This window comes from Burkholderia sp. Bp8963 (assembly GCF_003854275.1).
GTDB lineage: Bacteria > Pseudomonadota > Gammaproteobacteria > Burkholderiales > Burkholderiaceae > Burkholderia.
The window spans coordinates 1-109,004 of sequence record NZ_QTQP01000027.1 but is presented as its reverse complement, the minus strand read 5'-3'; the positions used below and the strand labels follow the sequence as shown (position 1 = coordinate 109,004).

Annotated in this window: 103 protein-coding genes and 2 tRNA genes; 67 read left to right on the top strand and 38 right to left on the bottom strand. The window is 66.1% G+C overall.

The window, feature by feature from the left end:
• From DID96_RS22490 to DID96_RS22480, 3 genes are all read left to right on the top strand, one after another.
• Nucleotides 1–401 (top strand): cytochrome d ubiquinol oxidase subunit II (locus tag DID96_RS22490; protein WP_185732331.1); only part of this gene is annotated, 401 nt, incomplete at its 5' end.
• Between the two features lie 129 nt (nt 402–530).
• Nucleotides 531–1,451 (top strand): bestrophin family protein, encoded by a 921-nt coding sequence (locus DID96_RS22485; protein ID WP_124601464.1) that lies wholly within the window; start codon nt 531–533, stop codon nt 1,449–1,451.
• Nucleotides 1,452–1,539: 88 nt separating this feature from the next.
• On the top strand, nt 1,540–1,962 hold the full coding sequence (locus DID96_RS22480; RefSeq protein ID WP_124601463.1) for a hypothetical protein: 423 nt from the start codon (nt 1,540–1,542) through the stop codon (nt 1,960–1,962).
• Between the two features lie 55 nt (nt 1,963–2,017).
• Here the strand turns inward: DID96_RS22480 and DID96_RS22475 are convergent, their stop codons facing one another.
• Nucleotides 2,018–2,401, bottom strand: a complete 384-nt coding sequence (locus DID96_RS22475) for an ATP-dependent protease (protein ID WP_124601462.1) — start codon at nt 2,399–2,401, stop codon at nt 2,018–2,020.
• 74 nt (nt 2,402–2,475) lie between these two features.
• Complete coding sequence (locus tag DID96_RS22470; RefSeq protein ID WP_185732330.1) at nt 2,476–3,510, bottom strand: AraC family transcriptional regulator; 1,035 nt, start codon at nt 3,508–3,510, stop codon at nt 2,476–2,478.
• 307 nt (nt 3,511–3,817) lie between these two features.
• Between DID96_RS22470 and DID96_RS22465 the strand changes: the two genes are divergently transcribed.
• Complete coding sequence (locus DID96_RS22465; protein WP_124601461.1) at nt 3,818–4,555, top strand: glutathione S-transferase family protein; 738 nt, start codon at nt 3,818–3,820, stop codon at nt 4,553–4,555.
• An 89-nt stretch (nt 4,556–4,644) separates the two neighbouring features.
• On the opposite strand, the gene DID96_RS22460 is transcribed toward DID96_RS22465, so the two are convergent.
• The 4 genes from DID96_RS22460 to DID96_RS22445 form a co-directional block, all read right to left on the bottom strand.
• On the bottom strand, nt 4,645–6,924 hold the full coding sequence (locus tag DID96_RS22460) for an FdhF/YdeP family oxidoreductase (RefSeq protein WP_124601460.1): 2,280 nt from the start codon (nt 6,922–6,924) through the stop codon (nt 4,645–4,647).
• A 146-nt stretch (nt 6,925–7,070) separates the two neighbouring features.
• Nucleotides 7,071–9,941 carry an AAA family ATPase gene (locus DID96_RS22455; protein ID WP_124601459.1) on the bottom strand — a complete coding sequence of 957 codons (2,871 nt, stop codon included), beginning with the start codon at nt 9,939–9,941 and terminating at the stop codon, nt 7,071–7,073.
• A 378-nt stretch (nt 9,942–10,319) separates the two neighbouring features.
• Nucleotides 10,320–11,132: a family 1 encapsulin nanocompartment shell protein gene (locus DID96_RS22450; protein WP_124601458.1), complete on the bottom strand. Its 813-nt coding sequence runs from the start codon at nt 11,130–11,132 to the stop codon at nt 10,320–10,322.
• On the bottom strand, nt 11,125–12,180 hold the full coding sequence (locus tag DID96_RS22445; protein WP_124601457.1) for a Dyp-type peroxidase: 1,056 nt from the start codon (nt 12,178–12,180) through the stop codon (nt 11,125–11,127). Before DID96_RS22445 ends, DID96_RS22450 begins: the two co-directional genes overlap by 8 nt.
• 697 nt (nt 12,181–12,877) lie before the next feature.
• Here DID96_RS22445 and DID96_RS22440 point away from each other — a divergent pair.
• The 4 genes from DID96_RS22440 (at nt 12,878) to DID96_RS22420 (ending at nt 17,208) form a co-directional block, all read left to right on the top strand.
• Nucleotides 12,878–13,306 (top strand): phosphate-starvation-inducible protein PsiE, encoded by a 429-nt coding sequence (locus DID96_RS22440; protein WP_124601473.1) that lies wholly within the window; start codon nt 12,878–12,880, stop codon nt 13,304–13,306.
• Between the two features lie 220 nt (nt 13,307–13,526).
• Nucleotides 13,527–14,189, top strand: coding sequence for an SOS response-associated peptidase family protein (locus tag DID96_RS22435; RefSeq protein WP_124601456.1), 663 nt, complete (start codon nt 13,527–13,529; stop codon nt 14,187–14,189).
• Nucleotides 14,190–14,520: 331 nt separating this feature from the next.
• Nucleotides 14,521–15,954 carry a cytosine permease gene (locus DID96_RS22425; RefSeq protein ID WP_124601455.1) on the top strand — a complete coding sequence of 478 codons (1,434 nt, stop codon included), beginning with the start codon at nt 14,521–14,523 and terminating at the stop codon, nt 15,952–15,954.
• 201 nt (nt 15,955–16,155) lie between these two features.
• Nucleotides 16,156–17,208, top strand: coding sequence for a porin (locus tag DID96_RS22420; RefSeq protein ID WP_260463976.1), 1,053 nt, complete (start codon nt 16,156–16,158; stop codon nt 17,206–17,208).
• 85 nt (nt 17,209–17,293) lie between these two features.
• Here the strand turns inward: DID96_RS22420 and DID96_RS22415 are convergent, their stop codons facing one another.
• Nucleotides 17,294–18,250, bottom strand: coding sequence for a LysR family transcriptional regulator (locus tag DID96_RS22415; RefSeq protein WP_124601453.1), 957 nt, complete (start codon nt 18,248–18,250; stop codon nt 17,294–17,296).
• Nucleotides 18,251–18,425: 175 nt separating this feature from the next.
• Here DID96_RS22415 and DID96_RS22405 point away from each other — a divergent pair, with 175 nt between their 5' ends.
• Complete coding sequence (locus DID96_RS22405; RefSeq protein WP_124601451.1) at nt 18,426–19,448, top strand: histone deacetylase family protein; 1,023 nt, start codon at nt 18,426–18,428, stop codon at nt 19,446–19,448.
• Between the two features lie 870 nt (nt 19,449–20,318).
• On the top strand, nt 20,319–20,456 hold the full coding sequence (locus DID96_RS38395) for a hypothetical protein (RefSeq protein WP_185732329.1): 138 nt from the start codon (nt 20,319–20,321) through the stop codon (nt 20,454–20,456).
• Nucleotides 20,457–20,544: 88 nt separating this feature from the next.
• Here the strand turns inward: DID96_RS38395 and DID96_RS22400 are convergent, their stop codons facing one another.
• Nucleotides 20,545–21,444, bottom strand: a complete 900-nt coding sequence (locus tag DID96_RS22400; RefSeq protein WP_124601450.1) for a LysR family transcriptional regulator — start codon at nt 21,442–21,444, stop codon at nt 20,545–20,547.
• Nucleotides 21,445–21,599: 155 nt separating this feature from the next.
• Between DID96_RS22400 and DID96_RS22395 the strand changes: the two genes are divergently transcribed.
• Nucleotides 21,600–22,520, top strand: a complete 921-nt coding sequence (locus DID96_RS22395) for a pyridoxal-phosphate dependent enzyme (protein WP_124601449.1) — start codon at nt 21,600–21,602, stop codon at nt 22,518–22,520.
• A gap of 43 nt (nt 22,521–22,563) precedes the next feature.
• Here DID96_RS22395 and DID96_RS22390 read toward each other — a convergent pair whose 3' ends face one another.
• The gene (locus DID96_RS22390) at nt 22,564–23,913 is read right to left on the bottom strand and encodes a DUF2242 domain-containing protein (protein ID WP_124601448.1); all 1,350 of its coding nucleotides are present in this window, start codon (nt 23,911–23,913) and stop codon (nt 22,564–22,566) included.
• 161 nt (nt 23,914–24,074) lie between these two features.
• Nucleotides 24,075–24,968 carry a LysR family transcriptional regulator gene (locus DID96_RS22385; RefSeq protein WP_124601447.1) on the bottom strand — a complete coding sequence of 298 codons (894 nt, stop codon included), beginning with the start codon at nt 24,966–24,968 and terminating at the stop codon, nt 24,075–24,077.
• 107 nt (nt 24,969–25,075) lie between these two features.
• Here DID96_RS22385 and DID96_RS22380 point away from each other — a divergent pair, with 107 nt between their 5' ends.
• Both DID96_RS22380 and DID96_RS22375 read left to right on the top strand, forming a co-directional pair.
• Nucleotides 25,076–25,831, top strand: a complete 756-nt coding sequence (locus tag DID96_RS22380) for a TerC family protein (protein ID WP_124601446.1) — start codon at nt 25,076–25,078, stop codon at nt 25,829–25,831.
• A gap of 99 nt (nt 25,832–25,930) precedes the next feature.
• Entirely contained in the window at nt 25,931–26,866 is a 936-nt protein-coding gene (locus tag DID96_RS22375; protein ID WP_124601445.1) for a 3-hydroxyacyl-CoA dehydrogenase NAD-binding domain-containing protein, read from the top strand.
• Nucleotides 26,867–26,906: 40 nt separating this feature from the next.
• Here the strand turns inward: DID96_RS22375 and DID96_RS22370 are convergent, their stop codons facing one another.
• Both DID96_RS22370 and DID96_RS22365 read right to left on the bottom strand, forming a co-directional pair.
• Nucleotides 26,907–27,176 carry a DUF4148 domain-containing protein gene (locus tag DID96_RS22370; protein WP_124601444.1) on the bottom strand — a complete coding sequence of 90 codons (270 nt, stop codon included), beginning with the start codon at nt 27,174–27,176 and terminating at the stop codon, nt 26,907–26,909.
• Nucleotides 27,177–27,395: 219 nt separating this feature from the next.
• Nucleotides 27,396–28,244 carry a LysR substrate-binding domain-containing protein gene (locus DID96_RS22365; RefSeq protein ID WP_124601443.1) on the bottom strand — a complete coding sequence of 283 codons (849 nt, stop codon included), beginning with the start codon at nt 28,242–28,244 and terminating at the stop codon, nt 27,396–27,398.
• A 255-nt stretch (nt 28,245–28,499) separates the two neighbouring features.
• On the opposite strand from DID96_RS22365, the gene madL reads away from it, so the two are divergent.
• The 11 genes from madL to DID96_RS22310 all read left to right on the top strand — a co-directional run bounded on the left by madL (nt 28,500) and on the right by DID96_RS22310 (nt 37,430).
• Entirely contained in the window at nt 28,500–28,895 is a 396-nt protein-coding gene (madL, locus tag DID96_RS22360) for a malonate transporter subunit MadL (protein WP_124601442.1), read from the top strand.
• Between the two features lie 12 nt (nt 28,896–28,907).
• Nucleotides 28,908–29,675, top strand: coding sequence for a malonate transporter subunit MadM (gene madM, locus DID96_RS22355; RefSeq protein ID WP_124601441.1), 768 nt, complete (start codon nt 28,908–28,910; stop codon nt 29,673–29,675).
• Nucleotides 29,676–29,779: 104 nt separating this feature from the next.
• Complete coding sequence (gene mdcA, locus DID96_RS22350) at nt 29,780–31,426, top strand: malonate decarboxylase subunit alpha (protein WP_124601440.1); 1,647 nt, start codon at nt 29,780–29,782, stop codon at nt 31,424–31,426.
• An 11-nt stretch (nt 31,427–31,437) separates the two neighbouring features.
• Nucleotides 31,438–31,755 (top strand): malonate decarboxylase acyl carrier protein, encoded by a 318-nt coding sequence (mdcC, locus tag DID96_RS22345; protein WP_124601439.1) that lies wholly within the window; start codon nt 31,438–31,440, stop codon nt 31,753–31,755.
• A gap of 68 nt (nt 31,756–31,823) precedes the next feature.
• Complete coding sequence (locus DID96_RS22340) at nt 31,824–32,750, top strand: biotin-independent malonate decarboxylase subunit beta (protein WP_124601471.1); 927 nt, start codon at nt 31,824–31,826, stop codon at nt 32,748–32,750.
• Complete coding sequence (gene mdcE / locus DID96_RS22335; RefSeq protein ID WP_124601438.1) at nt 32,737–33,444, top strand: biotin-independent malonate decarboxylase subunit gamma; 708 nt, start codon at nt 32,737–32,739, stop codon at nt 33,442–33,444. Before DID96_RS22340 ends, mdcE begins: the two co-directional genes overlap by 14 nt.
• Entirely contained in the window at nt 33,431–34,120 is a 690-nt protein-coding gene (gene mdcG / locus DID96_RS22330; protein ID WP_124601437.1) for a malonate decarboxylase holo-[acyl-carrier-protein] synthase, read from the top strand. The genes mdcE and mdcG overlap by 14 nt, the downstream gene beginning before the upstream one ends.
• A complete protein-coding gene (gene mdcB, locus DID96_RS22325; RefSeq protein WP_409333801.1) occupies nt 34,117–35,001 on the top strand; it encodes a triphosphoribosyl-dephospho-CoA synthase MdcB in 885 nt (294 codons plus the stop codon). Before mdcG ends, mdcB begins: the two co-directional genes overlap by 4 nt.
• Nucleotides 34,998–35,942 carry a malonate decarboxylase subunit epsilon gene (locus DID96_RS22320; protein ID WP_124601436.1) on the top strand — a complete coding sequence of 315 codons (945 nt, stop codon included), beginning with the start codon at nt 34,998–35,000 and terminating at the stop codon, nt 35,940–35,942. Before mdcB ends, DID96_RS22320 begins: the two co-directional genes overlap by 4 nt.
• Nucleotides 35,943–36,044: 102 nt before the next feature.
• On the top strand, nt 36,045–36,566 hold the full coding sequence (locus tag DID96_RS22315; RefSeq protein WP_124601435.1) for a phospholipase D-like domain-containing protein: 522 nt from the start codon (nt 36,045–36,047) through the stop codon (nt 36,564–36,566).
• Between the two features lie 195 nt (nt 36,567–36,761).
• Nucleotides 36,762–37,430 carry a phosphoribosyltransferase gene (locus tag DID96_RS22310; protein ID WP_185732328.1) on the top strand — a complete coding sequence of 223 codons (669 nt, stop codon included), beginning with the start codon at nt 36,762–36,764 and terminating at the stop codon, nt 37,428–37,430.
• Between the two features lie 75 nt (nt 37,431–37,505).
• On the opposite strand, the gene phaZ is transcribed toward DID96_RS22310, so the two are convergent.
• Nucleotides 37,506–38,729: a polyhydroxyalkanoate depolymerase gene (gene phaZ, locus DID96_RS22305; RefSeq protein WP_124601434.1), complete on the bottom strand. Its 1,224-nt coding sequence runs from the start codon at nt 38,727–38,729 to the stop codon at nt 37,506–37,508.
• Nucleotides 38,730–38,967: 238 nt separating this feature from the next.
• Between phaZ and DID96_RS22300 the strand changes: the two genes are divergently transcribed.
• Together DID96_RS22300 and DID96_RS22295 are read left to right on the top strand one after the other, a co-directional pair.
• The gene (locus tag DID96_RS22300) at nt 38,968–39,597 is read left to right on the top strand and encodes a glutathione S-transferase family protein (RefSeq protein ID WP_124601433.1); all 630 of its coding nucleotides are present in this window, start codon (nt 38,968–38,970) and stop codon (nt 39,595–39,597) included.
• Nucleotides 39,598–39,719: 122 nt separating this feature from the next.
• Nucleotides 39,720–39,917: a hypothetical protein gene (locus tag DID96_RS22295; protein WP_124601432.1), complete on the top strand. Its 198-nt coding sequence runs from the start codon at nt 39,720–39,722 to the stop codon at nt 39,915–39,917.
• 147 nt (nt 39,918–40,064) lie between these two features.
• Here the strand turns inward: DID96_RS22295 and proP are convergent, their stop codons facing one another.
• The gene (gene proP, locus DID96_RS22290; RefSeq protein WP_124601431.1) at nt 40,065–41,543 is read right to left on the bottom strand and encodes a glycine betaine/L-proline transporter ProP; all 1,479 of its coding nucleotides are present in this window, start codon (nt 41,541–41,543) and stop codon (nt 40,065–40,067) included.
• Between the two features lie 508 nt (nt 41,544–42,051).
• Here proP and DID96_RS22280 point away from each other — a divergent pair.
• Nucleotides 42,052–42,384 carry a YnfA family protein gene (locus DID96_RS22280; protein WP_124601430.1) on the top strand — a complete coding sequence of 111 codons (333 nt, stop codon included), beginning with the start codon at nt 42,052–42,054 and terminating at the stop codon, nt 42,382–42,384.
• A 35-nt stretch (nt 42,385–42,419) separates the two neighbouring features.
• On the opposite strand, the gene dnaQ is transcribed toward DID96_RS22280, so the two are convergent.
• Genes dnaQ through DID96_RS22265 form a run of 3 tightly spaced genes read right to left on the bottom strand, consistent with a single transcriptional unit; the run spans nt 42,420 to nt 44,432 of the window.
• Nucleotides 42,420–43,148 (bottom strand): DNA polymerase III subunit epsilon, encoded by a 729-nt coding sequence (gene dnaQ, locus DID96_RS22275; RefSeq protein WP_124601429.1) that lies wholly within the window; start codon nt 43,146–43,148, stop codon nt 42,420–42,422.
• 31 nt (nt 43,149–43,179) lie between these two features.
• Nucleotides 43,180–43,623 (bottom strand): ribonuclease HI, encoded by a 444-nt coding sequence (rnhA, locus tag DID96_RS22270; protein ID WP_124601428.1) that lies wholly within the window; start codon nt 43,621–43,623, stop codon nt 43,180–43,182.
• Nucleotides 43,620–44,432, bottom strand: a complete 813-nt coding sequence (locus DID96_RS22265) for a class I SAM-dependent methyltransferase (RefSeq protein ID WP_124601427.1) — start codon at nt 44,430–44,432, stop codon at nt 43,620–43,622. The genes rnhA and DID96_RS22265 overlap by 4 nt, the downstream gene beginning before the upstream one ends.
• A gap of 18 nt (nt 44,433–44,450) precedes the next feature.
• On the opposite strand from DID96_RS22265, the gene gloB reads away from it, so the two are divergent.
• The 7 genes from gloB to DID96_RS22220 all read left to right on the top strand — a co-directional run bounded on the left by gloB (nt 44,451) and on the right by DID96_RS22220 (nt 53,881).
• Nucleotides 44,451–45,329, top strand: coding sequence for a hydroxyacylglutathione hydrolase (gloB, locus tag DID96_RS22260; protein WP_124601426.1), 879 nt, complete (start codon nt 44,451–44,453; stop codon nt 45,327–45,329).
• 152 nt (nt 45,330–45,481) lie between these two features.
• Nucleotides 45,482–47,029 (top strand): transglycosylase SLT domain-containing protein, encoded by a 1,548-nt coding sequence (locus DID96_RS22250; RefSeq protein WP_124601424.1) that lies wholly within the window; start codon nt 45,482–45,484, stop codon nt 47,027–47,029.
• Between the two features lie 624 nt (nt 47,030–47,653).
• Nucleotides 47,654–48,799 (top strand): glutamine-hydrolyzing carbamoyl-phosphate synthase small subunit, encoded by a 1,146-nt coding sequence (gene carA, locus DID96_RS22240; protein ID WP_124601422.1) that lies wholly within the window; start codon nt 47,654–47,656, stop codon nt 48,797–48,799.
• Between the two features lie 27 nt (nt 48,800–48,826).
• A complete protein-coding gene (leuE, locus tag DID96_RS22235) occupies nt 48,827–49,510 on the top strand; it encodes a leucine efflux protein LeuE (RefSeq protein WP_124601421.1) in 684 nt (227 codons plus the stop codon).
• Nucleotides 49,511–49,559: 49 nt separating this feature from the next.
• Nucleotides 49,560–52,814, top strand: coding sequence for a carbamoyl-phosphate synthase large subunit (gene carB, locus DID96_RS22230; protein ID WP_124601420.1), 3,255 nt, complete (start codon nt 49,560–49,562; stop codon nt 52,812–52,814).
• 117 nt (nt 52,815–52,931) lie between these two features.
• Complete coding sequence (greA, locus tag DID96_RS22225) at nt 52,932–53,408, top strand: transcription elongation factor GreA (RefSeq protein WP_124601419.1); 477 nt, start codon at nt 52,932–52,934, stop codon at nt 53,406–53,408.
• Nucleotides 53,409–53,422: 14 nt separating this feature from the next.
• Entirely contained in the window at nt 53,423–53,881 is a 459-nt protein-coding gene (locus tag DID96_RS22220; protein ID WP_124601418.1) for a DUF4149 domain-containing protein, read from the top strand.
• Nucleotides 53,882–53,938: 57 nt separating this feature from the next.
• On the opposite strand, the gene DID96_RS22215 is transcribed toward DID96_RS22220, so the two are convergent.
• Nucleotides 53,939–54,469 (bottom strand): YhbY family RNA-binding protein, encoded by a 531-nt coding sequence (locus DID96_RS22215; RefSeq protein ID WP_124601417.1) that lies wholly within the window; start codon nt 54,467–54,469, stop codon nt 53,939–53,941.
• A 178-nt stretch (nt 54,470–54,647) separates the two neighbouring features.
• Here DID96_RS22215 and DID96_RS22210 point away from each other — a divergent pair, with 178 nt between their 5' ends.
• From DID96_RS22210 to phoR, 11 genes are all read left to right on the top strand, one after another.
• Nucleotides 54,648–55,310 carry an RlmE family RNA methyltransferase gene (locus tag DID96_RS22210; RefSeq protein WP_124601416.1) on the top strand — a complete coding sequence of 221 codons (663 nt, stop codon included), beginning with the start codon at nt 54,648–54,650 and terminating at the stop codon, nt 55,308–55,310.
• Between the two features lie 167 nt (nt 55,311–55,477).
• Nucleotides 55,478–57,373: an ATP-dependent zinc metalloprotease FtsH gene (ftsH, locus tag DID96_RS22205; protein WP_124601415.1), complete on the top strand. Its 1,896-nt coding sequence runs from the start codon at nt 55,478–55,480 to the stop codon at nt 57,371–57,373.
• A 27-nt stretch (nt 57,374–57,400) separates the two neighbouring features.
• Nucleotides 57,401–58,342, top strand: a complete 942-nt coding sequence (gene folP / locus DID96_RS22200) for a dihydropteroate synthase (RefSeq protein WP_124601414.1) — start codon at nt 57,401–57,403, stop codon at nt 58,340–58,342.
• A 25-nt stretch (nt 58,343–58,367) separates the two neighbouring features.
• Complete coding sequence (gene glmM, locus DID96_RS22195; protein WP_124601413.1) at nt 58,368–59,723, top strand: phosphoglucosamine mutase; 1,356 nt, start codon at nt 58,368–58,370, stop codon at nt 59,721–59,723.
• A 347-nt stretch (nt 59,724–60,070) separates the two neighbouring features.
• Nucleotides 60,071–61,105 (top strand): phosphate ABC transporter substrate-binding protein PstS, encoded by a 1,035-nt coding sequence (gene pstS / locus DID96_RS22185; RefSeq protein WP_124601411.1) that lies wholly within the window; start codon nt 60,071–60,073, stop codon nt 61,103–61,105.
• A 100-nt stretch (nt 61,106–61,205) separates the two neighbouring features.
• Nucleotides 61,206–62,192, top strand: coding sequence for a phosphate ABC transporter permease PstC (pstC, locus tag DID96_RS22180; RefSeq protein ID WP_124601410.1), 987 nt, complete (start codon nt 61,206–61,208; stop codon nt 62,190–62,192).
• Nucleotides 62,189–63,082 carry a phosphate ABC transporter permease PstA gene (gene pstA / locus DID96_RS22175; RefSeq protein ID WP_124601409.1) on the top strand — a complete coding sequence of 298 codons (894 nt, stop codon included), beginning with the start codon at nt 62,189–62,191 and terminating at the stop codon, nt 63,080–63,082. The genes pstC and pstA overlap by 4 nt, the downstream gene beginning before the upstream one ends.
• A gap of 15 nt (nt 63,083–63,097) precedes the next feature.
• Complete coding sequence (gene pstB / locus DID96_RS22170) at nt 63,098–63,946, top strand: phosphate ABC transporter ATP-binding protein PstB (protein WP_124601408.1); 849 nt, start codon at nt 63,098–63,100, stop codon at nt 63,944–63,946.
• Nucleotides 63,947–63,964: 18 nt separating this feature from the next.
• Nucleotides 63,965–64,669, top strand: a complete 705-nt coding sequence (gene phoU / locus DID96_RS22165; RefSeq protein WP_124601407.1) for a phosphate signaling complex protein PhoU — start codon at nt 63,965–63,967, stop codon at nt 64,667–64,669.
• A gap of 34 nt (nt 64,670–64,703) precedes the next feature.
• Entirely contained in the window at nt 64,704–65,405 is a 702-nt protein-coding gene (gene phoB / locus DID96_RS22160; protein ID WP_059566937.1) for a phosphate regulon transcriptional regulator PhoB, read from the top strand.
• 58 nt (nt 65,406–65,463) lie between these two features.
• Nucleotides 65,464–66,783: a phosphate regulon sensor histidine kinase PhoR gene (phoR, locus tag DID96_RS22155; protein ID WP_124601406.1), complete on the top strand. Its 1,320-nt coding sequence runs from the start codon at nt 65,464–65,466 to the stop codon at nt 66,781–66,783.
• A gap of 99 nt (nt 66,784–66,882) precedes the next feature.
• On the opposite strand, the gene ppk1 is transcribed toward phoR, so the two are convergent.
• On the bottom strand, nt 66,883–68,946 hold the full coding sequence (gene ppk1, locus DID96_RS22150) for a polyphosphate kinase 1 (protein WP_124601405.1): 2,064 nt from the start codon (nt 68,944–68,946) through the stop codon (nt 66,883–66,885).
• A 275-nt stretch (nt 68,947–69,221) separates the two neighbouring features.
• Here ppk1 and ppx point away from each other — a divergent pair, with 275 nt between their 5' ends.
• The gene (gene ppx, locus DID96_RS22145; protein ID WP_124601404.1) at nt 69,222–70,736 is read left to right on the top strand and encodes an exopolyphosphatase; all 1,515 of its coding nucleotides are present in this window, start codon (nt 69,222–69,224) and stop codon (nt 70,734–70,736) included.
• A 65-nt stretch (nt 70,737–70,801) separates the two neighbouring features.
• Here ppx and DID96_RS22140 read toward each other — a convergent pair whose 3' ends face one another.
• Nucleotides 70,802–71,233, bottom strand: a complete 432-nt coding sequence (locus tag DID96_RS22140; protein ID WP_124601403.1) for a hypothetical protein — start codon at nt 71,231–71,233, stop codon at nt 70,802–70,804.
• 107 nt (nt 71,234–71,340) lie between these two features.
• On the opposite strand from DID96_RS22140, the gene DID96_RS22135 reads away from it, so the two are divergent.
• Nucleotides 71,341–71,709 carry a hypothetical protein gene (locus DID96_RS22135; RefSeq protein WP_124601402.1) on the top strand — a complete coding sequence of 123 codons (369 nt, stop codon included), beginning with the start codon at nt 71,341–71,343 and terminating at the stop codon, nt 71,707–71,709.
• 76 nt (nt 71,710–71,785) lie between these two features.
• Here DID96_RS22135 and DID96_RS22130 read toward each other — a convergent pair whose 3' ends face one another.
• On the bottom strand, nt 71,786–72,085 hold the full coding sequence (locus DID96_RS22130) for an H-NS histone family protein (protein ID WP_124601401.1): 300 nt from the start codon (nt 72,083–72,085) through the stop codon (nt 71,786–71,788).
• 233 nt (nt 72,086–72,318) lie between these two features.
• Here DID96_RS22130 and DID96_RS22125 point away from each other — a divergent pair, with 233 nt between their 5' ends.
• Nucleotides 72,319–72,951, top strand: coding sequence for a hypothetical protein (locus tag DID96_RS22125; RefSeq protein ID WP_124601400.1), 633 nt, complete (start codon nt 72,319–72,321; stop codon nt 72,949–72,951).
• Here the strand turns inward: DID96_RS22125 and DID96_RS22120 are convergent.
• Nucleotides 72,914–72,990: transfer RNA gene (locus DID96_RS22120), tRNA-Pro, on the bottom strand. The genes DID96_RS22125 and DID96_RS22120 overlap by 38 nt on opposite strands.
• A gap of 103 nt (nt 72,991–73,093) precedes the next feature.
• On the opposite strand from DID96_RS22120, the gene sixA reads away from it, so the two are divergent.
• Entirely contained in the window at nt 73,094–73,555 is a 462-nt protein-coding gene (sixA, locus tag DID96_RS22115) for a phosphohistidine phosphatase SixA (protein ID WP_124601399.1), read from the top strand.
• A 150-nt stretch (nt 73,556–73,705) separates the two neighbouring features.
• A complete protein-coding gene (locus DID96_RS22110) occupies nt 73,706–74,512 on the top strand; it encodes a GNAT family N-acetyltransferase (protein ID WP_124601398.1) in 807 nt (268 codons plus the stop codon).
• A gap of 218 nt (nt 74,513–74,730) precedes the next feature.
• Here the strand turns inward: DID96_RS22110 and DID96_RS38390 are convergent, their stop codons facing one another.
• A complete protein-coding gene (locus tag DID96_RS38390) occupies nt 74,731–74,901 on the bottom strand; it encodes a hypothetical protein (protein ID WP_185732327.1) in 171 nt (56 codons plus the stop codon).
• 106 nt (nt 74,902–75,007) lie between these two features.
• Here DID96_RS38390 and DID96_RS22105 point away from each other — a divergent pair, with 106 nt between their 5' ends.
• The gene (locus DID96_RS22105) at nt 75,008–75,214 is read left to right on the top strand and encodes a hypothetical protein (RefSeq protein ID WP_124601397.1); all 207 of its coding nucleotides are present in this window, start codon (nt 75,008–75,010) and stop codon (nt 75,212–75,214) included.
• Nucleotides 75,215–75,263: 49 nt separating this feature from the next.
• Here the strand turns inward: DID96_RS22105 and DID96_RS22100 are convergent, their stop codons facing one another.
• From DID96_RS22100 to DID96_RS22080, 5 genes are all read right to left on the bottom strand, one after another.
• Complete coding sequence (locus DID96_RS22100; RefSeq protein WP_124601396.1) at nt 75,264–76,646, bottom strand: MATE family efflux transporter; 1,383 nt, start codon at nt 76,644–76,646, stop codon at nt 75,264–75,266.
• A gap of 10 nt (nt 76,647–76,656) precedes the next feature.
• On the bottom strand, nt 76,657–76,980 hold the full coding sequence (locus DID96_RS22095; RefSeq protein WP_124601468.1) for a DUF2288 domain-containing protein: 324 nt from the start codon (nt 76,978–76,980) through the stop codon (nt 76,657–76,659).
• A gap of 76 nt (nt 76,981–77,056) precedes the next feature.
• A complete protein-coding gene (locus tag DID96_RS22090; protein ID WP_124601395.1) occupies nt 77,057–78,685 on the bottom strand; it encodes an acyl-CoA synthetase in 1,629 nt (542 codons plus the stop codon).
• 394 nt (nt 78,686–79,079) lie between these two features.
• Nucleotides 79,080–79,784, bottom strand: a complete 705-nt coding sequence (locus tag DID96_RS22085; RefSeq protein WP_124601394.1) for a peptidoglycan DD-metalloendopeptidase family protein — start codon at nt 79,782–79,784, stop codon at nt 79,080–79,082.
• A gap of 120 nt (nt 79,785–79,904) precedes the next feature.
• Nucleotides 79,905–80,816 (bottom strand): aldose epimerase, encoded by a 912-nt coding sequence (locus tag DID96_RS22080; protein WP_124601393.1) that lies wholly within the window; start codon nt 80,814–80,816, stop codon nt 79,905–79,907.
• Between the two features lie 185 nt (nt 80,817–81,001).
• Between DID96_RS22080 and DID96_RS38670 the strand changes: the two genes are divergently transcribed.
• The 3 genes from DID96_RS38670 (at nt 81,002) to DID96_RS22070 (ending at nt 82,381) form a co-directional block, all read left to right on the top strand.
• Complete coding sequence (locus DID96_RS38670; RefSeq protein WP_221624598.1) at nt 81,002–81,109, top strand: UDP pyrophosphate phosphatase; 108 nt, start codon at nt 81,002–81,004, stop codon at nt 81,107–81,109.
• A gap of 222 nt (nt 81,110–81,331) precedes the next feature.
• Entirely contained in the window at nt 81,332–82,162 is an 831-nt protein-coding gene (locus DID96_RS22075; RefSeq protein ID WP_124601392.1) for an undecaprenyl-diphosphate phosphatase, read from the top strand.
• A gap of 142 nt (nt 82,163–82,304) precedes the next feature.
• Nucleotides 82,305–82,381, top strand: a tRNA-Arg gene (locus DID96_RS22070).
• Nucleotides 82,382–82,534: 153 nt separating this feature from the next.
• On the opposite strand, the gene DID96_RS22065 is transcribed toward DID96_RS22070, so the two are convergent.
• Together DID96_RS22065 and DID96_RS22060 are read right to left on the bottom strand one after the other, a co-directional pair.
• Entirely contained in the window at nt 82,535–82,987 is a 453-nt protein-coding gene (locus tag DID96_RS22065) for a hypothetical protein (protein WP_124601391.1), read from the bottom strand.
• A 132-nt stretch (nt 82,988–83,119) separates the two neighbouring features.
• A complete protein-coding gene (locus DID96_RS22060; protein WP_124601390.1) occupies nt 83,120–84,016 on the bottom strand; it encodes a toll/interleukin-1 receptor domain-containing protein in 897 nt (298 codons plus the stop codon).
• Between the two features lie 488 nt (nt 84,017–84,504).
• On the opposite strand from DID96_RS22060, the gene DID96_RS22055 reads away from it, so the two are divergent.
• The 5 genes from DID96_RS22055 to DID96_RS22035 all read left to right on the top strand — a co-directional run bounded on the left by DID96_RS22055 (nt 84,505) and on the right by DID96_RS22035 (nt 93,191).
• Nucleotides 84,505–85,122 carry a recombinase family protein gene (locus DID96_RS22055; protein ID WP_124601389.1) on the top strand — a complete coding sequence of 206 codons (618 nt, stop codon included), beginning with the start codon at nt 84,505–84,507 and terminating at the stop codon, nt 85,120–85,122.
• 113 nt (nt 85,123–85,235) lie between these two features.
• Nucleotides 85,236–85,772 carry a hypothetical protein gene (locus tag DID96_RS22050; protein ID WP_124601388.1) on the top strand — a complete coding sequence of 179 codons (537 nt, stop codon included), beginning with the start codon at nt 85,236–85,238 and terminating at the stop codon, nt 85,770–85,772.
• Between the two features lie 770 nt (nt 85,773–86,542).
• Nucleotides 86,543–87,226, top strand: coding sequence for a hypothetical protein (locus tag DID96_RS22045; protein WP_124601387.1), 684 nt, complete (start codon nt 86,543–86,545; stop codon nt 87,224–87,226).
• Between the two features lie 48 nt (nt 87,227–87,274).
• A complete protein-coding gene (locus tag DID96_RS22040; protein ID WP_124601386.1) occupies nt 87,275–87,589 on the top strand; it encodes a hypothetical protein in 315 nt (104 codons plus the stop codon).
• Between the two features lie 700 nt (nt 87,590–88,289).
• Complete coding sequence (locus DID96_RS22035) at nt 88,290–93,191, top strand: transglycosylase SLT domain-containing protein (RefSeq protein WP_260463974.1); 4,902 nt, start codon at nt 88,290–88,292, stop codon at nt 93,189–93,191.
• 59 nt (nt 93,192–93,250) lie between these two features.
• Here the strand turns inward: DID96_RS22035 and DID96_RS39010 are convergent, their stop codons facing one another.
• Both DID96_RS39010 and DID96_RS22025 read right to left on the bottom strand, forming a co-directional pair.
• Entirely contained in the window at nt 93,251–93,811 is a 561-nt protein-coding gene (locus DID96_RS39010; RefSeq protein ID WP_260463975.1) for a site-specific integrase, read from the bottom strand.
• A 534-nt stretch (nt 93,812–94,345) separates the two neighbouring features.
• Nucleotides 94,346–95,365, bottom strand: a complete 1,020-nt coding sequence (locus tag DID96_RS22025) for a site-specific integrase (protein WP_124601385.1) — start codon at nt 95,363–95,365, stop codon at nt 94,346–94,348.
• Nucleotides 95,366–95,565: 200 nt separating this feature from the next.
• On the opposite strand from DID96_RS22025, the gene DID96_RS22020 reads away from it, so the two are divergent.
• Nucleotides 95,566–96,069: an acyltransferase gene (locus DID96_RS22020; RefSeq protein ID WP_124601384.1), complete on the top strand. Its 504-nt coding sequence runs from the start codon at nt 95,566–95,568 to the stop codon at nt 96,067–96,069.
• Between the two features lie 370 nt (nt 96,070–96,439).
• Nucleotides 96,440–96,685, top strand: a complete 246-nt coding sequence (locus DID96_RS22015; protein ID WP_124601383.1) for a hypothetical protein — start codon at nt 96,440–96,442, stop codon at nt 96,683–96,685.
• Nucleotides 96,686–96,731: 46 nt separating this feature from the next.
• On the opposite strand, the gene DID96_RS22010 is transcribed toward DID96_RS22015, so the two are convergent.
• From DID96_RS22010 to DID96_RS22000, 3 genes are all read right to left on the bottom strand, one after another.
• Nucleotides 96,732–97,217: a VUT family protein gene (locus DID96_RS22010; protein WP_124601382.1), complete on the bottom strand. Its 486-nt coding sequence runs from the start codon at nt 97,215–97,217 to the stop codon at nt 96,732–96,734.
• Nucleotides 97,218–97,451: 234 nt separating this feature from the next.
• Entirely contained in the window at nt 97,452–98,777 is a 1,326-nt protein-coding gene (locus DID96_RS22005) for an ATP-binding protein (RefSeq protein WP_124601381.1), read from the bottom strand.
• Nucleotides 98,778–99,503, bottom strand: coding sequence for a response regulator (locus tag DID96_RS22000; protein ID WP_124601380.1), 726 nt, complete (start codon nt 99,501–99,503; stop codon nt 98,778–98,780). It lies immediately after the preceding gene.
• 244 nt (nt 99,504–99,747) lie between these two features.
• Here DID96_RS22000 and DID96_RS21995 point away from each other — a divergent pair, with 244 nt between their 5' ends.
• Nucleotides 99,748–100,494, top strand: coding sequence for a MipA/OmpV family protein (locus tag DID96_RS21995; protein WP_124601379.1), 747 nt, complete (start codon nt 99,748–99,750; stop codon nt 100,492–100,494).
• A 48-nt stretch (nt 100,495–100,542) separates the two neighbouring features.
• On the opposite strand, the gene DID96_RS21990 is transcribed toward DID96_RS21995, so the two are convergent.
• Entirely contained in the window at nt 100,543–101,787 is a 1,245-nt protein-coding gene (locus tag DID96_RS21990; protein WP_124601378.1) for a transglycosylase SLT domain-containing protein, read from the bottom strand.
• A 288-nt stretch (nt 101,788–102,075) separates the two neighbouring features.
• On the opposite strand from DID96_RS21990, the gene DID96_RS21985 reads away from it, so the two are divergent.
• From DID96_RS21985 to DID96_RS21965, 5 genes are all read left to right on the top strand, one after another.
• Nucleotides 102,076–102,585, top strand: coding sequence for a sigma-70 family RNA polymerase sigma factor (locus DID96_RS21985; RefSeq protein WP_124601377.1), 510 nt, complete (start codon nt 102,076–102,078; stop codon nt 102,583–102,585).
• Between the two features lie 3 nt (nt 102,586–102,588).
• Nucleotides 102,589–103,575 carry a FecR domain-containing protein gene (locus tag DID96_RS21980; RefSeq protein ID WP_124601376.1) on the top strand — a complete coding sequence of 329 codons (987 nt, stop codon included), beginning with the start codon at nt 102,589–102,591 and terminating at the stop codon, nt 103,573–103,575.
• Nucleotides 103,576–103,680: 105 nt separating this feature from the next.
• Nucleotides 103,681–106,227: a TonB-dependent receptor gene (locus tag DID96_RS21975; RefSeq protein WP_124601375.1), complete on the top strand. Its 2,547-nt coding sequence runs from the start codon at nt 103,681–103,683 to the stop codon at nt 106,225–106,227.
• Between the two features lie 71 nt (nt 106,228–106,298).
• On the top strand, nt 106,299–107,066 hold the full coding sequence (locus tag DID96_RS21970; protein ID WP_124601465.1) for a hypothetical protein: 768 nt from the start codon (nt 106,299–106,301) through the stop codon (nt 107,064–107,066).
• A 161-nt stretch (nt 107,067–107,227) separates the two neighbouring features.
• Nucleotides 107,228–107,821, top strand: coding sequence for a flavin reductase family protein (locus DID96_RS21965; RefSeq protein ID WP_124601374.1), 594 nt, complete (start codon nt 107,228–107,230; stop codon nt 107,819–107,821).
• 173 nt (nt 107,822–107,994) lie between these two features.
• Here the strand turns inward: DID96_RS21965 and DID96_RS21960 are convergent, their stop codons facing one another.
• Nucleotides 107,995–108,816: a nitrilase-related carbon-nitrogen hydrolase gene (locus DID96_RS21960; RefSeq protein WP_124601373.1), complete on the bottom strand. Its 822-nt coding sequence runs from the start codon at nt 108,814–108,816 to the stop codon at nt 107,995–107,997.
• A partial coding sequence (locus DID96_RS38665; protein ID WP_221624597.1) for a hypothetical protein occupies nt 108,813–109,004 on the bottom strand: 192 nt, incomplete at its 5' end. The genes DID96_RS38665 and DID96_RS21960, both read right to left, overlap by 4 nt.

The following is a 109,004-nucleotide window of genomic DNA, read 5'->3' as shown; positions in this document are numbered from 1 at the left end:
GCGTGATGGGCGTCGTCAGTCTGTGGACCGTGATCGGCCTGCCGGCCGTCGCGCATCGCTGGTTCGGCAGCGGCGACCTCGTGTGGTTCCTGCCGGTGCCGGTGCTGGTGCTCGTCTGCGTGTGGGGGATTTTCCATACGGTGCGGCGCCAGCACGAGGCGACGCCGTTCCTGCTGACGCTCGCGCTGTGCTTCCTCGGCTACACGGGCCTCATCATCAGCATCTGGCCGAACATCGTGCCGCCGTCGCTGACGATCTGGGATGCGTCGTCGAGCCCGTCGAGCCAGCTGTTCGCGCTGGTCGGCACGGTGATCGTGCTGCCGATCATCCTCGTCTACAACGGGCTGCAATACCGCGTGTTTCGCGGCAAGGTGCGGGAAGGGGAGGGTTACCACCACTGACGCCGGCGGGCGCAGGCATCGTGGCGGGACCTGCGCAGAAGCGGCGGGTTCCGCGACGCCATCAATCCGGCCCCGCCCTGCGGGGCCGGTTTCGTTATGCAGGGGCAACGCGGCCCGCAGAGACACATCATGATCGTCAGACCGAAACAAAACTGGTTGCAGATGCTGTTCGTATGGAACGGCTCGGTATTGCAATCGATCATTCCGCAGCTGGTTTTCATGGCGATCGTCAGCACGACCGCCGTCTTCACGAACGGCCGGATCTTCGGGGAGAAGATTCCGCTCAACACCGCGCCGTTCACGCTGTTCGGGCTCGCGCTCGCGATCTTCCTCGCGTTTCGCAACAACGCGAGCTTCGAACGCTTCAAGGAGGCGCGGCACCTGTGGGGCGACGTGCTGATCGCGTCACGCGCGTTGACGTCGCAGATGCGGCACTATCTGCCCGAGCACGTCGACGATGCCATGCGCAACCAGACGACCGACCTGCTGATCGCGTTCGTCTACGCATTGAAGCATCAGTTGCGCCACACCGATCCGGCCGAAGACCTGACGCGCATCCTCGGGCGGGAGCGCACCGACGCGCTCGCCCGCAAAAGCTACAAGCCGGTCGCGCTGCTCGACGAGATTCGCGGCAACCTGACGCGGCTGCTGGCGCGCGCGCCGGACGCAGGCACGACGCGCTGGATGTTCGACGCGCAGCTCAATCATCTCGGCAACGCGGTCGGCGGCTGCGAACGGATCGCGTCGACGCCGATTCCGTTCGCGTACAGCGTGCTGCTGCATCGCACCGTCTATGCGTACTGCGTGATGTTGCCGTTCGGTCTCGTCGATTCGACGGAATTCTTCACGCCGCTGATCTGCGTGTTCATCTCGTATACGCTGATCGCGCTCGAGGCGATCGCCAACGAAGTCGCCGAACCGTTCGGCCTCGCGCCGAATGCGCTGGCGCTCGACGCGATCACGCGGACGATCGAGCGCTCGGTGCTCGAACTGTGCGGCAACGAGATTCCGAAGGAAGTCGCGCCGAGCGACACCTACCAGTTGACCTGACGCGCGGCGCTGGCCGGGCCGTTGAAAACGCGCGCATGCCATAATTCGCCCGTTCCTGAGCTACCGAACGCATCGTGCCCTACGCGAAATGATTTTGATCAGATCACTTGCCGCCGCCTGCCTGTTGCTGGCTGGATGTATTGCTACAGCGCACGCCGAGACGTACCCGCCAGAAGTATCGAGAAACATCGACAAACTCCAGTCCAAATGTGCCCGCAAGTCCAACGATCCCAAGGCGCCAGCCTGCATCGACTACAAGGCCACGTTGGCGCGCACCATTCCACCCGCCGTCCAGGCACTGATGCATCAGGAAGAAGCGGTCGATGACAAATGCCGGAACGGCCCGGCACCGGGACTATTGCCTGACGGGCAATATGCTCCGGGAAGCGCCTGCGCACAACGCGAACAACTGATGAAGACCATTCACCAGCACGGCTGGTGCTGGGGTCATACGGACATGGATAGCTACCATCCGGGTTGGGTGATCTGTCATCCGGGTGAATGGCAGTAAGGGCGCCCAGATCCCCGCACCCGGCACGACTTGAGACCCCAATGGCAAGCAACGGTCAGAGATCTCCGCGCACTTCACCGGTTCCCAGCGCGCTCCGCCGCCGGTTGACTTCCGCCCAAAGCTCATCGCTGTCGTCATTGCGCAGCAGGACCATCCAGTCCAGTTGATCGTCGGTCACGCCGAAGTACTCCAGGATTTCCCGGCGAACCGCATCGACGAACTGCGCGTATTCCGGGGTTGCCTGGGCCTGCGCGTGCAACGCATCGTATGTTGCATCGTCCGCGCCGTCGCCGTGCTCGTCGATATAGCGCGAGATCCACTGATCTCGTTCGCGGTCGTAATCGGCCTCGGCGCGCATCGCTTGCACAGCCGTGTAGAAATCCAATTGGGCAAACGCGGCGATCGCCGCCGTTGTCGCCTCGTCGAATGTAGTCGTCATTCCAAATTACCTGCGTTCGAAAGTCATCTGCTCAGTGCAGCACGAGGTAGCCAGAGCCATCGCTTATGATTTGCTCAACCGAGGTGCTTTCCGCTATTTGCTGATCGTCGTTTCAATTGACGCCATCTCCCTGGCGTGGTATCCGCCCATTCCCGGAAGGCACGGTAGAACGAGTTTGTATCCTGGTACCCTAAGAGCCAAGCCACTTCCTGGATAGCTAAAGCAGGGTCCGACAGCAGTTGCATGCCAAGCTCCTGACGAGCATCGCCGAGGAGCGCACGGAACGTCGTGCCTTCCGCTGTGATCCGACGCTGTAAAGTGCGTTCGCTCATGCCGAGCTCTCGCCCGACACTGGCGATCTCGGGACGGCCACTCGGCATAACCCGCTTGAGCACCGTTTTGATTTGCTCAACCAAGGTGCTTTCCGCTTCCAGTTCACCCATCGCTTGCGCCAGCGCGGGTGCAAGCATATGCAAGAGCTCCGGGTTGTGATTGATAAACGGGCGGTCAAGATCGGCGGAAGCCAGAACGAACCGGTTTTGTGCCGCGCCGAAGCGGATCGGGCAGTTGAAGTAGGCGCCGTGGAAGTCCGTAACGGGGCGAGCCCGCTTGAACTCAACCGCGACTGGGCTTAGATTTTGACCCGTTCCGCGCCGCCCCAACTCAATCAGCATTGCAAAGCTGGCATCGACTGAAAGATCAGGCTCCGGCTCAGAGCCCGGCGGCCATTCGATCGTGATTGAGACCCGGCCGTTCTTCTCGTCGCAATGGAGCTTATCGGGGCTGCAAAGCCGCTTGAATCGTATCACCCTCGCCAGACCATCACGATAATTTTCGGCATAGGTCGCGGCGAGGAACGCAAGCTTATGCGTTGCGGTGCTGGTGTCACGGACCATCTTGATGCCGAAGCTTGCATCACCTGACAGTGATTCGATGGCACGCCAGATTGCGAAAAGCTGGGTGGTGCTGATGCTTGCCGCTGCATCGTGGCGGAGCACGACAGGAAGATCGGCCGCCCTCAGGACCGCCTCAGAACGCAATCCTTGCAGCTCGACGGCTCGCCAGAAGGATTCTGGCACTTTGCAGCGGTCCCCACGAACATCTTTCATTGAGTTTCCATTCGATGGCGCCATGTGCAATCAAGGGCTTCGACTGCCTGGTCCCCACCCACATCGAAGATTCCTGGCGAACGCGAAGGAATCCTTCGCTGCGCCTGTGCAGGATAGAGGAGGCCGTCCGCTCAGGAAGGATTTGAGAGCAACCTTCGCCTGCAATCGCGCAATGGATCGCACTGTATTCGCGATTGGCGTACTCCGCAAGTTATCTGGCGTGTCAAGTCGATGCGACCATGCGACCATTGTTTTATCTTTCTCTCGTCATCCATGTAGCGGGCGGAATGTCCGGAGGAGCGTAACCATGCAGGCGAGAAAGAGTAACGAAGCAGAAGATCTGGTTCGGAAGAGCGGGACATTGCCACTGACGTTTTATACCAACCCCAACTCCCGCGGCCGCATTGTGCACTGGATGCTCGAAGAGGTAGGGTGCGAGTACGAAACGGTTGTGCTCGATTACGAACGCTCCAGCGAGGCGGATCGATGGGGCGGCGCAGCGCTCGCGCGTTCGTACGGCATTCTCGACGAGCGCAGTCGCTTTTTCACGGAAGTGAACCCGATGGGCAAGGTGCCGGCGATTGTGCATGACGGCCGGGTGATATCCGAGAGTGCGGCAATCTGCGCGTACCTGGCCGAAACCTTCCCGGATGCGGGGCTGGCGCCCACGGCGGAGGAGCGGGCTGATTATTACCGGTGGATGTTTTTCGCGGCGGGGCCGGTCGAGCAGGCTATCACCAACCATCGAGCCGGGTTCGTGCCGGCTGCGGAGCAGGAGTTCTTTTTCGGCCACGGCAGCTATGAGCGCACGGTGGATCAACTCGAACGCGCGGTGCGTTCAAGCACTTTCATTGCCGGAGAGCGATTCACTGCTGCTGACGTCTACGTCGGTTCGCATATCGGCTGGGGTCTGGGGCTCGAGACGCTGCCTAAGCGTGACGCCTTCCTGGAGTATGTCGGCAGGGTTACGCAGCGAGATGCCTTTCAAAGGGCTATCGCCAAGGGTGAAGCGCTGCTGGCTCTTGCAGATCGCTCACCCGTCTAGCCCGTATGCGCTGGGCCATACTGACCGCGGCCCGGGCATTTTGCTATCGGCGGCTCGCGGCATGAACGACTGCCGCGAGCCACCCACCGTCAGACGATAGCCGAGCGCGTCACCCGAACCGGCACCGACTTGTACGACGGCGTGCCGCTTTCCTTGTCGATGTAGTCGAGAGGCACCAGCACGTTCGCTTCCGGATAGTACGCGCCGACCGACCCCGGCGCGATGTCGTACTCGATCGCGGTGATCTTCTCGAGGCGCCGCGTGCGGCCCGACGGCGTGACCGTCTCGATGTCGACCAGGTCGCCGTGCTCGAGCCCGTACTTCGCGAAGTCCGCCGGGTTCATGAACAGCACGTCGCGACGCCCGAACACGCCGCGATAGCGGTCATCCAGCCCGTAGATCGTCGTGTTGTACTGGTCGTGGCTGCGCAGCGTGATCAGCCGCAGCACCTGCTCGGCGCCGAGCACGTCCGCGTCTTCCTTCACGCCCGTGTACACCGAGAACATCGCCTTGCCGGTCGGCGTCGGCCATACGCGCTCGGTCGGCGGCAGCGGCAGGCGGAAGCCGCCCGGCGTGCGGATGCGTTCGTTGAACGCCTCGAAGCCCGGAATCGTCCGGTCGATCATGTCGCGGATGCGGTCGTAGTCGGCAATCGCGTCGAGCCACTGCACCTTGCTGTTCGGCAGCGTCGCGTGCGCGATTCCCGCGACGATCGCCGGCTCCGAGCGCAGGAACTCGGACGCGGGCTTCAGCTTGCCGGCCGACGCGTGGACCATCGACATCGAATCCTCGACCGTCACCGATTGCGGGCCGCCCGCCTGCACGTCGAGCTCGGTGCGGCCGAGCACCGGGAGAATGTAGGTCTCCTTTGCGACCAGCAGGTGCGAGCGGTTGAGCTTGGTGCCGAGATGCACGCTCAGGTCGAGCTTGCCCATCGCGGGGAACGACTGCTCGGGATCGGGCAGCGCCACCGCGAAATTGCCGCCGAGGCACAGCAGCGCCTTGGCGGTGCCGTCGATCATCGCCTGCATCGTCTGGACCGCGTCGTGCCCGTGGTGTTGCGGCGGGGTGAAGCCGAACACGTCCTCGAGCTTCTTCAGGAAATCCGCGGACGGCTTTTCGGTGATGCCGACGGTGCGGTTGCCCTGCACGTTCGAGTGGCCGCGCAGCGGGCAGATGCCCGCGCCGGGCTTGCCGAAATTGCCGCGCATCAGCAGCAGGTCGGCGATCAGGCGCACGTTGGCCGTGCCCTTGTTGTGCTGGGTGACGCCCATCCCGTACGTGATGATGGTCGCGTTCGATTTCGCATACGCGAGCGCGACCTGTTCGAGCTGCGCCTGGCTGAGGCCGCTGGCCCGCTCGATGTCGTCCCACGGCGTCGCTTCCAGGTCCGCCGCGAACGCGTCGAAGCCTTCGGTGTGCGCCGCAATGAACGCGCGATCCAGCACGTTGCCCTGTTCGGCATCCAGCGCGAGCAGCGCCTTCATGATCCCCTTGAGCGCGGCCGCGTCGCCGCCCGCGTCGACCTGGAAGTACGTCGACGCGATCCGGGTCGAGCCGAACGACGCCATCTCGATCATGTCCTGCGGGTCCGCGAAGCGTTCGAGCGCGCGTTCGCGCAGCGGATTGAACACGATGATCGGCACGTTGCGCCGCGAGCACTCGTGCAGCGTGCCCATCATCCGCGGGTGGTTGGTGCCGGGATTGTGGCCGATCGCGATGATCAGCTCGCACTTGTCGAAGTCCTCCAGCGACACCGTGCCCTTGCCGATCCCGATCGATTGCGGCAGCCCGACGCTGGTCGGCTCGTGGCACATGTTCGAGCAGTCGGGGAAGTTGTTGGTGCCGTATTCGCGCGCGAACAGCTGGTACAGGTACGCGGCCTCGTTCGACGCGCGCCCTGACGTATAGAACTCGACCTGCTCCGGTGAAAGGCTGCGCAGCACCTCGCCGATGCGCGCGAATGCGTCGTCCCATTCGACCGCGCGGAACGTGTCGGTCGCGCGATCGTAGACGAGCGGGTGCGTGAGCCGGCCCATGTTCTCCAGTTCGTAGTCCGACATGCGCAACAGCGACGACACCGTGTTCGCCGCGAAGAACTCGGGCGGCACGCGCTTGGTCGTCGCTTCCCACGTGACGGCCTTCGCGCCGTTTTCGCAGAACTGGAACGTGGACTTGTGCTCCTTGTCGGGCCATGCGCAGCCGGGACAGTCGAAACCGTCGGGCTGGTTCGTTCGCATCAGGATGACGGGCGCCTCGAAGGTGTCCATCTGGGTCCTGACGGCATCGGCCGTGGCGCGAAGCGCGCCCCAACCGCCGGCGGGCCCGTCGTACTTCCTGATACCTGGCACTTCGCGTCGATTTGTCATGTTAATGCTCCGTGAGCCGTGCCGGACACGCCGGATCCGGGCTCGGGTTATGCCGCGTCGCGGCTGCATGCGGCGCCGTCCCGCGCGAGCAGGGCGGCGCCGGTGGCGCGCGGTATGCGCGGCCGTCCGGGTTGCGGACGGTCGCGCTACCGCGCTTCCTTCTTGTCGCCGGACGATTTCGCGCGCGACGTCTTGCGGGCCGGCGCTTTCGCGGCCGCGTCCCTGATGTCTGACGGCAGATCGCCGGCCGCTTCGGCCGCTACATGACCGTCGCCCGACGTGTCACCCGATGCGTTGGCGTCGTCGGCGGCCTTGCCGTCCTTCGACGCATCCTGCGCCGGCGACAGCTTGTTGAATGTGACGACGTCGCTGGCCTTGTCGTAGTCGATCTCGACGCGGTCGCCCGATTTCAGCGTGTCGCCGAGAATCTCCTTCGCAAGGCGCGTCTCGATGATCTGGCGGATCTGGCGCTTCAATTCGCGTGCGCCGAATTCGGGCTGGTGGCCGACGTCGGCGAGATGATCGACGAGTGCATCGCCGAACGTGAGCGTGATGTCCTGCGCGGCCGCGGTGCGGATCACGCGGTCGAGCTGGATCTTCACGATCGCGCGGATGTCGTCCTTCGACAGCGCGTCGAACACGATGATCTCGTCGATCCGGTTCAGGAACTCGGGGCGGAAGTGGCCCTTGAGCACCTGCATCAGTTCGCCCTTGATCGCCTTGTCGGTCTTGCGCGCGGCGTCGGGCTGCGTCAGGTTGTCCATGATGATCGCCGCGCCGAGGTTGCTGGTCGCGATCAGGATCGTGTTGCTGAAGTCGACGACGCGGCCCTTGCCGTCGGTGAGCCGGCCATCGTCGAACACCTGCAGCAGGACGTTGTAGACGTCCGGGTGCGCCTTCTCGATCTCGTCGAGCAGGATCACGCTGTACGGCCGCCGCCGCACGCGCTCGGTGAGCTGGCCGCCTTCGTCGTAGCCGACGTAGCCGGGCGGCGCGCCGATCAGCCGCGCGACCGCGTGCCGTTCCATGTATTCGGACATGTCGATGCGGACGATCGCCTGTTCGTCGCCGAACACGGTTTCGGCGAGCGCCTTCGCGAGCTCGGTCTTGCCGACGCCGGTCGGCCCGAGGAACAGGAACGTCGCGATCGGCCGGTGCGTGTGGCCGAGGCCCGCGCGCGACAGCCGCACCGCGTCGCTGACCGCAACCACCGCGTCAGCCTGGCCGACGACGCGCTCGCGCAGCCGCGCTTCCATCTGCAGCAGCTTCTGACGCTCTTCCTGCGTCAGCTCGGAGACGGGAATGCCGGTCAGGCGCGACACCACGTCGGCGACCGACGCGACCGTCACCTCGAGGGTTTCCGAGCCGGTCTTGCGCTGCCATGCTTCCATCTGCTCGTCGAGCTGCGTCTGCTTGTCGGCGATGCGTTCCTCGAAGCGCTTCGCCTCGTCGAAGCGCTTGCGCGACGATGCGTAGTCCTGTTCGCGCTTCAGTTGCGCGAGCTCTGCCTCGAGCTCCTGGATCGCGGCCGGCCGCGACGTCGAGCCGATCCGCACGCGCGCGGCGGCCTGGTCGATCAGGTCGATCGCCTTGTCGGGCAGGAAGCGCGACGTGATGTAGCGGTCCGCGAATTCGGCGGCCGCGACGAACGCGTCGTCGGTGAAGGTCACCTGGTGATGCGCTTCGAGCTTGTCGCGCAGCCCGCGCAGGATCACGATCGTCTGCTCGACGCTCGGCTCGGGCACGAGCACCGGCTGGAAGCGCCGCTCGAGCGCTGCGTCCTTTTCGATGTACTTCTGGTATTCGTTGAGCGTCGTCGCGCCGATCAGGCTCAGCTCGCCGCGCGCGAGCGCCGGCTTCAGCACGTTCGCGATATCGAGGCCGCCTTCGCCGCCGCCTTGTCCCGCGCCGACGATCGTGTGCAGTTCGTCGATGAACAGCACCAGCTCGTCCTGCTTCGCGGTCACTTCGTCGATCAACTGCTTCGCGCGTTCCTCGAATTCGCCGCGGTATTTCGCGCCGGCCACCATCGAGTTGATGTTCACCTCGACGAGCCGCTTGTTGCGCAGCACTTCGGGCACGTCGCCGTTGACGATCCGCTGCGCGAGGCCTTCGACGATCGCCGTCTTGCCGACGCCCGGTTCGCCGATCAGCACCGGATTGTTCTTCTTGCGCCGCGCGAGCACCTCGATCGTGCTCTCGATTTCCTGCGCGCGGCCGAGCACCGGGTCGAGCTTGCCCTGGCGCGCGAGCGCGGTGAGATCGCGGCCGAACTTGTCGAGATTGGGCGTGCCGGTCGGCGTATCGATGCGGCCGTCTTCCGCACCCTTGCCGACGACCTTCACGACCTTCTGGCGCAGCGCCTCGGGCGTCACGCCGTATTTCTTCAGCAGCGCGCCCGCGATGCTGTCGGGCACGGCCGCGAGGCCGATCAGCAGATGCTCGGGCCCGATATACGAGTGACCGAGATCGCGCGACGCCTGGAACGCGAACTGGATCGCCTTCTTCACGCGCGGCGAGATCGTCATCCGGTCGACGGGTGCGTCGGGGTCCGCGGTGCCGGTCTGCGCGTGTTCGTCGATGTAGCGCCTGATGTCGTCCGGCGACAGCTTCAGCTCTTTCAGCAGCGCGGCGCAGACGTCGGTATCGGCGAGCACGTACAGCAGGTGCTCGGTATCGAGCTCCGTGCGGCGCAGTTCGTGCGCCTTTTCGGCCGCGCGCTGCAGCAGTTCGAGGGTCTGTTCGCTGAACGCGTCGGTCGCGTCGACCGATTCGCGCGGCAGTTCCGCCGCGAGATGGCCGTCGTCGTGACCTTCGTCGCCGAAGCCGCCGAAGAAGTGCGACAGGTCGCTTCCTCCACCGAGCAGCGTGTCGAACGGATTGAGCATGCTCTGGTGCCGCATCAGCTGACGGTAGTGGTAGTCGCAGATCGAAATCGACTTGCGCTCGCCGTTCTGCGTCACCGTGGCGCGCGCCACGGCGGGGCGGGCATGGCAGATATCGCAAAGTGCGGGCATTGTGGATGACTCCTGTCAGTAAAGAGGTCGATGTCCGACGGGAGCGCTGATGCTTCGAGGCGCCCTTCGCATCACGTTGACTGCATCCAAAAATAGCGGATCGACAGGCGCTGTCCAAGGCACAGTTCGATGCCATCGCGACGAGGAATTGCACCCCTGCGCGCGCGTGTCGCGCGAATGCGAGGAGTACAGACGGACATGCGTTTGTCATGCACGCGTGAAGGACATGCGGGACGTGCGCGACGTGCGCGACTTGCGTCACGTCGTCAGACGAACGGATTCAGGCAGGCGCGCGCTTATGGGCGACGCGGGGGCGGGGTGGAGGATGAGGGCGTGGCGGGGTGAGGGAGGCCGGCGCCGCGGCGCCGGACCGTTGCGTCAGGCTGCCGGCGGCTGAGCGGCCACCGCGACCGATGCCTCGCTCGTCAGCATCAGGAACGTGAGCGTTTCGCGCAGGTACAGCCGAACGACGTCGCCGGTATGACTGTGATAGCCGATCGACACGTCTTCGCCAAGGTGCAATGCGAAGTCGCCGCCGCGCGTCGACAGCACGCAGCCGCCGCTGATCGCGGGCGCCCAGACGATCTCGCCGTTGACGATGCGCTTCAGGTGGTCGATGACCGGATAGCCCTGTTCGCGTGCTTCGCCGAGCGCCGTGTAAGCATCCGCGCCAAGCAGCACGGAATAGGGGCCGTCGACGCCCGCGAGCCGCAGTGCCTCCAGTGCTTCGCCGATCGCGCCCGGATAGGCGCGCACATCGGCGGGCAGCGCGATCTTGCGGTTCGATGTCGCTTCGCGAATCCCGACGATGCCGGCGGCCGCATAGCCGTCGAAGATCGCGCTGTCCTCGACGAACGCGAGCCGCTGCGCGGCGTCCTTCGCCGGCTGCCAGTCGGCGTCGCGCGCGCCGCGCTCGACCGCGTCGATCGCCTCGCGCCGCAGCTCGAATGGCACGGTGAACTCGACGAGCGCCTTGACCTCGCGCAGCTTTGCGCCGACGTGCTCGCGCGGCGCGGCGATGTCGCGCAAGTGGCCCGTGCCGACGCCAGACAGCTCGATGCCGTCCGGCCCGACGACGTCGACGACGCGCCGGCCCGCAACCGAGCGCTTGAAGGTGCGGGCTACTTCCTCTTCGATCTGCGACCACGCGGCGGTCGAGATCGGAGCGAGTTCGCGATGCAGGTTATTCATACGAGTGGGTTCCTTTGAGCGAGCCGATTTTCAGCGAGCCGTCCACAGGCGGCTCGGTCGACGGGGAGGCCGCCGGGGCGAGATTGTCGGCATTGGCGGCCGGCGCGGCGCGTGTCGCAAGCGCATCGAGCAGGTCGGCCGACGGCACGAAGAACAGCGAGCCCGTCACCGCGCGGCTGTAATCGAGCAGGCGGTCGTAATTGCCGGGCGGACGGCCGACGAACATGTTCTCGAGCATCTGTTCGATCGGTGCGGGCGAGCGCGCGTAGCCGATGAAGTAGGTGCCGAATTCGCCCGCGCCGGGGCGGCCGAACGGCATGTTGTCGCGCAAGATTTTCACTTCCTCGCCGTTCTCGACGAGCGTCGTCAGCGAGCTGTGCGACGACGACGGCTTGACCGCCGCGTCGAGCTCGATGTCGGACAGCTTGGTGCGGCCGATGATGCGTTCCTGCGTCTCGACCGACAGCGCGTTCCAGCCGGCCATGTCGTGCAGGTATTTCTGCACGATCACGTAGCTGCCGCCCGCGAATTCGGCATCCTCGTCACCGATCACCGTGAAGTCGGCCGCTTCGCGCCCGGACGGGTTCTCGGTGCCGTCGACGAAGCCGATCATCGCGCGCTGGTCGAAATAGCGAAAGCCGTGTACTTCGTCGACGATCTTCACCGCGTCGCCGAGGCGGCCGACGAGCTGGGTCGCGAGTTCGAAGCACAGATCCGTCGCGTCGGCGCGGATGTGCAGCAGGATGTCGCCGGGCGTCGCGACCGCGACGCGCTGGCCCGTGCCGAATTCGCGGAACGGGTGCAGCGCCGCGGGCCGCGGCGTACCGAACAGCGCATCCCACGCGTCGGCGCCGAAGCCGCACACGCACGACAGATTGCCGGCCGGCACGCGCTTGCCGACCGAGCGGACGAGCGCGGCGATGTCGCCGCACCATGCGCGGACCATGTCCGCGTGGTCGACGCCGGGGTTGATGGTCGCAACGAGGAAGATCGCGTTGCGGGTAGGGGGACTATGGACGTTCTGCGGGGACGGTGGGTTGGTCTGCATCGGGGCATGCCGGTTGGTTACGCCGATTCGATACGCGAGTCATCGAAACGATGCATCGCGAAAACGGATCGGACGAGTGTGTCATGGGTTGCCGTGCTCTCTTGTGACAGGCGCGGCCGTCGCACAGCGCGTGCGGTCCGTCGCGTGTGCGCCGCCGTGGCCCGCTGCTGCGTCGCGATGCCGCAGCGGCACAGTACGTCGCGCGTCGCCACGCTGCGCGCGGCGCCTGCCGAAATACATCGTTGCGCAAGCAATCTAGCAGCTTCGGTGCGTCTTTGGAACACGTCGGGCCGATCTGTTATCCGATTCTGCGCTCCGTCAATGGCCGACCCCACCCGCTGGCAACAGCTGTGCTCCTGATCTGTGCTCTTGATGCGACCGCGCCGCGTGCATTAGATTAGGACCGCCCGGCCATCCGACGAGAGGCATCACGATCAAGCTGCTTGAAGCGATGGGTGTTCATGTCGGCGCGGTCGAGCAGGCGATCGACGAAACCACGCGTGATGCACTGTCAGATTATTTGGACAACGAATAGATTAGCGGTGGGCGGGCGCCACGTCACGGCATCCGTTCAAGCGCTTCGACGTCGTCCGGATACGCGTGGGGCCGCAGCCGCGTTCCGCGCCGACCGATTCAATTTCCAGATTCCACTTTCACGCAGCCGATCACCTTGAATACAGTGAACACCTCCCGTTCCATGCTCAACGCGGCGGAGCGCCTGCGCCGGCGCTTCGACGGCTTCCTGCACGCGGCTGAACTCGCCGGGCTCGTGCTGATCGGCCTCGCGACGACGTTCGCGATGGCTCAGGAGGCATGGAAGGTCGTCGTCGCGGGGCAGGTGTCGCTGACCGATCTGCTGCTGATGTTCCTGTATCTGGAAGTGCTCGCGATGACGGTGCGCTACCTGCGCCTCGGGCGGTTGCCCGTGCGTTTCCCGCTGTACATCGCGATGACGTCGCTCGCGCGGGACCTGATCCTGCGTGGCGTGACGGACAGCCCCGAGCACATGCTGATGACGACGCTCGGCATCGTGCTGCTCGCCGTCGGCGTGCTGATCCTGCGTTTCGGCCAGCACCGGTTTCCGGCCGACGCGGACGAAGCCGACGACGTGCCGGGCGGCCGATAGCGCGGCGCCGGCCGGCGGCTCCGCCATCGCTGCGTCGGGGAAGCCGCCAGGCGTCGAGCACGGCGATTGCCGTGAAAGCTTGCCGACACGTTTGCGTGTGTAGCCGATGTCCGCCGGTTCGGTTGCTTGCCTGGCGCTGCCTCGATCCGGTTTTTTGCGCCAACCACCGACGCGCCATGTCCTACGATGAAAGGATCCCGTCTCATCGCAGGTTGCCGCCGTGTGCACCAACTACCGCGCGCCGGACGAAGATCCGGGCATCAGCGAACTGAAGATCGGCATCGGCGACCTGTTTCGCCGCGATCCGTGGGAGCCGGACGTGTATCCGGACTACGCGGCGCCGATCGCATGCGCGCAGGGCGACGGCCTTGCGGTGGTCAAGGCCGTGTTCGGTTTCTGGCCGAAGTTCATGCAGCCCGAGCGGGTCGACGAAAACGGCAGGAAAAAGAAGAAGCTCGACACGATGAACGCGCGCGCCGAGACGGTCGGCACCTCGCGGCTGTACGGCAAGGCGTGGCGCGACGGGCAGCGCTGCCTGATCCCGGCGCGCTGGATCTGCGAGCCGTGCTACGAGACGGGCCGTAACGTGTGGCACCGGATCGGCCTCGCCGATTGGGGCACCTGCTGCGTGGCCGGCATCTGGCGGCGCTACGAAGGCGACGACGGCCGGCCGCTGATCGGCATGTCGATGCTGACGGTCAACGCGGACGGGCACCCCGTGTTTGCGCGGATGCACCGGCCCGGCGACGAGAAGCGGGGCGTCGTGATCCTGCGCGGCGACGACTACGACGAATGGCTGCACACGACCAACGTCGAGGCCGCGCGCCTCATGCTGCAACTGCTGCCGGCCGACGACCTGGCGGCCGAGCCGAATCCGAAGTAGCGGCGAGCGGGCCGGATTGCTCCCGGCTTTCAGCAAGCGGATTCCTAAGCATCGGACGATGTCCAACTTCGTAGCGCGAATTAATCAGACAAATTCGAAAATTAGCCGATCTCGGGTAATCACCAATATCCTCGAAGTTGTATATACAAGATGATCCGCAGGCAATATCGGCACGAGCCGTGCCGATTGCGCGCCAGCGTGCTGACCGTGCGTGCCTGGCGCTTGCCGGCGATCCACGGCATTCCACTCCGACGAGCCACTAAAGGCGGCTCGGCACGCGCCCCGTATCGATGGATACATTTGTGATCCTAAGCAATTTGGAGATTTCCTCGTGTCAACGAATTCCAGTGGAAAAGCCGGCGGAGGCCTGATCGAGGTCCGCTCGATCGATTTCATCCCCGATTCGGAACGCCACGGCGGGCTGCTCAGCCAGTTCACGCTGTGGCTGTCCGCCAACATGCAGATCACGGCGATCGTGACCGGCGCATTGGCGGTCGTGCTCGGCGGCGACGTGTTCTGGTCGCTGCTCGCGCTCCTGATCGGGCAACTGATCGGCGGCGCCGTGATGGCGCTGCACGGCGCGCAGGGGCCTCAGCTCGGCCTGCCGCAGATGATCTCGAGCCGCGTGCAGTTCGGCGTGTATGGCGCGATGATCCCGATCGTGCTCGTCTGCCTGATGTACATCGGCTTCTCCGCGAGCGGCTCGGTGCTGGCAGGGCAGGCCGTCGCGCAGTTGCTGCACGTCGACGACGCGGCCGGCATCCTGCTGTTCGCCGCCGTGATCGTCGTGCTGACCGTGTTCGGCTATCGCGCGATCCACGCTGTCGGCCGCATCGCCAGCGTGATCGGCATCGTCGCGTTCGTCTACATGTTCTCGCAGCTGTTCGCGAACCACGACGTCGGCGCGCTGCTCGCGAACCGGCACTTCTCGCTCGCGAGCTTCCTGCTGTCGATGTCGCTGTCCGCGTCGTGGCAGATCGCGTTCGGGCCGTATGTGGCCGACTACTCGCGCTACCTGCCGCGTTCGACGTCGTCGTTCGCGACGTTCGTCGCGGTGGGCCTCGGTTCGGTGATCGGCGCGCAGGCGGCGATGGTGTTCGGCGTGTTCGCCGCGGCGCTCGCTGGCAAGCAGTTCGCGCATCACGAAGTCGCCTATATCGTGGGGCTCGGCTCGACGGGCGCCGTGGCCGCGCTGCTGTATTTCAGCATCGCGTTCGGCAAGGTGACCGTGACGGCGCTCAACGCGTACGGCAGCTTCATGTCGATGGCGACGATCATCAGCGGCTTCCGCGGCAAGGGCGCCGTGTCGTCGAAGAGCCGTCTCGTGTACATCTTCGGGATGATCTGCGTATCGACGCTGATCGCGCTCGCAGGCCGCCACTCGTTCCTGAAGGAATTCACCGCGTTCATCCTGTTCCTGCTCGCGTTCTTCACGCCGTGGAGCGCGATCAACCTCGTCGACTACTACTGCTTCACGAAGTCCCGCTACGATGTGCCGGCGCTGTCCGATCCCGACGGCCGCTACGGCCGCTGGAACGTGATGGCGATCACGATCTACGTGGTCGGCATCCTCGTGCAGCTGCCGTTCATGTCGACCCACATCTACACGGGGCCGCTCGTCGACGCGCTCGGCGGCACCGACATCTCGTGGATCCTCGGCCTCGTCGTTCCGGCGATCCTGTATTACGTTGGTGCGCGCGTGTCGCGCCGGAGCATTCCCGAACGGCTGATCCTGCCGTTCGAGGGCGGCGAACTCAAGAACTGACGATGCACGCTCCGCGCCGCGCGCGGAGCAGCCCGATCCGGCCGGCCGCACCGCGCGACGGTGCGCATTGCATCGCTTCGATGCGATGCAATGCAATGCGCATAGGCCGCTCTCCCATATTTCTCTGACCGCAGGACGGCACACCGGTGTCGTCCCGGCGCAGTGCTGTCTCTTCAAATAAATAGTATGACTAAATTAATGATGAATCGTGTGCCGTCGTTCAGCCAGCCGTTCGCGCGCATCGGCGTTCCTTGCGCGTGCGCGGCTGCCGTCCTCGCGTGCTCGGGCGCGGCGCGCGCGCAGGATGGCGTCACGCTGTACGGCGTGATCGACGAGTTCGCGCAGTATGTGAACACCGGCAACGGCTACACGGCGGCAATCGGTTCGGGCGGGCAGTGGGGCAGCCGCTTCGGCGTGAAGGGTGGGGAAGATATCGGCGGCGGACAGAAGATCGAGTTCGCGCTGGAAAACGGCTTCAACCCGAACGACGGTTCGCTTGCGAAATCAGGAAGCCTGTTCAGCAGGCAGGCGTGGGTCGGCATCGCGGGGCAGTGGGGCAAGGTGCGCGCGGGCCGCCAGAACTCGCCGCTGTTCAACGACCAGGGCGGGCAGGACGCGTTCGGTGGCGTCACGCAGGCGTCCGGCATGGACAACCTGACGGTCTTCGCGTTCCGCACGAGCAATACCGTGTCGTACCAGAGCCCCGAGATCGCCGGCTTCCAGGCGGGCGTGTATTTCGGGTTCGGCGACGCGGGCGGCGTGCGCTCCGCCGGATCGAGCCAGCAGTTCGACGTGACCTACGAGCACGGGCCGTTCGCCGCGTTCGTCGCCGGCCAATGGCTGAAGAACGCCACCGCGACGACGGACCGCACGATCATGGCCGGCGCGTCCTATGCGATCGGCAAGGCGACCGTTTATGGCGGCTTCTCGGCGGTGAAGTGGGACGACCTCGGCGTCGACTCGCGGGTCTACGGGCTGTCGGTGAAATACCAGCTGAACCCGGCGAACTACGTGGCGCTTGGCTACGCGTATCTGCACGACCAGGCGTCGCAGGGCAACAACGCAGATCAGGTTGGCCTGATGTACGAGTACGACCTGTCGAAGCGCACCAGCTTCTACGGCGCGCTGTCGTACCTGCGCAACCGCAACCAGGCCGGCTATACCCTCGCCGGTGCGGCGAACCCGGGCTTGCCGCTCGCCTATCCGGGCGCGAATGCCCGTGGCGTGCAGCTTGGCATCGTGCATCGCTTCTGATGGTGCGGCGGCTCCGGGCTGTGCGCCCGGAGCCGTCCCATCCTGTCCCGTCGCGCGCCGCGCCCGCGACGCGAGCGCAACCGCATTACTTCCCCAGCCGCTCCGCGAGCGCGTAGCGCTGCATGCACCGCTCCATCGCATCGAGAAACGCCTGCTCGGCCGCGTTCATCTTGCGGTCGCGATGCCACAGCAGGAACACGTCGACGTCGACGAGCCCGTCGTCCGGCGGCAGGCGCCACAGCCGCTGCTGCGCGATGTCGTCGCGCACGATGTGCTCCGGCAGGCAGCCGATGCCGTAGCCGGCGAAGATCAGCCGCCGCACCTCGTCGAGGCTCGGCGACGACGCAACGATGCGTCCGGTAAATCCCTTCTGATCGCGGAACACGGTCAGCGGCGACAGGCTGTCGCCGATCTGGTCGCTCGTGAACGACACGAAGTTCTCCGCAAGCAGGTCTTCCATCCGCAACTGCGTCTGCCCGAACAGCCGGTGATGGCGGCCGCAATAGATCGCATAGCGCTGACGCAGGAAGCAGCGCATCTCGAGCTTGTCGTGACGCGTGCGGCACAGGCCGAGGCCCGCGGTCGCGGTCTTCTGCAGCAGCGACGACTGAATGTCCGACGAACGCATCACCTCGATCTGCAGGTCGATGCGCGGATACGCGCGATGGAACTCGGCGAGGAATTCGTCGTAGACGGGCGATTCGATGCGGCTCACGGACAACAGGCGGATCGAGCCCGTGAGGTCGGCCGTGCGGTCGTCGAGCTCGGTCTCGAGGCGCGAGATGCCCCCGTAGATATCGCTGGCGATCCGGTAGACCGCTTCGCCCGCTGGCGTCGGCGCGAAATGCGGGCCGCGGCGCTCGATCAGCCGGCGCTCGAGCGCGTCCTCGAGCCGCCGCAGCGCCTGGCTGACCGCCGGCTGCGTCACGTGCAGGCGCGCCGCCGCGCGGCTCACGCTGCGCTCCTGCATGATCACGAGGTAGGTGCGCAGCAGGTTCCAGTCGAGACGGTCGTTCAGGAAGGGGGCGAGGTCGGCGCGCATCTTGTCTCCGGGCGGAACGTCGGTCTGTGCATTAGCTGAATTTATACGGAGAATAATAACTTGAAATTTGACTAATGATTGGCGCTCGCCGATAAAGGAGGGGTGTCGCACCGTGCGGCGCGGTCCGTCGGCACCGCACACAGCGCATGACAGAACAACCGACCGAGGACCCCGGATGAAAACCTATTTCCACCCCGAACAGTTGCTGCACCATCCGCGCACCTACCTGTCGCGCGGCCGGATGCGTGCGCCGCAGGAGGTGCCCGAGCGCGCGGCGCGTCTTGTCGCGGCGGTCCGCGCGCTCGAGTTCGACGTGTGCGAACCGGCCGATCGTGGCACGGCGCCGATCGCGGCCGTGCACGACATGAACTACCTGCGCTTTCTCGAGGACGCGCATCGCGACTGGAAGCGGATGCCCGATGATTGGGGCGACGAAGTGATGTCGAACATCTACGTGCGCGATCCGAACCCGCTGCGCGGCGTGCTCGCGAAGGCGGCGCGCTATCTGGCCGACGGCAGTTGCCCGGTCGGCGCGAACACGTGGCGGGCCGCGTACTGGTCGGCGCAGGACGCGCTGGCGGCTGCGGCGGACGTGAACGACGGCGCGCGCGCCGCATACGCGCTGTGCCGCCCGCCTGGTCACCACGCACGGCGCGACGCGGCGGGCGGCTTCTGTTACCTGAACAATGCGGCGATCGCCGCTCAGGCGCTGCGCGGCCGGCATCGGCGGGTTGCGATCCTCGATACCGACATGCATCACGGGCAGGGCGTTCAGGAGATCTTCTACGGCCGTGACGACGTGCTGTACGTGTCGATCCACGGCGACCCGACCAACTTCTATCCGGTCGTCGCGGGCTATGAGGAAGAGACGGGCACGGGCGCGGGTGACGGCTTCAACCTGAACCTGCCGATGCCGCACGGCGCGCCGGAAGCGGCGTTCTTCGAACGGCTCGACGACGCGCTGCGCGCGCTCGCGCGGTTCCAGCCCGATGCGCTCGTGCTTGCGCTCGGCTTCGACATCTACAAGGAGGATCCGCAATCGCAGGTCGCGGTCACGACCGACGGGTTCCGACGGCTCGGCGACGCGATCGGTGCGCTCGGGCTGCCGACGGTGATCGTGCAGGAAGGCGGGTATCACCTCGACAGTCTCGTCGCGAATGCGCGCGCGTTCTTTGGCGGCTTCGGCGGTGAGAGGTGAGTGGTTCGCCGTAAGGACGCAGACGAAAAAAGCCTCGGTCACGAGGGGGTCGTAACCGAGGCGCAAAATGCACCCGCTCTTTGGCACGAGGGTTGGATGCGCGCGAAGTATATTTCGACTTGTCACGATTTCAAACGACGTTAAACGGCAGTTTTTGGCGTCTATTCCACTCGACTGGTGCTGGATGGCCAGTTGTCATGAATGGCGAACGGCGTCGGCCGGGACGCGGCCGACCGCGTCGAGATCGCTTACGTTTCGTTCATGCAACGTTTCGGAAAGCTTACGGCATCCGCGGTCCGCGCCGTCATGGTGCGCGGCCAATGTCAGGTTTGTCAGGAACGCCCGCCGGGATTGGGGGAGCGTGCGCGGTCCGCTGCCATCCGCCGCGGTTGGGTGCTGCCGCGGGGCGTTCCGTCACGACGCGAGCGGTCATTTGTTTCATGCAGGAAACGGAATGGCCGGCGCCGATCAGTGGCACCGGGCGGGCGGGGCGGATGATGCGCTTCGATGCTGAGTTCCGGCCCTATGGCACGGAATCTGCTCACGATCAACGTGTATGAAAAAGGTTCGAGCGGCGCATGCCATGGCATGTGCCGGTTCGGCGTGTCCGAACAGCGGACGGTTGCGACTGCGGTCGTCCTTGCAATCCGCACAGGCCTCACAGGCCCGGAACGGCGCAATCGGGCGGCATCGAATCGTGGTACGGCACAACCGCGTCAGCGCAGCGCGGCAGCGAGCAACAGACATTGACACGCATGCCGGCGCAGGTCCGGGCGCCGGCACGATCGAACAGAACGGATACCAGCATTCGGGGCAATTTCGGCGGTGACGCAATGTCGGGGGCGTCGCCTCGCCGTCGGGAGAACGAGAATGAGGGAATTCGTGGTTGCGCTGTTGTGGCTGGCCCCGATGTCGGTGCTGCTCTACGTGTCGGGGGTGGATGTCCGGCACGTCGTGCAGGAGATCCCCGAAATGCTGCGGCACCTGATGATGATGTTCGTCAGTTGACGGCGGCGCTTGTCGGTGTGCGATCGCGCGGGCGGACCGGGCAGTCCTGGTGACTCCGCGGACGCGCGGCCCCGCGCGTCCGGCCGCGTCACGCGTGGCCCGCGGCGCGCAGCGCGGCGAGGAACTGCCGTACCACTGGCGAGACCGTGGCGCCGTCGAACACGAACTCGACGTCGAAGCGGTCGGCCAGCGCGTCGAGCGCGACGAGCCGCACCGTGTCCGGACACGCCGGCGACGCGCTTTCCGGCACGAACGCGCAGCCCATGCCGGCCGCGACCAGCCCGATCAGCGTCGGGATGTCGCTGCCGACCTGTGCGATGCGCGGCGTGAAGCCCGCGCGCCTGCATTGATCGATCAGGAACCGGTGATGTGCGGCGGACCGCTGCGGATCGAACCAGACGAACGGTTCGTCCGCGAGCGCTGTTAGCTCGCTCGGTACGTAGAAGCGGCTGCCCGGCGTCGCGGGCATCGCGAGCACGAAGCGATCGCGCAGCAGCCGCACGCCCGACAGATGCGGCGCCTCGTCGTGGCGCCATGCCATGATCCCGCCGTCGAGCTGGCCGCGCGCGATGGCCGCCGCCTGCTCGGCCGACAGCATCGGTGCGATCGTCAGCTTCACGTGCGGACACGCATCCCGGAACGCCTTGAGTACGTTCGATACGACCGGTAACGGCAGGTAGTTCGGCAGCACGCCGAGACGCAGCTCGCCGAGTTCGCCGGCCGCGCTGCGCAACGCGCGCTCGCGGCTGTCGTGCAGGTCCGCGAGCATACGCTGCGCATCCTGCAGGAAGCTCGCACCGGCCGCCGTGAGCGCGACGCCGGTCGCGCGGCGGACCAGCAGCGGGGTGCCGATCGCGTCCTCGAGCTCGCGGATCTGGCGGGACAGCGCGGGCTGGACGATCCCGACCGCTCGCGCGCCCGCCATTACGCTGCCGGCCTCGGCGACCGCCACGAAGTACCGCAGATGACGCAATTCGACCTGTCGCATGCGCGGCCATTCCTGTCGGGTTGATATACCCACAAAGCATAGCAAACGGCATCCAATGGTATTGGAAGGCATGGTAGGCGCGGCGTACGATGAACGCTTCCATTGCCGGCCCGCGCGAGCCGCGGCCGGTCGTCCTGTCCTTCATGCGTCGTCCCATGCCACTCCACATCCAGACTCCGTATATCCGTTCGCAGACGCTTTCCCGCCGGCTCGGCAAGGATGTCCTGCTCAAGATCGAGGCGATGCAGCCGTCCGGTTCGTTCAAGCTGCGCGGCATCGGCGCGGTTTGCGACGCGCGGCGCGCAGCCGGCGCGCGACGCTTCGTGTCGTCGTCGGGCGGCAATGCGGGCATCGCGGTCGCGTGGTGTGGGCGCGAACTGGGCGTGCCGGTGACCGTCGTCGTGCCGGAGAGCACGTCCGCGCGTGCACGGGACCTGATCCTTGGCGAGGGTGCGGAACTGGTCGTGCGCGGCGCGTCGTGGGCCGAAGCGAACGCCTACGCGCAATCGATCGTCGGTCCGCACGACGCGTTCGTACACCCGTTCGACGATCCGGTGCTGTGGCACGGGCACGCGACGATGATCGACGAGATGGCGGCGGCCAGACCGAAGCCCGGCGCGATCGTGCTCGCGGTTGGCGGTGGCGGTCTGCTGTGCGGCGTGCTGGAAGGCCTGGCGCGCAACGGCTGGGCCGACGTGCCCGTCATCGCGGTCGAGACCGTGGGGGCCGACAGCTACGCGCGGTCGGTCGCGCAGGGGCGGCCGGTCGAGCTGCCGGAGATCACGAGTGTCGCCACGTCGCTCGGCGCGAAGCGCCCGTGTGATGCGGCCGTCGAGTGGGTGACGCGGCACGCGATCTACAACGTCGTCGTGTCCGACGCAGCGGCGGTGGCGGCGTCGCTACGGTTTCTCGATGAGCACCGGATCGTCGTCGAGCCCGCGTGCGGCGCCGCGCTGGCCGCGCTCGACGAACCGGTGCCGGCACTGGCCGCCGTGTCGAGCATGGCGGTGATCGTCTGCGGCGGCGTGACGGCCACGGTCGGGAATCTGCAGTCGTGGCACGAGCGGCTGCGTTGAAGGCGGGTGTTTCGCTCGTGGCAGGGCGTCGGTCGGATGAAGCTTAGTATGCGGCGCTTGCGCCGGCCGGAATCGGTGCGGCGGCCTGGATGAGGTCGCCGGACGCGGGGGCTGGCGCGATGTCGGCTGGCGCGATCGATACCGGTGCGGCCGCGGTTCCGGTGGCGGGTGCAGGCGCGCCGGCCGATGCGGGCGTGGTGGCAGGGGCAGTAGCGGCAGTAGCGGCAGCAGGAGCGGCCGCGGGCCCCGAAACGGGCCCCGAAACGGGCCCCGAAACGGGCCCCGAAACGGGGGCGGATGCGGGCGCGGCGGCCGAGGCCGGCGCCGGAGCGGGAGCAGCCGCCGGCGCAGGAGCGGACGCAGGCGCTGCCGCCGGGGGCGCCGGTGCATGAACGGAACCCGGCGCGGTCGTTGGCGCTGCTGCGGGCGCTGCGATCGGCGTGGACGCCGGGGTGGCAGCCGGCGAGGTGGCCGGTGAGGTGGCCGGGGTTGGGGCCGAGTTCGCGGCCGGATTAGCGGCCGGATTGGCGGCTGGCTTCGCACCCGACGCCGGCGCGGACCCCACGGCAGCCGGTGCCGACGCCGAGACCGGAATCGCGGCGGCGCCCGAGGCCGGCGCCGGTACGGCAGCGGCCCGTGCCGACGGCACGGCGACGGCAGATGCCGCGGCCGCCGGCGCGACCGTCGTACCCGACCCCGGCGCGGTGACGGGGTTCGGCACGGGCGGTGCGGGCGGCGTCGGCACGATCGGCGTCGTCATCTTCATCGGTTCGCCCTGCGGCGTCGGCGCGGGCTCGGGCAGCGGCGTGACGGGCTCCTTCTCCGCGGCCTTCACGGTCGCGCGGTCGCGGTGGGTCGGATCGATCTTGAGAAAGTGGTCGACGAGGTTGAAGAAGCGTTCGTAGAACACGCCGGCCGGAATCGTCTCGCTCGCGGTCTTGACGAGCGCGTCGTCGCTGGAGCCGATCGGCAGCGACAGCGAGCCGAACACGCTGAGACCGACGCTCGCCGACGTGTTCGACTTCTTCAGCGTGTAGCGATCCTGCACCGCGTTCACGTATGCGATGCTCGACGTGCCGTCCGCGTTCGCGTCCGCGCACACGACGTGGAATTCGATCACCACGTGCATGTCGTTGTTCGGCTGGAAATTCTTGCTGCCGTCGACCGCATCGGAACGGGACGACGTCGCGACGTAGCCCTGGCTCAGCAGCGCGCGGCGCGCGGCCTCGCAGGTCGCGTCGGATTTCGCGTGGAACGAGTGGGCGTACGGGCTGCTCGTCGCGTCGAACTGTTCCTGCTGGTAGATCGGCTTGGGCGGCGACGAGCACGCCGCCAGCACGGTCGCGGCCGCGAGCGCGCACGAAACGGAAAACAGGCGAAATCGGTTGTGCATGGCGTCTTTCAATAGGCTCGGCTGGATGCCGCGCCTGGACTGCGCGCGTTGCGCGAAGGTCGGATCGATGCCGCCGCGCATGGGCGCGGCCGGCGGGTGGGCGCGAGGCAATCTCGCAAGGCCGGGGCGTTATTATAGTTTCGTTTGATGGCGCGTTCTTTTCAGCCGGCCGACGAATCGCGCGCGACCGCAAGCAATTGCGCGGTCAGCGGATGACGTTCGCCGCGCCGCGAGCGGATCGCGTGGATCTCCTCGGTCACGTCGCCGGCGCGCCCGAGCCGCCGCAGGCCCCGCAGCAGCGACGCGTCGTTCGCGCCCAGCTCGCTCAGCGGAAACACGCCGAGGCCGCGCGCCGCGAACACGGCCATCAGCGCACTGTCCTCGAATTCTCCGGCAATGCGGGGCACGATGCGCGCCGATTCCAGCCAACGGTCGAGGCGCGCGCGCAGCGCGGAATGCGCGGTCGGCAGCAACAGCGGCAGCTCGGCGAGACACTGCGGAAAGTGCTGCCGCGCGGCTTGCGTGACGAGCGCCGCCGGCCCGTACCAGTCGACGGGCGACGCGACGAGCCGCTCGCTCGTCACGCGCAGGTTCGCGTTGGGCGGCGCGCCCTGGCCCGCCAGCACGAGATCGAGATGATGCAGCGCGAGCTCGGCGAGCAGCGCATCGTGCTCGCCTTCGTGACATAGCAGCCTGAGCGCGGGCGTGTCGAGCACTGGCGCGAGGATTGCATGGGCGGCCAGCTTCGAGATGCCGTCCGACAGGCCGACCGCGAGCCGCACCGTCGGCTGGCTCGCGGCGGCGCGCACCTCGTCGGGAATCAGCCGTCCGATCTCGAAGATCTCCTCTGCGCGCGCGTACGCAGCCTGGCCCGCGTCGGTCATCGCGACACCGCGGCCGGCCGGCTTCAGCAATTGGTGCCCGAGTGCTTTTTCGAGCTCGCGCACCTGCGCGCTGATGGTCTGCACGGCCATGTCGAGCCGCTCGGCCGCGCGCGCGAAGCCGCCTTCCTTCACGACGACCCAGAAGTAGAACAGATGTCGGAAATTCAGCATTGGCGCGTCACTTCGGAAAAACCGAACCAAAAATCAGATTGTCACTGATTTTTTCGAAGCACAGGTGAGGCGATCATCGGGCTTTCCACCTCTGTTCACAAAAATTCATGGACTACCTGCTGACGCTCGCTGCCGATCCCGCCGTGTGGGCGGCGCTCCTGACGCTCGTCGTGATGGAAGTCGTGCTCGGCATCGACAACCTGATCTTCATCTCGATCCTCAGCAACAAGCTGCCGGAAGCGCAGCGCGCGCGCACGCAGCGGCTCGGCATCGGCCTCGCGCTCGTGATGCGGCTCGCGCTGCTTGGCACCGTCGCGTGGATCGCGCGCCTGACCGAGCCCGTGTTCTCGCTGTTCGACCATGCGTTCTCGTGGCGCGACATGATCCTGCTGTCGGGCGGCCTGTTCCTCGTGTGGAAGGCGACCACCGAAATGCATCATCACGTGTTGCGCGACGGCAGCGACGCCGGCGCGTCGAACGGCGCAGGCGGCCTGACGATGTGGGCGGCGGTCGGCCAGATCCTGATGCTCGACATCGTGTTCTCGATCGACAGCATCGTGACCGCGATCGGCATGACCGAGCACATTCCGATCATGTTCGTCGCGGTGATCGCCGCCGTGACCGTGATGCTGTTCGCCGCGCAGCCGCTCGCGCGCTTCATCGACCGCAACCCGACCGTCGTGATGCTCGCGCTGTCGTTCCTCGTCGTGATCGGCATGACGCTGATCGCCGAAGGCTTCGGGACGCACGTGCCGAAGGGCTATATCTACGCGGCGATGGCGTTCTCGGCGTTCGTCGAGGGCATGAACATGCTGGCGCGGCGCGCGAAGGTGAAGCGTGCGGCCGATGTGTCGGGCCGCTGAGCGCAGGCCGCTGAACGTCGGCGGCGCGCCGCCGCCGCCGCGTGATTCGATGCGACAATCGCCGCGACATTCACGAGAAGAAACGGAGATGAAGCGGACATGAGCACGGACATAAGCACGCACATCCGACGTATCGCGATCGTCGGCGCCGGCGTGATCGGCGCGAGCTGGGCGGCCTTCTACCTGTCGAATGGATTCGACGTCGTCGCGACCGACCCCGCGCCGCAGGCCGACGCGCGATTGCGCGACGCGCTCGCTGCGTTCCTCGGCGACGAAGCCGCGGCGCTGACGCAGCGTCTCACATTCGACGCCGATCTCGCGCGTGCGCTCGACGGCGTCGATTTCGTGCAGGAGAACGGCCCCGAGCGGCTCGACCTGAAGCGCGAACTGTACCGGCAGATGGACGACGTGCTGCCCGCGCACGTGCTGATCGCATCGAGCTCGTCGGGCCTCAAGATGTCCGATATCCAGACCGCGTGCGCAAAACATCCGGAACGCTGCCTGATCGCCCATCCGTTCAATCCGCCGCACCTGATTCCGCTTGTCGAGCTGGTCGGCGGCGCGGCGACCGGCAAGGACGCGATCGCGCGCGCGAAGGCGTTCTACGACGGGCTCGGCAAGGAGACCATCGTCCTCAACAAGGAGATGGCGGGCCACGTCGCGAACCGGCTCGCGGCGGCGCTGTTTCGTGAGGTGTATCACCTCGTCGGCGAGGGCGTCGTGAGCGTCGCCGATGCGGACAAGGCAGTCGCGTGGGGCCCCGGTTTGCGCTGGGCGCTGATGGGGCAGTGCCTGACCTATCACCTCGGCGGCGGCGCGGGCGGGATCGCGCACTTTCTCGAGCATCTGTCGGGCCCGATGGCGAGCTGGTGGAACGATCTCGGCACGCCGTCGTTCGATCCGGACGTCGACCGCAAGCTGATCGACGAACTCCGCGCGATCCAGGGCGAGCATTCGATGCACGACCTCGCCGCCGAGCGCAACCGGCTGCTCGTCGCACTGATCGACGCGCGGCGGCGCAGCTTCCTGCCCTGACCGGGCGCGGGCACGCCGGGCTGGCCTTTGCCCGGCGTGTCTACTGTTGCGGCGACGGCTGCTGCGTCTGCGCGGCCCACGCAGGTTGCACCGCGTGCAGCAGCTCGCGGTTGCGCGCGCGGGTCGCGTCGCTCGGCGGATAGTCGCTGTCGGTCGTCGGCAGGTCGCCGTCGAGATAAGCCTGGTTCAGTTCCGCGACGACTTCCGCGCGCGTCTTGCCCTGCACGGGCGGTGCAGAGTCGGTCTGTGCAAAGGCGGGGGACAGCATCGCGGCTGTGGCGGCCGCGACGACGAGTCGCATGACGTTCATGGTGCGCTCCGATGAATGGGACGGGGTCGGACATGCGCGGCAGCGTGCCGCGTGTTCCGTGGGTCCCATTGTCGCGAGCGGGTGCTGCGCGGACGCTGACGCGTTTCGGGCAGCGCCGCCAGCATGCAGGCGCGACGCGTGATGTTGTTGCGATCCCACCCGGCGAATCCCACCCGGCGAATCCCACCCGGCAAGCGCGATGCGACCCCGCGGGCGCGTTTACAAATCCGCCGCCGCCGCAATCAGTGTCGCCTCCAGCGCGAGCGTCGAGCGCGACGCGGCGGCCGGGCGGTCGATCACGTATTCGAGCTCGCCGAGCTCGGGCAGCCCCGCATCGAGCCGCGCGAGCCCGGCCGGGATCACATAGCCCGCGAACGCGCTGACCCCGAGCCCCGCGCTGGCCGCCGCGCGCAGCACAGCAACGCTGCTGCTGACCACCGCGATCCGGTACGGCCGGCCGATCGCGTCGAGCGTTTCGAGCACCCGGCGCCGCGACACGCTCGGCTCCGGATGCATCGCGAGCGGCAGCACGGCCTCGTGGCCGGTGATCCGCGAATCGGGGCCCGTGCACCAGTAAAGCGGCTCGCTGCGGATCACGCGCCCGCGCCGGCTGCCGGCGATCCGCTTCGCGAACACGAGGTCATGCCGGCCTTCGTCGAGCGCGTCGAACAGGTCGCCGGACAGCCCGGTCGCGATCGCGAGCTCGACCTCCGGGTTGCGCTGCACGAAGCTCGCGAGCGCGGCCGTCAGGTGGGCCGACGCGAAATCCTCCGACATCGCGAGCCGCACCTTGCCCGACAGCGGCGGGCCGCATACCGACGTGACGGCCTCGTCCATCAGCTCGAGGATGCGCACCGCGTAGCGGAACAGCGCGTCGCCGTGCTGCGACAGGCGCACGTTGCGGGTGTCGCGCTCGAACAGCGGGCGGTCGAGCAGCTCCTCGAGGCGGCGGATGTGCTGGCTGACGGTGGACTGCGACAGGTTCACGCGCTCGGACGCGGCGGTGAAACTGCCGGACTGGGCGACGGCGACGAAGCTGCGCAGCAGCTCGGGCGGTAACGGACGCATTGCTAAACCCACTGAATCGGTTTCGACAACTTCATAAATGACCGGATTTTGCGGCGCTAGTATCGGCTCACGCCCCGGTGCGGCGCGCGCGACTCGAAGCCCGCGCCGCACCGCGCCGGCAGCTGCTTCGGGCAGTCTACGGCATCCGGGCGCGGACCCGAAACCGCATCATCCCATCGACCGCCCGAGAATGCGCTCGCACGACGAGCCGCCGGGGCCGCGGCGCACCGCCGCGGTAGACACAGGAGACGACTCGTGATCATCTACGGAACCGCCTTGCTCGCGTTCTGCCATCTCGCCGGACTGTTTCTCGGCGACCTGCTCGGCACCGCGATCGGTGTGAAGACCAACGTCGGCGGCGTCGGCATCGCGATGCTGCTGCTGATCGGCCTGCGCCTGTGGCTGCACGGCCGCGGCTGGCTGCCGAAGGAAACCGAAGCAGGCGTCGGCTTCTGGGGCGCGATGTATATCCCGGTGGTCGTCGCGATGGCCGCGAACCAGAACGTGCTCGCCGCGCTGAAGGGCGGGCCCGTCGCGCTGCTCGCCGCGATCGGCGCGGCCGTGATCTGCGCGGGCTGCATCGCGGTGCTCGCACGCACCGGCCGCGACGACACGGCGTTCGCCGGCGTGCCGCAATTCGAAGAACAGTGACCGGAGGCCGCGATGCTGCAGATGCTCGAAAAAACCGTCGCCCATAACGGCCTTGTCGCGTCGTTCGCGCTCGTCGGCCTGATCATGTGGATCGCGTCGATCGTGTCGCACAAGCTGACGTTCGGCCGCGTGCACGGCTCGGCGATCGCGATCGTGATCGGCCTTGCGCTCGCGTATGTCGGCGGCGCGTTCACCGGCGGCGAGAAAGGGATCGCCGATGTGCCGCTGTTCGCCGGCGTCGGCCTGATGGGCGGCGCGATGCTGCGCGATTTCGCGATCGTCGCGACCGCATTCGAAGTGCAGCCGACCGAGGCGAGGAAGGCCGGGCTCGTCGGCGTGCTGTCGCTGTTGCTCGGCACCGTGCTGCCGTTCATCGTCGGCGCGTGCGTCGCGCGCGCGTTCGGCTATACCGACGCGGTCAGCATGACGACGATCGGCGCGGGCGCCGTCACCTACATCGTCGGGCCCGTCACGGGTGCTGCGATCGGCGCGAGTTCGGACGTGATCGCGCTCAGCATCGCGACGGGGCTCGTGAAGGCGATCATCGTGATGGTCGGCACGCCACTCGCCGCGAACTTCATGGGGCTCAGGACGCCGCGCGCCGCGATGATCTTCGGCGGCCTCGCGGGCACCGTGAGCGGCGTGAGCGCGGGCCTCGCCGCGACCGACCGGCGGCTCGTGCCGTACGGTGCGCTCGTCGCGACGTTCCATACGGGCGTCGGCTGCCTGCTCGGGCCGTCCGTGCTGTTCTTCACGACGCGCGCGCTGGTCGGCGCATGAACGGCATCCATCGCGGCGACCTCTGAGTCGCATCGGACATCATCATCAATCAGCGGCGGCGCCCGGCTTAGAATGCCGCTGAACCATCGAAGCGGGAGAACTCTATGACGGGATGGAATCACGCGCGACTCGCGCGCGATGCACGCCTCGCAGCCGGCGCGCACTACGCGCAAGGCAAGCGGGTCGATGCGCGCGACGCCGTGGCATTGCTGGAAGCAGTGCTGCGGCCCGGCGACCGGGTTTGCCTCGAGGGCGACAACCAGAAGCAGGCCGACCTGCTCGCGACCGCGCTCGCCGATGTCGACAGCGCGAAGGTGCACGACCTGCACATGGTGCAGTCGGGCGTCGTGCTGCCCGAGCATCTCGACGTGTTCGAGCGCGGCATCGCGAAACGTCTCGATTTCGCGTATTCGGGCCCGCAGTCGCAGCGGATCGCGAAGCTGCTGTTCGGCGGCAAGATCGCACTCGGCGCGGTGCACACGTATCTCGAACTGTTCGCACGCTACTTCATCGACCTCACGCCGCAGGTTGCGCTGATCGCCGCGGTCAGCGCCGATGCCGACGGCAACCTGTACACGGGCCCGAACACCGAGGACACGCCGACCGTCGTCGAGGCCACCGCCTTCAAGGACGGCATCGTGATCGCGCAGGTCGACCGCATCGTCGACAAGGTGCCGCGCGTCGACATCCCCGGCGACCGCGTGCATTTCATCGTCGAGGCCGGCCGGCCGTTCTACGTCGAGCCGCTGTTCACGCGCGACCCGGCCGCGATCACCGAGACCCAGATCCTGACCGCGATGCTCGCGATCAAGGGCATCTACCAGCCGTACGGGATCAAGCGGCTGAACCACGGGATCGGCTTCAACACCGCGGCGATCGAGCTGCTGCTGCCGACCTATGGAGCGAAGCTCGGCATGAAGGGCAAGGTCTGCACGCACTGGGCGCTGAATCCGCATCCGACGTTGATTCCCGCGATCGAATCGGGCTGGGTCGAGCAGATCCACTGCTTCGGTTCCGAAGTCGGGATGGACGACTACATCCGCGCGCGCTCCGACGTGTGGTTCACGGGCCCCGACGGCTCGCTGCGCTCGAACCGCGCGTTCTGCCAGACGGCCGGCCTCTACGCGTGCGACATGTTCATCGGCTCGACGCTGCAGATCGACCTGTCCGGCCACTCGTCGACGGTCACGGCCGAGCGCATCGCGGGCTTCGGCGGCGCGCCGAACATGGGCAGCGACGCGCGCGGCCGGCGCCACCCGAGCGAACCGTGGCTGAAAGCCGGCGAGGAGGCCGATCCCGAAACGCCGGCGGCGCTCAGGCGCGGCCGCAAGCTCGTCGTGCAGATTGGCGAGACGTTCGGCGACAAGAACGTGCCGATGTTCGTCGAGAAGCTCGACGCGCTGAAGCTCGCCGACAAGCTGCAGCTCGACCTCGCGCCGATCATGGTGTACGGCGACGACGTCACGCACATCGTCACCGAGGAAGGGATCGCGAACCTGCTGATGTGCCGCGACAAGGACGAGCGCGAGCACGCGATCCGCGGCGTCGCCGGCTACACGGAAGTCGGCCGCGGCCGCGACCGGAAGATGGTCGAGCGGCTGCGCGAGCGCGGCGTGATCCGGCGCCCGGAAGATCTCGGCATCGATCCGCTCGACGCGGACCGCCGCTGGCTCGCCGCGCGCTCGATCAAGGATCTCGTGCACTGGTCGGGCGGGCTGTATGCGCCGCCGGCGCGGTTCCGCAACTGGTAAGGAACAGGGCAATGGAACAGTTGAACTATCGCTTCACCGCGCGTGCGCGCGCGAAGGGCGAACTGGCCACGGCGCTCGTCGGCGTGGTCGCGTCCGGCAATCTCGAGGTGCTCGTCGAACGGGTGCTGCCCGGCAACGAATGCGAGATCGACATCCGCACGGCGGCGGTCGGCTTCGGCGAGGTCTGGCAGGCGGTGTTGACCGATTTCGTCGAGCGGCGCGCGCCGGGCGGCCTGAAGCTGTCCGTCAACGACGGTGGCGCGCGGCCCGACATGGTGTCGCTGCGGCTCGCGCAGGCCGTGCGCGCGATCGAAGGAGACGCAGCATGAACGACCGTCACGCTCACGATCATGCGCTGCCCCCCGACGGGGCGGCCCGGCGGAACGCGCCGAACGACATGATCCACCACGCGCCCGCGTTCGTCGCGAATGCGTCGAGCTGGTATGAGGCGTCGGCGCGGCAGCGCATCGACGGCCTGCTCGATGCCGGCAGTTTCACCGAATTTCTCGGGCCGGCCGAGCGCGTGACGAGCCCGCATCTGCCGCTGTTCGACCTGCCGCAGCAATTCGACGACGGGATGGTCGTCGGGCGCGGCCTGCTCGACGGCAAGCCGGTGCTGGTCGCCGCGCAGGAAGGCCGCTTCATGGGCGGCGCGTTCGGCGAAGTGCACGGCGCGAAGCTCACGGGCCTGCTGCGCGCCGCGCGCGAGCTCGGCTCGATGCCGGTGCTGATCCTGTTCGACACGGGCGGCGTGCGGCTGCAGGAGGCGAACGCGGGCGAACTGGCGGTTGCCGAGATCATGCGCGCGCTCGTCGATGCGCGCGCGGCCGGCGTGCCGGTGATCGGCCTGATCGGCGGGCGAGCGGGCTGCTACGGCGGCGGCGGGTTGCTCGCCGCGTGCTGTTCGGCGCTCGCGGTGTCCGAGCAGGGCCGCATCAGCGTGTCGGGGCCGGAAGTGATCGAAACCAATCGCGGCGTCGACGAGTTCGACGCGAAGGACCGCGCGCTGATCTGGCGCACGATGGGCGGCAAGCACCGGCGGCTGATGGGCGGCGCGGACCGCTATGTCGCCGATTCGCCCGACGCGTTCCGCGCGGCTGCGCTCGAGCTGATCGCGCGCGCGCCGGCGTTCGGCGCGGCGATGCTGCGCGCCGAGCAGGCGCGTCTCGAAGCGCGTGTCGCGCGGTTCGGCGCATGCGCCGACGCGCTCGACGTGTGGCGCACGCTCGGCGCGACCGCGCCGGAAGCGATTCCCGGCATGCCCGACGACACGTTCGCCGCGCTCGCGGACCAACTCCAGGAGTCCTCGCATGACGCTCGATGAAGTCCTTGCGTCGCTGTTTCCGCGCGGTCACGCGATCGCGCGCAATGGCGGCCTGCTGTCCGGTCACGCGGAGCTGGCCGGCACGCGCGTCGACGTGATCGGCGTCAGCGACCGCCTGCCGTTCGGCATCGACGAAGCGTTGAAGCTGGCATCGCACGTGCTCGCCACGCTCGAACGCGGCGGCGCGACGCCGATCCTCGTGCTGGTCGACAGCGACAGCCAGCGGATGAGCAAGCGCGACGAGCTGCTCGGCCTGAACGAAGGCCTGTCGCACCTCGCAAAATGCCTGATGCACGCGGATCTCGCGGGCCACCGGACGATCGGCCTGCTGTACGGTCACACGGCGGCCGGCGCGTTCATCGCGACAGCGCTCGCGACGCGCACGCTGCTCGCGGTGCCGGGCGCCGATCCCGAAGTGATGGACCTGCCGTCGATGTCGCGCGTGACCAAGCTGCCGCTCGACCTGCTGAAGGAGAAGGCGCGTTCGACGCCGGTGTTCGCGCCGGGGCTCGACAACCTCGTGAAGATGGGCGCGGTCGACGCGGTGCTCGATCCGGCCCACGGGCTCGACAGCCAGGCCGCCGAATGGCTCGACCGGCCGGTCGATCGCGTCGACCGGCGCGCGGCGCGCGGCCGTCCGGTCGCGGCCGACGTCGCGCAGCGCGTGTATGAGCTCGCGCGTGCCGCGCACTGACGCGCCGCTGCGCCGCCACACGCTCGTCACGCTGACGCCGGCGGGGTGGGCGGCGCTATTCGCGCGCGACGCGGTGCTCGCGGCCGATGCGCACGTGCGCAGATGGGCGGAGTGCGGCTGGCCGCTCATCGTGCGCCGCGCGCTGCCCGGCGAGTCCGGTGAATCCGCTGAATCCGGTGTATTCCGCGTGCCGCTCGGCATCCCTTTGCCGCCGTCGGCCGGCAAGCGCCGTGTCGCGGTGAGCGTCGATGCCGACGCGCTCGCGTCCGCCGGCGCGCCGCCGGCGTTCGCCGCGGTGCTCGATGCCGCGCCCGCCGCGTGGCGTCAGCCGTTGCGCGAGCTGGACGCGCTCGGCACGCGCTGCGGCGTCGCGGGCCGTGTGTTCGGCAGCCTCGCGTGGCAGGCGTTGACCGGCGAGCGCTATCTGACCGATTCATCCGATCTCGACATCGTGTTTCCGCTGCCGGATCCCGTCCACACGCGGACGCTGCTCGACGGTCTCGCGGCAATCGACGCGCGTGCGCCGATGCGCGTCGACGGCGAGCTGCTGCGCGACGACGGCGCGGGCGCCAATTGGCGCGAGCTGCATGCGCAATTGCCCGAGGTCGCCGTGAAGACGGCAGGTGGCGTCGTGCTCAGTCCGCCCGCCGCTTTTCTTGCCGGAGAAGTGCGATGAGCGCGCTGGCGATGCTGCGCCCGTTGCTTACGCCGCAACCGGACGCGGCACAGACTGCTACGACGATTGCGGTGCTCGCCGAACGCAGCCTGCTGCTCGAGATCGACACCTATCCGAAGCCGGGGCTCGTCAGTCACGTCGATGCCGGCAGTCACGCGGATATGGATGCGTCCACGTTCGCGCGCAGCGCCGCCGTGCTGCGACCGTATTTCGCGGAGCTGGCAGCCGCGGGGGCGCGCGATGCCGAGATGGCCGTGCTGCGCAAGATCGGCCTGCGCGCCGAGCACGCGATGCTCGCCGCGACGGGCGGCATCAACACCCACCGCGGTGCGATCTTCGGGCTCGGGCTGCTGTGTGCGGCCGCGGGCCGGCGCGGCGTGCCGGGCGCGGTGGCGCCCGGCCTGACGCTCGGCGCGTTCGTCGCGCGCCGCTGGGGCGCCGACATTCTCGGCGGGCCACGGCTGCCCGACAGCCACGGCGAGCGCGCGAGCCGCCGCTACGGCGTCGGCGGCGCGCGCGCCGAAGCGGCCGGCGGCTTCGCGACTGTCTATCGCGTCGGCCTGCCCGCGCTGCGGCGCGCGGCGCGCGATGTGCCGGGCGACGCCGAGGCCGCGCGCGTCGACGCGTGCTTCGCGCTGATCGCGGCGCTCGACGATACAAACCTGCTGCACCGCGGCGGACCGGCGGGCCTCGATTTTGCGCACGCTGCCGCACGCGCGTTCATCGCGTGCGGCGGCGTGCGGGCGCGCAACTGGCGCAGCCGCGCAGCGGCCGTGCATCGCGCGTTCGTCGCGCGGCGGCTGAGTCCGGGCGGCGCGGCCGATCTGCTCGCGATGAGCGTGTTCGCCGACGCGCTGGAACCGCCGGAGGGCGCGCAATGACGCTCGCGATCCTGTGCTCGGGGCAGGGCAGCCAGCGTGCCGGCATGTTCGACCTGATCGGTAGCGTGACGCAGGCCGATGCGCTGATCGCGCCGCTGTTCGCGCATGCAGGCAGGCTGCTCGGCGAGGATCCGCGCACGTGGGTGCGCGACGCCCCGCCCGATGCACTGCGCGAGAACCGCGCGGCGCAGATCCTGTGCACGCTGCAGGCGCTTGCGGCCACGGCGTTGCTCGAGCGCGCGTGGCCGCGCCGGCGCTGCGTCGCGGGCTACAGCGTCGGCGAAGTCGCGTCGTGGAGCGTCGCGGGCCTGATCGATCCGCACGACGCACTCGATCTCGCCGTTGCGCGTGCGTGCGCGATGGATGCCGCGAGCGGCGGCGACGAACGCATGGCGTTCGTGCGCGGCCTGTCGCGCGACCATCTGGCGCGGCTGTGCGCGAAACACGACGCGGCGATTGCGATTGCGAGCCCAGGCGACGCGTTCGTGATCGCCGGCCGGCGCGACGGCGTCGACGCGGCGGCCGTGGACGCATCGCGCGCCGGCGCACTGCGGGTCGCGCCCGTGTGCGTGCGGATCGCGTCGCATACGCACCGGCTCGCGTCGGCGGTGCCCGGGTTTCGCGCGGCGCTGGGCGCGGTGCGCGTGCGGCGGCCGCTGCCGGGCTCGCGGCTGGTCTCGGGCATCGACGGCGCATCGGTGCTCGACGTTGCCGACGGCCTCGACAAGCTCGCGCGCCAGATCGCCGAGCCCGTCGAATGGGCGGCCTGTCTCGCGGGCTGTGTCGAGGCGGGCGCGACCGCGTTTCTCGAACTCGGCCCCGGCCGCGCGCTCGCGGAGATGGCGGCCGGCGCCTACCCGGCGCTGCCCGCGCGCAGCCTCGCCGACTTCCGCTCGATCGATGGCGTGACGAGCTGGCTCGCGCGCGTCGCGCCCGGCTGAACGCGCGCGCCGGCGCGTATGTGGCCCCGTATGCGGCCCGATTGTTGCGCCGGCGCAGCAGCGCCTCAGCGCGCACTTGCCACGCGAATTGGCGTCGCTACAATGGCGCCCGCCATGAGACCCGCCGCCTTCCTCCTTGCCGCGCTGTGCTGCGCGGCGACCGCCCACGCAACCCCGATTCCGTCCGACGCCGCGTCCGTCGGCGCGTATTTTTCATACGACAACGCCGCGTCCGACGCCACCGTCGACCTGATCCAGCAGGCGCAGCGCCGCGTACTGCTGGCCGGCTATGCGTACGTGCCGCCGGCGGTCGTCGGCGCGCTGCGCGATGCGCGTGCGCGCGGGGTCGACGTGCGCGTCGTGCTGATCCGTTCGGTGCGCGCGGGCAAGTACAGCGGCGCCGGGTATCTGAAATCCGTCGGCATCGACGTTGCGATCGACACGCGGCATGGCGATCCCGCGCCGCGCTTCGTGATCGTCGACGACAGCGTCGCGCTGACGACGCTCGCGGAAGGCGCGCCCGCGCATGCCGAGACGGTGGACGTGTTTCACCGCGCGCCGGAGCTCGCGCAATCCTATGCGCAGTCGTTCTGGCGACTGTACCGGCAGGCAGGCGGGTTCTGAAGCCGTCCGGGCACGCGCGCAACGCATGCGCGCGGTAACGGCGGTAACGGCGGCCGATCGCACACGCGATCCGTGCTGCTTGAATTGGCGGATCGCATGCACCATGCTCATTGACGTAACGTCGGCGTGAACGCGGCGCGCGAGGCCGCCGCGCGTGCACGAGGCGACGCCGGCGAACCGAAGGGGGCGAGCGTGATGGATCGTTTCGTCGACCGCGCGGATGCGGGCCGCCAGCTCGCGGACGCGTTGCAGGAATTCACGGGGCGAACCGACATCGTCGTGCTGGCGTTGCCGCGCGGCGGCGTGCCGGTCGCGTTTCCGGTCGCGCGCGCGCTCGGCGCGCCGCTCGACGTGCTGGTCGTGCGCAAGCTCGGCGTGCCATACGACCCCGAGCTCGCGATGGGCGCGATCGCAACCGGCGGCGCGATCTATCTGCAGCGCTCCGTGATCGGCTCGATGGATGTGACCGACGCGCAGCTCGCCGACGTGATCGCGCGCGAAACCGACGAGTTGCGGCGCCGAGAGGCGCTGTACCGTGGCGCGTGGCCGCCGGTGCCGGTCGAAGGGCGTACGGTGATCGTCGTCGACGACGGCATCGCGACGGGTGCGACGATGCGCGTCGCATTGCAGGCATTGCGCGAGCGCCGCCCGGCGCGCGTGGTGGCGGCGGCGCCTGTCGCGCCGGCCGGCGTCCAGCGCCGCTTCGACGATCTCGCCGACGCGTTCGTCGCGGTGTCGCATCCGCTGTCGTTCTTCGGGATCAGCCAGTTCTACGTGCATTTCGAGCAGACGAGCGACGACGAGGTGCGCGTGCTGCTCGATGCTGCGCGCGGCATGCAGGACGGACGCGCGTCGCCCGCGTAATTGCCGGGTTGCCCGGTCGCCCGGTCGCCCGGTCGCCCGGATGCCCGGATGCCCGGTCGCCGGGGTGACACCCGATCAATGCCGGGGCGTGCGACCGGCTTCGGCGTGTGCGAAGACGGCCTCGAGCACCGGATGCACGTCGTCGCGCCAGCGCACGCCGGTAAACAGCCCGTAGTGATCGCAGCCGTCCACATCGATGCGATGCCGCTCGTCCGCCGCGAGGCCGCTGCAGAGCGCGTGCGCCGCATGCGTCTGCCCGGCGCCCGTGACCGCATCGCATGTTCCCTCGACGGTCAGCAGCGCGGTGCCGCGCAGCGCATCCGGCTCGACGCGCACGCCCGCGACGCGCCACGTGTGGTTCCCGAGGCAGGCGCGCTGGAACACGATGTCGACGGTATCGAGGAAGTATTCGGCCGGCATGTCGAGCAGCGCCGTGTATTCGAGGAGCGCACGCCGCGCATTCGCCACCGCGCCGGGGTCGAATTGCAGCGCCGCCTGAGTGTAGCCGTCGATCAGCGACAGATAGCGGTGCGGATAGACGATTGCGATCTCGGCCTGCTGCAGATAGGTCGGAAACACTGAGCGGCCGTGCCCGGCGAAGCCGGCCGGCACCACGTCGATCAGATGGCGGCGGCACCAGTCGAGCGAATGAGAATTGGCCGCGACGCCGAGCGTGCTCGGATTGAGCCGCGCATCGAGCGGCCCGCCGATCAAGGTCACGCTCGCCGGCGGCGGGAGGCCGCGCTGCGCGCGCAGCGCGAGCGCGCCGAGCGCCGGGAAGGTCGCCTGGCAGACGGCGACGACGTGCAGCGGGCGGTCGTCGCGTGCAAGCAACTCGATAAAGCCGTCGAGCATCGCCACGTATTCGTCGAGGCCGAAGCGGCCCGCGTCGCGCGGCACGTCGCGGGCGTTCGTCCAGTCGGTCACGTATACGTCGCCGTCGGCGAGCAGCGTCTCGACGGTCTCCCGCATCATCACGGCCGCGTGGCCGGCGAGCGGCGCGCACAGCAGTACCATGCGTTGCGCGCGCGGCCGCGAAAAGCGGCGCAGGTCGCAGAACGGCGTGCTCGCGATGCACGTTTCGACGACTTCGTCGCGGCGGCCGTCGCGCAACAGCGCTTCGATCGCGAACGGCGGCGGGGTGGCCGCCGGGCCGAGCAGGGGTTCGAACAGGTCCGCGTAGCACGCGGACGCGGCGCGCGGCAGCGTCAGCGCCGGCCACGCGTCGAACGCGTACCGGGTTGTCGCGCGCCACGCGCGCAGCCATTGGCGCTGCTGTTCGACGAGGGCATACCACATGGCTGACCTTCGGAAGTCGGTGGGCGAGTCTGCATTATGGTCACGGTTGCCGCGCGGCGGGGAGGCGTTTTGATGCGCGCTTGATGCACGCTTGATGCGCAACCCGCGCGGCGGGCGCATCTGCCGCGACCTGGCCGGCACGTACGCAAGCCCGCCGATCGCGCGAACCGACCCTATGCGCGTGTGCCCGACGCTGCTACAGTCGTCGGTCCCATTCCCTCAAGCGGAGCGTATTGCGATGAAGCTGATCGGCATGCTGGATTCCCCGTTCGTACGGCGGGCCGCCATCTCGGCGAAGCTGCTCGACCTGCCGTTCGAACACCAGTCGGTGTCGGTGTTTCGGCAATTCGACACCTTCAAGGCGATCAACCCTGTCGTCAAGGCGCCGACGCTCGTCACCGACGACGGCGCGACGCTGCTCGATTCGTCGCTGATCGTCGACTACCTCGACCATCTCGTCGCGCCGGAGCGGCGCCTGCTGCCCGAGGCGCCCGACGCGCGGCTGCGCGCGCTCGTGCCGGTCGGTTTCGCGCTGGCAGCGGCCGAGAAGACGGTGCAGGTCGTCTATGAGCACGGCCTGCGTCCGGCCGACAAGCTGCACCAGCCGTGGCTCGAGCGCGTGCTCGGCCAGCTCGAGGCTGCGTACGGCGAGCTGGAACGGCAACTGTCGGGCGTGGACGGCTGGCTCGGCGGCGCGCGCGTGATGCAGGCCGACGTGACGGTAGCGGTCGCGTGGCGCTTCACGCAGTTCATGACGGCCGACTATCCGGCGCTGGCCCGCATCGATCCGGCCCGTTATCCGGCGCTCGCCGCGCATTCCGCGCGGGCGGAGGCGTTGCCGGCCTTTGTCGAGACGCCGCTCGCGTAGCGCGTGCCCGACGGCGATTGTTTACCGCAGCCAACAAGTGACTTCGCTTCCACGTGATTTATCCGGAAGCCGGCGATCCCTAGAATTCACTCCATCGAATACCGCATTGCCAGATGGAGTCGATGATGAAAGCCCTGATCGAATCGAGCCTGTACCACCCGTCCGTTGTGTTGCCGCTTGCCGCGCTGACGCAGCTGATGGTCGAGCGCGATTTCAATCTGGGCCAGATCGGCCTGATCGTCGCGGCGCGCGGCGCGCAGGCGGCGGTGTCGCGCTCGCGCGCGTTGATCTTCTGCCGGCACAGCGGCGAACACGCATGAGCGCGGCAGTGCGGCAACCATGAAAAATGCCCGGCCGGCGCAAGCCGGTCGGGCATGTCGGGCCGGGTGACCGGCCTTCGATCGAGCCCCGGCGCTGCCGGGGCTTTTCATTGGCGGCGCCGCTTGGGGCGACGCTTGGGGTGACACTTAAGCACGCGCGGTGGCGATTGTCGCGTAGCCGCTCGTGTCGTCCTCTTCGTCGCGCAGCTGGCGCGCGAGCTGGTGCGCCTCGCGGCGCGTCGCAACGGCGGGCGGCGAGCCCTTCAGCGGCTGGCGGGCGGTTTCGGCGAGCGCGACGACCGACACGATCCCGATCACGGCCGCACCCATCATGTAGTACGCGGGCATCATCAGGTTGCCCGTCACGTCGACCAGCCACGCGGTGACGAGCGGCGTCGTGCCGCCGAACAGCGACACCGACACGTTGAAGCCGATCGCGAGCGCGCCGTAGCGGATTTCGGTCGGGAACAGCGCCGGCAGTGCCGACGGCATCACGCCGGTGAAGCACGACAGCAGCACGCCGAGCATCAGCAGGCCGCCGAACACGGCCGCGGTGGTGCCCGCGTGGATCAGCATCATCGCCGGGATCGACAGCACGAGCAGGCCGACACAGCCGGCGAGCATCACCGGCTTGCGGCCGATCCGGTCGGACAGGCGGCCGGCGGCGAGCGTCATCGGCATCATCAGCACCATCACGAGCAGCACGAGCACGAGGCTGTGCGATTCGTCGAAGTGCAGCGTCGACGACATGAAGCTCGGCAGGTACGACAGCACCATGTAGTCGGTCACGTTGAAGATCAGCACGAGGCCGACGCACAGCAGCAGCGCGCGCCAGTTGGCGATGAGCGTCTCGCGGAAGCGCGCCTTCGGCACGGCCTTGTCCTGCGCTTCGCGCTCCTCGGCCTGGCGCTTGAATGCCGGCGTTTCCTCGAGCTTCATCCGGATGTAGAGACCGATCAGGCCGAGCGGGCCCGCGATCAGGAACGGCACGCGCCAGCCCCACGACAGCAGCGCTTCCTGCGACATCGACGCCGTGAGCAGCGCGACGACGCCCGCGCCCATCACGTAGCCGATCAGCGTGCCGAACTCGAGGAAGCTGCCCATGAAGCCGCGGCGCTTGTCGGTCGAGAATTCGGCGATGAAGGTTGCGGCGCCGCCATATTCGCCGCCGGTCGAGAAGCCCTGCACGAGGCGGGCGACGAGCAGCAGCACGGGCGCCATCATGCCGATCGACGCATAGCTCGGGATCAGGCCGATCGCGAACGTGCCGACGGCCATCATGATCATCGTCATCGCGAGCACGCGCTGGCGGCCGATGCGGTCGCCGAGCGGGCCGAACACCATGCCGCCGAGCGGGCGCACGAGGAACGCGGCCGCGAACGTGCCGAAGGTCGCGAGCAGCTGCGCGGACGGGCTGCTCGACGGGAAGAACACCTTGCCGAGCGTGACGGCGATGTAGCTGTAGACGCCGAAGTCGAACCATTCCATCGCATTGCCGATGGCCATCGCGCTGACCGCGCGCTTGAGGAGGCTCTGGTCGACGACGGTAATGTCGTCGGCGGCGAGCGGGGCGCCGTCGGACGACGAGGAAGAGGCAGCGGTCGGGCTGACGTGTGTTGCGGTCAAGGTCTTGCACTCCTTTGACTGCGCCGGACGGCGGGCGTCCGACACGGTTTGCCGGCAAGCGCCGTATCGCACGCGGCGCGTCGGGGCAGGCCATTAAGCGCTTACTGCGAAAGGGGCTGCTTCGACGCGGGCCCGGCGGGCCGTCGCGACATGGCGCTCATGAAGAAGGGGCCGCGTGATGCGTGCGGCAGCCGGTGCGGACCAGGGTCCGGCGCTCCGGCAGACGCCCCGGAAGGGCGACGAAACGAGAAAAGCAGGCCCGACGGGCGCGCTTTCCTGTGGATGCAATTTCGATCGAAGCACGGCCCCGCATCACGCGGACGGACTTCTCTCAAAATCGGAATGACAGGGATTGAATGTTGAAACAGGCGACATGATAGCACGATGAGCGATGATCGTGCAAATTGCCGCGAAAGCCCCGTGTGGCGGGGCTTCGTCGGGCATAATCGGCAGCGCGTGGCAGGGCGGTCTGACCCCTTCGCGCGGCCTGATGAAGGAAGGATCCGGGATGATCGAATTGATGAAGGTCGCGGCGCTGTTCGCCGCCACCGCGCTGGCCGAAATCGTCGGCTGCTACCTGCCGTGGCTCGTGCTGAAGTCCGGCAGGCCGGTCTGGCTGCTGGCGCCCGCCGCGGTGTCGCTCGCGCTGTTCGCGTGGCTGCTGACGCTGCACCCGAGTGCGGCCGGACGCACCTATGCGGCTTATGGCGGGATGTACATCGCGGTCGCGCTCGTGTGGCTGCGCGCGGTCGACGGTGTCGCGCTGACCCGCTGGGACGCGGCCGGCGCGGCGCTCGCGCTGGCCGGGATGGCCGTCATCGCGCTGCAGCCGCGCGCGTGAGCGCACGGCCGCGGCGCGCCGGCATGAGTGACGACTTATGACGCTTCGCCGGCCGCGGCCGCCTTGCGCCACACGCAGGTGCCCTTGACCGACTTGTCGAGAGCGTCGAGCTGCGCCTGGTGCGCAGCGAGTTCGTCGTCGCTCGCGGCCAGCACCGGCAGGTCGAGCGACGCGAGCGACACGCGCTGGCCGTTCCCCGCGCCGCCGGCGGCCGCGTCGTCGTCGAGCATGTCGATCACGAGGCTGTCCTGGCCGCGCGTCATCGCGAGGTAGACCTCGGCGAGCAGTTCCGAGTCGAGCAGTGCGCCGTGCAGCGTCCGGTGCGCGTTGCTGATGCCGAAGCGGTCGCACAACGCGTCGAGCGAGTTGCGCTTGCCGGGGAACATCTGCTTCGCCTGGACGAGCGTGTCGATCACACCGCCGCAGTGCTCGGTGAACGGCGGCAGGTCGAGCCGCGCGAATTCGGCGTCGAGGAAGCCGAGGTCGAACGGCGCGTTGTGGATGATCAGCTCGGCATCCTTGACGAAGTCGCGGATCTGGTCGACGACCTCCGCGAACTTCGGCTTGTCGCTGAGGAACTCGGTCGTGAGGCCGTGCACGGCCAGTGCGCCCGGATCGCTGTCGCGCTCGGGGTTCACGTAGATGTGCAGGTTGTTGCCGGTGAGCCGCCGGTTCAGCAGCTCGACGCAGCCGATTTCGATGAGACGGTCGCCCGTGCGGGGGTTCAGGCCGGTGGTTTCGGTATCGAGAATGATCTGGCGCATATCGGAAAAATCAGCAGAAACGGGAGGGCGGTCAGGCCGCGAGCGATTCGACGCCGCGGTTCGCGAGCGCGTCCGCGCGCTCGTTCTCCGGGTGGCCGGCGTGGCCCTTGACCCAGCGCCATTCGACCTCGTGCTGCGCGACGAGCGCGTCGAGGCGCTTCCAGAGGTCGGCGTTCTTCACGGGCGTTTTCGACGCGGTGATCCAGCCCTTCTTCTTCCAGCCGTGGATCCACTCGCTGATGCCTTTCTGCACGTACTGCGAATCGGTGTGCACGATCACGCGGCACGGGCGCTTCAGCGCTTCGAGCGCGGCGATCACGCCCATCAGCTCCATGCGGTTGTTGGTCGTGTTCGGCTCGCCGCCGAACAGCTCCTTCTCGCGGTCGCCGTAGCGCAGCAGTGCGCCCCAGCCGCCGGGGCCGGGATTGCCCTTGCAGGCGCCGTCGGTATAGATGTCGATGGTGTCGGTTGTCATGAACGTTCTTGATGGGTGGTCGGGGAGGCCGCCGGCGCGAGGCCCGGTGCGAGCACGGGCTTCTTCATCCTGATCTGGCCGACGAGCCGCATGCCGCGCACGCGCTTGACGGCCGTCACCATGTAGACGGCGCCGAAGATCGGCCACCAGCGGTCGCCTGCGGCTTCCATGAAGCCGAAGCGCGCGAGCCATTGATCGGAGACGAGCGGCGGCCGGTAACAGCCGAAACGGCCGCGTTCGAGATCGAAGCCTAGCAGCTTGATCCAGTCCTTCAGCCGGATGAACGCGATCTGGTCGCGCGCGGACGGCACGAACGGCCGGTTCGCCATTTTGCCGAACGACTGCCGCATCCCCCACAGGCTGAGCGAATTGAAGCCGGTGATCACGAGCTGGCCCTCCGGCATCAGCACGCGTTCGGCCTCGCGCAGCAGGCGGTGCGGGTCGGAGGTGAATTCGAGCGTGTGCGGCATCACGATCAGGTCGACGCTCTGCGATTCGAACGGCAGGTCGAGCAGATCGCACCACGTGGTGCTGCGATCGGCCGGCGCGTGTTCCGGCGCATGCGCTTCGCGCGCCAACGGATACTGGAAGGGCGCGCTCGCGCCGCTCGCGGGGTCGAGCACGAGGCCGCGATACGGCATGCGGTTCTCGCGCAGCGCGTCGAGCTGCGGCAGCCCGAGCTGCAGCGCGTGGAATCCGAACACGTCGGACACGATGCGGTCGAGCTGCGCCTGCTCCCAGCCCAACACGTAGCGGCCGGGAGGCGAGTCGGTCCAGGCGGGCCAGTCTATAATTTGTCGATCAGACATAGCGATGATTGCGCGCCCATGAACGAGCTGGAATACGTGCCGGTACCGGCATTCGAGGACAACTACATCTGGCTCGTGTCGGACGGCAGCGAAGCGATCGCCGTCGATCCGGGCGAAGCCGCTCCGGTGCGCCGGTTTCTCTCCGAAAGAGGCTGGCGGTTGACCGCTATTTTACTCACGCACCACCATGCCGACCATGTCGGCGGTGTCGCCGCGCTGATCGACAGCCAACCGGACGACGCGCCGCTCGCAGTATACGGCCCCGCCGCCGAGGCGATCGGCGTCGTCACGCATCCGCTCGCGGGCGGCGATCGCGTGACGCTCGACGCGCCTGCGCTGTCGTTCGACGTGCTCGACGTGCCCGGCCATACGCGTGGCCACATTGCGTATTTTCAGACGGCCGGTTCAGGTGCGGCCGGCGCAGGCGCGGCCGGTTCCGGGGCCGGCTCGGGCGCGGACGTTCAACGCGCCGCAGGCAGCGGGGCGGCGGTGCCGCACGTGTTCTGCGGCGACACGCTGTTCTCGTGCGGCTGCGGCCGCCTGTTCGAAGGCACGCCCGCGCAGATGCTCGCGTCGCTCGACGCGCTCGCGGCACTGCCCGGCGACACGCGCGTGCACTGCGCGCACGAATACACGTTGTCGAACATCCGCTTCGCGCTCGCCTGCGAGCCGGGCAACACGGCGCTCGCCGCATGGCGCGACGAAGCGGCCGCGCGCCGTGCGCGCGGGGTGCCGACGCTGCCGACGACGATCGCGCACGAGCGCGCGGTGAATCCGTTCATGCGTTCCGACAGCGCCGCGATTCACGCGACGCTCGAAGCGCAGTTGCATGAAACGGTGCCGGATCGCCTTGCCGCATTCACGCTGATGCGGGAGTGGAAAAACCGGTTCCGATGACAGTTTTCGGGAGGACTCCAAAGCTCATCCGGAATCTGTAAAAATTGCTCCAAATATCAGATTTGGCAGAGTTTTCGGTGTTTTTATTGACGTGAAGCACGCACTTCCGTAGTATCGCCAGCAATTTCCAGCTGTCGGATGCCGAGATTTTCATGCGATTTTTATTGAGCGCGATGCTGGTCCTGCTGCTCGCCGCGTGTGCGAGCCAGGGGCCTGTCGCCAATTCCGCCGCCGATTCAGAGGCGGCATCCACCTACCTCCGCAAGTCAGCCACCGCCAAAGAAACCGTCGACGTCGACAAGCAGTCGGTCGGCGATCTGACCAGCGCCGACTCCGATCTGTGGGCGCGCATCCGCCGCGGTTTCCAGATGCCCGACCTGCAGACCGACCTCGTCGACATGCAGACCACCTGGTACACGCAGCGCCCGGATTACGTGCAGCGCATGACCGAGCGCTCGCAGAAGTACCTGTATCACATCGTCGAGGAGCTCGAGGCGCGCCACATGCCGACCGAGCTCGCGCTGCTGCCGTTCATCGAGTCGGCGTACAACCCGCAGGCGCTGTCGGTCGCGAAGGCGGCCGGCATGTGGCAGTTCATGCCGGGCACGGGCCGCACCTACAACCTGAAGCGGAACATGTGGCAGGACGAACGGCGCGACGTGCTCGCGTCGACGAGCGCGGCGCTCGACTACCTGTCGCGCCTGCATGACATGTTCGGCGACTGGTATCTCGCGCTGGCCGCGTACAACTGGGGCGAGGGCAACGTGCAGCGCGCGATCGCGCGCAACCAGGCGGCCGGCCTGCCGACCGACTACCTGAACCTGCGGATGCCGAACGAGACGCGCAACTACGTGCCGAAGCTGCAGGCGGTGAAGAACATCATCGCGAACCCGCAGCAGTTCGGCCTGACGCTGCCGGATATCCCGAACCACCCGTATTTCGTGACGGTCACGACGTCGCGCGATATCGACGTGACGGTCGCCGCGAAGCTCGCGAATCTATCGTCCGACGAATTCAAGTCGCTGAACCCGTCGTTCGCGAAGCCGGTGATCCTCGGCTCGACCGAGCCGCAGATCCTGCTGCCGTTCGACAACGCGTCGGCATTCGAGAAGAACCTGAAGTCGTACGACGGCAAGCTGTCGACCTGGACGACCTACACCGTCACCGAGCGCGCGCGCCCGGCGGCGATCGCCGAGAAGATCGGCGTCGACGCGGATACGCTGATGTCGGTGAACAAGATTCCGGCCGGCATGCGCCTGAAGCCCGGTTCGACGATCGTCGTGCCGCGCGGCGACGACGACGACGAGGACATCAGCGCGGACGTCGCTGAGAACGGCGTGCTGGCGATGGAGCCGGACGTGCCCGACACGCGCAAGATGCTGATCCGCGTGCGCCGCAAGCAGTCGATGGCGGCGGTCGCGAGCCGCTATGGCGTGTCGGTCGGCCAGCTGAAGGCATGGAACCGCACGCATCGCGATCTCGTGATGCCGGGGCAGGCGCTCGTGCTGCACGTGCCGGTCGGCCGCGCGGTGCCGGCCGAGCCGGGCCCGGAAAAGATCGCGACGTCGGTCGGCGGCGCGCACATCGAGCGCGCGAGCCTGTCCTCCGGCGGCAAGGCGGCGCGCGGCGCGAAGCGCGGCGCCGCGAAGGCGAAGGCTGCGCCCGCGAAGGCCGCGACGCACAAGGGCAAGAAGAAGTAAGCGAGTCGCCCGACGCGGTCGCCCGTGCCGCTTGAATGCTTTATCATCTGACAAATGTGTTCGCCGAACGCCGTCACCGAGGTGACGGCGTTTTCGTTTGTGCGCGTCGCGTCGGCTGCGCGGTACTGGAAGGAGAGGCAATGTCGCTGGTGCAGGTGAGGGTGCTCGGATTGTTCGCGACGCACTCCAGCTCGCGAGCGCGGTGTGGTACGTGTGGCCCGCGCGCGGCGCTGGCCAAGCGCACTGACACAGCGGTACGCTGGCAGGTGGGGCGGCGCCGGAATCGGGGCCGCAGCAACGGGCGACGCGCTCCGGAATCCGCGGCGCGCGGCGCCGAACGGTCGCAGGAATTGAAGATAGGGCCGTTTTCGGGCTATAATTTGAAAGTTTGTGCAGATCAACCTCGCACCCTAGCGCCTACCTCACTCACCCCGTTCATCCGCCGCACGCCGCCAGCCGGGCGACGCCGCGACAACCTGCGCCTGCGCTCGCACGCTGCGCGCCGGTTTCGCGACTCGACACCGCCGGGCGCGTGACGCAGGCCACCGCGCGCGTCCACGCAGCGCGACGCTTGTGCGGTCGGGTAGACAGGTCGGCAGCAGGGTGTTCCCCAAGGAGCCTCCCGTGTTGCCGTCTTTTTCTCCCGCTTTGCTCGCACTTGCCGACGGCACGGTCTTTCGTGGTCATTCGATCGGGGCCGTCGGCCATACGATCGGCGAAGTCGTGTTCAACACCGCGATCACCGGTTATCAGGAAATCCTGACTGACCCGAGCTACGCGCGCCAGATCGTCACGCTCACCTATCCGCATATCGGCAACGTCGGCGTCAACGCCGAGGACGTCGAAGCCACGAAAGTCCATGCCGCCGGCCTGATCGTTCGCGATCTGCCCACGCTCGCGTCGAACTTCCGCATGGACCGCACGCTCGGCGACTACCTGCGCGACGAAGGCGTCGTCGCGATCGCCGGCATCGATACCCGCAAGCTGACCCGCATCCTGCGCGACAAGGGCGCGCAGAACGGCTGCATTCTCGCGGGCTCGGATGACGAAGCGAAGGCGATCGAGCTCGCGCGCTCGTTCCCGGGCCTCGCCGGCATGGATCTCGCGAAGGTCGTGTCCACCACGAAGCCGTTCGAGTGGAAGCAGAGCGAATGGAAGCTCGGCAGCGGCTACGGGATGCAGGAAGCGCCGAAGTACCGCGTCGTCGCGTACGACTTCGGCGTCAAGTACAACATCCTGCGCATGCTCGCCGAGCGCGGCTGCCACGTGACGGTGCTGCCCGCACAGGCGAGCGCGGCGGAAGCGCTCGCGCTGAATCCGGACGGCATCTTCCTGTCGAACGGCCCCGGCGACCCGGAGCCGTGCGACTACGCGATCGCGGCCGCGAAGGAATTCATCGAGCGCGGCGTGCCGACCTTCGGCATCTGCCTCGGCCACCAGATCATGGGTCTCGCGGTCGGCGCGAAGACGCTGAAGATGAAGACGGGCCACCACGGCGCGAACCACCCGGTCAAGGATCTCGGCGATGGCCGCGTCGTGATCACGTCGCAGAACCACGGCTTCGCGGTCGACGCCGACTCGCTGCCGGCCAATGCGCGCGCGACGCACGTGTCGCTGTTCGACGGCACGCTGCAGGGCTTCGAGCTGACCGACAAGCCGGCATTCTGCTTCCAGGGCCACCCGGAAGCGTCGCCGGGCCCGCACGACATCGGCTATCTGTTCGACCGCTTCACCGCGCTGATGGACGCGGCGAAGCAGCGCAGCGCCTAACTCACTGAAGCGCAGGAGGCTCGCATCATGTTCGGTCATGCACTCGGCATCACGGATCTCTGGACCTACGTGTTCGGCGTGATCTTCATCATCCTGCTGCCGGGGCCGAATTCGATGTACGTGCTGTCGCTCGCGGCGCAGCGCGGCGTGAAGGCCGGCTATCGCGCGGCCTGCGGCGTGTTCCTCGGCGACACCGTGCTGATGGTGCTGTCCGCGGCCGGCGTCGCATCGCTGCTGAAGGCGAATCCGCTGCTGTTCTCCGTCGTCAAGTACGGCGGCGCCGCGTATCTGCTCTACATCGGCACCGGCATGCTGCGCGGCGCGTGGCGCAAGCTGCGCGCGCCGGCCGACGGCGTGGTCGATGCAGCCGCCGGTGCGCCGCGCGCGGTCGACGGCGAGCGGTCTTTCGACAAGCCGTTCCGCAAGGCGCTGATCGTGAGCCTCCTGAATCCGAAGGCGATCCTGTTCTTCATCTCGTTCTTCATCCAGTTCGTCGACCCGGCGTTCCCGCATCCCGCGCTGCCGTTCTTCGTGCTCGGGGCGATCGCGCAGTGCGCGAGCTTCGTGTACCTGAGCACGCTGATCTTCGCGGGTGCGCGGCTCGCCGAGCATTTTCGCCGCCGCCGCAAGCTCGCGGCAGGTGCGGCGAGCAGCGTGGGCGGCCTGTTCATCGGCTTCTCCGTGAAGCTTGCGCTCGCGACGATGGGCTGAGCGCAGCCGGCCGCCACACGACAACGATTACTTATTGAATTCACCAGCCATGCCAAAACGCACAGACATCAAGAGCATCCTCATCATCGGCGCCGGCCCGATCATCATCGGCCAGGCGTGCGAGTTCGACTATTCGGGCGCGCAGGCATGCAAGGCGTTGCGTGAGGAGGGCTACAAGGTCGTCCTCGTCAACAGCAACCCGGCGACGATCATGACCGACCCGAACACGGCCGACGTGACCTACATCGAGCCGATCACGTGGGAAGTCGTCGCGCGCATCATCGAGAAGGAGCGCCCGGACGCGATCCTGCCGACGATGGGCGGCCAGACCGCGCTGAACTGCGCGCTCGACCTCCATCACCACGGCGTGCTCGAGAAGTTCGGCGTCGAGCTGATCGGCGCGTCGCCGGAAGCGATCGACAAGGCGGAAGACCGCCAGAAGTTCAAGGACGCGATGACCAAGATCGGTCTCGGCTCCGCGAAGTCGGGCGTCGCGCATTCGATGGAAGAAGCGACGAAGGTGCACGCCGAAATCATGGCGGCCACCGGCGGCAGCGGCTATCCGGTCGTGATCCGCCCGTCGTTCACGCTCGGCGGCTCGGGCGGCGGCATCGCGTACAACCGCGAGGAGTTCGAAGAAATTTGCCGGCGCGGCCTCGACCTGTCGCCCACGCGCGAGCTGCTGATCGAAGAGTCGCTGCTCGGCTGGAAGGAATACGAGATGGAAGTCGTGCGCGACCGCGCCGACAACTGCATCATCGTCTGCTCGATCGAGAACCTCGACCCGATGGGCGTGCACACCGGCGACTCGATCACGGTCGCGCCCGCGCAGACGCTCACCGACAAGGAATACCAGATCCTGCGTAACGCATCGCTCGCGGTGCTGCGCGAGATCGGCGTCGACACGGGCGGCTCGAACGTGCAGTTCTCGATCAACCCGAAGGACGGCCGCATGGTCGTGATCGAGATGAACCCGCGCGTGTCGCGTTCGTCGGCGCTCGCATCGAAGGCGACCGGCTTCCCGATCGCGAAGGTCGCGGCGAAGCTGGCCGTCGGCTACACGCTCGACGAGCTGAAGAACGAGATCACCGGCGGCCAGACGCCGGCGTCGTTCGAGCCGACGATCGACTACGTCGTCACGAAGATCCCGCGCTTCGCGTTCGAGAAATTCCGCGAAGCGGATTCGCGCCTGACGACGCAGATGAAGTCGGTTGGCGAAGTGATGGCGATCGGCCGCACGTTCCAGGAGTCGTTCCAGAAGGCGCTGCGCGGCCTCGAAGTCGGCGTCGACGGTCTCGACGAGAAGTCGACCGACCGCGACGAGATCGCGATCGAGATCCACGAGCCGGGCCCGGACCGCATCTGGTATGTCGGCGATGCGTTCCGCATCGGCATGACGGCCGAGGAAATCTTCGCGGAGACCGCGATCGACCCGTGGTTCCTCGCGCAGATCGAGCAGATCATCCTGAAGGAAAAGGCGCTCGCGGGCCGCACGGTCGCGTCGCTGTCGTTCGACGAGCTGCGCTACCTGAAGCAGAGCGGCTTCTCCGACCGCCGCCTCGCGAAGCTGCTCGGCGCGACGCCGGCCGACGTGCGCGCGCGCCGTCTCGAGCTGAACGTGCGCCCGGTCTACAAGCGCGTCGACACCTGCGCGGCCGAGTTCGCGACGAAGACGGCCTACATGTACTCGACCTACGAGGACGAGTGCGAGGCGCAGCCGACCGACAACAAGAAGATCATGGTGCTGGGCGGCGGCCCGAACCGGATCGGCCAGGGCATCGAGTTCGACTACTGCTGCGTGCACGCGGCGCTCGCGATGCGCGAGGACGGTTATGAAACCATCATGGTCAACTGCAACCCGGAAACGGTGTCGACCGACTATGACACGTCCGACCGCCTGTACTTCGAGCCGCTGACGCTTGAGGACGTCCTCGAGATCGTCGACAAGGAAAAGCCGGTCGGCGTGATCGTCCAGTACGGCGGCCAGACGCCGCTGAAGCTTGCGCTCGATCTCGAGGCGCATGGCGTGCCGATCGTCGGCACGTCGCCGGACATGATCGACGCGGCCGAAGACCGCGAGCGCTTCCAGAAGCTGCTGCAGGACCTCGGCCTGCGCCAGCCGCCGAACCGCACCGCGCGCGCCGAAGACGAAGCGCTCGCGCTGGCGGCCGAAATCGGCTATCCGCTCGTCGTGCGTCCGTCGTACGTGCTGGGCGGCCGCGCGATGGAAATCGTCCACGAGCCGCGCGACCTCGAGCGCTACATGCGCGAGGCCGTGAAGGTGTCGAACGATTCGCCGGTGCTGCTCGACCGCTTCCTGAACGACGCGATCGAGTGCGACGTCGACTGCATCTGCGACGGCGAAGCCGTGTTCATCGGCGGCGTGATGGAGCACATCGAGCAGGCGGGCGTTCACTCGGGCGACTCGGCATGCTCGCTGCCGCCGTACTCGCTGTCGAAGGAAACCGTCGCCGAGCTGAAGCGCCAGACGGGCGCGATGGCGAAGGCGCTGAACGTGGTGGGCCTGATGAACGTGCAGTTCGCGATCCAGCAGGTCCCGCAGGCCGATGGCTCGAAGGAAGACATCATCTACGTGCTGGAAGTGAACCCGCGCGCGTCGCGCACGGTGCCGTACGTGTCGAAGGCAACGAGCCTGCCGCTCGCGAAGATCGCCGCGCGCGCGATGGTCGGCCAGAAGCTCGCGCAGCAGGGCGTGACGAAGGAAGTCGAGCCGCCGTACTTCAGCGTGAAGGAAGCGGTGTTCCCGTTCGTGAAGTTCCCGAGCGTCGACCCGGTGCTCGGGCCGGAGATGCGTTCGACCGGTGAAGTGATGGGCGTCGGCCAGACGTTTGGCGAGGCACTGTTCAAGTCGCAGCTCGCGGCCGGCTCGCGTCTGCCCGAGTCGGGCACGGTGTTGCTGACCGTGATGGACGCGGACAAGCCGAAGGCGGTCGAAGTCGCGCGCATGCTGCACGACCTCGGCTACCCGATCGTCGCGACCAAGGGCACGGCTGCCGCGATCGAAGCGGCCGGCGTGCCGGTGAAGGTCGTCAACAAGGTGAAGGACGGCCGTCCGCACATCGTCGACATGATCAAGAACGGCGAGATCGCGCTCGTGTTCACGACCGTCGACGAGACGCGCCAGGCGATCGCCGACTCGCGTTCGATCCGGATGAGCGCGCAGGCGCACAAGGTCACGTACTACACGACGATGTCGGGCGCGCGCGCGGCAGTCGAAGGCTTGCGCTACCTGAAGGATCTGGAAGTCTATGATTTACAAGGTCTTCACGCTCGCCTAAACTAAGCAGTCAGTTACCTGTCGAAGCAATACGTGCCGCGATTAAGCGGCGTTCCCGGTGTTTCGGGAATGCGCTTAATCGCGGTGATTTTTTTTATAGCCGTTTTTAGCGATTGACCGTTTATGAGCACCATTCCGTTGACAAAGCGTGGCGCAGAACTCCTGCGCGATGAATTGCAGCGCCTCAAGTCCGTCGAGCGGCCGGCCGTGATCAACGCGATCGCGGAGGCTCGCGCGCAGGGCGACCTGTCCGAAAACGCAGAATACGACGCCGCCAAGGAAAAGCAGGGCTTCATCGAGGGCCGCATCGCGGAACTCGAGTCGAAGCTGTCGGCTGCGCAGGTGATCGATCCGACCGTGCTCGACGCCGACGGCCGCGTGGTCTTCGCGGCGACGGTCGAACTCGAGGATCTCGAGTCGGGCGACACCGTCAAGTACCAGATCGTCGGCGATGACGAAGCCAACATCGATCACGGCCTGATCTCGGTCAGCTCGCCGATCGCACGCGCGCTGATCGGCAAATCCGAAGGCGACGTCGCGGCCGTGCAGGCACCGAGCGGCGTGCGCGAGTACGAAATCATCTCGGTCAGCTACATCTGAGGCGGGGCGACACGATGCCGCACCGCGTGTTCCGGTTGCTGTCGACCATCTGGGTCGGCAGCCTGCTGACGATCGGGTATGCGGTCGCGCCCGTGCTGTTCAGGACGCTCGAGCGGATGACGGCCGGCTCGGTCGCGGCGCAGCTGTTTCGCATCGAGGCGATTCTCGGTGTCGTGTGCGGCGTGCTGTTGCTCGTGCTGTCGAACCAGCAGGTGCGGCGCGGCTGCGACGAGTATCGCCGCGTGCGCTGGATTCTCGCGACGATGGTCGGCTGCGTGCTGATCGGGTATTTCGCGCTGCAGCCGTTCATGAACGCGCTGCGCGTGGCCGCGATGGACGCGGGCACCGATATCGCGAACTCGCCGTATGCGAGCCGCTTCGGGATGCTGCACGGCGTCTCGAGCCTGTTCTACCTGGTCGAGAGCGTGCTCGGGCTGATGCTGATCTGGCGGTTGCCGGCGCGCGACGCGTGAACGCCGCGGCGGCCGGCAGGCGCCGGCCGCGATGCGCGGGCCGGGCGCCGGACGGGCTTACTTGTCCTGGAACGGCCGCTTGGTGCTCGCCTGGCGCTTTTTCGCGCGCTTGACGTTGCCGCCGGCGGTCACGCGCTCGTTGCCGCGCACCGTCACCTTTTGCGGCCGCGGCCGGCGCACGGGGCTCGCGTTCGGCGACACCTTGACGACCTTGACGACGCGCGGCGCGCGGCCTTTCTTGTCGTCGGCGGCTTCGGCCGCGCTCGGCAGCGTGCCGGCGGCACGGCGGCCACGGGCCGGCGCTGCGGCGGCGGCCTCGGGCTTCCAGATCACGAGCAGCTTGCCAATGTGCTGGATCGGCGCGGCGTTCAGCCGGTCGCAGATCTCGTCGTAGATCGCGATGCGCGCGTCGCGCTCGTCGCCGAACACGCGGATCTTGATCAACTGGTGCGCATCGAGGTGCACCTTGATTTCCTTCAGGACCGCGTCGGTGAGCCCTTCGGCGCCGATCAGCACGACGGGCTTGAGCGCATGGGCTTCGGAGCGCAGCGCGGAGCGCTCGGCGGGAGTAAGCGAAAGGGCTGGCATGGAATGTCGAATTCAAAATAAGGGCGCGCAACACGGACAACTACCGCGTCAGCCGCGCGCCGAAAACCACGTAAAATCGCGGCTTGGGCCCGTTGGGGCCGCAGCCGCGCGAAGAAGACGCGTATTATCCGCCAAAAGCGCGGCTTCACGAAGCAAATGGCAGTAATCTCTCTCTCGAATGGCAAAGAACCGCTTCAACCAGCACTGGCTGCACGACCACATCAACGACCCGTACGTCAAAATGGCGCAACGGGAGGGCTATCGCGCGCGCGCCGCGTACAAGCTGAAGGAAATCGACGAACAGGACAAGCTGATCCGACCCGGCCAGGTGATCGTCGACCTGGGCGCCGCGCCCGGCAGCTGGAGCCAGTACGCGCGCAACAAGCTCGCGCAGGGCAGGAAACGCGACACGGTGCGCGAAGGCGGCATCGACGGCACGATCGTCGCGCTCGACATGCTGCCGATGGAGCCGATCTCCGACGTGCACTTCATCCAGGGCGACTTTCGCGAGGACGCGGTGCTGCATCAACTCGAGGACGTTCTCGAAGGCCGGCCGGTGGACCTTGTAATTTCCGACATGGCCCCCAACCTGTCGGGGGTCGCGTCTGCGGATGCGGCACGCATCGAGCACGTGTGCGATCTGGCGCTCGAATTCGCGCAGAATCATCTGAAGCCGGATGGCGCGCTGCTGGTGAAATGTTTTCACGGCAGCGGCTATAGCCAGATCGTCGAGAAATTCAAGCAGCAGTTCAAGGTTGTCGCGCCGCGCAAGCCCAAGGCGTCCCGCGACAAATCGTCCGAAACGTTCATCTTGGGGCGGCACCTGAAGCATCCGCGCTGACGCGGAAGTCGGGGGCCGCAAACGGGCTCCGGCCCTTGCCAGACAAGCCGTTCGCTATCGCAACGGTTGTCAATGCTTATGGCGGGGGTGGTCGGACTGGATTAGAATGCCTGAGGGGCGCCGCAAGGAAAATGTAGGCGCTCGTCTACGAGTGAAGGAGTGGTGCTTTGAACAACAATATGTTTTCGAAGGCAGCAGTGTGGCTGGTGATCGCACTGGTGCTGTTTACGGTGTTCAAGCAGTTCGACAAGCCCCGCGTCCAGGAAGGCGTGTCCTATTCGCAGTTCATGGACGACGCCAAGAACGGCAAGGTCAAGAATGTCGTCGTGCAGGGGCGCAACCTCACCGTCACTCCGGCTGATGGCCAGAAATACCAGATCGTGTCGCCCGGCGACATCTGGATGGTCGGCGATCTGATGAAGTATGGCGTGCAGGTCAGCGGCAAGGCCGACGACGAGCCGAACGCGCTGATGTCCGCGCTGTATTACCTCGGGCCGACGATCCTGATCATCGGCTTCTGGTTCTACATGATGCGGCAGATGCAGGGAGGCGGCAAAGGCGGCGCATTCTCGTTCGGCAAGTCGCGCGCGCGGCTGATCGACGAGAACAACAACGCGGTCAACTTCTCCGACGTCGCGGGCTGCGACGAAGCGAAGGAAGAAGTGTCCGAGCTCGTCGACTTCCTGCGCGATCCGCAGAAATTCCAGAAACTCGGCGGCCGCATTCCGCGCGGCGTGCTGCTGGTCGGCCCTCCGGGTACCGGCAAGACGCTGCTCGCCCGCGCGATCGCGGGTGAAGCGAAGGTGCCGTTCTTCAGCATCTCGGGTTCCGACTTCGTCGAAATGTTCGTCGGCGTCGGCGCGGCCCGCGTGCGCGACATGTTCGAGCAGGCGAAGAAGCACGCGCCGTGCATCGTGTTCATCGACGAAATCGACGCGGTCGGCCGCCATCGCGGCGCCGGCATGGGCGGCGGCAACGACGAGCGCGAGCAGACGCTGAACCAGATGCTCGTCGAGATGGACGGCTTCGAAGCGAATTCGGGCGTGATCGTGATCGCCGCGACCAACCGTTCCGACGTGCTCGACAAGGCGCTGCTGCGTCCGGGCCGTTTCGACCGCCAGGTCTACGTCGGCCTGCCGGACATCCGCGGCCGCGAGCAGATCATGCGCGTGCACCTGCGCAAGGTGCCGATCGCGAACGACGTCGACGCGGCAGTCATTGCGCGCGGCACGCCGGGCTTCTCGGGTGCGGATCTCGCAAACCTCGTCAACGAAGCCGCGCTGTTCGCGGCGCGCCGCGGCAAGCGGATCGTCGAGATGCAGGACTTCGAGGACGCGAAGGACAAGATCTTCATGGGGCCGGAGCGCAAGTCGGCCGTGATCCGCGAGGAAGCGAAGCGCGCGACCGCGTACCACGAGTCCGGTCACGCGGTGATCGCGAAGCTGCTGCCGAAGGCCGATCCGGTGCACAAGGTCACGATCATCCCGCGCGGCCGTGCGCTGGGCGTTACGTGGCAACTGCCCGAGCATGACAACGAGACGTATTCGAAGGATTACCTGCTCGACCGCCTGGCGATCCTGTTCGGTGGCCGCGTGGCCGAGGAACTGTTCCTGGACCTGATCAGCACCGGTGCTTCGGACGACTTCAACAAGGCGACGCAGACCGCACGCGCGATGGTTGCCCGCTTCGGCATGACCGACGCGCTCGGGCCGATGGTCTATGTCGACGACGAGAACGACTCGGGCCCGTTCGGCCGCGGCTTTACGCGGACGATCTCCGAGGCGACGCAGCAGAAGGTCGATTCGGAAATCCGCCGCGTGCTCGACGAGCAGTACAGCCTCGCTCGCCGCCTGCTCGACGAGAACCGCGACAAGGTCGAGGCGATGACCGCCGCGCTGATGGAGTGGGAAACGATCGACGCCGATCAGATCAACGACATCATGGAAGGCCGTCCGCCGCGCTCGCCGAAGAGCTCGCCGACCATCGGCAGCGATCCGTCGTCGGGCGGTACCGGGGCCGAGGTCAAGCCGGGCAGCGCAACGGCGCCTGCTTCGCCGGCATAATTTCCGCTTGCCGCCGTTCACGGGCTGGTGTGGCTTCACACCGGCCCGTTTTGCATTCATTCACGCTCGTTGCTCGTGTCCGATTCCGCCTCCCCGTCATTCATTCCCGCGCCGCTCCAGTGCGGCCGCTTCACGCTGACGTTCGAACGTCCGCTCGTCATGGGCATCCTCAACGCGACGCCCGATTCGTTTTCCGATGGTGGCCGCTTCGTTGCCCGCGACGATGCGCTGCGGCAGGCCGAGCGGATGATTGCCGAAGGGGCCGACATTCTCGACATCGGCGGCGAATCGACACGGCCCGGCGCGCCGCCGGTGCTGCTCGACGAAGAGCTCGCGCGCGTGATTCCGCTGATCGAAGCATTGCGGCCGCTGAACGTGCCGCTGTCGATCGATACCTACAAGCCGGCCGTGATGCGCGCGGCGCTGGCCGCCGGCGCGGACCTGATCAACGACATCTGGGGCTTTCGCCAGCCGGGTGCGATCGAGGCCGTGCGCGACGGCAACAGCGGGCTGTGCGCGATGCACATGCTCGGCGAGCCGCAGACGATGCAGGTGCTCGAGCCCGACTATCGCGATGTGGTCATCGACGTTCGGGACTTCCTTGCCGCGCGTGCGCAGGCACTGATGGACGCGGGCGTCGCGCCGGAGCGGATCTGCGTCGATCCGGGCTTCGGGTTCGGCAAGGCCGTCGTCGAACATAACTATGCGCTGCTCGCCGCATTGCCGCAGACGACGCCTGCGCGGCCCGACGGTCGGCCCTATCCGATTCTCGCGGGCATGTCGCGCAAATCGATGCTCGGCGCGGTGATCGGCGGCAAGCCGCCGATGGAGCGCGTCGCAGCGAGCGTCGCGGCCGCGCTGTGCGCAGTGGAGCGGGGCGCCGCAATCGTGCGCGTGCACGACGTCGCGCCGACCGTCGACGCGCTGAAAATCTGGGAGGCCGTGCGGGAAGCCGCGCGGCATAGATAAGTCAGAACGAGGAGGAAACTGCTTTATGGGACGTCGATATTTCGGCACGGACGGCATTCGCGGCACGGTCGGTGAAGCGCCGATCACGCCCGATTTTGTGTTGCGGCTTGGCTACGCGGCCGGCAAGGTGCTGGCAGGCTCGGCCGACGCCGCATCGGGCGCGCGCCCGACGGTACTGATCGGCAAGGACACGCGCGTGTCGGGCTACATGCTCGAGGCTGCGCTGGAGGCGGGCTTTTCCGCGGCGGGCGTCGACGTGATGCTGGCCGGCCCGATGCCGACACCGGGCGTCGCGTACCTGACGCGTGCGCTGCGCCTGGCGGCGGGCGTCGTGATCAGCGCGTCGCACAACCCGTATCACGACAACGGCATCAAGTTCTTCTCCGCGGACGGCAACAAGCTGCCCGACGAGACCGAAGCCGCGATCGAGGCATGGCTCGCGAAGCCGCTCGAATGCGCGCCGTCCGACGGGCTTGGCAAGGCGCGCCGTCTCGACGATGCGGCCGGCCGCTACATCGAATTCTGCAAGAGCACGTTCCCGGCGGCGTTCGACCTGCGCGGGATGAAGCTCGTGATCGACTGCGCGCATGGCGCCGCATACCAGATTGCGCCGCACGTGTTCCACGAGCTGGGTGCGGACGTGATTCCGATCGGCGTTGCGCCGAACGGCTTCAACATCAATGACGGTGTCGGCGCGACCGCACCCGACGCGCTGGTACGCGCGGTGCGTGCGAACCACGCCGATCTCGGCATTGCGCTCGACGGCGACGCGGACCGCCTGCAGGTCGTCGATGCGTCCGGCCGGCTGTTCAACGGCGACGAGCTGCTCTACGTGCTGGTCAAGGACCGTATTGCAACTAACGGTCAAGTCGAAGGGGCCGTTGGAACGCTGATGACGAATCTCGCCGTCGAAGTCGCGCTGCAGCGCGAGGGCGTGCAGTTCGTGCGCGCGGCGGTCGGCGACCGCTACGTGCTCGAGCAGCTGCGCGAACGCGGCTGGCAACTGGGGGCGGAAGGGTCCGGTCACATCCTGTCGCTCGACCGGCATACGACCGGCGACGGCATCGTGTCGGCGCTGCTGGTGCTGGCCGCGCTGAAGCGCAGCGGCCTCACGCTCGCCCAGTTGCTCGACGGCGTGACGCTGTTCCCGCAGAAGCTGATCAACGTGCGGATGAAGCCGGGTTCGGACTGGAAGGGCAATGTATCGATCCGCACGGCGATCGACGATGCGGAGAAGGCGCTGGCCGGCAGCGGCCGCGTGCTGATTCGCGCGTCGGGCACGGAGCCCGTGCTGCGCGTGATGGTCGAGGCCCAGCAGGTTGCGGACGCGAACCGTCATGCAGAGGCGATCGCCGACGTGGTCCGCGCGGCGACGGCCTGATCCCGGATCCCTGATCCCGAATCGCGGGCAGGGCGGCGCGCATCCTGTTGCTGCGCCGTCCGTGCCCGCCGCCGGCGTGCCGGCGTGCCGGCGGTGGTGGGGTACAATCCGCCCGCGATCATCGCAGCGGCGCCAGGCCGCCCGCGCATTTCGCCTTTCCTTTTCCGGCATTTCTTGCCTACTCTGGCTGTGCCAGCGCGTTCCCGGCACACCCGATCCCCGTCCGCAGTAACCTTTCAGGCAGTCATGTTACTGTCACGCCAGTTTCATCGATTGTCACAGTACTGTCATGAGCACCCCCTAACCTTCGCGGTGCCGTAGTCATCCGCTCACACTCTGGAGGTCTCATGAAATTGATGCAAACCGCGATTGCCGGCCTGGCTGGCGCGCTTTTCGCCGTCGCCGCACATGCAGCCGACATCACGGGCGCAGGCAGCACGTTCGCCATGCCGATCTATACGAAATGGGCTGCCGATTACCAGCAGGCCGGCGGTGCGAAGGTCAACTACCAGGGCATCGGCTCGTCGGGCGGCCTGAAGCAGATCAACGCGAAGACGGTCGATTTTGCCGGTTCGGACGCACCGCTGAAGGACGAGGATCTCGCGAAGGAAGGCCTGTTCCAGTTCCCGACGGTGGTCGGCGGCGTGGTGCCGGTCGTCAACGTGCCGGGCGTGAAGGCAGGTGAACTGACGCTGTCGGGCCCGGTGCTCGGCGACATCTACCTCGGCAAGATCAAGAAGTGGAACGACCCGGCGATCGCCGCGCTGAACCCGAAGGTCAAGCTGCCGGATACCGACATCGCGGTCGTTCGCCGTGCTGACGGCTCGGGTACGAGCTTCATCTGGACGAACTACCTGTCGAAGGTCAACGACGAGTGGAAGTCGAAGGTCGGCGAAGGCACGACGGTCAACTGGCCGACCGGCACGGGCGGCAAGGGCAACGACGGCGTCGCGGCATTCGTGCAGCGCCTGCCGGGCGCGATCGGCTACGTCGAGTGGGCGTACGCGAAGAAGAACAGCATGGTCTACACCGCGCTGAAGAATTCGACGGGCACGGTGGTCGAGCCGAAGACGGAAACCTTCAAGGCCGCTGCTGCCGGCGCGAACTGGTCGAAGTCGTTCTACCAGATCCTGACGAACCAGCCGGGCAAGGAAGCATGGCCGGTCGTCGGCGCGACGTTCGTGCTGCTGCATGCGAAGCAGGACAAGCCGGAGCAGGGCGCGGAAACGCTGAAGTTCTTCGGCTGGGCGTTCAAGAACGGCGAGAAGGCGGCTGACAGCCTCGACTACATCTCGCTGCCGCCGGCGGTCGAAGCGGAAATCCGCAAGCAGTGGAAGACCAAGGTGACGGACGCAGCGGGCAAGCCGGTCGCCGCGGAGTAAGGTAAGCGTTACAGCGGTTCGCTGCCCGGCCGAGCTGGCCGGGCAGTGCGTGCGGTAAGGCCGGGCGTCACGGCGTCCGGCATTCAAAAAACAGGCAACCATGTCTGACATCCCATACGTGTCTTCCCGCTCCGGTGACGGTGCGCAGCAACGCGCGCCGAGCCGCATCGGGGACATCCTGTTCGGCGGCCTCGCCTGGCTCGCCGCGATCGTGACGCTGTTGCTGCTCGGCGGCATCATCGTCTCGCTGATCATCTCGTCGATGCCGACCATCCAGAAGTTCGGCCTCGGCTTTCTCTGGCAGTCCGAATGGGACCCCAATTCGGATGTCTACGGCGCGCTCGTGCCGATCTACGGCACGATCGTGACGTCGGTGATCGCACTGGTGATCGCCGTGCCCGTCAGCTTCGGTATCGCGCTGTTCCTCACCGAGCTGTCGCCCGTCTGGCTGCGTCGTCCGCTCGGCATCGCGATCGAGCTGCTCGCTGCGATCCCGTCGATCGTCTACGGGATGTGGGGCCTGCTCGTGTTCGCGCCGATCTTCGCGACCTATTTCCAGAAACCGATCGGCCGCCTGTTCGACGGCGTGCCGGTGCTCGGTACGCTGTTCGCCGGCCCGCCGATCGGCATCGGCATTCTCGCCGCCGGCGTGATTCTCGCGATCATGATCATTCCGTACATCGCTTCGGTGATGCGCGACGTGTTCGAGGTCACCCCCGTGCTGCTGAAGGAATCGGCATACGGGATCGGCTGCACGACCTGGGAAGTGATGTGGAAGATCGTGCTGCCCTATACGAAGACCGGCGTGATCGGCGGCGTGATGCTCGGCCTCGGCCGCGCACTCGGCGAAACGATGGCGGTCACGTTCGTGATCGGCAACACGAACCTGCTCGACAACGTTTCGCTGTTCTCGCCGGGCAACAGCATCACGTCGGCGCTCGCTAACGAGTTTGCCGAAGCGTCGCCCGGCCTGCATACGTCCGCGCTGATGGAACTGGGCCTGATCCTGTTCGTGATCACGTTCATCGTGCTGGCCATTTCCAAACTGCTGCTGCTGCGCCTCGAGAAAGGAGAGGGCAAGAAATGAGCGAGCCCGTGATGAATTTCCCCGGACCGGACGGCGCCGTGCTCGACGCGATGCGCAGCCGCCTGCAGCGCAAGCGCAAGATCGTCAACGGGATCGCGCTTACCGCATCGCTCGGCGCGATGGCGTTCGGCCTGATGTGGCTCGTGTGGATCCTCTACACGACGCTGCACCTCGGCATCGGCGGCCTGTCGCTGCAAATGTTCACCGAATCGACCCCGCCGCCGAACACACCGGGTGGCGGCCTCGCGAACGCGATCGTCGGCAGCCTGATGCTGGTCGGCTTCGGCACGCTGGTCGGTACGCCGATCGGCGTCCTCGCGGGCGTGTACCTCGCCGAATACGGGCAGAAGAACCTGCTCGCGAGCACGGTTCGTTTCATCAACGACATCCTGCTGTCGGCGCCGTCGATCGTCGTGGGCCTGTTCGTCTACGCGATCGTCGTCGCGAAGTCGGGCCGCTTCTCCGGCTGGGCCGGCGTGATCGCACTCGCACTGCTGCAGATCCCGATCGTGATCCGCACGACCGAGAACATGCTGAAGCTCGTGCCGAACGCGCTGCGCGAAGCGGCCTTCGCGCTCGGTACGCCGAAGTGGCGGATGGTGCTGAAGATCACGCTGCGCGCGTCGATGGGCGGCATCATCACGGGCGTGCTGCTCGCAGTCGCGCGGATCGCCGGCGAGACGGCGCCGCTGCTGTTTACCGCGCTGTCGAACCAGTTCTTCTCGTGGGACATGAGCCAGCCGATGGCCAACCTGCCCGTCACGATCTTCAAGTTCGCGATGAGCCCGTTCGCGGAATGGCAGTCGCTCGCATGGGCGGGCGTGTTCCTGATTACGCTCGGGGTGCTCGGACTCAACATCCTGGCGCGCTCGATCTTCTCGAAACAGTAACGGCGGAGCAATCCGATGAATATGGCAGAGAGCCACCTGAATCCCATCGAACGCGTCGCCGCACCGGCTGGTACGCAGGGCGCCGCGGACGGCCGTCCGCTCGAGCCGCTGGACGCGAAGATCGAAGTCAACAACCTCAACTTCTTCTACAACAAGTTCCACGCGCTGAAGAACATCAACATGCGCATTCCCGAAGGCAAGGTGACCGCGTTCATCGGCCCGTCGGGTTGCGGCAAGTCGACGCTGCTGCGCACGTTCAACAAGATGTTTGCGCTCTATCCGGAGCAGCGCGCCGAAGGCGAGATCCTGATGGACGGCGAGAACCTGCTGACGACGAAGCGCGACATCTCGCTGCTGCGTGCGCGAATCGGCATGGTGTTCCAGAAGCCGACGCCGTTCCCGATGTCGATCTACGACAACATCGCGTTCGGCGTGAAGATGTTCGAGAAGCTCACGCGTTCGGAAATGGACGACCGCGTCGAGTGGGCGCTGACGAAGGCCGCGCTGTGGAACGAAGTGAAGGACAAGCTCGGCCAGAGCGGCTACGGCCTCTCGGGTGGCCAGCAGCAGCGTCTGTGCATCGCGCGCGGCATCGCGATCCGTCCGGAAGTGCTGCTGCTCGACGAGCCGTGCTCGGCGCTCGACCCGATCTCGACGGGCCGCATCGAAGAGCTGATCGCGGAGCTGAAGAGCGACTATACGGTCGTGATCGTCACGCACAACATGCAGCAGGCGGCGCGCTGCTCGGATTTCACGGCCTACATGTACCTGGGCGAACTGATCGAATTCGGCGAGACCGAGAAGATCTTCATCAAGCCGGTACGCAAGGAAACGGAAGACTACATCACCGGCCGCTTCGGTTGATGACGGAGAACAACAGCCATGTCGGATAAACATTTGTCGAGCCAGTTCGACGCCGATCTCAATGCCGTGTCGTCGAAGGTGCTCGAGATGGGCGGGCTCGTCGAGGCGCAGATCATCGGCGCGATGCACGCGCTCAACGAATTCGACCGCGATGCGGCCGAGAAGGTGATCGCGAACGAAGACATCCTGAACGCGATGGAAGTCGACATCGACCAGGAGTGCGGCAACATCATCGCGCTGCGCCAGCCTGCCGCGCGCGACCTGCGTCTTTTGATGTCGATTTCGAAAACGATTACGAACCTCGAGCGCGCCGGCGACGAGGCGGAGAAGATCGCGAAGCGCGTGCGCCGCCTGGTCGACGAGCCGGCCGCGCGCGCGGTCAACATCGCCGAGATCAAGGTGTCCGGCGAGATGGCCGTGACGATTCTGCGCCGCGCGCTCGATGCGTTCGCGCGTCTCGACACGGTCGCCGCCGCGCAGATCGTCAAGGACGACAAGGAAATCGACCAGGAATTCCGCGCGTTCGTGCGCAAGCTCGTGTCGTACATGCAGGAAGACCCGCGCACGATCTCGGTCGGCCTCGAGTACCTGTTCATCGCGAAGGCGATCGAACGGATCGGCGACCACGCGAAGAACCTCGCCGAATTCATCATCTACATCGTGAAGGGCACCGACGTGCGGCACCAGCCGCGCGACACGCTCGATCGCGAAGCCAATAGTTAACACGTCTCCGTTCAGGACGGACAACGAGGTGCCGATGCCCAGCAACATTCTCGTCATCGAAGACGAACCCGCGATTTCCGAGCTGATCTCGGTGAATCTCCAGCATGCCGGACACTGCCCGATCCGCGCGTACAACGCGGAGCAGGCGGCGAACCTGATCAGCGACGTGCTGCCCGATCTCGTGCTGCTCGACTGGATGCTGCCGGGCAAGTCCGGCATCGCGTTCGCGCGCGACCTGCGCAACAACGAGCGGACCAAGCACATCCCGATCATCATGCTGACCGCGCGCGGCGACGAGCAGGACAAGGTGCTCGGCCTCGAGATCGGCGCGGACGACTACGTGACGAAGCCGTTTTCGCCGAAGGAGCTGATGGCGCGCATCAAGGCGGTGCTGCGCCGCCGCGCGCCGCAGCTGACCGAGGACGTCGTGTCGATCAACGGGCTGCGTCTCGACCCGGCGACGCATCGGGTCGCCGCCCACGCGGAAGGCAGCGAGATCAAGCTCGATCTCGGCCCGACCGAGTTCCGCCTGCTGCACTTCTTCATGACGCATCCGGAGCGCGTGCACAGCCGCACGCAGCTGCTCGACCAGGTGTGGGGCGATCACGTGTTCGTCGAAGAACGCACCGTGGACGTGCATATCAAACGATTGCGCGCGGCGCTCAAGCCGGCCGGTTGCGACGCGATGATCGAGACGGTCCGCGGCAGCGGCTACCGGCTTGCGAAACACGCCTAATGCACGAGCGGTGCGTGGCGCGCCGCGGCACGCATATCAACTTTTCGGACGCTGAATCATGAACATCATCTGGGCGCGCTTCATCGTGTCGCTCGTGTTGCTCGTGCTGATCAGCGTACTGGTCGGCTTTCTTGCCGGTCCGACCGCGGGCCTCGTGTTCGCGGCCGTGATGCTGGTCGCCCAGGGCTTTTTCAGTACCTTCCACACTCAGCGCCTCTGGCGCCTGCTCGATGCGCCCGTGTATGGCGAAGTGCCGAGCGCGCCGGGCATCTGGGGCGAGATTTATTACCGGCTGCACAAGCTCGCGAAGCAGTGGCACGCACAGGTGCGGCAGGTCGAGCAGCAGCATTCGCGCTTCATCCAGGCGATCCAGGCGTCGCCGAACGGCGTCGCGATGCTCGACGACCACGACCAGATCGAGTGGTGCAATGCGATCGCCGAAGTGCATTTCGGCCTCGACGCAAAGCGCGACCTGCGCCAGCACGTCACCAACCTGGTTCGGCATCCTGATTTCGTCCGCTACCTGAATTCCCAGCACTACGACGAGATGCTCGTGATGCACGGAATGGGCGATGCGCGGCAGAACGTGCTCGCGGTGCAGGTGTTCCCGTACGGCGAGAATCGCAAGCTGCTGCTGACGCAGGACATCACCGAGCTCGAGCGCACCGACGCGATGCGGCGCGACTTCGTCGCGAACGTATCGCACGAGCTGAAGACGCCGCTCACCGTGCTGTCGGGTTTCCTCGAAACGATGCGCGAGCTGCCGCTCAACGAAGAGGACCGCGCGCGCTATCTCGACCTGATGGAGCAGCAGGCCTCGCGGATGCGTCATATCGTCACCGACCTGCTGGTGCTTGCGAAGCTCGAAGGCGAGAGCAAGCCGGCCGCCGATCGGCCGGTCGACATGCGGTCCGTGTTCGACCATCTGAAGGAAGATGCGCAGACGCTGTCGAACGGGCATCACGACATCGAGTTCGCGATCGACGAAACGCTTGCGGTTGCCGGCGCGCAGACGGAAATCTTCAGCGCGTTCGCGAACCTCGTGACGAATGCGATCCGCTATACGCCGGAAGGCGGCAAGATCCTCGTATCGTGGCGGCGCGAAGGCCCGCAGGCCGTGTTCTCGGTGACGGACAGCGGGTTTGGCATCCCGGCCACCGATCTGCCGCGGCTGACCGAGCGCTTCTACCGCGTCGACCGCAGCCGTTCGCGCGATACGGGCGGCACGGGGCTCGGGCTCGCAATCGTCAAGCACGTGCTGCAGCGGCACGATGCGCATCTGTACATCCAGAGCGAGGAGGGGCGCGGCAGCACGTTCACCGCGCGCTTTCCGGCGCTGCGGACCGTGACGGTGAGGCCGGCGGCCTACGAGGCATGATGAAGTAGCCGCTTCGGATGCCGCGCGTGACGTAAGCGGGCATCGACCATGAAAAAAGCGCAGCCTGGCTGCGCTTTTTTCATGGTCGCGCGATGCGCGTCACGAGCAGAATTTTGCGAGCAGGCCGAGCTGCGCATTGCGCACTGCCTTGCCCGCGCGGCGGCGCCGGTAGTGACCGTCGCTGTGCATCGTCCACGAGCACTGGTTGTCGCCGAGGAACACCGACAGACCCTCGGCGATCACGCGGTGCTTGAGCTTGCGCTGTCGAATCGGAAACGCAACCTCGACGCGGCGGAACAGGTTGCGGTCCATCAAGTCTGCGCTTGACAGGTACACGTCCTCGGCGCCGTTCGCGTGGAAGTAGTAGATCCGGTGATGCTCGAGGAAGCGGCCGACGATCGAGCGCACCGTGATGTTGTCCGACAGCCCCGGTACGCCCGGCTGCAGCGCGCAGACGCCGCGCACGATCAGGTCGACCTTCACGCCTGCCTGCGACGCTTCGTACAGCGCCGCGATCACCGACGGCTCGAGCAGCGCGTTCATCTTCGCGACAACGCGTGCGCGCTTGCCTGCGCGCGCGTTCTCGGTTTCGGCGCGGATCGCGTCGATGATGCGCGGATGCAGCGTGAACGGCGACTGCCACAGCTCATGCAGCGTCAGCTCGCCGCCGATCCCGGTCAGTTGCTGGAATACGTGATGAACGTCCTCGCAGATCTTCTGGTCGGCCGTCATCAGCCCGAAGTCCGTATAGAGGCGGGCGGTGCGCGGATGGTAGTTGCCGGTACCGAGGTGCACGTAGCGGCGCAGCGACGCCTTGCCGGCCTTCACGACGCGCCGCACGATCAGCATCATCTTCGCGTGGCACTTGTGTCCGACGACGCCGTACACGACGTGCGCGCCCACCGCTTCGAGCTGCGACGCCCAGTTGATGTTGGTCTCCTCGTCGAAGCGGGCGAGCAGCTCGACGACGACCGTCACTTCCTTGCCGTTGCGCGCGGCTTCCATCAGTGCATCCATCAGCGGCGAGTCGGTGCCGGTACGATAGATCGTCTGCTTGATCGCGACGACGCTCGGATCCTTCGCCGCCTGCTGCAGCAGCTCGAGCACGGGCTGGAAGCTTTCGTACGGGTGATGCAGCAGGATGTCGCCGTCGTCGATCGCGTCGAACATCGTGCCCGCATTCGCGATGACGGGCGGAATCGATGCGGTGAACGGCGCGAACTTCAGATCCGGACGGTCGACGAGGTCCGGGATCTGCATCAGCCGCACGAGGTTCACCGAACCGATCACGCGATAGCAGTCTTTCTCGCTGAGCCCGCTTTCTTCGAGCAGGCGCCGCACGATATGCGCGGGCGTATCGGCGGACACTTCGAGGCGCACCGCATTGCCGAGATGGCGCGCGGGCAGTTCGCCCTGCAGCGCGACGCGCAGGTTCGTGATTTCGTCTTCGTCGACGAACAGTTCGCTGTTGCGCGTAATGCGGAACTGGTTGCAGCTCTTCACGACGAGCTGCGGAAACAGCTCGCCGACGAAGCGCTGCATGAACGAACTCAGCAGCACGAAGCCGTGCTCGAAGCCGGACAGCGCATGCGGCATGCGCACGACGCGCGGCAGCGCGCGCGGCGCCTGCACGATGCCCATCACGGCCTGGCGGCCGAACGCGTCGCGGCCCTCGAGCTCGACGACGAAGTTCAGGCTCTTGTTCAGTACGCGCGGGAACGGGTGGGCGGGATCGAGGCCGATCGGCGTCAGCACCGGCAGCAGTTCGTCGAAGAAATAGCGCCGCGCCCATTCGGTCTGCTCGTCGTTCCACGTGTCGCTGCTGTGGAAGTAGATGCCTTCCTGTTCGAGCGCCGGCAGCACCGTTTCGTGCAGCATCGTGTACTGGCGGTGCACGAGACGCTGCGCGCGCTCGACGACGAGATCGTAAGCATGCTGTAACGACATGCCGTCGGGCGTGAGCGCGCCGGGATTGTCGCGGATCTGCTCCTGCATGCCAGCCATCCGGACTTCGAAGAATTCGTCGAGGTTGCTGCTCGTGATGCAGACGAAGCGCAGGCGTTCCAGCAGGGGGACATGCGGGTCGGCCGCTTGCGCGAGGACGCGCTCATTGAAACCAAGGATGCCGAGTTCACGATTGAGAAGCGGGTATCGAACGGACATCGGCAGAGTGGGGGATGGGTCGGTCAATGACTCGAAAGGACGCTCGGAAACTCTCACGATGTGATGACGTGCAAATGACAGGAATCGTTATGTATCGGCAAATTCTACGCCGGAAACGTTTCGTCGCATAAATGTTTCACCTATATACAATGCTGCAGGGTGCATGCCCGCCGAACGTGACACCGGCAGGCGTTCCACGCTTAAAATGTCGCCTTTGATTGACTGCCCCGCGGTGACTGACAGCCGCGGTCGAACGCGCACGGAGCCCCTTTCTGATGGTTACAACCCCCCACTTGCTGGCTGCAGTGGATCTCGGCTCGAACAGCTTCCGGCTGATCGTCGGACGCATCGAGGAGACGCCGGCCGGTAGCCAGATCTATCCTGTCGACGCGCTGCGCGAGCCGGTGCGGCTGGCCGCTGGCCTGTCGCTCGACAAGATGCTCGACCGCGCATCGCAGGAGCGTGGCTGGGAGGCGCTCAAGCGGTTCGGCGAACGGCTGCGCGATTTTCATCCCGATCACGTGCGCGCGGTGGCGACCAACACGCTGCGCGTCGCGAAGAACGCGGGCGAGTTCCTCGTCGAGGCGGAAGCGGCGCTCGGGTTTCCGATCGAAGTGATCGCGGGCCGCGAAGAGGCCCGTCTGATCTATGCGGGTGCCGCGCATTCGGTGCCGGCGAGCGCGGGCAAGCGGCTCGTCGTCGATATCGGCGGCGGTTCGACCGAGTTCATCATCGGCTCGCACTACACGCCGCTCGTGATGGAGAGCCTGTACATCGGTTGCGTGAGCCATAGCCGCGCATTTTTCCCGGCCGGCAACGTCGACGAGTACACGATGCGGCAGGCCGAACTCGCCGCGAAGCGCGAGATCCAGATCATTTCGGGCGAGTACAAGAAGGCGGGGTGGGATCAGGCGATCGGTTCGTCGGGCACCGCGCGCGCGCTCGCGGAACTCGTCGAGGCGAACGGCTTCAACGATCCCGGCGTGTCGCACGGGATTTCGCGCGGCGGGCTCGAGCGCCTGAAGCGCGCGCTGATCAAGTCCGAGAACGTCAACCGGCTGAAGCTCGTCGCGCTGAAGCCCGACCGCGTGCCGGTGCTCGCCGGCGGGCTCGCGATCATGCTCGCGGTGTTCGAGGAGCTCGGCATCGACTATGTCGACACGACCGACGGTGCGCTGCGCCTCGGCGTGCTGTACGACCTGCTCGGCCGAGCGCAGCACGAGGACATGCGCGCGGTGACCGTCGAGGGCTTTACGCGCCGCTATGGCGTCGATCGCGCGCAGGCCGAGCGGATTGCCGCGTTGGCGGTGCGCTTCTACGACCAGCTTGAGGAGCCCGACGACGAACTCCGCGAGGAAAGCCGGATGTTCCTCGGCTGGGCGGCGGCACTGCACGAGATTGGTCTGTCGATTTCGCACAGCTCCTATCACAAGCATTCCGCGTACATCGCGAGCAATGCGGACATGCCGGGTTTCTCGCGTACCGACCAGGCGCGCCTCGCGGCGCTCGTGCTCGGCCATGCAGGCAAGCTTGGCAAGCTGTCGCAGGCGCGCGAAGTCGAGTGGCCGCTGCTGTTCTGTCTGCGTCTGGCCGCGCTGCTGTGCCGCCGCCGTACCGATGCGGGGCTGCCGGACATTTCCGTGACGCAGATGAAGAAGGGCGGGTACGAAGTGCGTCTGCCCGGCGCGTGGGTCGAGCAGAATCCGCTGACCGATTACAGCCTCAGCCAGGAGGCGGCGGAATGGGAGAAGGTCGGCATTCCGTATCGCGTGGTGTATACGGGCGCGTGATGGTGGAGCAGGTCGGCGGGGCAGGTCGGGCGCGGCCTGCGCCTGACCTGTCTGCGTGAAACCGCTCAGTCCGACGCGCAGACGATCGCGGTCAGGAACGGGAATGCCTGCTTGACGGTTGCGTCGCTGCCGGCCTTGCGCACGGCGGCCTCGACCGCGCCCTTCGTGCCCTTGACCACGACCCCGTAAGCCCAGTCGCCGATCGGCGTGCCGCTGCCCTGGCGGAAGATCGGATCATTCGCCTGATAGCCGAGCACGACATAGACGCCGAAGCCATAGGCCGTCAGGTCGTGCTCGGTGCGGAACGCGTTGACCGAGTTCGATTCGACGTGCATCGGCTCCGGCTGGAGGTCGCCGGCGGCGAGCAGCGGCGCGACGAACGCATGGCCGTTCGAATGGCAGTCGAGCGCGGCGTCGAGCGCTTTGGCGGACGCGATGCCCGGTGCCGCGATTGCCAGCAGCGCGCTGATGAGGGCGGCTTGCGAGAAGTTTTTCATGCGGTGGTGAGGGTCGGTAGCGGATATTATCGCGTTTCTTCCACGAATATTGCCAATGATGAAGTTCTCCGGACTCGCCGCATGTGCAGTAGTCCTTGCCGTTACCCATGGCCAACATCGCGTCGTATGCCAGCGATCTGGACAAGAGCGGCCCTGACCGCGCCGACATGCTGACAGCCGTCCACCGGCTGAACGACAAGGATCCGTACCTGAAGGGCTATCACTATTTCGTGGTCGATCTGGTGAAAGGCCATGATGCCGCATTCGCGTGCGTGGCACTCGCGGATAAGGACGGCAAGCTCGAGAGGACGGATGATCAGGTCGGGATCATGATGTTCGCGCTGGAAAAGCGAAACGCGCAATCGGATTGCTCAGTGGACGGTCGTAACATCAACACGCGCGCCGATATCAATGCCGCGTTGAAGGCGACGGGACATAACCGCTTGCTCTCCACTGACTGGCTCTGGATTGCGTGAATCGCTGCGAACGAGTGCGTCCGGAGGTCGGGCGGCTCGTTCGCCAGTCGTTGCGCAACCAACGGCGCGATGAGCGTTATTCCTGGATCAGGAATCGCTCCCGACGTTTTCCTTTGATCCAGCCGGGTTCGCGGCCTCGCCCGGACCAGGTCGCGCCGGTCTTCGGGTCTTGATACTTCGGCGCGAGCGCCGGCTTTGCGCTAGTACTTTTGCTTGATCCACGTCTGCGCCCGAATACTTGCTCGGGTGTCAGCCCGTATTCCGCAACGCGTGCACGGACCTCCTGGAGCACGACCTCGAGTTCGGCGAGTCGAGCTTCTTCCGCTTGACGCAATAGTTCCGCGGCTTGCTCCTTCAGCTTCTGATAGGTAGCCATACAATTCTCCTGTAGATTGTTGTTGATCGCTCACTGGCGAGATCGGAGTAAGACGACTATTCCGTACTTTAGCCTATCAATGCCTATAGCTGGCTCGATCTTGTGAGTTTATTTGTCAGGTAGACCCATCCGCCGACGCAATTCGCTATATCAAATTTCCCGGAATCTGGTCAGAACGGATGAAGCCATATCTCATGCTTTCTCATGAATTGAAACGGTTGAAAGTCTTTTAAGTGCATCGCAACCGCTACTACCACCAAGTCACGTCCACGCCGAAATTCGATCTCGTGGCAGGATGCAATCGCGCCGTCCATTCATTCAAATGCTTTGTTCCCGAAGGCGCGAAAGATGACAAATGGGCGCTCGATGCGAATCATGTCGTTTTTGACGGAAGAGAAGCAAAGGGAATGTCCGCCGGCTATCCGGTTCAGGTTTTCGAAGACGGAATTCTGAGTGTCAGCGATCTGGCGATCGATGGCGAAAATGCTTTCAGTGTCGACTACACCGACGGCGTGAAGTGGCTGAACAAGGTCGACGGAGAGTTCAAGATTCTGTCGAAGGCGTTCTATTCGGATCGCAAGAATGTCTTCGATCAGAGCTTCAGGAGGATCGACGGACTGAGCCCCGATCAATTTTCCGTCGTGATGCCGGTTTGCCCGATTCCAGGGCAGCCAGACCTGCGGTGCGTTGCGATGCCCGGCTCTGAATGCGCAAAAGCCCGCGCGATGGCGGGCTTCCTGCTGTCCCGGTGCCAAATTTTTGCCGGGCACCGGTTAGACTTTCTATTGGGAGGTTTCCACGGCAGTGCCGTGGAAACCTTGCATATCGTGGTCGGAGCGATAGGATTCGAACCTACGACCCTCTGATCCCAAATCAGATGCGCTACCAGGCTGCGCTACGCTCCGAAGAATTCGAGATTCTACCCTTTAATCGCGCGATCGGTCAACTGCGCGATGATAATCGCCTGACGCGGCGGATGCAGGCCGGTCACAAACAACGGAGACAATCATGATGAACCTGATCCTGTGGCGCCATGCCGAGGCGGAAGACAATGCGGCGAGCGACCTCGCGCGTCAGCTGACCGTGCGCGGGCGCAAGGAGGCGCAGGCGATGGCGAAGTGGCTGCGCAACCGGCTCGAAACCAACAGCGTGATTCTCGCGAGCCCGGCGGCGCGCACCGTGCAGACGGTCGAGGCGCTGACCGACCAGTATCGTACCGTCGACGCGCTTGCGCCCGGCGCGGATGTCGACGACGTGCTGGCCGCGGCGGGCTGGCCGGACGGGATCGCGCCGACGGTCGTGATCGTCGGTCACCAGCCGACGCTCGGCAGCGTGGCCGCGCGGTTGATCGCCGACAGCGACGATAGCTGGAGCGTAAAAAAAGGCGGAATCGTGTGGCTCGCGAGCCGCACGCGGGACGGCAACCGGCAGGCGGTTTTGCGCGCGGCGCTGTCCCCGGATCTGGTCTGATTGGCATTGCTCATACGGATCGCCAGGCTTTCTGCTAAAGTCAATTCGGCGACACGTCATTGAAAGGACACGGTCGTGCCACATAACGGTCACGGCCGATTACTACATTGGCGGGCATGTCGTCTTATTCCTTACGACCAGGAAAGCCTAATGCGAGAACTGCCGACGCCTACGCTCCCCTTTGCCTCGCTTCCCCTCGATTCGGCGCGGCGTCACCTGCCGCGCGCCGCTGAAACCGTCACGTCGGAATTCCGTCTGCGCGCTGCGTGGGCGCGCACCGAAGACGAACTGCGCGAGGCCCAGCGCCTGCGCTACAGCGTGTTTGCCGAAGAGATGGGTGCGCAGGTCAGCGGTCCCGCCGGTCTCGACGTGGATCCGTTCGATGCCTATTGCGATCACCTGCTGGTGCGCGATCTCGACACCCTGAAGGTCGTCGGCACGTATCGCGTGCTGCCGCCGCACCAGGCCGCCCGTGTCGGGCGCCTGTACGCGGAAGGCGAATTCGACCTGTCGCGCCTCACGCACCTGCGCGGCAAGATGGTCGAAGTCGGCCGCTCGTGCGTGCACAGCGACTACCGCAGCGGCGCCGTCATCATGGCGCTCTGGGGCGGCCTCGGCGCGTACATGATGCAGAACGGCTACGAGACGATGCTCGGCTGCGCGAGCGTGTCGATGGCCGATGGCGGCCACTATGCGGCCAACCTGTACCAGTCGTTGCCGGCGAACTCGCTGACCGCGCCCGAGTATCGCGCGTTCCCGCATACGGCGCTGCCGGTCGACGAACTGCAGACCGGCACGGTCGTTGCGCCGCCGCCACTGATCAAGGGTTATCTGCGTCTCGGCGCGAAGATTTGCGGCGCGCCTGCGTGGGATCCGGATTTCAACTGCGCCGATTTCCTGACGCTGTTCCGCCTGTCGGATATCAACACGCGCTACGCACGGCATTTCCTCGGCTGAGCGCACGCCTGCACGCGATGTGCGCCCGGCAACGGGCGCACATGCGAACGCCGCCGCACGGTGACGAACCGCGCAGCGGCGCTTTTCATTCTGCAGCAGGTGTGAAACCAGGCCCCATTAATTCGCGGGATACAGCCCGATCGTCGTGCCCCGGGCGGCACGCCGGAAGGCGACCCGGGTTCGGCGCGGGTCGGAGCGGGGAGGGCGGCGCAGCCGGCTTAGTGCTTGCGACGCCAGTCGAGCAGGTGGTGCTCCGCCATCCAGTGATGGATCATGCCTTCGCCGCCGTGTGAGCGCTTGTATTCGCGCGCCTCGAAGAGCGACAGCGCAATCAGCACCATCAAGCCGATGAACAGGCCAATCAGGCCGGCAATTTCTTCAGACGTCATGGCAGCCTCCTTTCTACGGCACAGCGCCATGGAGTACATAGTAGGACATGCGCGACGCGACTTCGAAACCGGAATTCCGTTAGACTCGGCGCGACCCGAGCGCGCGATGGGCGCGCTGTCCTTTCCGGAGCCCGATTTGATGACCCGCTTCATGCTGGCCGTGCTGGCCGCATCGATCCTTGCCGGCTGCGCCGACGATCCCCGCCAGGCGCGTCGCGGCCACCCGCCGCAGGATCCGGCCGATTATCACGGCGTGCCGACCGACATGACGCCGCCGTCGATGTTGACCGAGCCGCCGGCCGCCACGCAGTAAATCCGGCGCTGCATCCGGTGGGTAATCAGGCTGGAAATCAGGCCGGCAATCAGACGGCGGGCGCCTGCGCGGCTGGCGCGGCGTCGCCGATCTGCGCCGACAGTCCCGGCAGGTAGCGCGCGAGCGTTGCGCCGCGCGCCGCCATGAACAGCAGCAGCGCGAGCCAGAGACCGTGGTTGCCGAGCGTGCCGACGAGCGCGCAGGTCGCCGCGACGAACACCGCGAGCGACGCCGCCATCGCACGCATCAGCGAGTGCGTCTGAGTCGCGCCGATGAACACGCCGTCGAGCAGGAATCCCCACACGGACACGACGGGCGAGATCGCCGCCCACGGCAGATAGCGCACCGCGACCTCGCGGATCGCGGCCTGGTCGGTCAGTCGTCCGATGATCCAGCCGCCGGCCGCCCAGTACACGACCGCGAACGCCAGCGCGCCGAGCGCGGACCAGAACAGCGTGATGCGCACCGCCTGCCGGAACGCGACGCGGTCGCGTGCACCGGCGGCGGCGCCGACGAGTGCTTCCGCCGCGTGTGCGAAGCCGTCGAGCCCGTACGCCATGAAAGTCTGGAAGTTCAGCAACAGCGCGTTCGCGGCGAGCGTCGCGTCGCCCTGTTTCGCGCCGAGGTGCGCGAACCACCCGAACACGGACAGCAGACACAGCGTGCGCAGGAAGATGTCGCGATTGAGCGCGATCAGACGCCTGAGCGCCGCAGGGTCGACGAGCATGCGTGCCGCGAGCGGCGGCAGGCCGCGCGGCCGGAGTTGCCACAGCAGCCACGCGCCGAGCGCGAAGCCGCACGCGTCCGCGCTGGCCGTCGCCGCGCCGATGCCGGCGATTCCCCAACCGAAGCCGTACACGAAAAGCAGCACCGCGCCGATGTTGATCGCGTTGATGAACACCTGCACAACGAGCGCGAGCCGTACGCGCTGCGCGCCGAGCAGATAGCCAAGCACGACGTAATTCGCGAGCGCGAACGGCGCGGCCCAGATCCGTGCGTGGCCGTAGGCGAGCGCGGTGGCGCGCACCGCGTCGCTGCCGCCGAGCGCGGCCAGCGTGAACGACAGCAGCGGCGTCTGCAGCGCCAGCACCGCGGCGCCGAGCGCGAACGCGACGACGAGCGCGCGCAGGACGCTCAGCCGGATGCCGTCGTCGTCGCGCGCGCCGTGCGCCTGCGCGACGAGGCCGGTCGTGCCCATCCGCAGGAAGCCGAAGCCCCAGAACACGAAATTGAAGAACAGCCCGCCGAGCGCGACCCCGCCGAGATACTGCGCGCCGTCGAGATGGCCGGCGACCGCCGTGTCGACCGCGCCGAGAATCGGCTGGGTCAGGTTCGCGAGGACGATCGGGAACGCGAGCGCGAGGACGCGCCGGTGTGAGGCGGCGGCCGGCCGGGTGTCGGCCGCTGTGCCGAATAACGCGGAATCGGGCATTGCGGACGCGTCAGCCGCGTTCCTGCACGCAGACCCACGGCGATACGACGACCGCCCATAGTTCCGGATTGCGTGCCGCGTAGTCCTGCGCGGTGTCGGCCTGCATGCGGGCGACGTGGCCGGCGGCGAGCCAGCGGGTGACCTGCTCCTTGTCGTCGCTGGCGATCGCCTCGGCGACGCTCACGAGATCGAGATCGCGCGCGACCGCGAGCAGCTTGCCTTGCGCAAAGAAGCGCTCGAGATCGCACCAGTCGATCTTGGCGGTTTCACCGAGGAGTTTGGCGTAAAGCGGGCTGTGCGACGCGCCCGCGGCGGATTCGTGATCGGAGGACATCATGGTCGAGTAGTGAGCAACTGAGCGCCACTATAAACCATCCGGCCTTGCCGGCCGTGCGCCGCTTCTGTGTCGCTTATGCGTCGCGCAGCGCGCGCCGCACGATCTTGCCGGTCGCCGTCATCGGCAGGCTGTCGACGAACGCGATCGCGCGCGGATATTCATGCGCGGCAAGGCGCGTCTTTACGTGGGCCTGCAGCGCCTGCACAAGCGTGTCGTCGCCCGCGTAGCCGGGATTCAGCACGACGAACGCCTTGACGATCTCGGTGCGCGTCGCGTCGGGCACGCCGACGACGGCAGCCATCCGCACCGCAGGATGCGTGAGCAGGCAGTCCTCGATCGGGCTGGGGCCGATCCGGTAGCCCGCACTCGTGATCACGTCGTCGTCGCGGCCGACGAAGCGCACGAAGCCGTCGGCGTCGAGCACGCCCGTGTCACCCGTCAGCAGATAGTCGCCGGCGAACTTGTCGCGGGTCGCGTCGGGATTGCGCCAGTATTCGATGAACATCACCGGGTCGGGGCCGCGCACCGCGATGCGGCCTTCGACGCCCGGCGGCAGCGGCGTGCCCTGCGCATCGACGATCGCGACCTCGTGGCCGGGCACGGCCTTGCCGATCGCGCCAGGCCGAGGGGCGAACAGCGCCGCGCACGACGACAGCACCATATTGCACTCGGTCTGCCCGTAGAACTCGTTGATCGTCACGCCGAGCGCGTCACGCCCCCAGGCCGTCAGTTCGCTGCCGAGCGATTCGCCGCCGCTCGCGACCGATTTCAGCGCCAGCGCGAAGCGTTCGCGCGGCCGCGGCACGGCGCGCATCAGCTTCAGCGCGGTGGGCGGCAGGAAGCTGTGCGTGACGCCGTGGCGCGCCATCAGGTCGAATGCCGCTTCGCCGTCGAATTTCTCGAAACGTCGTGCGAGCACCGGCACGCCGTGATGCCACGACGGCAGCAGCACGTCGAGCAGGCCGCCGATCCATGCCCAGTCGGCGGGTGTCCAGAACAGGCGTGCGTCGCGCGGGAAGCATTGCTGCGACATCTCGACGCCCGGCAGGTGGCCAGGCAGCACGCGGTGTGCATGCAGCGCGCCCTTCGGCTTGCCCGTCGTGCCGGACGTGTAGATGATCAGCGCCGGATCGTCGGCCGCCGTGTCGGCCGCGGTGAAGTCGGCGGATTCGGCGGATTCGGCGGCGAGCGCCGCGTCGTAGCGCAATACACGTGGGGCATCGGGTGCATCGTCGCCGATGCAGTAAACCGTCTGCAATGCGGGTAGCTTGCCGAGCAGCGGGGCGATCTTCGCGTAGCCGGCCGCGTCGGTGACGAGCGCCGCCGCTTCGCTGTTCGCGAGCCGGTATTCGAGCGCGTCCGCGCCGAACAGCGTGAAGAGGGGCACCGCGATCGCGCCGAGCTTGTATGCGGCGAGATGTGCGACGGCGGTTTCCGGACCCTGCGCGAGGAAGATGCCGATCCGGTCGCCGCGACGCAGGCCGGCACGTGTGAAGCTGTTCGCGAGCCGGTTAGAGGCATTCCTCAGGTCGTCGAAGGTCAATCGCGTGACGTCGCCTTGCGCCGTTTCGTGGATCAGCGCGAGCCGTCCGCTGCCGTCGGCCCACTTGTCGCACGTGTCGACGGCGATGTTGTAGCGTGCCGGAACGGCCCATCTGAAGCGGGAGAGCAGCTCATCGTAGCGGTCGGCGGCAGGCAGCATCGAGAGTCTCCGGAGGGCGGCGGCGCGATGGCCGGATCGCGCGCTTACACAGATTATTCATGCGACTGGAATCGCACTGTAAGCAATCTTAGGGAATATTCCGACTCGTGTGCGAGGGCCGCCTCAGTGCACGATTTCAAAATGACGCATAAGATCGTGACAAATATCTGAAATGACCATGGATTTGCTTCTGATAGCTGCGGGGTTCAGCCTGATCGGGATCGGTGCGCTGGTCGCATTTGCGCGTCACGTCGATCCGTTGTCCGGCCGTTTGACCGGCCGTCTGCGCAAGCGCTGATTGACTTCCCGCTGACCACATTCGACCACATTCGCGACGCGGCATGCGGTGCATGGCGGCACCGCATGTTGCGTGCCGAATGCCGCATGCCGCCGCTCAGCGGGCTGGCAGGTAGCGCGACGGATCGATCGAACGTCCGCCGTAGCGCAGCTCGAAATGCAGCGCGACGCGGTCGCTGTCGATGTTACCCATCTCCGCGATCGTCTGCCCCTGCGTGACCTGCTGGCCTTCCTTTACGACGAGTGCGCGATTATGCGCATACACGGTCAGGTAGTCGGCGTTGTGCTTGAGAATGATCAGGTTGCCGTAGCCGCGCAGCCCGTTGCCCGCGTAGACGACGACGCCCGGCGCCGCGGCAATCACCGGCGTGCCGGCGCTGTTCGCGATGTCGATGCCCTTGGATTTCGTGCCGTCGAAGGGGCGGACCACGCTGCCGGGTGCAGGCCAGATCAGTGCAATGCTGGTCGCTGGTTTCGCCGCCGACTCGGCTGGGGCGGCAGGCGTGGCAGGCGCCGGGCGGCTGCGACCGGCGCTGCCGGTGCCGATGCTCGACGACGACGTCGTCGTGCCCGGCGGCGGTTCGACGCGCAGCACCTGGCCGACTTCGATCGCATCGGGGTTCGTGATCTGGTTCCAGCGCACGATGTTCTGCACCGACTGGCGGTTCGAGCGCGCGATTTTGGAGAGCGTGTCGCCGCGCTCGACTCGGTAAAACCCGGGGCCGACGGGTGCGGCGCCGCACGCGGCGAGCAGGGCGGCGACCGATGCCGCGATGAATCGCTTCGTTGTTGTTCCGAACATTGAACCTCGCAAAGCCCCGCCGCGCGTCGCGCGGCAGGTGACACAAAACGTCCGATTTTAACGGGTTCGACCCGCGAGCCGCAGATTGGCGCTGTCGCGGGCCTGTCCGGTGGCGATGCGTCAGCCTGCAAACGGGCTGACGCGGATGCGCAATGCCGCCGTTTCGGTGGCGCCCGGCGCCAGCATCCGCAGCCCGAGGCCGTTGTGGATCGCGTCCGGCAGGCCGAGCCACGGCTCGACGCAATAGAAGTCGGATTCCGGCTTTTCCGTCCACGTCGTGACCGCATACCACGGGATCGAACCCGGCACGTCGAGCGCGATCTCGATCGTGCGGCGCCGGCCCGGCATCACGATCCGCACCGGTGCGGGCGATGTGCCGTCCAGGCAGTGAAAGCGGTCGTGGATGCGCGCTTCGTCGAGCGTGTAGCGCGGCGCGCCGGGCTCGGGCGTGCTGATCGTGCCGTCGGCGAGCTGTTCGCGCCGATGCGTCGGCGGCAGTTCGAGCGTCGTCTGCGCGCGTTCCGTGTGCGGTAGCGCGAAATAGAAGTGGTGGCCGGCGTAGTAGGGCAGCGGCGTGTCGCCGCGATTGGTCGTCGTCAGCGCGACGTCGAGCGTGTGTGCGTCGGCGAGCCGATAGGTCGCTTCGAAGCGGAAATCGAACGGGTAGCCGGCTTGCGGTGCGTCGTTCGCGTCGAGCGTCATCGCGAGTGCCGCGCCGTCGGCCGACGGCTGGGCCGCGAACGGCAGGTCGCGCGCAAAGCCGTGCATCGGCAGATCGCGGACCACGCCCGCCGCGTCGCGCCAGCGGCCGATTTCGCCGTCGACGCGATGACGGCCGAGAAACGGGAACAGCAGCGGATTGCCGCCGCGCACGCGCGCGAGCTGGGTCCAGTCGGCGGTGTCCGGCCAGAAGATGACGGGCTCGCCGTCGATGTCCCACGACAGCAGGCGTCCGCCGCATTGCGGGGCGATCCGGACGAGCGACGGGCCGGCGTGGAGTTCGTGAATCTCGTGTTGCTGGAAGATCGGCATGGCGAATCGGGAATGGGCGGATGAACGGAGTGTCGCTGGCGCGGGGGCGCTGTTGGCGCCCGTTGCGTGACGAGCCCTATTATCGGGCCGCGGATCGGTCGGGGAAAACCCTTCTCGGGAAATTGCGAGTTTTGGCGAGGGTCGTGCGTCGGGATAATGCACTAAACCGGTCGTGTTGCCGGGTCATGACACTTCGAGGAGCGGACATGGATCTGGCAATGGCAATGGGAATCGCACTGTTTGGCATGTTCACCGGCAGCACGGTGCTGTTTTTCTACCAGCTCGGCCGCTGACGGCAAAAGCTACCGAATCCGCAAGGCCCGCCATGCAAATGGCGGGCTTTTTGCTTTCTTTCGCCTTACATATTGCAAGCGTTTGTGTGCAACGCCGCAATATCCTCTCAAATGCCTTGGCTCGGTAATGTGGGCTGGGCATAATCGGGGCGCGCTTGCCGGCGGCGCACCGCGTCGTCCGGAATCCCTTTCCGTTTTTATCTCTGTTTAGAGGACCGACGCGTGAGTCTCTGGTTTCTGTTTTTCCTGAGCGTCCTGCAGGGCGTGACCGAACTCTTCCCCGTCAGCAGTCTCGGCCATACGTTGCTCGTGCCCGGGCTGTTCGGCATGCATATCGACAAGCACGCACCGCAGTTGCTGCCGTTTCTCGTCGCGCTCCACCTCGGCACCGCGTTCGCGCTGCTGTGGTATTTCCGTGCGCGCTGGATCGCGCTGATCGGCGGTTTCTTCGCGTCGCTCGGCGGCCGCAAGAACGACGACGGGCACCTGATGTGGGCGCTCATCATCGGCACGATTCCGACGGGGCTCGTCGGTCTGCTGCTCGAGAAGCGTCTCGAACGCGTGTTTCACGATCTGCGCATCGTCGCGTTCGCACTGATCGTCAACGGCTTGCTGCTGTGGATCGGCGATCGCATCCAGCGCAGCCGCGCGCACCAGGCGCCCGAGAAGCTGACGTTCAAGCAGGCGTTTTTCGTGGGGCTTGCGCAGATCGGCGCGCTGATTCCCGGTTTCTCGCGCAGCGGCCTGACGATGATCGCCGGCAATGCGGCGGGGCTGACCGCGGAAAAGGCGGCGGAATTCTCGTTCCTGCTTGGCACGCCGATCATTTTCGCGGCTGGGGTGCTCGAGCTGCCGAAGCTGTTCCATGCGCCGGACCAGCTCGCCGACGCGCTGCTCGGCGGCGTGCTGACGGCGATCGCGGCCTATCTGAGCGTGCGCTTCCTGATGCGCTATTTCGAAGGGCGCGGCCGGCTTGCGTCGTTCGGCCTGTATTGTGCGGTCGCGGGGGTGTTCTTCCTGGGCTGGTTCATGATGCATCCGCAACCGGTGTGACGGCCGGTGCGCCGATTCCGGGTGATTCGGCGCCGTGATCGGGTATAATTTTGGGCTCGGTTCACACCGGGCCCGTTTTGTTTGTGCTTGCTTCGTCTGCTTGCAACAAGGCCCGCGTCGGGGCCGCGTCTTCTTTCCTCGACCGCCCTTAGCTCAGTTGGATAGAGCAACGGCCTTCTAAGCCGTAGGTCACACGTTCGAATCGTGTAGGGCGGGCCAGAATTCTTCGCTTATTCAAGCACTTATCCACGAGAGCGACTGCGGTTAAGTTGGCTCCATTCGGTGTTCGGTGTGAATGGAGTGTGAATGAATTCTACCTTCCCACGTAGCCCACGTAGAAGCATTGAGCAGAACGTCAGCATCAAGGCGGCGCTATTCGCTAATGCCTTCTTCGGGCGGCGGCGCGAGAAAGTTTAGTTCGCGAATCGGCGCACGGCTGCCGCTTGGCTGAATGTCATCCCGCATAGTTTGAATCGCCGCATTCAGCAGCACGTCGTGCCGCTCGTCGCTCCGGGCGCTGTTGCGATAGGTTATCTCTGCCTGAAATGCATGAACCGCGTCTAGCACTGCGGGCGAGGCGACCAAAGCCAGCGCGTTCACTGCATCGGCGTAGCGTTCCTGCGCGGCAGGAGTGGAGCGGCCCGCGACGATCCCGGACAGCGCAGAGATGAATTCCTGATAGTGCTCAATCTTGGTTTGTCGCCACTCGGCCTCGTGTTCGCGGTGTTGTGTAAGGCGGGCCGTGACTATGACGCCAGCGAGTGCAAACACGCCGGATGCGAGGGCGGCGAGGATGACCGGCAGAACGGCGAGGCTGGTGTTCATTAGGCGATCAGATTTTCGTGTTCGTGAGTTTGCAACGCGCCGAGTATCGGTAGCTGACAATTATGGTGGACTGGCGTATCCGCATGCGCCGCTCGTAGTCATTAAGTTGGTTGAGTGGGGCGCGGAGACGTGTCAGTCATCAAGATGACTACCAGTCCATACGTCGATAATGTGCTCCGGGAGGAACACGACTCTGTCTCCCGCTTGGATAATCTCGGTTTCATCCGAACAAGCCGGATGACTGTTGAGTTCGCCAATTATGTATGGCCCCGATCTACCCGTGACGACTACCCACATGCGTTCTCCGCTTACGTCGATTGCCCCATCGGGGCTGTCATCAATGGCGATTTCGAAGATCAACTTCACGATGTCACCGGCTTTCACTGACTGCCGCTCGCGTTCGCCGGGGATCCAGAACGTCTCAGGGTAGCGGTGGTGCTGCGCGACCCCGCTGACCAACTCCCAACCGTCGAGGTCAATGGTTGCTAGGCGCAGATTCGCGAATTCTTCCACTACGCCTACGGCCGCTACCGGCGTGTCGACAAACGCGGGTGGCTTCCCTAGCGGCGGAGGGCGATGCTCGGGCCGTTTGTAGATCGCACGCAGCAGTTCCTCGAACTTGGATTCGTCGGTGTCGTTGGATCGCATGTCGATCGTGTAAATTCCGGCGAATTGTGGCGGAATGGCACAATTCACTCCCGGGCCAAACTCGCCGTCGCGGATTATCGGGATGAACTTTTCGCGGGCGACACCGCTTGTGATGTGTCCGGTAATGACCTGTTGCTCATATCCGACGCCGCCTTGGCGAGCTAACGATTTCTGAGCGTAGACCTTTGTGCAGATCACCAGTATGTGGTCGCACGTTTGAATCTCGCTCTCCATAAATTGGGTAAGGCTTTGACCGGGCGCGATGTGCCACTGGTCTAAACGGGTGTCCACACCATTCAATACCAAACGGCTCGCAAAGCCTCGAACCCACGCTTTGTGTTCGTCGCTCTCCCACGCGTACGAAATGAGAACTTGTGGCATTTCTTCCCCACTCAGAACCTAATTCACGTATTTAGCGCTGAAGTGTGCGTCAGAGGCAAGGGCGGAGATGATTCGACTGCTGCTGCCCAACTGCCGGGCCAAAATTCGATAGGGATTTCTGCGCGGACTTACGCCGCTCGCTCGCACGCGTACGCCCCCGTGCGCGGGTGTGCGCGTTTTATCCAGCCGGATTGGTCCCGGGCACACGCCGTGTTCAATGGCGGACTGCCGAGTGCGAGGTGATCCGAGTCGCGGGCCGATGATCTCGCCGATGCGCACGCGCTGACCCGCGACACTCCGAGCGCGGGCCTCACCTTCTGACGCGTGTACACCGTGGAAGCAGCATCCGCTGAGACGCGGATAGATAACGTTCGTTAAGTGTCCAGTGGATTCGGCACGTCATGGTTGGATAGAAAGTCCTTGACATCGGTTTCTATCCGTCCGATGATTCTATCCACGTTATCTATCCATGACGACTCACACGAACCATGTCACGAACATTTCTGTACAGCCGCGTATCGACGCAGGATCAGGACACGACGAACCAGCAACTTGTCGCGAAGCAGGCAGGGTACGAGGTAGAGCCGCGCCGCGTGCATGCCGAGACGATCAGCGGCACGGTGCCCGCAATGGAGCGCCCGATCTTCCGCAAATTGGTGGACAAGCTGGAGGCGGGTGATGTGCTTGTTGTCGCGAAGCTAGACCGATTGGGCCGGAATGCTGCCGACGTTGACAGTACGGTGCAGGCGCTGCGCGCCGCAGGTGTCCGGGTAGTTGTGCTGGACTTGCCCGTGCAGGAGGTGACGAGCGCGGCGGGCGATCTCATTCTGCGCATGTTCGCTGCGTTCGCGCAGTTCGAGCGCGACTTGATCGTCGAGCGGACGCACGCGGGGCTTGAGCGAGCGCGGGCGGAGGGCCGCGTCGGCGGCAGGCCCGAGCGCTTCACGCCGGACGAGAAGCGCACGATTCGGGCGAGGCTAGATGGAGGTGCGTCGGCGCGCTCACTGGCGAAGGAATACGGCACAACGCACGTGACCATCATGAAGGCGGCGCAATCCGCGATTGCTGCCGGTTCGGCTGGGGCCGAAGGAGGCACCGCCGACTAGGGCGCTGGCACCGCACGTACCACAGTAACGCTCGGTTCAGTCTTGGCGGATAGACCGGGCATCACCTAACCGACGCGGGCCAGCGCGCCCGCAGAGTACCGCAAACAACGATCATGAATCAAACGAACATCAGCACCGCGAACATCGACACCAGCGTGGCGCAGGCCGAAGCGTACGACCAAGGGGCGGAATTTGCAGAGAAGGACTGGCAATGGGTGCGCGGCGACATTCACGGGCCGGCCAGCATGGCCGAGCATCGCGAGCGTACCTGGGCCTTCCTGATTCGCGAGGTCTGCTCGGAGTGGGCTGGGAATGACGATGTGCGTAGCGCGTTCTTCGTCGGCTATGAGGATCGGGCAACCGAGCTGGCGAATGCGGGCGTGGCCGGGTATGAGACGCTGGCCGAGGCCGGAACCGTGGCGGATACAGACGGATGGGTCTTGCAGTCCTTGCCGTGGACGAAGCGGGCGAGCGAAGCTGAGCGTGCGGCGCGTGTACTGCGCGCTGCTGATGCTGGCGCTATGGTATGGCGTGCGCGAGCCAAGGCGAGCGGCAACAAGGCGAGGCGATACCGCGCTGAGGAGGCGGAGATTGCGGCGCGCACGATGGCTGAAGTTATTGCTGGTTCGGGCATGCTGACAATTCACTGATTTTCTGCTTTCTGATAGTTGACGATGAGCGTGATTTGGGGGTAGGATTCGAATATCGGTAGAAATGCCGACGCGGTAGTAGTGAGGTCATGGTGGCTTTTAGCCCCGAGCTGAACAGCGGTTAATTCGCGAGGGTTCAGCTAACGTGCCCGCCTCATGAGGCCGCTCCGGCGATGGACATAACCCTCCGTCGCACGGGAATCCAAGGGCGCGTAGTTGCATGGTTTGAGTTGGGCCGATGGTCTAGCTTGGGCGGTGCGCTACGCGCCCTTTTTGCGTTTACGGCCTTCGGGTTGCAGGCGGGCGGTACGAGATGAACGCGTTGGCGTGCATCGAACGAGTGAGCGTCGCATTGGTGATGCTGGCTCGGCGGAACGTAGGGGCGCATAGGATGCGATGGTGCCATGGCACACGAGCGGATTAGCGAGAGCCTGCCGGATGCGAAGCGCTCTTTAACAATGTGCGATGAGGTTGCCGTCTGCATGGTGGACTGACGGCAGGCCGAGACACCCGGCAATGAATATTCACCGGTGAGCCATGCCCGGAAGGGTGATGCTCGTCTATCCGTAGGTCTGTGTCCAGCCGCGGCAGCCTCGGAGGGCTTTAATCGCAGATGGCTGGGCGGGTACGCCGGTAGGGCTGGTGCATAAATCAGGCACATGTGCCACCTGTACCGCCCGGAAAGCCTTAAAAGACCGTAATCAAAATCCGGGGCTGGGTTGTCCGGAAAGCTGGCACCTTTGGCACCTTACCTAACGAATGGAGGTTGATTGACTGATAAACGGTGGCACAAGGCTGTTGCCGCAATGAATATGCAGACACACGCAGAGCGGCAGGTTCATATGTTCAAAGAAGGCGGCACCGAGTTGGCGATCGAAGCTCGTGTGTACGTTGTGGATGGTTACAAGAATTGGCCCAGCGCGTTGGCGAAGGCGCTGATCGCTTCTCCCGAGAAGGCAGGCGGCACGCGTCAAGACATGGCGGACCTTATCCAGCGAGAGTTGGCAAACCCAGCGCCATTCCCGCCTACGCGATTGAGCAAGGCGCTGTCTGAAAGGGCGAAGAAGGTGGCTGCGTCCTTGCTATCGGATTCAGGCTACCCCGTTTCGAAGCTGACGAACGGATTGAGCATACGAGATTCGGTGCGGGCGGGGCGAGATGCCGTGCGATCTACCGCGACTACTATCGAAACGGCGTTTCATGTGGACGGCGTGACGTTCGGCGAGAAGCGGAAGTTCTACGCCTATGTTTCGTGCAGCTCGTACGATGATCGGCCTTGGTATCGTTTCGGCATCAGGCTTGCAGGGATGGTGGTGCCGCTCGCCCATGTTCTTGCGATGCGGGGCGTGGGTATCAACCAGTTCATAGAGCGCGACGCACAGGCCGTGCAACGTGCTGCTCGCGAGCAACGAGAGACGCGTATGAAGTTGCTCGAAGCAGGCTCGGCCCGGTAGGTACATTGAAATCATCGAACATTGCGCGTTATTTGATAAGGATTGCAAATGATAAATTACGTAGATAGCTGCGCCGACGACGCAGATCAGGAGCGCCTAGCAAGACTGGCTCAATTTGGCGTGCCGATGGTGCAGCCGGATGAACCAAAGCCGGATGTGACTGAGCAGGCGGCGAAGCTGTTGAACATGACGAGGGATGAGTTCTCAGGCTTTTTCGAGGGCGTCGGCGAGGAGACGCTAGAGCAGCGAGCGCGGCGAATAGTCGGCCGAGCGAACCTCGACAGTTTGCTGGATCGTGGCATCGCGAACTCGCCGAAAGAGCCGGTGATGGATTACCGGGGCCGCTGGAGGTTCCGGCGGTGAGCAGACCGCGAGGCGCGAAGCGGTCACCTGCTACATGGACAGGTTGGCATCTCGCCCCGACTGCCCGAAAGCTGACGCGGCGGCATCGGGAGGTGGCAAGGAGTGACCCGGATTTCGCGGCGGCGCTGCGTAGGCAGACCATGTACGCGCAGCGCGTCGATGCTCTGATTGCTGGACAGACATGGTATGGCGGCAAGCCTTGCGGGAAGTGCGGTAGCGTGAGGCGGCGGGTCTACGACAACTCGTGCTGGACTTGTCAGAAGGCGCGCACGGGGTTCGCACTCGATGCACGTAACCGTTGCGTCTCGCTCGGAGTGCCAAAGCAGAGCAGAGACGGCTACGCCACCCGTGCAGCCGAACGACGCCGCGAGGCAGCAGGTGAGGTTTGGGCGTTCGAGGTCGGGGACTGGCGGGCGCGGGTGTATCCGACTGGCCGGTTGGCCTTGGACTGCGATCGGTTGCACGTCCACTCCGAGGATTGGCGCAAAGTGCCGCCAGCCCGCATCTTCGAGATCGGCAGCAGGGAGCCTGACTTAGTGGAGGCGATGCGGCAGGCGGGCTGGGCCGTGTGACGACCCACTTAGATGGAATTTGACAACAAAGTAATTAAGGAATGCATATAAGAATGCGAAATATGCGAAGCCGCGTGGCGGGCAACAATTCACTCAACTTCTCACTCAGCTAAGGAGGATTATTCGATTTGGAACAAACGCCTTTCACGCCTGACCAACTGGCTAAGCTTTCCGCTAATGATGCGGCTATCGGAGCACCGACAGGTGCGAGTGCGGTGCAGATTTGGCGGGAGTCGCGGAATAACCCGGACGCAGTGTCGCCGCAAGGCGCGCTCGGCTACGCTCAGGTAATGCCGAACACCCTGACGAACGTGGAGAAGGCGCTCGGTCGCAAGCTCGACCCGCGCAACTTCGATGACTCGCTTCAAATTCAGCGGTACGTCATGACGCAGAACATGCAGAAGTTCGGCAACTACAGCGACGCGCTGCGTGCGTACAACTCAGGCTGGAACCCGGAGAAGTGGGACAACGACGAGACGAACGCATACGTGTCGGCTATCACTGGCGAGGCTGGTGTATCGACTTCGGGCGTGCCGTTCGTTGCACCGGGCGCAGGCATCGACCCGATGCAGACGCCAATTATGCGTGCGCTGAACATGCATGAGGCAGGGCAGGCGGGCGCGAGCGCGGCGATCGACAACTCCGCATTCGACACGACGCCGCTCCGCGACTCGATGGACGACATGGGGCTGGAGAACGTAGCGGCGGCGGAGTCGGCTGCGGGAATCGGCGCGATCAGTGAGACGGCGGGCTTTGTGGAGTCGTTCGTACAGGCCGCACATTGGGATACTTTGCTGGGCCGTCTGCAAGACGCATGGCAGGCAAGTGCACCCGATCCAAATTGGAAGATGAGCGACGCTCAGAAATCGTACGTCGCCACCGAGACGCCTGAGATTTGGGCAGATGACCATCTTCGCGATTACGTGGGCGGGGCGGTATCTCAGGAGGATTACCTGCGCCGCCTCAGCATGGCTCGGCAGCAAGCGGATTACCAAAGACGTGCTTCGCAGACGGGGCTGACCTCCACGGCTGCGCAGCTCATGGCGGGCACTGGTGACCCGGTGATGCTTGTTGCAACTATCGGCGCAGGCGGCATCGCCAGTGCTGCACGGGCGGCGTTCGCTGTCCGCGCTGCGGAGGGCGTGGCAGGCGTAGCAAGCTCGATGGCGGAAGGCGCTGCGGCTAACATGCTCGCGACGTCTGCCATCTACCGCATGGACAACGGCGAAGCGAACTGGCCCGAGCTGTTCCGGCAGGGCGTGCTCGGCGCGGTGCTCGGCGGCATGGGGCACTCGATGGGTCTGATGGGCGAGTTCCGCACCAAGGCCGACGCCGAGGTGGGCGCGAAGCTCGACGGACACGCGCTCGACGCACACATCGAAGGTCAGAACGAGCACATCAACGACATCATCGCTCGTGAGGCGTCGGAGGTTCGATCCGAGGAACCGAACACCGGCATTCGTGACTCGGACGTAGCAGCCGATCACAAGATCATCAGCGAGGCAGAGACGCGGGCGGGCGATCACGGCGCGGGGGACTCCAAGATCGCAGACGCTATCGAGGAGTTCGAGGCGCAACAGGCAGAGAAGGTCGAGGCGGAAGCTCAGGCCAAGGAAGCCGACAAGCTGGAGCCGGAAGCCAAGCGCGCTCACGAGGACGCAGCGACGGATGCCGCGACGGAGCGTGACGTTGCCTCGGGTGCCGAGGAGAAGGTCAAAGACGAATGGGCGACCGCCGAGGCCATGCGTGCCGGTAAGGTCAAGGATGACTGGCTGAGCGCAACGGAGCGCGCTCGTAGCGCGTCAACGGACTCGCACAAGGAACTGGCCCGCCTGTCGGCAGAGGCTAAAGACCCGATGATCCGCGCTCTGGCGCAACGTCTGCTGGAGACGCAGGAGGGCCGCTCGCCCGCAGCGATCTTTGAGCATCCGGGCAGCGCGCAGCGCGGCGGCGATGCACGCAGCCACTACAACCCGAGCAATCACGAGATTCATACGTGGGCGCACGACGCCAATGACCACTCTGTTCACGACTCGAAGCGTGCTTCGGGCCGCACTCCGGCAGGTGGCCTGAACCGTGACGAGATGATGCTGCACGAGATCGCACATAGCGTCACGGCGCAGAAGATCGCGTACGGTAAGAAGAACCCGATGACGGCGCATGGTCAGCTCGTTGGTCAGCTCGACAAGCTGCGCCAGCGTGCGTTGCGTGAGTACAAGGGAACCGACCACAACACGCGGTACTACCTCAAGAACGTGGACGAGTTCGTGGCCGGTCTGTACAGCGGACAGGGCGAGTTCATCAACCACCTCAAGTCCCTCAAGGTCAAGAACGGGAACATTCTGTCCAAGACCGTGGACGCAGTGCGCGCACTGCTGGGCCTCAAGCCTAGCGAAGTGAACATGCTCACGAAGGCGCTGGGACTGTCCGATCATCTCGTGCAGGCACCGCTTCGTGCGGACATGCCGTACGCTCGCCCGAGTGGTCGCTCAGTGCTCACGAAGCCGGGTGTCTCCCGCGAGGACGTTCCGCTCGGCGCGCTCGCGCAGAAGATGGCCGACCAACTGGCGAACTGGAAGGAGGTGCTGCCGCAGGAGACGGCGAAGCTGCGGCGCAATGCGGCATGGTGGTACGACTCGGTGCGCAAGCAGACCAAGGCGGGCGCTGGGCTCAGCAAGGTACTGGACAAGCTCGACTCGGTTGGCCTGACGCTGGGCCGCTCGCAGAACAAGGACGTGCGCTACATCGCGTCCATGCTGGGCGAAGATCCTACCGGTGCGAACCGTCAGCACGCGTCGTCGGCTGCAATCGACAAGGTGATCCTGGCCTCGAACTGGCGCAAGCCCGTGGCCGAGATGTGGAACCGCATCCTGCCGGAGCTGATGACGGCGGAGGAGCGGGTTCGCTGGTCGCAGGGCATCTTCGCGGGCGACGCTGAGAAGCGCATCTCGCGACTGGTGCAAGAGGAGCGGCTGGCTAACCGAAACGCTCGGCTGGCAGGGCAGGAGTACACGTCGCAGGCACACCCGATGGTGAAGCAGATGGCGGCGGTGATCGACGGCTTCTGGAAGGACGTGACCACGATGGGCGAGAAGTACGGCGAGTCGAAGTCCACGGCCATCGGCAAGCGTGGCTGGCAGGGCTACATGCCGTACGCGTGGGACTGGCGCGAGCTGCAAGCCATGTACAACGACCCGGTGCGCGCCGACGAGTGGAACTCGTTCAAGGGCATGGTACGCCAGCAGTACGTCGCGAAGGTCATCGACCCGGCGCTGGAGAAGCTGAACAAGTCCGGCCCGGTGACGCAGGACGCGATGCTCGCGCTACAGCGAGACGTGCGCGAGCGTGCAGCGAACCTGACCGACCGCTACCTGACTCAGATCATTCGTGACCCTGAGTCGCGTATCAGCGGTGCGGATGACCACTTCGGCTCAGTGGCGGCTGACATGCTCAAGGCGGAGTACGCTGGCAAGAAGGTCACGGGCGCTATGGCGGACGAGTTCAAGCGTGCCCTCAAGGACGTGATCTCGGATCGCACGCGCACGGAGTTCGACTTGCTCGCTCGTCAGCCGGACGGCGTGCGTCTGCTCGACTACATGGACTCCGACGTGGGCCGCATGGTCGAGGGCCAGTCCAGCGAGTTCGCAGGCCGTATCGCTCTGGCGAAGGTCGGCTTCAAGGACGACCAACACTGGACGGCGATGAAGGATGCGCTGGTATCCCGTGGTGCGAACCACGAGGAAGTCGGTGCGCTGGACTTCCTGCACCGTAGCCTGACCGACCGTCTCAACAATAAGGACAACGCGGCGGCGCAGTTCCTTGGGCAGACGGCGTACATGAGCATGATGGGCAAGCTCGGATTCAACGCGCTGGCCGACGCAGCCTCGATCATGTCTATCTCGGGCGTGAACGGAATGTTCAAGTCCATCTTCAAGGGGATGGGCAAGGACACGGCGCTGATGACGCAGCTCAATCGAGTGGCATCGTCAGCTATGGGCCTCGACCACCGCCTGCACTTCGGGGAGACTCGGGCGGGCGCACGGCTTACCCGTACCGGCTCGGCGCTGGAGGACTCGGCAGTGTGGCGTCGTGTCAGCCATCAGGGCATGGACATCGTTGGCAAACTCTCGGGCGCGCACTACGTCGCCAAGACGCTGCACCGTGGGTTCGTCCCGATGTTCGCGGAGGACTTGGCGAAGGCGATCCGTGGCTCGGAGATCAATGACGGTGTGATTGTCTCGACCGGCTCGGAACACCTGAACCCGGCGCGCCTCGTGGACTCGGGCCTGACTGCTGACAACGTTGCCCGCATCAAGGCAGCACTGGAGGCGCACGACGCGGGCCGCAAGGACGGCGACATCTTCTCGTGGGATCAGTGGGACAAGACCCATCCGGGCGCAGCCGAGGACATGATCGCGGCTATTCACCGCGTCACCGGGCAGGCGCTTCAGCGTGCCTTCATCGGTGAGGTGCCACGCTGGCTCAGCGAGGGCATCATCGGCAAGTACGCCGCGCAGTTCAAGAAGTACGGCATCACGGCGCAGGAGAAGCAGCTCATGCGGAACGCGTTTATTGCTGACCGCAACTCCGCGACTGGATTTGTCATGGGTACGGCATGGGGCGCAGCCCTGTACTACGCTAAGACGGTGGCCTCGACGGCCGGCATGACGGACGCCCAGCGGGACGAGTACGTGAAGAAGCACATGCACGGACTCCACCTCGCCACCGGCGTCGCAGTGATGACGAACGTGTCAGGGATGCTTGGAGACGGTCTCGACGCCGCGAACGTCCTGATGGGCGGGCAGACCGGTGCCAGCGGCTCCCCGATTGTCGCAGTCGGGCAGCTACAGTCGATGAGCCGCGCCCTTGGTGCTATCGGCGGTTCGGCACTCGGCGTGGTCAATGGCGGCACGAACCCGCTGACCGGCAAGCCAGTGGACTACGTGGGCAACGTCCGTAAGGCCATGCGTGTGCTGCCGGGTGCCAACACCCTCATCGGCTCCGCACTCTCGAACGAGCTGAACCGGTAAGCAAACTATCAAGGCCCAACCGGCGAAAGCTGGCGGGCCTTCTTCTTTGGGCGATCGGGTTAGCCTAGCTTCTTAACCAAGTCAGCAGCTCGGAGATGCGTGTACCGTGCAAGCATGGCCGTAGTCTTGTGGCCGGTGACGGACTGAACCTCAGTCGTGGACAGCCCCAACTCGAAAAGCCGAGTGGTCGCCTCATGGCGCAGGTCATGAAAACGGAAGTCAGTTAGCCCGCAGCGCCGCCGCGCTCGATCAAACGCGAGTTTGGCCGCGTTCCGGGTGACGCCGGGAAACACCGGGCCGGACCTGTTGCCGGGTAGCGATTCCAGCAATGAGACGCACCGGCTGCTGAGCGGCACGCCGCGCATGGTCATGGTCTTAGTCGCCGCAGCGTCCAGAACCATGACACGGTGCTCTAGATCGATGTTACGCCAGTCCAGCGTCCGCGCCTCCGATTGCCTCATACCGGTATGCAGAGCTAGTTCTACCAGCGGTGCGAGCCACCACGAGCGGGCGCGCTTACATTCATGCAGCAGCAGTGATTGCTCCGCGAGTGACAATCGCCGGGTTCGCCCAGGGTTTGACCGAGGGCGGCGTACGTCGGACACTGGGTTAGCAGGCATCGCTACGGCCCAGTCTTTGCGCGCCACCTCTAGCACATGATGGAGCAAGTTTAACTCCCGGTTCACGGTCGAGCCGGATACGGCGCGGAGTCGCCTGTCCCGCCATTGCGCGATGACTGCCGGTGTCAGGTTTGCGAGAGAGTACGCTGACAGCGAGTCGCGTGCTAACGCCCGTAGGCGAATGGACTCGGACTCGTGGCCTCGCTTGGTCGGTGTGACCTCTCGCTCGTATCGATGCAGGGCATCCCGGAGTAGAAGAGTGCGAGCTGCGGAGGTGTCAACGAAGCAAGCGCGGGACATGTCTGCCTCAGTCTCAACGATCCACCGGCGGGCATCCGCTTGGGTTAGGAAGGTTCGGGACTGCGTTGGGAAACCAGCTTTGCGGACGAGTGCCGTGAATTTACCGTTCGAGCGAGGTTGGATAGTGCCCAAGCCTGTTCTCCATTGTTGATGGGTGCAGGCGTGGGCAGTCATGCTGCTTTCGCTCGGGGGCACTCAGTGTGCCATACGAATGTTGCCGTTCCGAGGCAGGTGTTAGCCCAGCTTCAGGGCGAGGTCTTCCGCCCGCAGATGCGTGTACCGCTTCAACATCGCGAGCGTCTTGTGACCGGTGATGCTGGCGACCTCCACCGTCTGCAGCCCCAGTTCGAAGAAGCGGCTCGTCGCCTCATGGCGCAGATCGTGCAATCGGATGCCGACGAGCCATCGGGGATCGGCAGGGCGCTCCAGCACACTACATGTGGACTCGTACAGTCCACGCGCTCGTTGCACTGCACGGCAGAAAGCCCGCGTAAGGGCGTTCGCAGTGATGGCGAAGGGTACGGCGTATCCAGTGTCCTTGCGGGCCTGTAGCACGGCGGTCGCGATGCTGGAGAGCGGGACGGTGCGCGGCGTGTCAGTCTTTGTGAGCGGCAGGTGTGCTGTCCGTCGCGTGAGGTCAATGTGCTCCCATCGCAGAGACGCAAGCTCGCCCCGGCGCATCCCTGTCGCGATTGCGAGTCGAATGAAGTCCCGTAAGTCGGGCGATTCAGTGGCGTCGATGATGGCTTGTATTTCGTCCGGGTGCAGCCGCCGATCACGGCCTTGTGGTTTGCGGGGCTTGATGACCTTCGGGACGCCAGCGGGCAGAACAATGCCCCATTCACGGGTCGCCAGCGTGAGCGCCCGGTTCAGTAGGTTCAGTTCGTGGATGACAGTCTGCGAGGATACCTCTTTGAGCCGAGCGTCCCGGTAGCCGACGAGGTGCGAGGACGTGAGGGCCGTTAGCTTGTACGCGCCGAGCTGACGCTTGAGCTTCTCTGCGCGCCCCTTATCGCTGCCGCCGCTGCGCTTTGTCGGGGACACATCGTGGGTGTAGCGGTCGAGCAGGTCGGCTAGGGTGGTTCGCTCAGCCTCATCCGAACTGACGAACAGTCCTCTGGCCATCTCGGACTCGATCATGTAGCCCCATTTGGCGGCGTCGGCTCGGGCGGCGAATGTCTTGGATTGGTGCGGGTATCCCCGCTTGCGGACTTGGCAGAGCCATCCGGCTGGAATCTTGCTGATCGTTGCCATGCAACCTCCGGGTAGAGGTCGCTCGGTGTGAATGCAGTGTGAATAGGAAGGGCTCAGTTGGATACAAGCCGCGCCCAGCAAGGCGCGGCGACCCACGAGCAACGGCCTTCTAAGCCGTAGGTCACACGTTCGAATCGTGTAGGGCGGGCCAGTCGAATCAGGGTTTGCGGGAATTCTTCTCGTGCTCGGATTCCCCTGTTTTGGCTCAAGTAGCCAAGGTGCAACCGAAGTTCATGGCTAGAAGCGGGCTCGCGCGAGTCGCACTTCTGATTGTGATGATCACGTTGATCGCCGGAATCGGTGCGCTGGATGTTGCGCCAATAGCGCAAGGACTGACAACCGTTTTCTGTACGATGCTTGTATTTGTCGCGACATTTAATAGTCAGTACGTGATGCCTGGACGCCTCATTCGCGCGGTCTTCATGTGGGTCGGATCCAGATCCTATGCAATCTATGTGGTGCACGGGATCGCATACTTCCTTGTCCGGGAACTTTGGTTCCGCGTCGGTCCGTATGCGGTCGATTGGGGTCTTGAGTATCGTACGGTATGCTTCTGGGCCGCAGGAGGTCTGATTGTAATTTTCGCCGAGTTCAATTTTCGATGTATCGAAACGCCGCTTCGTAAAATCGGAAAAGCGCTTACCGAAAAGAATTCGAATGAAGAAAGGACTGCCGGCGTTATGGAGCCGAGCCCGCAACAATAATCACCTTCGGAGTTCACGATATAACCGGAATGATTCTTCCGAGATCCACGCGCGCCTGCTTGTTCGCGATTCCCCGAGATTGATCAAAACTTGACTGTTCCGGCGTCCTCGGCCAGGTGGCTCCGCGCAAGGTGCGCGTACTTTTGCCTTGTCACGGTGGCTTCAACTGCCTGAGGAATTGCCCGGAAGAGTGGCTATGCCGCTGCGCGTGATCTATGCTGGAGCGGTTCACGCGGCCCGATTTTCCAATGGTGCTTCGCGCGTGTCCCGCCGGGTCAAGGCTCGTCGCCAGCTCGACACCGCGGTGCGCACATAGGCAATCGGCCACGTGCCAATCCGGGGTTGTTCATCATTCAATGCGGAGGCTGATATGTCGGAGCGCGCAGTTGTCGACGAGAACGGCTATCTCTGTTTCTGCGAGGCCTATGAAGAACCACCGGGCGTGTGGCGTGCGTTCGTACGGTTCGAGCGCAAGAGCGACCACGCGGCGATGAAAGCGCACATCCCCGGAATGACGCACAAGATCGAGGACAAGTTTGCGACCCATCATGAAGCAATGGGAGCCGCGAAAGCCTATGCCCGATACAAGGCGTCTCAAGACGAAACGGGTCTATAGACGTTGGCGCCGGGCGCATCCCGCCAGCGCGGAATCGCGAAATCAGTCAAGCCGTGCGCGCGTTGCGAAACACGACCCACGTCCACAGCGCACCGCCGGCGACTTTGGCGACAAACTGCAGTGCCGCGATGAGCGGGAACACGGTGCCGAATGCAATCAGCGGGAAAACGATCGAGTCGACCGCCGCGCCCGCAACATTCGCGCCGTTCGCGCGAGTCAATATCGGGTAGTGACGCGCGGTTTGAAACACGACGGCGCTTGCGACGGCCGCCGCGCTGAATGCCACGAGCGACGCCAGCGAAATGGCTTTGGATGCCGGGTTCAGCGCATAGCTGACAAAACCTGCTGCCAGGATCAGGCCGAACATGCGAGTCCACAGCGCACGGCCACGCCAACTCAGATGCAATCGATCACGGATGGCAAGATCGAGCCCGATCAGCAGGAAGGCGACGATCGGGGTAACTGCCGGGCCAAAGCGGGCAACGGTCAGGTTGGCCGCAGCGACCACTGCGATATAGATCAAAACGTACATGGTTCCTCGGCGGTGAAGCGTCCGCGTTGCGTTGGCACGGAGTGGGAGTTTATCGCTTCAGTCCGGGCATGGGTTTTCCGCTAATCGTGGGTATTGCGGCTTTCCTTGCAAACTGCATGGCTCGATGCGATCGAACCGGTAGAACGCACTCAATCTGATCAAACGCTATCGGCCTGAGGCGATTGGCAGCGAGCAGAAGTAGAGGGACGTTTCGATAAATGCCCCATGCGCGATTCACGGCACCGCGCGACAGTCACCGTTACGGTCCGGCAACCTGCGCACCGGAAACGACATCACGAACCGCGCACCGCCGAGCGGCGAATCCTCGAGCCGCACGTCGCCGCCATGCACGAGCGCCACGCGTCGCACGATCGCGAGCCCGAGCCCGAACCCGCCCGTCTGCCGGTCGCGGCTCGAATCGAGCCGCTGGAACGGCTCGAACACGCGCTGCCGATCGGCCAGCGGAATGCCGGGGCCGTCGTCGTCGACGGTCAGCACGAGCGCGCCGTCGTTCCCGGCGGCCGCAACCAGCGATACCTTGCTTGCGGCATAACGCGCGCCGTTGCGGATCAGGTTCAGCAGCGCGCGCGCGACGAGCTTCGGATCGCAGACATGCATGTCGGGGGCGCCGCGCGTCGACACGTCGAGCGTGAGCCCCCGGTCGGCGATGTCGTTCGCGACATTGCCGGCGACACTGTCGACCAGCTCGCCGATCACGACCTGCATCGGCGCGAGCTGACTTTCGCCCTGTTCGAGCCGGCCGATCGTCAGCAGCTCGGTGACGAGTTCGTCGAGCTCGCGCACGTCGCGGCGCAGCGCGTCGCGGCGCGTGCGCATCCGGTCGGTCTCGTCGGGCGCGGCCAGCAGCGCAAGCCCGAATTCGAGCCGCGCGAGCGGCGTCTTCAGTTCGTGGGAGATCCCGTGCATCATCTCGCGCTGCTGCTGGATCGACGCTTCGATCCGCTGCGCCATGTCGTTGAACTGCCGCGACAGCTCGTAGATGTTCGACTTGCTCGACAGCTGCACGCGTGTCGACAGCCTGCCCGTGCCGAATGCGCGCGCGGCGGCCTGCAGCTTGCGCAGATCGCGCCAGTGGTAGTGCACCCAGAACACGACCGCGAACAGCGTCGCAATCGCGAGCACGAGGTACGCGTAGATCCGGATGTCGAGATCGGGTGGCTCGATCGGGCGCGCGTGCAGCACGGACCCGTCCGAGAGCGGCATGTAGTAATCCTTTGCGTTGTAGCTGATCGCGATCTTGCCGGCATCGAGGTCGCGCAGCGGCGCACCGCTCAGTTGTGCGCGCGCGTCGGCCATCGACATGAAGCTGAAATCCTCGTTGCCGTGCAGCGCGAGTTCGCGCAGCGCAAGCTTGCGCTGCGCGCCCGGATGGCGTTCGAGGTAGTCGCTCAACACGAACGCGTAGGTCGTGAGCGAATCGCGCTGCGCATCCGCGACCCGCTCGTAGAAGATCCGGTCGAACGACACCTGAATGAACGCGATCGACGCGGCGACGCACACGATCACGATGAGATACAGCCTGAGCAACGGGCGCAGCATTTATTCGTCCCACGCGGAAGGGCTGAACAGGTAGCCGCGGCCCCAGATCGTCTTGATCTTGTGCGGCTCCGACGATGCGTCCTCGAAGCGGCGGCGCAGCTTCGAGATCCCGGAATCGACCGAGCGGTCGAGCCCGTCGAATTCGATGCCGCGCAACTGCTTCAGGATGTCGTCGCGGCTCAGCACGGTGCCGGCGGCGCGCGCGAGTATCAGCAGCAGGTTGAATTCGGCGGTCTTCAGGTCGACGGCTTCGCCGCGCCACGTGACCGTGCGGTTCGGTGGCGAGATTGCCAGTTCGCCGAACACGAGCGTTTCCGGCCCGGCGGCATGGTTGACCGCGTTCGCCGGCCGCGCGCGGCGCAGCAGCGCGCGGGCGCGCGCGACGAGCACGCGCGGCTCGATCGGCTTCGTCACGTAATCGTCGGCGCCCGTCTCGAGGCCGGCAACCTGGTCGTACACGTCGGCGCGCGCGGTCATGATCAGGACCGGCACGTTCGAGAACGCGCGGAGTCGCCGGCACACTTCCATGCCGTCGAGATTCGGCAGCATCAGGTCAAGTATCACGAGCGCCGGCTGGTGTTCGCGCACGGCCGCGACCGCGAGGTCGCCGCGCCGCACGACCGTCACCGCGAATTCGTAGCCGTCGAGATATTCGCGGACCAGCTGCGCGAGTCGGTCGTCGTCCTCGATCAGCAGGACGCGGTACTTGAGCGGGTCTTCGTTCATTGGTCTCCTCGGAATGCATACCCCCGCACGTGGCTGGCCGGACGTGACGTCGGAGCACGGGCATTCTATCCGGCATGCCGGCGGCCGTTGCGCCGCCACGACAATCGCCAACAATCGAACACAATTGTGCACAGATTCGAGTCAGTTTCCGGACAGTTTCGGCGCACGCCGGCTCCTAGACTTCGGACTCCCTGACTCTCATCCGAACATTGTGCGCCCGACCCTTCGCCGCTATCGCTATTGCATGCCGCTCGCCGGCCTGACCCTTGCCGCTGCCGCCCACGCGGAAAACGAATACACGCTGTCGCTCGGCGGTGGCTTCGCGCCACGCTATCAAGGCAGCAACCAGTATCGCGGTGTCGTTGCGCCATCGTTCTCGGCGATGTTCGGCAACGGCTTCTTCATCAACGCAACGGACGGCGCAGGCTATCGGCTGGACCTGCCGCACGGCATGTTCGTGTCGGCGGCGGTGGACTACGACCCGGGCCGCGCGGACGAGAACCGCTTCGATCTGCCCGGCTCGGATCACCTGAAAGGGATGGGCCGGATTCCCGGTTCGGTGCTCGTCGGCGTGCGCGCCGGGATGAAGGTCTACGGCGATGCGGCGCTGAGCGTCGCGCTCGACGTGCCGGTCACGCACACGTCGCGCGGGCTGTCCGGGCATGTCGATCTGGCGGTGCCGGTGTTCAGGACCGCGAAAAGCGAAATCGTCTTTACGGGTAGCGTGCACGCGGGCTCCGGCCGCTACATGCAGACCTTTTACGGCGTGACGGACGCGCAGGCCGCGACGAGCCGGTTCCGGCCGTATTCGACCGGCGGCGGAATCGACAGTGTGTCGATGTCGGTCGCGTGGACGCGGGCCGTGTCGGAGCACTGGTCGATCCTCGCGACCGCGGGCGTGACGCGGCTGCTCGGGCGGTACGGCAGCAGTCCGATCGTGCAGTCGCGAAGCAATTACTACGGGTTCGCGGGCGTGAGCTATCGGTTCTGACGGTGGGGGATGGCGAAACCGGCGCGCGGCGGAACGCGTGCGAGCGATTTACTTGGAGATATACCAGAGCGCGTCCGTGCTGACGCGCGCAGGCGATGTCGCCGTGGCAGGCACCTGAGCCGGCACCGAGGGCGGCGTGGCGGAGGTCACGGCAGTCGGCCACGTGGCGCCCGGGTTTGACGGGGGCGCCGCGGTTGCCGTATTGGCGGTGTTCGCTGTCGACGCCGATCCCGACGTCGACGGCGTGTTCAGATACCAGAGCGCGTCGGTCGACGTCGTGCGCTTCGTCGCCGTATTTGTCGCGGTATTTGCCGCCGCCTCGGCGGATTTCCTCGAAGCAGCGGGCGCAGCCGTCGTCGTACCCGCTGCGGCCGGACGCTGCGGCGCCACCCCGGCCTGCGCACTCGCGCCGGCCGCCCCCGCGCCGCCGCGTTGCGCGCGGGCCTCGAACGGCCCCAGCTGGAAGATTAACGTTTGCGCGGGACGCGTCAGGACGGCATACGGAAACTGCAGCTCCCACGACATCAGCACGCGACCGGAGGACGTTTCGGTGAAGATCGCCGGCACGTGCTTCATGTCGCTGAACTGCACGTAGATCCGGGCGCCGTCGTCGAAAACCTGGGTCGGCCTGGCCTGGTCCGCGCCCGTAACCGTCCACCCGAAGTTGTACGTGCCGGCCGGGCCGGCGGGCCCGCCGGGCGGTGGTGCTGCGGCGGGGGCGGCCGCGCGCGGGCGTGTGACCTGCGGCGTCGCGACGTTCAGGCTCGCGAACGGGTTGTATGCCTGTTGCGGTGGCGTGAAGGAGGGGGGAAGGATAGGCATGGGAGTATCCGGCGAATCCGGCATGGTCCGAATCGCATCATAGACCTTGCGCGCATACGCGAGGCGTTTGTCGGGCGAGGCGGAGTTGTACGCGCCGATCGCATTCCAGTTGGCACCGAGCTGGCGGATGTTCTGCGACAGGATCCACGCGCCGACATACGCGTTTGTGCACGCGTCGAACAGGCTCTGCTGCGTGATGCCCTCGCGCGCGAGCGTGGGCAGCCACGTGCTGTTGATCTGCATCAGGCCGATGTCGATCGTGCCGTTCGTATTGGTGTTGACGGCGTTCGGATTCATCCCCGATTCGACCTGTGCGATGCCGCGCAGCAGGCTGACGCTCACGTGCTGGAAGGTGGCCGCGTCGTCGAGGCAGTCGGCCCGCGCAAGGCCGGAGAGTGCGCACGACATCGCGATCGTCGAGGCAATTTTCAGCGTTGCGGGGCTGATCGAACGGTAAGTCTGACGCGGCATGGCAGGTTGGGGCGAAATCCGGGCGCCCGGTGCAAGGAAATCACGCAAACGCGAAGTGTGCCATAGCGCGCACGCAAATGGCTCGCGTCAAACTTTCCTTTGCATTTCGCCGGCTGCCGGACGTGCGTCGACGCGTGGTGCAGCGGCGGCGCAGTCACGCAGCCGGATACGCTCCGGCCCCGCAGCTTGCCGGCACAGCAGACAGGCGCCAGATCCGTTTGCGCATTTGTATATAATAATCATTCTCATTTACGGATGTGATCACGCATCCACGTCCGGAACCCGGCCATGTCCGTTGACAAGCTCCCTCTCTATCGCGAAATCGACTCGCTGTACGTCGGCCATCATGCGTGGCTGCGAGGCTGGCTGAGCCGGAAGCTCGGCTGTGCGCACCGCGCGGCCGATCTCGCACACGACACGTTCATGCGGTTGCTGGCGCGCGACGAGCCGATCGGCGCGGCCGAGCCGCGCGCATTCCTGACGACGGTCGCGCAGCGCGTGCTGTACAACCACTGGCGCCGCGAGCAGCTCGTACGCGCGTATCTCGACGCGCTCGCGCTGCGTCCGGACGAACACGCGCCGTCGCCGGAAGAGCGGGCTGTCGTGCTCGAGACGTTGCTCGAGATCGACCGGCTGCTCGACGGCCTGCCGCTCGCGGCCAAGCGCGCGTTCCTGCTGTCGCAGCTCGACGGGCTGACGCAGGCCGAGATCGCGGCCGAACTCGGTGTATCGCTCGCGACGGTCAAGCGCCATCTCGTCAAGGCCGGCACGCAGTGCTTCTTCGCGATGGCGACCTGACCGATGGCCGCCTCGGGACAACCGGCCATTCCACCGCAGGTCGCGCAGCGCGCGGTCGAATGGTGGGTTGACCTGCAGGCCGGCGGCACGGGCGACGCGTTCACGGCCGAGCTCGCGCGCTGGCGCGCGGCCGATGCGAGCCACGATGCCGCATGGCGTCACATCGAAGCCGTGTACGGCAGGCTGAACCGGCTCGCCGCGGGCGTCGACACGCAGGCCGCGCGCGCGGCACTGCTGCCGCCGCGTTCGGGGCGCCGCCGTGCTGCCGCGAAAGCGCTTGCGGTGCTGTTGTTCGCGGGCGGCGCGACGTGGAGCGCGGATCCGGCGCGGCGCTGGGCGGCCTGGCAGGCCGACGTGCGCACCGCGGTCGGCGAGCGCCGCACGGTGACGCTCGCCGATCGCACGGTCGTCGTGCTCGATACCGATACGGCGATCGACGTGCGCTTCGACGCGACGCTACGGCGCGTGCGCTTGCTGCGCGGCACGATCATGGTGACGAGCGGCCACGACGATCGCGCGCCGGCGCGTCCGCTCGTCGTCGCGACCGACGACGGCGAGCTCCGGCCGCTCGGCACGCGCTTCTCGGTGCGGCTGCGCGACGGCAGGACCCGCATCGAGGTGTTTGCCGGCGCGGTGCGCGTGCAGCCGATACGCCCGTCGGCGGGCACGCGCGTGATTGCCGCGGGCGAGGGCGCCGATTTCACACGCGACGCGATCGGCGCGACTGCGCCGCTCGACGCATACGCGGCTGCGTGGACCGACGGGATGATCGTTGCGTCGCGGATGAGGCTCGCCGATCTCGTCGCCGAGCTCGACCGCTATCGCCGCGGCAGCCTCCGCTGCGACGCGTCGGTGGCCGACCTGCGCGTATCCGGCACGTTCCCGCTCGACGACGCCGATCGTGTGCTCGACACGCTGAAGACGACCTTGCCGATCGATGTCACGACCGTCACCCGCTACTGGGCGACGGTCGTGCCGGCCCGTTCCTGAGGGATCCCCAAAAAAAATATTTCGGCGCGCGTGAGCTGTTTTCGGATTTCGCGTGACAAGGGTCATGAAAGCAGCATTGACCCATCGCCTACCGACTCTTCGATCATGGCTTCCACCCGTTCTATCCGCCCGCGCCGACCGGCCCCGGTCCGCCCCCTGTCGCCGCGCCCGCGCGCGGTCACGTCCGCCTTGCCGGTGCCCGGCGGTCTCGCGTGCCGGCTGGCCGGCGCCGTCCTGCTGTCGGCATTGTTGCCGCTGCCCGCGCAAGCCAGCGCCAATGCCAACGCCAACACCAACACCAACGCGGCGCCCGCAGCCGAACAGCGCACGTCGCGCCGTCAATACGATATCCCGGCTGGGCCGCTCGACGAATCGCTGAACCGTTTCGGGCGTGACGCGGGCATCCTGCTCGCGTTTCCCGCCGACCTGACGGCCGGCCTGACGAGCGGCGGCGTGCACGGCCGCTTCGACGTCGAACGCGCGCTCGACCGCGTGCTCGCGGGCACGGGGCTCGTCGCGATCCGCCAGCCGAGCGGCGGCTATACGCTGCTGCGGACCGGCAACACGGCTGCGCCAGCGGGTGGGGCGAGCGCCGAGCTGCCGGCAATCGCGGTGCGCAGCAGCGCGGTGCGCGCCGACAGCTACCGGCCGCCGCGGGAGGCCGGCGTGCTGCGCTCGGAGGCGCCGCTGCTCGACACCGCACAAGCCGTCGCGATCGTGCCTGCGCAGGTGCTTCGCGACCAGCGACCGCGCAATCTCGACGACGCGCTCGCGAACGTGAGCGGCATCACGCAGGGCAATACGCTTGCCGGCACGCAGGACACGATCATGAAGCGTGGCTTCGGCGGCAACCGCGACGGCTCGGTGATGCAGAACGGCATGCCGCTCGTGCAGGGACGCGCGTTCAATACGGCGGTCGACCGCGTCGAGGTGCTCAAGGGCCCGACCTCGCTGTTGTACGGGTTGATGGATCCGGGCGGCGTGATCAACGTCGTCAGCAAGGTGCCGCAACTGACACGCTACAACGCGCTGTCGGTTGGCGGCTCGACCTACGGTCACGGCAAGAACGGCGGCAACGTGACGTTCGATTCGACCGGGCCGATCGGCGATACGCGGCTTGCGTACCGGCTGATCGTCGACCAGTCGAAAGAACAATACTGGCGCAACTTCGGCGAGTACCGCGAAACCTTCGTCGCGCCGTCGCTCGCGTGGTACGGGCGCGATACGCAGGTCGTGCTGTCGTACGAGTACCGCAAGTTCCATTCGCCGTTCGATCGTGGCACCGCGCTCGATCCGCGCACCAACGCACCGCTCGACATTCCGGCGCGGCGCCGTCTCGACGAGCCGTTCAACGACATGGACGGCGAGTCGCATCTCGCGCAGCTGTCGGTCGATCACCAGATCGACGCGGACTGGAACGCGCATTTCGGCTACAGCTACAACCGCGAGACCTACGACGCGAACCAGATCCGCATCACGGGCGTCGATCCCGCGACGGGAACGCTGGCGCGCAGCAACGATGCGACGCACGGCTCGCTCAGCACCGACAGCTACGGGATCGCGTACGTGAACGGCAAGCTGACGCTTGCGGGGATGCGGCACGATGTGCAGTTCGGCGTCGACAGCGAATACCGGCGCATCTACCGCAAGGACATGCTGCGCGAGGCCGTGAAAACGCCGTTCAGCTACGTGGATCCCGTGTATGGCTTGTTGCCGCCGTCGAGCACCGTGTCCGCGAGCGACAGCGACCAGACCGACACGCTGCACGACGTGTCGGCGTTCTTCCAGGACAGCATCCACGTGACGGACAAGTGGATCGTGTCGGGCGGATTGCGCTTCATCACGTACAACCAGGTCGCGGGCCGCGGACGGCCGTTCAAGGCAAATACCGATCTGAGCGGATCGAAATGGCTGCCGCGCGCGGGCGTCGTCTACAAGTGGACCGATGCGTTCTCGCTGTACGGCAGCTACTCGCAATCGCTGAAGCCGTCGTCGTCGATCGCGCCGATGACGGGCGGCTTCGTGATCGACGGCGCGACGCCGCCGGAAGCGTCGACCGCGTGGGAAGTGGGCGGCAAGCTCGACCTGCCGGGCGGCCTGACCGGCACGCTTGCGCTGTTCAACATCGACAAGAAGAACGTGCTCGTGTCGCAGTTCAACGACACGACGAAGCTCACCGACTGGCGGACCTCGGGCAAGGCGCGTTCGCGCGGCGTCGAGCTCGACCTGTCGGGCAGGATCGGCGAACGGTTGAACGTGATCGCGAGCTATGCGTACATCGACGCGAAGACGATCGACGATCCGCTCTATGCGGGCAACCAGCTGTGGAACGTCGCGCGCCATACCGCATCGGTTGCTGCTGTCTACGACGTCGGCACGCTCGCGGGCGGCGACGACCTGCGCGTCGGCGCGGCCGCGCGCTACGTCGGCGCACGGCCCGGCGATTCGGCGAACAGCTTCACGCTGCCGTCGTACGTTCTTGCCGATGCGTTCGCGACGTACGACACGCGGATCGGCAAGCAGAAGGTGTCGTTCCAGCTCAACGTGAAGAACCTCTTCAACCGCACCTACTACCCGTCGAGTGCGAACCGCTACTTCGTCGCGGTCGGCGATGCGCGGCAGGTGTCGCTGCTGACCACGCTGCAGTTCTGACGACGCACCGCGCATACATTGGCCGCGCGGTCCGCAGCGTGGCCACGGAGATCATCGCAATGAACTTGAACATGAACACGAACGTGAAGAACCACGGTCCGGTACGCGCGCTAACGCGCGCGCGGCGCCGCGCATTGCGCGCGATCGCCGGCGCGGCGTTCGCGCTGGCGACGGGCATCGCTGGCATAGCGCCGGCCGTCGCGGCCGACGCGCAATCTGCCGTCACGCGCGTCGCGATGCTCGTGCAGCCCGGCGGGCCGAACGTGAAGGTCGACGAACGCGTCGGCGCCCATCTGGAAGCGCGCGGTTACGCGGTGCGTTTCGTCGATCAGGCCGCAACGCCGGACGCTGCGCGCGACGCGGACCTGGTCGTGATCTCGTCGACCGTGTCGTCGAAGCACGTCGCGGCGGGCTGGCGTACGCTCGACAAGCCACTCGTGACCTGGGAAAACGACCTGCTCGACGATCTTGCGATGACGGGCAAGCGTCACGACGTCGACTTCGGCGAAACCGGCAAGGAACGCTACGTGTGGCTCGTCAATGCGCCGCATCCGATCGCGGCGGGGCTGCCGGCGGGCGCGACGAACGTGTACGGCAAGCAGGCGCCGATGAGCTGGGGCAAGCCGGGGCTCGGCGCGAGCATCATCGCGACGGTGTACGGGCAGCCGGACAAGGCCGCGATCTTCGCGTACGAGAAGGGCGCGACGATGGACTACGAAGCGATTGCGCCAGCGCGGCGCGTGATGTTCTTCCTCGACAACGATACGTTCGTGAACCTGTCGCCGGCCGGTGTCGCATTGTTCGACGCGGCGGTCGACTGGGCCGCGGGGCGGCGCTGACTGAAATTGAATGCGAGAATGTGGCCTTCGGTTGGCGCGGGCCGCGGCCAGGCGGCGTTCGCGACTGACGCGCGCGCCACGCACCGGCGGCGCGCATCCCGCCCGGCCGGCACCGCGTTGCACGGTATCCGTCCGTGCGCGTCGTTCTCCAAGGAACCCGTATGGATAGTCACATCGCTCCGGTGGAGCTGAAGAAAGCCTACCGACTCCTCAATCACGGCCCGACGGTGCTCGTGTCGGCGCGTCATGGCGGCACCGACAACGTGATGGCTGCCGCGTGGGCGTGCGCGCTCGACTTCCTGCCGCCGAAGCTGACAGTCGTGCTCGACAAGAGCGCGAAGACGCGCGAACTCGTCGAGCAGAGCGGCACGTTCGTGATCCAGATCCCGACGGCCGCGCAGCTTGCGCTCACGCATGCGGTCGGCAGCCACAGCCTTGCTGACCGTCCGGAGAAGCTGCGCGAAGCCGGCGTGACGCTGTTCGGCGTCGACGGCCACGACCTGCCGTTCGTCGCCGGCTGCTCGGGCTGGCTCGCGTGCAAGCTGATTCCGGAGCCGCACAACCAGCAGACCTACGACCTGTTCATCGGCGAGGTCGTCGGCGCGTGGTCGGACACGCGCGTGTTCAAGGACGGCCACTGGCATTTCGAAGCGGCGGATCCCGCATTGCGCAGCCTGCACTACATCGCGGGCGGCAATTTCTATGCGATCGGCGAATCGCTGTCGGTCGACGCCAGCAACGCCGACGCGCAATGACGCATCGGGCCGGCTGATGCCGGTTCGCGCCGGCAACCTGCCAGCACGCATCCGTTGTGACGGTGCGCCGCCACGACGTCTCGCGGTCTTGTCGACAACCTTGCCGCCGTCAACGCGCCGGGTTGCCGATGCCCACTTCGGACGCCCACTTCGGACGCCCGCTTCGGCGCGGCTCACGGGATCAACAGCTCGCGGCGTCCGTCCGGATGCTCGATGCGTTCGCCCGATATGTGCAGGCGCTGGTCTGCGCGATAGTCGTAGACCGAGCGCGCGGCGGCGAGCTGCGCGAAATCGAGTTCGACCGTGTGGCGGGACTCGGTGTTGCCGGCTTCGAACAGCAGGTGTCCGAACGGATCGGCCGCGAGGCTGCCGCCGGCAAACACGACGTCGTGCGTGCAGTCGCCGACACGGTTCGCGACGACCGCGAACACCTGGTTTTCCATCGCACGCGCGGTGACGGACGTGCGATGGACGTGGCGGTACGGCTCCATGTTGCCGTCGGTCACGAGGATCAGCTCGGCGCCGAGTTCGGCGAGCGCGCGCCCGCTTTCCGGGAATTCGCTGTCGTAGCAGATCAGGATGCCGATGCGCACGCCACGCCACGCGACGGTTGCATAGCGGTCGCCGGGTAGCACGATGCCGTGCTCGCTCACCCACAGGTGGGTCTTGCGATAGCTGAGCGCGACGCCGTCCGGCGTGACGAATACCGTCGTGTTGTAGAAGCGGCCGCGATCGTTCTCGATCAGGCCGACGACCACCGCGACATTGCGCGCCCGCGCGGCGGCCACGACGGCGTTGACGCTCGGGCCGTCGAGCGGCTCGGCCACGGCGGCGAGGTTGTCGGGATCGAGGAAGCCCGTGAGCTGCGCCTCCGGAAACATCACGATGTCGGTGCCGGGCGTGCAGGTGGCAATGGCGTCGAGCGTGCGCTCGAGGTTGTAGCGCGTGTCGCCGTCGCGACCCGCGAGCTGGTTGATGTCGATTTTCAGTTTCATGAACGTAAGCCGGATGGGTGACCGGCGCGCGACAGGCGCCGGGAGCGGATTTCAGTGCGGCCTAGTACAACATCCCGTAAATAGATTGAATAAATAACTGCCTCGGTTATCATGTCTGGATGAGCCGAGGCCGACATGCAACGCCAGTGAAGCTGGCGAATAAAGAACGACAGGAACTGCGATCGCTG

Excerpts from the sequence above, each read along its gene's own strand:
- DID96_RS22095 (WP_124601468.1), bottom strand. The coding sequence starts at position 76,980 with ATGTCCTCCGATCACGAATCCGCCGCGGGCGCGTCGCACAGCCCGCTT.
- mdcB (WP_409333801.1), top strand. The coding sequence starts at position 34,117 with ATGAGCGCGCTGGCGATGCTGCGCCCGTTGCTTACGCCGCAACCGGAC.
- DID96_RS22475 (WP_124601462.1), bottom strand. The coding sequence starts at position 2,401 with ATGACGACTACATTCGACGAGGCGACAACGGCGGCGATCGCCGCGTTT.
- pstB (WP_124601408.1), top strand. The coding sequence starts at position 63,098 with ATGAATATGGCAGAGAGCCACCTGAATCCCATCGAACGCGTCGCCGCA.
- DID96_RS22140 (WP_124601403.1), bottom strand. The coding sequence starts at position 71,233 with ATGAAAAACTTCTCGCAAGCCGCCCTCATCAGCGCGCTGCTGGCAATC.
- leuE (WP_124601421.1), top strand. The coding sequence starts at position 48,827 with ATGTTCGGTCATGCACTCGGCATCACGGATCTCTGGACCTACGTGTTC.
- dnaQ (WP_124601429.1), bottom strand. The coding sequence starts at position 43,148 with ATGCGCCAGATCATTCTCGATACCGAAACCACCGGCCTGAACCCCCGC.
- DID96_RS22470 (WP_185732330.1), bottom strand. The coding sequence starts at position 3,510 with ATGAAAGATGTTCGTGGGGACCGCTGCAAAGTGCCAGAATCCTTCTGG.
- carB (WP_124601420.1), top strand. The coding sequence starts at position 49,560 with ATGCCAAAACGCACAGACATCAAGAGCATCCTCATCATCGGCGCCGGC.
- phoR (WP_124601406.1), top strand. The coding sequence starts at position 65,464 with ATGAACATCATCTGGGCGCGCTTCATCGTGTCGCTCGTGTTGCTCGTG.
- DID96_RS22025 (WP_124601385.1), bottom strand. The coding sequence starts at position 95,365 with ATGGCAACGATCAGCAAGATTCCAGCCGGATGGCTCTGCCAAGTCCGC.
- DID96_RS22420 (WP_260463976.1), top strand. The coding sequence starts at position 16,156 with ATGAATCGTGTGCCGTCGTTCAGCCAGCCGTTCGCGCGCATCGGCGTT.
- DID96_RS22250 (WP_124601424.1), top strand. The coding sequence starts at position 45,482 with ATGCGATTTTTATTGAGCGCGATGCTGGTCCTGCTGCTCGCCGCGTGT.
- DID96_RS22450 (WP_124601458.1), bottom strand. The coding sequence starts at position 11,132 with ATGAATAACCTGCATCGCGAACTCGCTCCGATCTCGACCGCCGCGTGG.
- DID96_RS22050 (WP_124601388.1), top strand. The coding sequence starts at position 85,236 with ATGAATCAAACGAACATCAGCACCGCGAACATCGACACCAGCGTGGCG.
- DID96_RS22465 (WP_124601461.1), top strand. The coding sequence starts at position 3,818 with ATGCAGGCGAGAAAGAGTAACGAAGCAGAAGATCTGGTTCGGAAGAGC.
- DID96_RS22130 (WP_124601401.1), bottom strand. The coding sequence starts at position 72,085 with ATGGCTACCTATCAGAAGCTGAAGGAGCAAGCCGCGGAACTATTGCGT.
- DID96_RS22100 (WP_124601396.1), bottom strand. The coding sequence starts at position 76,646 with ATGCCCGATTCCGCGTTATTCGGCACAGCGGCCGACACCCGGCCGGCC.
- DID96_RS22080 (WP_124601393.1), bottom strand. The coding sequence starts at position 80,816 with ATGCCGATCTTCCAGCAACACGAGATTCACGAACTCCACGCCGGCCCG.
- mdcE (WP_124601438.1), top strand. The coding sequence starts at position 32,737 with ATGACGCTCGATGAAGTCCTTGCGTCGCTGTTTCCGCGCGGTCACGCG.
- DID96_RS22370 (WP_124601444.1), bottom strand. The coding sequence starts at position 27,176 with ATGAACGTCATGCGACTCGTCGTCGCGGCCGCCACAGCCGCGATGCTG.
- glmM (WP_124601413.1), top strand. The coding sequence starts at position 58,368 with ATGGGACGTCGATATTTCGGCACGGACGGCATTCGCGGCACGGTCGGT.
- DID96_RS22135 (WP_124601402.1), top strand. The coding sequence starts at position 71,341 with ATGGCCAACATCGCGTCGTATGCCAGCGATCTGGACAAGAGCGGCCCT.
- DID96_RS22065 (WP_124601391.1), bottom strand. The coding sequence starts at position 82,987 with ATGAACACCAGCCTCGCCGTTCTGCCGGTCATCCTCGCCGCCCTCGCA.
- DID96_RS22220 (WP_124601418.1), top strand. The coding sequence starts at position 53,423 with ATGCCGCACCGCGTGTTCCGGTTGCTGTCGACCATCTGGGTCGGCAGC.
- DID96_RS22280 (WP_124601430.1), top strand. The coding sequence starts at position 42,052 with ATGATCGAATTGATGAAGGTCGCGGCGCTGTTCGCCGCCACCGCGCTG.
- pstC (WP_124601410.1), top strand. The coding sequence starts at position 61,206 with ATGTCTGACATCCCATACGTGTCTTCCCGCTCCGGTGACGGTGCGCAG.
- DID96_RS22265 (WP_124601427.1), bottom strand. The coding sequence starts at position 44,432 with ATGTCTGATCGACAAATTATAGACTGGCCCGCCTGGACCGACTCGCCT.
- DID96_RS21970 (WP_124601465.1), top strand. The coding sequence starts at position 106,299 with ATGAACACGAACGTGAAGAACCACGGTCCGGTACGCGCGCTAACGCGC.
- DID96_RS22000 (WP_124601380.1), bottom strand. The coding sequence starts at position 99,503 with ATGAACGAAGACCCGCTCAAGTACCGCGTCCTGCTGATCGAGGACGAC.
- DID96_RS22090 (WP_124601395.1), bottom strand. The coding sequence starts at position 78,685 with ATGCTGCCTGCCGCCGACCGCTACGATGAGCTGCTCTCCCGCTTCAGA.
- DID96_RS21995 (WP_124601379.1), top strand. The coding sequence starts at position 99,748 with ATGCCGCTCGCCGGCCTGACCCTTGCCGCTGCCGCCCACGCGGAAAAC.
- mdcC (WP_124601439.1), top strand. The coding sequence starts at position 31,438 with ATGGAACAGTTGAACTATCGCTTCACCGCGCGTGCGCGCGCGAAGGGC.
- DID96_RS22060 (WP_124601390.1), bottom strand. The coding sequence starts at position 84,016 with ATGCCACAAGTTCTCATTTCGTACGCGTGGGAGAGCGACGAACACAAA.
- pstA (WP_124601409.1), top strand. The coding sequence starts at position 62,189 with ATGAGCGAGCCCGTGATGAATTTCCCCGGACCGGACGGCGCCGTGCTC.
- DID96_RS22340 (WP_124601471.1), top strand. The coding sequence starts at position 31,824 with ATGATCCACCACGCGCCCGCGTTCGTCGCGAATGCGTCGAGCTGGTAT.
- greA (WP_124601419.1), top strand. The coding sequence starts at position 52,932 with ATGAGCACCATTCCGTTGACAAAGCGTGGCGCAGAACTCCTGCGCGAT.
- DID96_RS21975 (WP_124601375.1), top strand. The coding sequence starts at position 103,681 with ATGGCTTCCACCCGTTCTATCCGCCCGCGCCGACCGGCCCCGGTCCGC.
- madM (WP_124601441.1), top strand. The coding sequence starts at position 28,908 with ATGCTGCAGATGCTCGAAAAAACCGTCGCCCATAACGGCCTTGTCGCG.
- DID96_RS22110 (WP_124601398.1), top strand. The coding sequence starts at position 73,706 with ATGCGAGAACTGCCGACGCCTACGCTCCCCTTTGCCTCGCTTCCCCTC.
- DID96_RS38670 (WP_221624598.1), top strand. The coding sequence starts at position 81,002 with ATGACACTTCGAGGAGCGGACATGGATCTGGCAATGGCAATGGGAATC.
- pstS (WP_124601411.1), top strand. The coding sequence starts at position 60,071 with ATGAAATTGATGCAAACCGCGATTGCCGGCCTGGCTGGCGCGCTTTTC.
- DID96_RS22485 (WP_124601464.1), top strand. The coding sequence starts at position 531 with ATGATCGTCAGACCGAAACAAAACTGGTTGCAGATGCTGTTCGTATGG.
- DID96_RS22015 (WP_124601383.1), top strand. The coding sequence starts at position 96,440 with ATGTCGGAGCGCGCAGTTGTCGACGAGAACGGCTATCTCTGTTTCTGC.
- DID96_RS22320 (WP_124601436.1), top strand. The coding sequence starts at position 34,998 with ATGACGCTCGCGATCCTGTGCTCGGGGCAGGGCAGCCAGCGTGCCGGC.
- DID96_RS22380 (WP_124601446.1), top strand. The coding sequence starts at position 25,076 with ATGGACTACCTGCTGACGCTCGCTGCCGATCCCGCCGTGTGGGCGGCG.
- DID96_RS22310 (WP_185732328.1), top strand. The coding sequence starts at position 36,762 with ATGGATCGTTTCGTCGACCGCGCGGATGCGGGCCGCCAGCTCGCGGAC.
- DID96_RS21980 (WP_124601376.1), top strand. The coding sequence starts at position 102,589 with ATGGCCGCCTCGGGACAACCGGCCATTCCACCGCAGGTCGCGCAGCGC.
- DID96_RS38395 (WP_185732329.1), top strand. The coding sequence starts at position 20,319 with ATGAGGGAATTCGTGGTTGCGCTGTTGTGGCTGGCCCCGATGTCGGTG.
- DID96_RS22215 (WP_124601417.1), bottom strand. The coding sequence starts at position 54,469 with ATGCCAGCCCTTTCGCTTACTCCCGCCGAGCGCTCCGCGCTGCGCTCC.
- phoU (WP_124601407.1), top strand. The coding sequence starts at position 63,965 with ATGTCGGATAAACATTTGTCGAGCCAGTTCGACGCCGATCTCAATGCC.
- DID96_RS22400 (WP_124601450.1), bottom strand. The coding sequence starts at position 21,444 with ATGCGACAGGTCGAATTGCGTCATCTGCGGTACTTCGTGGCGGTCGCC.
- DID96_RS22300 (WP_124601433.1), top strand. The coding sequence starts at position 38,968 with ATGAAGCTGATCGGCATGCTGGATTCCCCGTTCGTACGGCGGGCCGCC.
- DID96_RS38390 (WP_185732327.1), bottom strand. The coding sequence starts at position 74,901 with ATGACGTCTGAAGAAATTGCCGGCCTGATTGGCCTGTTCATCGGCTTG.
- DID96_RS22005 (WP_124601381.1), bottom strand. The coding sequence starts at position 98,777 with ATGCTGCGCCCGTTGCTCAGGCTGTATCTCATCGTGATCGTGTGCGTC.
- DID96_RS22295 (WP_124601432.1), top strand. The coding sequence starts at position 39,720 with ATGATGAAAGCCCTGATCGAATCGAGCCTGTACCACCCGTCCGTTGTG.
- sixA (WP_124601399.1), top strand. The coding sequence starts at position 73,094 with ATGATGAACCTGATCCTGTGGCGCCATGCCGAGGCGGAAGACAATGCG.
- DID96_RS22390 (WP_124601448.1), bottom strand. The coding sequence starts at position 23,913 with ATGCACAACCGATTTCGCCTGTTTTCCGTTTCGTGCGCGCTCGCGGCC.
- DID96_RS22010 (WP_124601382.1), bottom strand. The coding sequence starts at position 97,217 with ATGTACGTTTTGATCTATATCGCAGTGGTCGCTGCGGCCAACCTGACC.
- DID96_RS22105 (WP_124601397.1), top strand. The coding sequence starts at position 75,008 with ATGGGCGCGCTGTCCTTTCCGGAGCCCGATTTGATGACCCGCTTCATG.
- DID96_RS22455 (WP_124601459.1), bottom strand. The coding sequence starts at position 9,941 with ATGCCCGCACTTTGCGATATCTGCCATGCCCGCCCCGCCGTGGCGCGC.
- DID96_RS22085 (WP_124601394.1), bottom strand. The coding sequence starts at position 79,784 with ATGTTCGGAACAACAACGAAGCGATTCATCGCGGCATCGGTCGCCGCC.
- DID96_RS22210 (WP_124601416.1), top strand. The coding sequence starts at position 54,648 with ATGGCAAAGAACCGCTTCAACCAGCACTGGCTGCACGACCACATCAAC.
- DID96_RS22055 (WP_124601389.1), top strand. The coding sequence starts at position 84,505 with ATGTCACGAACATTTCTGTACAGCCGCGTATCGACGCAGGATCAGGAC.
- phoB (WP_059566937.1), top strand. The coding sequence starts at position 64,704 with ATGCCCAGCAACATTCTCGTCATCGAAGACGAACCCGCGATTTCCGAG.
- DID96_RS22440 (WP_124601473.1), top strand. The coding sequence starts at position 12,878 with ATGCTCAACGCGGCGGAGCGCCTGCGCCGGCGCTTCGACGGCTTCCTG.
- DID96_RS22040 (WP_124601386.1), top strand. The coding sequence starts at position 87,275 with ATGATAAATTACGTAGATAGCTGCGCCGACGACGCAGATCAGGAGCGC.
- DID96_RS22375 (WP_124601445.1), top strand. The coding sequence starts at position 25,931 with ATGAGCACGGACATAAGCACGCACATCCGACGTATCGCGATCGTCGGC.
- mdcA (WP_124601440.1), top strand. The coding sequence starts at position 29,780 with ATGACGGGATGGAATCACGCGCGACTCGCGCGCGATGCACGCCTCGCA.
- DID96_RS22315 (WP_124601435.1), top strand. The coding sequence starts at position 36,045 with ATGGCGCCCGCCATGAGACCCGCCGCCTTCCTCCTTGCCGCGCTGTGC.
- gloB (WP_124601426.1), top strand. The coding sequence starts at position 44,451 with ATGAACGAGCTGGAATACGTGCCGGTACCGGCATTCGAGGACAACTAC.
- DID96_RS39010 (WP_260463975.1), bottom strand. The coding sequence starts at position 93,811 with ATGCCTGCTAACCCAGTGTCCGACGTACGCCGCCCTCGGTCAAACCCT.
- DID96_RS21985 (WP_124601377.1), top strand. The coding sequence starts at position 102,076 with ATGTCCGTTGACAAGCTCCCTCTCTATCGCGAAATCGACTCGCTGTAC.
- phaZ (WP_124601434.1), bottom strand. The coding sequence starts at position 38,729 with ATGTGGTATGCCCTCGTCGAACAGCAGCGCCAATGGCTGCGCGCGTGG.
- DID96_RS22405 (WP_124601451.1), top strand. The coding sequence starts at position 18,426 with ATGAAAACCTATTTCCACCCCGAACAGTTGCTGCACCATCCGCGCACC.
- DID96_RS21990 (WP_124601378.1), bottom strand. The coding sequence starts at position 101,787 with ATGCCGCGTCAGACTTACCGTTCGATCAGCCCCGCAACGCTGAAAATT.
- DID96_RS22460 (WP_124601460.1), bottom strand. The coding sequence starts at position 6,924 with ATGACAAATCGACGCGAAGTGCCAGGTATCAGGAAGTACGACGGGCCC.
- DID96_RS21965 (WP_124601374.1), top strand. The coding sequence starts at position 107,228 with ATGGATAGTCACATCGCTCCGGTGGAGCTGAAGAAAGCCTACCGACTC.
- DID96_RS22365 (WP_124601443.1), bottom strand. The coding sequence starts at position 28,244 with ATGCGTCCGTTACCGCCCGAGCTGCTGCGCAGCTTCGTCGCCGTCGCC.
- DID96_RS22385 (WP_124601447.1), bottom strand. The coding sequence starts at position 24,968 with ATGCTGAATTTCCGACATCTGTTCTACTTCTGGGTCGTCGTGAAGGAA.
- DID96_RS22480 (WP_124601463.1), top strand. The coding sequence starts at position 1,540 with ATGATTTTGATCAGATCACTTGCCGCCGCCTGCCTGTTGCTGGCTGGA.
- rnhA (WP_124601428.1), bottom strand. The coding sequence starts at position 43,623 with ATGACAACCGACACCATCGACATCTATACCGACGGCGCCTGCAAGGGC.
- DID96_RS22395 (WP_124601449.1), top strand. The coding sequence starts at position 21,600 with ATGCCACTCCACATCCAGACTCCGTATATCCGTTCGCAGACGCTTTCC.
- ppx (WP_124601404.1), top strand. The coding sequence starts at position 69,222 with ATGGTTACAACCCCCCACTTGCTGGCTGCAGTGGATCTCGGCTCGAAC.
- DID96_RS22445 (WP_124601457.1), bottom strand. The coding sequence starts at position 12,180 with ATGCAGACCAACCCACCGTCCCCGCAGAACGTCCATAGTCCCCCTACC.
- DID96_RS22415 (WP_124601453.1), bottom strand. The coding sequence starts at position 18,250 with ATGCGCGCCGACCTCGCCCCCTTCCTGAACGACCGTCTCGACTGGAAC.
- ppk1 (WP_124601405.1), bottom strand. The coding sequence starts at position 68,946 with ATGTCCGTTCGATACCCGCTTCTCAATCGTGAACTCGGCATCCTTGGT.
- DID96_RS21960 (WP_124601373.1), bottom strand. The coding sequence starts at position 108,816 with ATGAAACTGAAAATCGACATCAACCAGCTCGCGGGTCGCGACGGCGAC.